Origin of the sequence: Streptomyces sp. NPDC007983 (genome assembly GCF_042958345.1) — a bacterium.
GTDB lineage: Bacteria > Actinomycetota > Actinomycetes > Streptomycetales > Streptomycetaceae > Streptomyces.
In genome coordinates this window covers 282286-393158 of record NZ_JBIBJI010000003.1, presented here as the reverse complement: position 1 = coordinate 393158, position 110873 = coordinate 282286, and the positions used below count along the sequence as shown (strand labels likewise).

The following is a 110873-nucleotide window of genomic DNA, read 5'->3' as shown; positions in this document are numbered from 1 at the left end:
CGCGCGAGGGTGGTTCCGCATCGGCGGCCCGACGACGGCCGCCACGAACCCGCCGGGAGGATCCATGACCGCCTATGCCCTGGCCCATCTGCGAGGCCGTAGCCCGCACCCGGACATCGTCACGTACCTGGAGCGCATCCAGGCGACCCTCGATCCCTTCCACGGCCGCTTCCTCATCCACGGCGGCCCGGCGGAGGTCGTGGAGGGCGCGTGGCCGGGCAGCGTGATCCTGATCGAGTTCCCGGATGCGGTGCGGGCCCGGGAGTGGTACGTGTCGCCCGCCTGCCAGGACATCCTGCCGCTGCGGACGGACCACATCGAGGGGGACGTGGTCCTCGTGGAGGGCGTGGGCCGGGACTACGACCCGGCCGAACGCGCCGCCAAGCTCCGCGCGGCGGACGTCGGGTACTCGCCCGGGGACCAGCTCGCCGGTCATGCCGGGCTCAGCGGCCCACCGCGTACCCCTGGGCGCCCCGGGGGTTGGCCCCGGCCAGCAGCACTCCCGTCTCCGGGTCGCGCGCCACCGCGCACAGCCGCCCCTCCGACCAGGCCCCGCCCACCACAACGTCGTGGCCGCGCCGCCGCAGCGCGCGGACCGTGTCCTCACCGGCCCGCGACTCGATCACGACCCGCCCCGCCGTCATCGCGCGGGGGTGGAAGGAGCCGGGGAAGCTCTCCTGGTGCCAGTTGGGCGCGTCGATGGCGCCCTGGAGGTCGAGCCCGGAGCGTACGGCCGCGCCGCGCAGCGCGACATGGAGGAAGAAGTGCAGGCTCCACTGGTCCTGCTGGTCGCCGCCCGGGGTGCCGAAGGCGAGGACCGGGGTGTCGCCGCGCAGCGCGAGCGAGGGGGAGAGGGTGGTGCGCGGGCGGCGCCCGGGGGTCAGGGAGTTGGGCAGGCCCGGGTCCAGCCAGGCCATCTGGAGCCGGGTGCCGAGCGGGAAGCCGAGCGCGGGGATGACGGGGTTGGACTGCAGCCAGCCGCCGCTGGGGGTGGCGGCGACCATGTTGCCCCAGCGGTCGACGATGTCGAGGTGGCAGGTGTCGCCCCGGGTGACGCCGTCCGGGCCGATGGCGGGCTCACCGCCGACGGCCGGTTCCCCGCCGGTGGTCGGCGCGCCGCCGACGGTCGGCTCCCCGCCGCCGGGCCCGGCGGCCGGACCGGTTCCGCCGGACGCCGACCGGGCGACGGCGGCCAGCGCCTGCTCGCTCAGCCGGGGTTCGCGGCCGCCGGGGCGCCCCGGGCGCAGCTCGTACGAGGCGTGCTCGCCCACCAGCGCCCGCCGTTCCTCGGCGTACGGGCGGGAGAGGAGGTCCGCGAGCGGTACGTCGGCGGCGTCCCCGTACCAGGCCTCCCGGTCGGCCATGGCCAGCTTGCCGCCCTCGATGAGGGTGTGCAGCAGGCCGGGCGTGCCGAGGTCGGCGGCGGCCGGCCCGTCCGGCAGCAGGGCGAGTTGCTGGAGGAAGACCGGCCCCTGGCTCCAGGGCCCGGCCTTGCACACGGTCCAGCCGTTCCAGTCGTACCGGGCGGGTTCCTCGTACGTGGCCTCGAAACCGGCGAGGTCGTCGCCGGTGAGGGTGCCCGCGTGGCGTTCCCCGGAGGAGTCCATGGCGGGCCGGGCCGCGGCGGCGGCCAGCTCCTCGGCGACGAAGCCCTCGCGCCACACCCGCCGGGCCGCGTCGATCTGCGCCTCCCGGCCCGGACCGGCCGCCTCCGCCTCGGCGACGATCCGCCGCCAGGTGGCGGCCAACGCGGGGTTGGTGAGCAGCCGCCCGGGGACGGGCGGCCGTCCGCCCGGCAGATACAGCTCGGCGGAGGCCGTCCACTCGGTCTCGAACAGCTCCCGTACGGTCTCGACCGTCTCGCCGATCCGCTCGACCGCGGGGTGGCCGTGCTCGGCGTACCCGATCGCGTAGCGCAGCACCTCGGCGAGGTGCCGCGTGCCGTGGTCGCGCAGCAGCAGCATCCAGGCGTCGAACGCGCCGGGGACGGCCGCGGCCAGCGGCCCGGTGCCGGGCACCAGGTCGAGGCCGAGCCCGGTGTAGTGGTCGATGGTGGCCCCGGCGGGTGCCGGACCCTGCCCGCACAGCACGGTCGGCGGGGAGCCCGCGGGGGCGAGGATCATCGGCACCTCACCGGCGGGCCCGTTCAGATGCGGCTCGACGACCTGCAGGACGAACCCGGCGGCGACGGCCGCGTCGAAGGCGTTGCCGCCGTCCTCCAGGACGGCCATGGCGGACTGCGAGGCCAGCCAGTGCGTGGACGACACCATGCCGTAGGTGCCCTGGAGGGTGGGCCGGGTGGTGAACATGGGGCTCCCTGGAGTGCGGGGAAGAGCGCGGCCGAAGTGCGGCCCAGCATCGCGCACCACCCGCGGACCGGTCCACGGTGCGTCGATCAGACCCCGAGGGGTGTGGCCCATGCCGGGGATCTCCACGAGCCGGGCGCCGGCGATGACCTGGGCCACATGCCGCGGGTGCGGCAGCGGGAGGACCGGTCCGGCGGTGGTCGCGACGACGAGCGTGGGCACCTCGGTCGCGGCGAGGGCGTCGGTGGGCACCAGCCCGTCCAGCACCGCGACCGCGTCCTCGGCCAGATCGGCGAGGCGGTAGGGGGCCTGCTCGTAGGACCAGGTGGAGCGTCCGGTGTCGCGGTGGTCGTGGCGGATGACGCGGTGGTGCTCGGCCAGGGCGTCCACGCTCGAGCCGTCGAGGGTCATTTCGCCGCAGGCAGAGCGGAGTCGGCTGACGGGCGGGCGGGGCGCTTCTACGCTGAGGGGATGAGCAGCCACGAGCCGACACCAGCCCGCGTCATCCCCCTGCGCCCCGTCCCAACGGCCAAGGAGCCACTGTGGCGGGACGTCGTCGGGGACGTGCTGCGGCGGGAGCGGCTGGCGCAGCGGCGCACGCTCAAGGACGTCGCCGACGCGGCGCGGATCTCGATGCCGTACCTCTCCGAGCTGGAGCGGGGCCGCAAGGAGGCTTCGTCGGAAGTCCTCGCGGCCGCCGCTCGCGCCCTCGGCCTGGGGCTGGCCGATCTGCTCGCGCTGGCCCACGGCGAGATCATCCGCCTGACGGCGGCGGGAGCGCGGACGGCCACGGCCGGCGCCGCCGCGCCGCAGGCGCGGCTGACGTCGCATCAGGGCGAGGCCCGGCTGCGGCTCGCCGCCTGAAACCGCCCGAGCCGCCCGAGCCGCCTGAACCGCCCGAGCCGCTCGAGCCGCCCGAGCCGCCTCGGTTACGCGGTCACGCGGCGCGGACCAGCCGCCGGGACAGCACCTCGTCGGCCAGCCCGTACGCCACCGCCTCCCGCGCCGTGAACACCTTGTCGCGGTCCATGTCCGCGCGCAGCGTCGCCACGTCGTGCGGGGTGTGACGGGACAGCACCTCCTCGACCTGGGCCCGGATGCGCAGCATCTCCTTGGCCTGGAGGCTGAGGTCGGACACCGTGCCGCGCGCCCCGCCGGTCGCGGGCTGGCCCAGCAGGACCCGGGAGTGTTCGAGGACGAAGCGCCGCCCGGGGTCGCCCCCGGCCAGCAGCACCGCCGCGGTCGAGGCCGCCTGGCCGACGCAGAACGTCGAGATCGGGGCGGTCACGAAGGTCATCGTGTCGTAGATCGCCATGAGCGAGGTGTACGAGCCGCCCGGCGAGTTGATGTAGATCGCGATCTCCTGCTCGGGACCGGCCGACTCCAGGTGGAGGAGTTGCGCGATGACGACGTTGGCGACGCCGTCGTCGATCTCCGTGCCCAGGAAGATGATCCGCTCCGACAGCAGCCGGCTGTAGATGTCGTACGCCCGCTCGCCCTGCGTGGTGCGCTCGACGACGGTCGGAATCGTGTACTGGCTCATGTCCTCAGATCCCCATCCGTCGACGCGGGGCGCCCGGGCGCACATCGCTCAGCGATTCCACGATGTGGTCGACCATCCCGTACTCCTTCGCCTGCTCGGGTGTGAAGAACCGGTCCCGGTCGCCGTCGCGGGAGATCGTCTCCCGGGTCTGGCCGGTGTGCTCGGCGATGATGCGCTCGATGGCCGTCTTGGTGAACTCCAGGTTCTCGGCCTGGATCGCGATGTCGGCGGTCGTCCCGCCGATCCCGGCCGACGGCTGGTGCATCATGATCCGCGCGTTGGGCAGGGCGTACCGCTTGCCCGCCGTCCCGACCGTGAGCAGGAACTGCCCCATGCTCGCGGCGAACCCCATGGCGAGGGTCGCGACGTCGTTGGGGATCAGCCGCATCGTGTCGTAGATCGCCAGCCCGGCCGTCACCGAGCCGCCGGGGCTGTTGATGTAGAGGCTGATGTCGGTGCGCGGATCCTCCGCCGACAGCAGGAGCAGCTGCGCGCAGACCCGGTTCGCGGAGACCTCGTCGACCTGGGTGCCGAGGAAGACGATCCGCTGGGTGAGGAGTTGCGCGGCCAAGTGGTCGTCGAAGCGCGAGGGCGGCGTATCGCCGTCGTCGGCGCGGGGGCTCAGGGCTGGGTCCCAGCCGGTGAGGGGTGCGGGCATCGGGCCTCCCGTGGTGATCCGCGGCGGCCTTCGCCGCGGTCACTTCACTGTCGGCCCGAACCGGCTTCGGGGGCAGGTTTCTCTGCCCGCGGCAGATGCGCCGTCAGCAGAGGTGCGGCAGCGGATCAGCACACGTCGCGGACGTAACCCTCGTCGTCCGGGGTGGAGACGTCCCGGTCGCGGCGTACGACGGACAGCCGGTCGCCGAAGCCGTCGCACGCCTTCGCCATCCCCTTGTCCTCGTACTCGACGACGACCACCCGGTTCCGGTACGGCTTCGCGAACGCCCCGCACTCGTCGTATCTGCCGCACTCCTCGACGACCGCGAAGTCCAGCCCGGTCTTCGCGCGGCGTGCGGCGAGCGGCCCGGTGTTCTTCTGCGCGATCGCGAGCCCCAGGTCGTGGGCCCGCCGCGCCAGCAGCGACACATACGCCGTGGCCTGGTCGGCGGTCAGCAGGTCGGGCCAGCGGGTGAACGTGTCGAGGTTGTCGGGCTCGACGGCGTCGAATCCCTTGTCGGCGCAGCTCTTGAACCACGCCCCGACCTTCTCGGCCGCCTCCTCGCGCTTCGCGGCGGTGGTGATGTCGAGGACCGACTCCCCGTCCCACTCGGGGTCGCCCACGACCTCGCCCTTCTTGTCGTGCAACAGCAGCCGGGACGGCCACTTCTCGCCCGGCTGGGTCTGGAAGGCGTTGACGTAACAGACGTTGTACAGCCCGGGCGCCGGATCGTCCGCACGGTCCCGGCTCACGATCCGGACGCCCTTGGGCGGCGTGTAGGCGCCACCGATCTGGTAGTCCCAGGCGGCCCCCACGGGCGGCAGCTTGACGTCGGCCGCTCCGGTGTCCTTCGTGGCAGAGCCGCACCCGGGCAGCACGGTCATGACCGCGGCGGCGAGGGCCGACGCGACCGCGGTCCGGGTGCGCGCGGCGGGGGAGTGGTCCATGCTCATGCCCCCTGCGCCACTCGGGCCTTGCCGCGGAAGACCTGTTCCGTATGCCAGGCGACGTTCTGCGGCGCGACCGTCGCGCTGCCGCGCTGCGGCCCGATGAGCGAACGGTCCACCAGGTCGAGCACCTGCGTCCGGGCCGCCTCGCCGCGGCCGGTGAACTCCCGGGAGACGATGATGCGCCGCCCGCCGTCCAGGCCCAGCACCCCCCGGTCGAACAGCTTGTGGTGCAGGGAGCACAGGCACAGCGCGTTGGAGAGGTCGTCCGCGCCCCGGAAGGCCCACCACCGCACATGCGCGGCCTCCAGCCCCACCGGCACCCGGCCGATGGCCCCGTCGAACCCGCAGAACGCGCACCGGTATTCGTAGGCGACGAGCACCTGCCGCCGCAGCTCGGCCGCGCGCCGCCGGTCGCGTGCCGTCACGGTCGCGACCACCGCGCCGTCCGCCGACTCCAGGTCGAGCCCGACCGCGGCGGCGATGTCGGTGTGGAGCGAGGGCGGGAAGTGCGTGTCCAGCAGAACGTGCGCCAGCCGCCCCAGCAGTTCCGGCTCGGCGGACAGCGCGGACCGCAACTCCGGCACCAGCCGCCCCTGCGCGCCGCTCTCCCGCAACTGCCCCACGCCCGACCCGGGGCTGGAACCGCCGTCGGCGGTGCGCACCTCCCACACCCCGTCATTGGTCAGGTGGTGGAAGGGGTACGAGGGCGAGGTGTCGTGCGGAGGCCCGTAGTCCCGCAGCAGGTCCTTCAGGTCCCGTTCGACGTCCGAGTAGCGGAGCCCCTCGTCGGGCCCCTGCTGGAAGCGCCCCAGGGCGTACAGCATCAGCAGCGGCTTGTGCGGTGCCCGTAACCCCTTGTGGGTCCACTGCCGCAGGTTGCCGACGCGTTCGATCCAGTCCATGTGACGGACTGTATTGCGGCCGTGTGCCGGGTGGACGCGGCGGGTCACCGGCCCCAGATCCGCCGGTACGCCTGCCGGTAGCCCTCGGAGTCCCAGGACAGGGCGCCGCCGCTGTTGGCGGCGGTGGTGATGTGGACGGGGGCGACGTATCCGCTGGCGGGGCTGCCCGCGAAGGCGCGGTTGAACTCGTCGACGATCTGCCAGCCCTGTTCGGACAGCGGCTCGGGCACGGTGGCGGCCTGGTACCGCTTGCTGTTGATGCGCTCGAAGGCCGACGGGTCGCCGTCACCGGCGCCGATGGTGTACGGGGCGCCCGCGCCGTCCTTGTCCGCGGCGCGCAGCGCGGGGGCGGTGTGCTGGAAGTACAGGTCGTTGATGGCGGCGGAGTAGGTCCACTTGTCGCCGTAGCGGGAGAGCAGCGAGCGGACCGCCCCGATGGCGCGGCGGTTGACGTCGGGTATCGGGATGTTCTGGTAGCTCAGCAGCTTGACGTCGGAGCAGGTGGCGAGTTCCTTCTTGATCAGGTCCGACTTGCGCTTCGCGAACGGCACCGTGGCGTCGGTGAACAGGACGACTCCCGCGTGGCCGTCCGACCGGGCGATGATCCAGTCGGCGCTGATCCTCGCGACGTCCTCGACCCGGGAGGTGACGTTGCTGAAGAGTTCCGGCTTCTCGCTGGGGCCGGGGGCGCCGGCGGCGTGCCAGCCGATCAGCGGAATGCCCGCCGCCTTGGCCTCCTTGGCCTCGTCGGCGGCGGTTGCGGGGTCGAAGCCGCCGATGACGATGCCGTCCGGCTTGAGGTCGAGGGCCTGCTTGAAGGCGGACCGGATGCCGCTCGGCGTGCCCTGGCCGTTGAGGGTGCGGGCGTTCCAGCCGAGCAGCTTGGCCGACTCCTGAACGCCCTGGGCGACCCCGGCCACGCCGGGGTTGGTGAGGGTCTGGGCGATGAAGACGATGCTCTTGCCGTGACGGGCCTTCGGACCCGTGGTGGGGCCCTTCCACGGGGCGTCCACCTCTTCGGCCTTCGCGACCGCCCGCTTGGCCTTGGCGAGGGCGGCGGGGCAGCCGGGCTCGGCGGGGCGCGGGTGCGTGGCGGCGGTGCCGGATCCGGGTTCGCAGCCGGTGGTGGCCACGGCCAGGAGCGCGGCGGCTGTCAGGACCGACTTGCGGGTGGCGTGCACGGGTCTCCTCAGCGGGGGCACAGACGGGTTCGGGCCGGGGGTGGGAGGAGACAGATTACGGGTGGCGGTGCCCCGCCGGGCAGCCCCCGGGGGCGAGCGAGAGGCGACGGGGCGGTGGCCTAAACCTGACAACCGTGGATCTTCGGTAACCGTTGCCGATGGATGTCTTGCATGCGTACGCACACACGGTAGTGTTCACGGCCGGTTGGACGTGTGGCGCAAACCAGTCGCTCGCATGGGGCGCGAACGCCGCCGGCGTCACGCTCCACGGTCGTCGGCGGTCGGCAACAACGACACCTCGGTCACCGCTCAGGAGCACATCGAAGGAGGCCCGGGTGTCTGTGGACACAGAGGACCCGCCACGCGAACCGGACCCCTCCGGGCGCGCGCCGCGGGAGCCCAGGCTGCTCCGCTGGAAAGCAGACGCCCGGAGAGCGGAAGCCCGAAGGGCGGACGCCCTGCCGCGAGCTGACGCCCTCCTCGACCGGTGGCCGTTCCGGCGGAAGCTCAACGTCCTGGTGGTCGTGCCCGTCGTGGTCGTCGGCGTGCTGCTGGGCGTCGGCGCGTACGGCCAGGTGCAGCAGGCCCGGGACGCCGACCGGACCGCGCGGCTGGTGCGCGACAGCGAGCAGGTCACGCGGCTGGTCAACGACATCCAGGCCGAGCACCGGCAGGCGCTGCTGCTGGCGGTCGAGCAGGAGACGGCCCGGCCCGGGGCGAACCTGCCGTCGACCGTCGACTACCGCCGGATGCAGCGGGCCACCGACCAGCAGGCCACCGCCGTGCGTTCCGCGTTCGGCGCGGGGCTGACGAAGGACGAGAGGCGGGCCCTGGACTACGTCCACAGCCTCGGCGTGCTGCGGGACAAGGTCGAGCGGGGCTCGGTGCCCGCCGCCGGTATCGACCCCGCGTACGCCAACGCGGTCGGCTACCTGATCGACGGCATCGGGCTCGACCGCTTCTCCGGCTCCTCGTCGTCCTCGGTGATCGAGCTGCTGGACACGGTGCTGCGCGCCGACGCCGCCCACGCCGCCTTCGAGAGCGGGGTGTTCTCGGCCCAGACCCAGGACGCCAACGCCCTCACCGAGTACACCCGCGCGGCCGGTGCCCACCGGGTCTACCAGGAGCAGACGGAACGATTCGGCCGCATCGCCGACCCGGACCAGGTCCTGCGCCTGGAGGGCATCGAGCGCAGCGCCGAGGAGAACGGCTTCGACGCGAAGTTCGCGGAGCTGCAGATCGACCCCGCCTCCCTCCAGGGCCAGTCGCCGCAAGCGTTGCGCAAGGCCATCGCCGCGGGCACCCGGCAGGCCGCGGACCGCCTCGACATCACCCGCGCGCTGACCGGGCAGATCGCCGCCCGCGCCGAAAGCCTCTCCCAGGACGCCCTGTACAAGGCCGTGGCCCTGCTCGGCCTCGCCGTTCTCGGCTTCGGCGTCTGGCTCGGCTTCTCCTTCCTGGTCCGGCGCTCGGTCGTACGCCCCCTGGCGGCCCTGACCGGCGCCGCCCACGAGGTCGTCGAGGTGGCGGGCGAGGAACTGGCCCGCGTCGAGGACGACGAGTCGCCCGACAGCACCCCGCTGCGGCCACGGCCCATCCCCGTCCCGGTGCGCGACGAGATCGGCGACCTGGCCGAGGCGTTCAACCAGGTCCAGACCACCGCGGCGGCGCTGCTGGAGCGGCAGGTCATCAGCCGCCGCAACGTCGGCGAGATGTTCGGCAACGTCGGCCGCCGGGTCAGCAACCTCACCACCCGCCAGCTCACGCTGATCGACGCCGTCGAACGCGAGGAAACCGCCCCCGATGTCCTGGAGCGGCTCTACCGCATCGACCACATCGCCGTACGCCTCCAGCGCAACGCCGACAGCCTGATGCTGCTCGCCGGAATCCGCGAAGCCGAACTGGACGCCCAGCCGACCGCGCTCGCCAACGTCATACGGGCGGGCCTCGGCCGCATCGAGGGGTTCCAGCGGGTCGCCCTGCGCTCCGAATCCGAGGTCACGGTCGCGCCCGACATCATCGGCGACCTGACGCTGATGGTCGCCGAACTGCTGGAGAACGCGGTCGCGTTCTCCCCGTCCGACACCCCCGTCGAGGTCGTCGTACGGCCCGGCACCGACATCACCGCGGACGGCGGCGCGCTGATCGAGGTCATCGACCACGGCCTCGGCATGAGCGCCGAACGCCTCGACGAGGAGAACGCCCGGCTCATCCGCCGCGAACGGCTGGACCTCGTCCCCACCAAGGTGCTCGGCCTGTTCGTCGTCGGAAGCCTCGCCCGGCGCTGGGGCATCCGGGTCACCCTGAGCCGTACGCCCGGCGGCGGCGTCACCGCCACGGTGTGGATCCCCGACGCGCTGCTGATGGCGGTGAACGCCGGGGACACCGTCGCGCCGTCCCCGGTGGTCACGGAGCTGGCCCGTACGCCGGGGGGACCGTCGGCGCCGCCTCGCGAGCCCGCCGGTTCGCCTGCCTCCGCGCCCCCGTCCGCCACGCCGCTGCCCGTACGGACGCCCACCACCCCGCCCACATCGCGCCAGGCGGAACCCGAACAACCCGGCGGCCTCCCGCGGCGCATCCCGAACCGCAAGGGCGCGGAGGGAGCCTCCCCGGAGACCCCTGCCGAGAAGAAACGATCCGCCCCGCAGGAACCGTTCGCCGCGCGAAAACCGTCCCCCACCGCGGAGAAGCCGTCCGCCGCGCCCACCTCCCGTCCGCTGCGACGACGGGTACGGGGCGCGACGCTCGACAAGACCACCCCCTCGGTCGACCGGGGCATCGCGGCCGTCCGCCCGCCCGCCGATGCCGACGCGGTCCGGTCGGAACTCGACGAGTTCGAGGCCGCCGTACGCAGGGCGCAGCGGGACAGCGCCGGCACCCCGACCGACACCACGCCATTGCCCCATCAGCAAACCCGGAAGGAGTCGGGCAGTGACCACGCCGACAGGTAAGAGCAGCGGTCCCGCTGGGCAGGAACCCACCGATCTGCGAGCGGCCGCGGCCGACTTCACCTGGCTGCTCGACCGGTTCGCCACCCAGACCGCCGGTGTCGTCGACGCCATCGCCGTGTCCTCCGACGGCCTGCTGATCGCCGTGTCCGAGCTGCGCGAACAGGCCGACTCCGAGCGGCTTGCCGCGATCGTCTCGGGCGTCACGAGCCTCGCCGCCGGAGCCTCCGGCAACTACGGCCTCGGCGGCCTCAACAAGGTCATCATCGACCTGGAGGGCGGCCACGTCCTGGTGTCGGCCATCGGCTGCGGCGCCGTCCTCGGCGTGGTGACGTCGAAGGAGGCGAAGCTGGGCAACATCGCCTACGAGATGACCCTCTTCGCCAACCGGGCCGGGGCCGCGCTCACCCCCCAGCTCGTACTGGAGCTGAAGAAGAACGCCGGCGCCCCCATCGGCTGACGCGGTGCCCACATTCAGAAGGGGGGCGTGATGGCCACCGGTGAACCCGAACCGCACGAGACGGCGGACGACGCGGACACCGCGGCATCGTCGGAGCCAACCGTCCGCGCCTCCGCGATCCGCCCGTTCCTGCTGACCGCGGGCCGGGTGGCGGGCGGCGGCGGCAACGCGCCCCCGCTCCCGGTCGAGGCCCAGGTCGTGGCGACGTCGGACGGGCTCTCCGCCCTGCGCGCGCTCACCTTCGAACGCCACGACCTCGTCGCCGCCTGCCGACGCCCGCAGTCGGTGGCGGAACTGGCCGCGCGGCTCCGGCTGCACCTCAACGTGGTGCGGGTCCTGGCGGAGGACCTGTGCACCGCCGGACACCTGGCGGTGCACGTGCCGGACGCCAGGACGGTCCAGGACATCTCCGTACTGCGAAGGGTTATCGATGGTCTCCGTGCCGTCCCCGACTCACGGGGCACACTCCGCGACAGCAGCTGAAGCCGAACCACCGCCGCTGCCGGTCAAGCTGGTCATCGCGGGCGGCTTCGGAGTGGGCAAGACCACGGCCGTGGGCGCCATCTCCGAGATCCGCCCGCTGACCACCGAGGCCGCCATCACGGAGGTCGCGGCGGGCGTGGACGACCTCACCCACACCCCCGACAAGACCACCACCACGGTCGCCATGGACTTCGGCGTCATCACCATCGACCCGACCCTCAAGCTCTACCTGTTCGGCACGCCCGGACAGGACCGCTTCGGCTTCATGTGGGACGACGTGGTCGAAGGCGCCCTCGGCGGGCTCGTCATCGTGGACACCCGCCGCCTGGACGACTGCTACGCGGCCGTCGACTACTTCGAGCACAAGGACATCCCCTTCGCCGTCGCCGTCAACGCCTTCGACGGCGAGGTCGAGCACGACCTGGACGAGGTCCGCTGGGCCCTCGACGTCTCCGACCACATCCCGCTCACCGTCTTCGACGCCCGCGAGACGGGCTCGGTCCGCGACGCGCTGCTGGTCGTCCTGGACGTGGCCCTGGCCAGGGCGAAGTCGGCCGAACCGGCCTGACCTGGACCCCGTGGGCCGAGCCGGGCCCTGAAGGGTTCAGAACCGCAATGGTCAGCAGCCGGATCGCCACATAGTCGCCGCAATGCTGAACGCGACACCCCATGATCCGCTCACCACGAACGCGACGAGGACGATCCTCAGCCAGGCCGAGAACCCCAGGCCGCGCGGCTCCAAGGGCAGTCGGCGGCAACCCCGGGACCACGGTGGCCGCGCGCGTCAGTACCCGCAAGTAAGCGCAGCCCGATGCTCCAGGCCCCATACCGGCGACGGTCGGCCGCGAGCGCTTGGGCTTAGTCCTGTTTTCACGCAGCACTGGCCCCCGAATGTGGCCGAGGCACGGTGTCTATCACCACGTGTTCGCAACAAAGAAGATGAGTTGAACGCCGATACCCCTACCCCCGAGCGCAGATTGTCGGGGAGTAGTCCACGCCCTGGCCCTCCCTCGGGGCTGCCACTCCAACCGAGGGAGGACAGTGCTTGGAAACCCTGGTCCGGCGAAGCTAACCGACTCACCAGTTGACCTCATACTGTACGAGGTCAACTGGTGCTCTGAAGGGAGAATGCTATAATTCGGAAACTGAGGTGAACGGTCTACTCGGTCTTCAAGAAACATCCTTCTGTTGCTGCACGCTTGAGCTGATCGGCATAGACATCGATCAGCTTCAAAGCGCCTTTGACTCGATCCTCAACATCTAAAGCATCGAAGCTCACCAGTTCCCCGTGGGCTACCTGATTGCGAGCGTGCACTAGGCGTTGATCAATAAATGCAGCTCGCATTCCGTATAGCGGCAAAACTTCCAGGCCGATGCCTTGTACGATCTCTGTGAATACTTTGGACGAGAGGTTGCTTTCGGTGTCTATGCACTTATCTGGAGATAGTGAAAATATCTCTTCTCGTCTCCTGTCGATCTCTTCCAAAAGCTCACCTAGATACTTGGATTTCCCGCTTTGTGTGGCCCGCTTAAAAGCAGATGACACATAGGCGGCCTGGAACGGAAATTTCAGATCCGATACCTTTATTTTCGCGCCATTGATGTACTTTACGTAAGCACTGCTTCCCTGTTTCACGAATCCTTCCCAGTGGGCGTAGGTGAGCACCACGGCGGACCGCGCGAAGCAGCTCAATCTGCTTGGGTCTGGATTCTCTTCCCTGACTACGAGGAGGAGATTGGATAACTCGATCTTTCGGTGGGCCAGCTGCCGATCAATCGCTTCGATGAAATTTGACGGATCCAAAACGATCGCCCTCGCCTATGCGGAGAAGAGTTGGCGCCCGTACGGAATGGTCTTTTTCATTCGCTGATCGGCCCTCATTCCCGTGGCAAATCCAGGGGCGAACTTGGGGTCGCTCCAGAGGAGTTGACGGGCGCTTTGCACCTCTTCAATGCTGCAGTCGCGTTTTGGCAAGTGGTATCCGAGGCCCAGTGCAAGAACCTCATAGGCCGTCGATGAAAAGGCTCCTTCGGTACGCTCGCGACTTGGGTTCCATTTCCGCATGGCGTCGGCTCCAAGTGCCGCATTCAGCAGGGTGAAGCAAGACTCAAAAGCTTCCTGCTCGCCCCTTAGGTCAGAATAACTCTTTTCGGTAAATGGCAGAATTTCTCCGGAGAGGAAGTCGCCGATATTGCCGATGGAAGAGATGCGGCGCTCGGGAAGTGTTCGGAGCGTTACAAACCTGAGGGCCAACTCAAGATGATACTGTTCATCGAGGAGCCTCTCAGGGAGATTGAGCACCTTTTGGAAAGCGTCAGAGGAGGAGATATCTTGGAGCCAATCAAAGTGGGTGCGACTAAGGCTCACGAGCAAGCAATTTCGAAGTTCTTGCGGAGTGGCAACGCTGCCCAGCGAGTTTAGCCGCTGGAACAGGTCATATTTTGCACGCTTATCGCTCTCGCGTTTGATAATTTTGATGTCAACCCGTGACCGCTTGAAGTCGAGCTGTTGCGGACGAGTCAGTGCTGCTGCGGCTCCCTCGGCTGGCTGATAAGTGACTCCCTCCAGACTCGACAGGAATGGAGCCTGTCCGCAAACGAGCGGAGGGAGCAAATTGTCATCTTCATCGCGGAGAATTCCCATGAATTGGAAGATTGTAGAGAGCCGCTGAACACCATCAACCACATCCCAGATGCCGTTCTTGCTCTGGGCCACGAAGATGCTTGGCAAAGGAATCCCCAGAAGGATGCTCTCGATGAGCTGCGTGCGCTGGCTATCGGACCATCGAAAGATTCGCTGAAACTCTGGATGAATGTCTATTTCGCCATCTTTGTAGAGATTGGCGATTTCACTGATCGACATCGGATAGGAGTCTGTCGTGATCCTCTGTCGATAGAGTGCAAGCTCTGATTCCAGCGTCATCCGTCGATGCTAGCACTGATCTAACCTCTTGAAAATGTAGCAATCATGCGTTGTCGCCGAATATCGAAGGTCAGTGCTATAGCCTCCGGGGCAGGTTGGTGATGGCCGTGACGGGTTCGCCGTGGCGGGAGCACGATCAGGTGTGGTGTGCTGACCGATCCAGAACGCCCAGGTCGGCACCACTGGTTCCTTCGCCGCACGCCATCGGCCCACGTAGTCCACCCCGCGCGTCGCGGAAGCAGACCGCGGCGAGAGCGTCGAAAGACCACAAGACTGGCTAGCGACGGGCCTCCCAGGCGCTCCAGGCCCCTGGCCGAGCAGCGGCCCGCGCATCCGGAGAACGGCGAACTTCCCATTCCGTTACAGTGATACCGCTGGCTCGTGTCGCCTTGCGAACTGCTTCCCTGATCAGGACGCGTGCCGGGAACGAGCCGCTGCCGGAACCGGCGGTCGAAGGCCTGCACCTGGAAACGGTGCTGAGCGCACTGAGCGACCCGCTGCGCCTGCTCTTCATGCGCAAACTCCTTCTGGAGTCGGAGCAATGCGACCATCTCTGGCGCTGGTTCGGGATCGACCGCCCCAAGCCCTCCCTCACCCATCACTTCAAGGCGCTACGGGAGGCGGCCATATCAACAGGCAGCGGCTGTACGGCCTGGAGCGCCGCAGCCACGTACGCATCGCCGACCTCAACGCCCGTTCCCCTGGCCTCCTGAATTGGTGACGGCCTGGACCCCGGATGCGCCGTAACCCTCTGCTCGCCGCCGAGGAACGGCGCTAGGGTTCCGTGCCATGCGACTGACCGTTCTCGGCGGCTGCGGGGCCTGGCCCACCGCCGACCAGGCATGCAGCGGCTACCTCGTCGACCACGCGGGATTCCGCCTGCTGATCGACCCCGGATACGCCACGCTGCCGCGCCTGCTCCAGCACGGCACCGTCGACGCGGTCGACGCCGTGCTGATCAGTCACGGCCACCCCGACCACTGCGCCGACCTCAACCCCCTGTTACGCGCCCGGGGCCTGAGCGACGACCCGCCGCCGCCCCTGCCCGTCCACGCCCCGCACGGAGCGGTCGACGCCGTCCTCGCACTCGACAAACCGAGGATGCTCGCCGAGGCGTACCGCCTCCACGAGTTCACGCCCGGCGACCGCTTCGACATCGGCCCCTACACCGTCGACACCTGGCTCCTGCCCCACTTCGTGCCCAACGCGGGCATCCGGCTCAGCACCCCCGGCGCCGTGCTCGCCTACACCGGTGACACCGGCCCCAGCCCCGACATCCCACGCCTCGCCCAGGGCGCCGACCTGTTCCTGTCGGAGGCCACCTACGTCCACCGGGTGCCGACCGGCGACGCCCCGTACCTGCTGACCGCGCGGCTGGCCGGTCAATACGCCCACCAGGCAGGCGCCGCCCGGCTCGTGCTCACCCACCTCTGGCCGGGGACCGCCCCCGCGGCCGCTCAGGAAGCGGCGGCGGAGACCTTCGCGCACCCCATCGCCATCGCCGCGCCCGGCATCGTCACCCACCTGTGAACGCGACGCCCCGTCCCTGACCGGACACGAGCGGGTCCACGCCGAGCGCGCCGCGCACATGATCCAGAAGCTCGCTGCCGCGCGGGGGCGACGCGAGCGCGGTCCTCGGGGTCGTCCGCCTCGGCGGCGAGCAGCCGGAACAGCCCGCGCAGATCGCACGCCTCGACCCAGAGACCGCCCTCGTCACCGAAGCCGAGGACGGGCAGGGTGGCGAGGCCGGCGCGGCCGTCACAGCGCCACAAGGCGTAGTACGAGCCGGAGCCCGTGGCGTAGGCGAAGGGGATGAGCCGGTCCAGATACGCGTCGGGCGCGTCGCCGCAAAACCAGTCCAGGTCGTCGTTGTACGCGAACATCTCGAAGCCGGGCGCGAAGAACTGCCCTCCGAGGCTGTCCTCGAACTCCTTGAGCGCGTTCAGCTCGGGGATGGGGGAGTACGCGTCGCTCATGAGAGCAGACAGTAGCCCCGGCGTCCGACACCGCCCGCTCCGGGCCGGTGTGCGACGTGGCGGTAGGGTGCGAGGCAGGGTGTCGATGGGATAAGTGGGTCCGATGCGGTTCAGGTCATGGAGTAAAAAGGCCCGCCTCATCTCCGGGGTGTGCGTCGTGGCGGGGATCGCGGCCGCGGTCGCCTCGTATTTCCTGTTCTTTTCCAAGACCTCCGTGGAGCCCGGGCCCTTTGCCGGAAATCCGAAATGCGCGGATGTCATTTCCCGGGCCCCCGAAACCGTGCTGTCGAAGCACCGCGACGACGTCACCGGGAAGGGCGTCGCCGCCTGGGGAGACGGCTCGGTCGTCCTGCGCTGCGGGGTCACACCGCTGCGGCCGACGACCAATCTGTGCGTGACCATCAATGGCGTCGACTGGGTGCTCGACGAGGAGCGGAAGCAGAAGGACGGGGTGCACGTCCTGACCACATACGGCCGTGATCCCGCCGTCGAGGTGACCGTCAAGGGCGACGGGGCCAAGGCCGGAGACGCCTTGATCGACCTGAATAGGGCCGTCCGCGAAATTCCCCAGAAGTCGAAATGCCTTTCCCTGGGCGACACGCTCTGAGTTTTTCGGCGGGTGTCACACCACCGAATCCAGGCGTTCGCGCTGCTCCGCGGTCAGCTCCAGCGACACCCCCGCCAGCGCCTCGTCCAGCTGCTCGACCGTGCTGACGCCGACGATCGGCGTGGCGGCCGGGGTGCCTCCGGTCAGCCACGCCAGCACCACCCGGTTGCGGTTCGTGCCGGTCTCGGCGGCGACCTCGTCGAGCGCGGCGAGGCGGCGGGCGGTGCCGGGGTGGTCGTACTCCGCCGGAAGCGGCCGGTCCGGGCGGGTGTAGCGGCCGTTCAGCAGCGGGGTGTACGCCCACAGCGCGACATCGGGGTGATGCTCCAGGTAGTGCAGCACCTCGTCGCCGACCACGCCGAACCGGTGCCTCACCAGGGGATGGGCACCGGGGCGCGATCGCAGGTACGTGTGGTGCTGCTGCACCGCCGTGAAGCCCGCGCCGCCGTGGTCCCGCGCGATCCGCCGGGCCCGTTCCAGCTGCCAGACGGGGTAGTTGGAGCAGCCGAGGCGGCCGACCGTGCCCGCGGCGACCAGCTCGCCGAAGGCGGCGACCGTCTCGTCCGGCGGCGTGGCTTCATCGGGCTTGTGCGCCCAGTACAGCTCGACGTGGTCCGTACCGAGGCGCCGGAGGCTGCCCTCGATCCCGCGCTTGATCACCCCGGCCGACAGGCCCTCGGCCGTCTCCGGGAAGCGTCCGGCCTCGGTCGGCTCGCAGCCCACCTTGGTGCTGATCCTGACGCGGTCACGGACGCCCGGGCGGCTCGCCAGCCAGCGCCCCAGCACCGTCTCGCTCTGCCCGCCGAAACCGGTCGGGTCCGACCAGAACGCGTAGCAGTTGGCGGTGTCGATCCAGACGCCCCCGGCGTCCACGAAACGGTCCAGGATCTCGAACGACCGACGCTCGTCCTGAACCGTGCCGAACAGCATGGCGCCCAGCGCCAGATTGGTCATCATGCCGATCACGGTAGGCCGATTCGGATCGGCGGTACGCTCCAATCTTGTGGCGATTTCCCAGACCAATTCCCCAACCAATTTCGCGTGGGCGACGCTGCTGGAGGTCGACGCTCCGGAGCCCGGCCGACGCGGGAGCCGCCTGCATGATCGCCTCGCCCGCGCGCTGCGCACCGCGATCCGCGACGGTCGGCTGACGGAGGGCGCCGCCGTGCCGCCGAGCCGGGCGCTCGCCGAGGAACTGGGCTGCTCCCGCTGGGTCGTGACGGAGGCGTACGGGCAGCTCATCGCGGAGGGCTACCTCGCCGCCCGGGTGGGTTCCGCCACCCGCGTCTCGTGGTCACCGGACACCGCGCCGCCACGGCCTCACACGCGGCCCGTACCGGCGCCGTCACCGGTCCGGTACGACCTCGCGCCCGGCCTGCCCGACCTGCGGGCCTTCCCGCGCCGCCGCTGGGCGGAGGCCGTCCGGTCCGTCACCGGCTCGGCCGTCCACTACGACCTCGGCCTGCCCGACCCCGCAGGGCACCCGGTGCTGCGTACGACCGTCGCGCAGTACCTGCGCCGCTCGCGCGGCGCGGACGCGCACCCCGCCGCCGTATCCGTCTGCGCGGGCGTCACGGACGGGCTGGTCCGCACCTGCCGGGCCCTGCGCGCCGAGGGGATCGACGACCTGGCCGTGGAACACCCCGGCTGGGGGCGGCTGCGCGACGCCGCGACGAGCGTCGGCCTGCGTCTGTACCCGGTGCCCGTGGACCACGACGGCCTCCGCGTCGACGACCTCGCCCGTACCCCGGCCCGGGCCGTGATCGTCGGCGCGGCACACCAGTTCCCCACCGGCACGGTGCTGTCCCCGGCCCGCCGGGCCCGCCTGGTGCGCTGGGCCCGCGAGGTGGACGGCTACGTCATCGAGGACGACTACGACGCCGAGTTCCGCTACGACCACCACCCGGTCGCCGTCATGCAGGGCATGGACCCGAGCCGGGTCTTCCTCCTCGGCTCGGTCAGCAAGACGTTGTCCCCGGCCCTCGGCCTGGGCTGGCTGGTCGCGCCCGCCGCGACGACCCCGGCGCTGCGGGCGGCCAACCCCGTCGCCGCCGCGCCCCCGGTCCTCGACCAACTCGCGCTCGCCACCTTCATCGACCGCGGCTGGTACGACGCCCACCTCCGCGCCGCCCGCCGCCGCTTCCGTGGCCGCCGCGACCTGCTGGTCCGTACCCTCGGCGCCGAGCTGCCGCAGGCCCGCGTCTCCGGCACGGCCGCCGGCCTGCACATCCTGCTGCACCTGCCGTCCGGCACCGACACCCCCCGTACGGTCCGCACCGCGGCCGCCGCCGGTCTGCGCGTGGCGGACCTCGACGACTACCGCGTGACGGATTCGGCGGACCGCGCGCTCGTCCTCGGCTACGGAAACATCGGCGACACCGAGATCCCGGCGGCCGTCGCGCTCCTGCGCGAAGCGCTGGCGGCGCGTACCGGTGTCCGAGCCATGGACGCCTGATCCACGGACCCGCGGCGGCGCGGGCCGTTGCGGACGCGATTCGGGGACCACGACGGAAGGGCTTGACCCTGTCCCTGCGTCAGGGTTGGAGCCTTGCCGCATGACGAACAACAGCACTTCCCCGGCTCGGCCCGCTCCGCCGATCGGAGAGTTCCAGGAGATCGACGGCCGCCGCCTCTTCGTGCAACGGTCGGGCAGCGGCGGACCGGCCGTCGTGTTCCTGCCGGGCGCCGGCGCGGTCGGCCTGGACTATCTCGGTGTCCAGCAGCAGGTCTCGCAGTTCACCACCGCCGTCCTGTACGACCGCGGCGGCACCGGCTACAGCGATCCCCTCCCGCTGCCGCGCACCGCCGCCGCGGTCGCCACGGAACTGCGCGAACTGCTGCGCGCCCAGAACCTCGCCGCCCCGTACGTCCTGGCGGCGCACTCCCTCGGCGGCGCCTACGCGCATCGCTTCGCGCAGCTGTACCCGCAGGACGTGGCCGGGCTGGTCTGGCTGGACGCCCTCCACCGCGACTGGGACGACTTCATGCCTCCCGCGGCCGCTCTGGCCGCGACCGAGCGAATGGCACCTGATCTGGAACAGCTCACACGGATGCGCCCGGCCCTGCGCGAGATGTTCGCCCAACTGCTCGTCGACTACCCGGAGCACATACGGCAGGCGCTGCTCGACGCCAAGATGAGTGACCAATGGACCCGCGTCGGCATCGCCGAGCGCACCAAGGTGGCCGAACTCGCCACCGAACTGCGCGCCGGGCCGGACATCCCCGACGTCCCGGTAGTCGCTCTCTCCGTGGTGGGCACCGACCCCGCCCAGCGGGCCGTGACGCCGGAGCAGACCCTGCGGGAGATGCAGGACGGCAGGACGAGGATGGACGCGGCCCTGGTGAGCGCGGTCTCGTACGGGGAACACCGCGTCCTCTCCGACACCCTCCACCACCGGCTCTGCTTCGACCGTCCCGATGCCGTGGTCCAGGCGATCCGCGACGTCGTCGACCGGGTCCTTCGCCCCTAGACTCGGGGCACGGCCACGCCCGACGAAGCGGAGGTGAACGGTGCTGACGATCGGCCGGCTCGCGGCAACCGCCGGTGTGACCGTGCGCACCGTTCGCCACTACCACCACATCGGCCTGTTGCCCGAGCCCGAGCGCGATGCCTCCGGCTACCGCCGCTACGGCGCGCAAGCGGCGGTCGACCTCATCCGGATCAGGACCCTCGCCGACGCCGGTGTTCCGCTGGCCCGTATCGACGCGCTGCTGCACGCACAGCCGGACGAATTCGCCGCGGCCATCACCGACATCGACGCCGCGTTGCGGCACAAGATCGACCAGCTCACCGAATACCGCCGCCGGATCACCCAACTGGCAAGCGGCGAAACGCTCGTCCTGCCCCCTGACGTGGTCGCCCTCCTGAACCGGATGCGTGGTCTCGGGATCAGCGAACTGAGGGTACGACTCGAACGCGACGCGTGGATCCTGATGCGGGCACTGAACCCGCACGCCATGCCGCAGCGGATACGGGAGAAGAACGCCGGCTTCGACGACCCCGAGACGACGCGCCTGTATCTCGCCTGCGATCAATCGGTCGACTGGGATCCGCACGATCCACGCCTGGACCGGCTCATCGACGACCTGGACGCCTGGGAGATCACACACGAACGGGACAGCGGCCGCCCCGGGCTCCAGAAGCTGGTCTCCTCCCGGATCGCCGAGGCATCACCGGCGTGGCGACGCATCCTCGAAGTGCTCGCCCACCGCGCCGAGCAGCGCCGGACCGCCGGGCGCGGCAGTGAAGCCGGGGCCCTGGTCACGTCCGACAGCTGACGCACGCACGCGTCACCCGAGGGGTGCCTACTCGCCGTGCACCCGCTCGCGAAAGGCGAGGATCGCCTGTGTGACGTCGTCGAGATGCGTTTCCAGCAGGAAATGCCCGCCGTCGAGGAGAAGGATCTCGGCATCGGGCGCGTCGCGGCGGAAGGCCTCCGCACCCGCGGGAGCGAAGATCTCGTCGTTACGGCCCCAGACCGCGAGAACCGGCACGCGGCGGGAGCGCAGCCACTCGTGCACGGCCGGGTACAGGGCACGGTTGGTGGCGTAGTCGCCGAACAGGGCGAGCTGCGCGCGGTCCACTCCCGGACGGGCGAGCAGGGCCAGGTCGTGCTCCCAGGCGTCGGGGTCGACCAGGCTGCGGTCGGCCACCCCGTGGGTGTACTGCCACTCGACGGCCTCGCGCCCGAGGGCGGGCCGCAGCTCCGCCTCGTGCTCAGCGCTGGGATCGGCCCCATAGGCCCAGACCGGCGCCCAGAATTCCGGTACGAAGCCCTCCTCGTAGGCGTTGCCGTTCTGCGAGACGACGGCGACCACGGCATCCGGATCCGCCAGCGCGAGCCGCCAGCCGACGGGCGCCCCGTAGTCCTGGACGTAGATCGCGTAGCGGTCGACGTCGATCTTGGCCAGGAAGCGGCGGGTGACCTCGGCGAGCGCGTCGAAGGTGTAGGCGAACTCGTCGACGCTCGGCGCCGACGACCTCCCGAAACCGATGTGGTCGGGCGCGATCACCCGGTAGGGGCCGGCCAGGGCCGGGATGAGGTGACGGAACATGTGCGAGCTGGTCGGGTACCCGTGCAGCAGCAACAGGACCGGAGCATCCGCCGGGCCGGCCTCGCGGTAGAAGACCGTCAGCCCGTCGACCTCGACGGTGCGGTGATGAACAGCGACCATGAAGATAACCTCTTAAATCAATTTAACTGGTTAGGCTATGGTGAGTGTGCGTGCCCCGGATGCGCTTGTCAAGGAGGAGCCGGAGATGGTCGAAGGCGAGGAGCTGCTGCTCGCGGTGCTCAACAGCGCTCCGGTGATCGACGGCAAGCCCACGGACGCACTGGAACCGGCAGACGAAGCACCGCGCTGGCTCCGCGCGCTGGGAGGGCGCGGAACGACGGCCGAGCGCGAAGCGGTGCGCGACGTGCGCGACGCTCTGCACCGGCTGATCCGCGGGGTCTCCACCGATGTGGATGCCCTCAACGCCGTCCTTCGGCATGCCCGCTTGTGTCCCACGGCCACGAGCGAGGGCGTTCAGTGGCAGCTCGAAGCAGCGAGTGATCAAAAACTGGCCGTCCAGGTCGTCCTCGCGTGGTCGACGGTCTGCGAAGAACTACCGGGCAGGCTGCGGCCCTGCGCGAACGAGGAATGCAACCTGTTCCTCGTCGACCACAGCCGCCCCGGCACGGCACGCTGGTGCTCCATGGCCGCATGCGGCAACCGGATGAAGGCCCGCAGTCACGCGCGAAGGCGACGTACCGGCGAGACGGCCCCCGGGTGATCCGAGACCGCCGCCGGACGTCAGCATGGGCCGCCGCTCAGCGATGACCGGCGAGGAAGGGCCGAAGCAGGCCGAGCAGGGCGTCGGGGCGGTGCAGCGGGATGATGTGGCCGCAGTCTTCCAGGAGATGTCCGGTGAGGTCGTCGGCGATCGGACGGAGCTGGCGTTCCAGCGCCGTGCCCACGGGGTGTGAGCCGATGGCCATCGTGGGCATCGTCAGCCGCGTGGCGGCGACGGCCTGCTCGATCTGCGCGGCGGTCTCGGGCAGGGCCCGGTAGTGCGCGAACGCGCAGCGCAGGGCCTCACGTCCGGTGTAGGCGGCGACGAACGCGTCCCGCGCCCACGCGGGCACGCCGGAGCCGAGGGTGCCCGCGTTGAGGAACCAGTCGATGTAGGCGGCCTCGTTGCCCTCCACCACGGTTTCCGCGAGCCCCGGAACGGCGTGGAAGCCGAACCACCACGGCGCGCCATCGGCGAGGAAGTCCTCGGCCCCGGGCAGGCGGCCGACCAGGGCCTCCATGACGACGAGTCGCCGTACCAGCCCGGGGCGGCGCATCGCGAGGAGGAAGGCGGGCGGGGTGCCCGCGTCGATCCCCAGCACGGCGGCCGAGCCCACCCCCAACGCCTCCAGCAGGGCCGCGGCGTCCTCGGCCAGGGCCATCGCGTCGTATCCCGCCCGGGCCCGGGTGCTCGCGCCGAGCCCGCGCAGGTCCGGTGCGATGACGCGGTAGCGGCCCGACAGGTCCGCCATCACAGGGCTCCACAGCTCCCAGGTGTGCGGGAAGCCGTGCAGCAGCAGGACATCCGGCCCCGATCCGGCCAGGGCGACGTTCAGTTCGATGCCGTTGACAGGAATGCGGCACAGCTCAGGCATGGGGAACTCCGGGAGAGCAGATAACTCATGGTGACCAGCAAACGCTGGGAAACTAGCCTGGACGTTCCAACGGCACGTTCCAAGACGGCACTTTCCCCACAGGTGGTGAGCCCCAGGTGACCACGTCGAAGCGCGGCGATCTGTTCAGCCCGCTCTGCCCGACCCGGCAGCTGCTCGACCGGATCGGCACCAAATGGACCTCGCTGACGGTGAAGGTCCTGGCCGAATCGGCCCCGGACGAGGTGCGCTTCGCGGAACTGCGGCGCCGTATACCGGGCATCTCGCAGAAGATGCTCTCCGCCACCCTCCAGAGCCTCGTCCGCGACGGCCTGGTCGCCCGCCGGGTCGAACCGACGGTGCCACCCCGCGTGCACTACCAGCTCACCGCGCTGGGCCACTCCCTGGACGGCCCGCTGGATGCCCTGCGTACGTGGGCGGAGCAGCACATGGCAGAAATCGACCGCAACAACCACCACGCCGACGGCCTGCCGCCCGAGCCCGAATGACCGGGCGGGTGGGTTCCGTAGCAGGGCGCTGCTCACCGGCCCCGCTCCGGTGAGCAGCACCGACCTCAATACCGTTCCCGCCCGCCCGGACCAGCCTCGATGCGCCACTCGGATTGGGCGGGACGGTCCGCGCTCATCCGTCTGCCCCCTTATCGTCGGCCACGGGAAGCCGCCTGCCGCGGCTCTCCGCGACCCGGAGCGCGTCGTACAGCGCCTCGACCAGACGATTCGCGAGAAAACGAAGTTCCCCGGCTTCCGCTTTGGGGTTGCCGAGCAGTACGCGAGCGTGGCCCAGGAGTTCAGCACCCATGCGGAGCTGCACGGCCTCCATCTCGTCGGCGAGCCGCGACAGATACCCCTTGCCGTCCTCGCTGGGGACCAGGTACCACGGCTTGCCGGCCTCCCCGCTCCACGGCAGCAGACGCGGTTGTGTACTCACCGGATCACCACCATCCCGTGCGGAGCGCACAGCAGTTCCACGCGCGGGCGATGCCGCTGCGACGGGGTATCCACGCGGCTCACCGGAGGACTTGGCCGGACCACGCGTCGGCGCCCCAGACCGGGGAGCAATGACCACAGCAGCCGCCACCACACGGTGTGGTGGATATGGTTTGGCACGTTGACGCTCCTCTGGCAGCGTTGACCACGCCCCGGGCCGTTCGCGCGGTCGCGGGGGTCTTGCGTGTGCCAACTGTGCTGCGGAGTAACGGCGCTGCCTTCCCATCGCTGGCTATACCCCTCATGGGGAGACTGGCTTGTAGGGCCGGTTCGGGAAGTCAGTCAGCCACGGTTCTCACTTCTTCAGGATGCCGGCAGAGCGAGCCGAGGTCAGCCACAGTGGGAACTCATGGAGCAAGTGATCGTAGAGCTTGGCGTCGGAGAGGGCCTTAGGCGACGGTCCAGCGGCAAAAAACCCGGCGTTGTCGACAACACGCCGATCCGGCACCGGCAGGTCGTCGAGCTTGCGCAGGAACCGGAATTCGTCGTTGCCGAACCCGACGAACTGCCAGAATATCGGCAGCCTCGCGGCCGTGCACAGTACGTGCTCGGCGGCGGTTTTGGACGTGGGGGAACCATCGGTCTGGAAGACGACAAACGCCGGTTCTTCGGCTCCACATGACTGGTAGTGGTCAATGACGGCCTGCATGGCCACGTGGTAATTGGTGCGCCCCATGTGCCCCATGGAGTCGTGCATGGGGTTGATTCGGTCGTGGTACGCGTCGAGACGTATCTCGGCGGTTCCGTCGATCTCCGTCGAGAAGAAGACGACGGGCACGACTCCGTCGTCGTCCAGGTTGGCGGCCAAGGCGAGGGTCTGCTCTGCCAAGTGCTGTACGGACCCGTCGCGGTAGTACGGGCGCATACTCCCGGAACGGTCCAGGACCAGGTACACGGCGGCACGCTGCCCACCAACCTGGTGCTTGGCCAAGGAGACCGCAGCCGTCTTGTAGAGGCTGACCAACTCCGGAGCCTGGGCAGTGACCTTCTCCAGGCTTATCCCCGGAGCGGGCATCTTGGGGCGCTTGCGGTAGTCGACTTTAGGAGGTTTGCGATAGTCGATGGCCATACTCGATGATTGTTCCTCAATCGACTCGTCTGGGTCACCCTTTTGGTTGGCGCGCCTCGATACCGTGCCGCGATAGCAACGAGTGGCAGTCGCGGACATCCCGCGCTGGGTACACTCGGTGCGATCTGGTCACCCTGCCGGAACGACTGCTCGCCCGCGAGGACGTGCGCGCGGCGCTCCTGCATCATGACTTCGGCGCGTTCTTTGCGCTCGCCCGCAAATGGTCCGGCATCAGCTACATGCGGATCGCCGACGCATGCGATATGAAGCCTGAGCGCGTTGGGAAGCTCGCCCGTGGCGAAGGTCGCGTGACGAGCGTGGAGAAGATGGAACAGATCGCTGATGGGCTGCGCGTCCCGGGTGGGTTGATGCGTCTGGCTCCGCGTCCGTGGGAGGGACGTGAGCCGCGGCGAGCGTCCGACGCTGCCCGAGTTGAGCGTACGCAAGCCCTACCGTGCTCGGAAGTATCCCCGGACCTGGCCGCGGTGAGGTCATTCCGGGCCGCGGACCGGCAACTGGGCGGCGGTCATCTGTACGCCTCAGTCCTCCACTATCTCCATCACAAGATGGGTCCACGAATCTTCGGTGGCGAGACGGGCCATGACTCCGGTGGGACGTTCCAGGCGGCAGCCTCGCTCACGGAAATGGCCGGATGGATGGCTCATGACACTGGGCATAATCAACGGGCCGACGACCACTTCACCAAGGCTCTCTCGCTGGCGAAGGCTGGAGGGGATCAGGCCTTGTGCGCGAACATCATGGCCAGCATGAGTCATCTCGCCTTACAGACGGGGCACCTGGACAAGGCTGGTTCTCTGGCGAGAGCGGGACGCGATCACGCAACCTGTGGGGTCCGTCTCCCCACGCTGATTGCGAGACTGCATGCCATGGAGGCGCGAGCGCTCGCCCAGGTCGGGGACGGCGACGGCGCCCGGCGATCGCTGGCCGTGGCGCAGAAGGAGATCGACAAGATGCCGGACGCCCAGCCATCTCCTTGGATCAGCTCGTTCGACGCCCCGGCACTGGCGAGTGAGACGGCGCTGGCCTTGCAGGATGCGGGCCGCTTGTCCGCCGCCGTGGAAGCGGCGGAAGAGGCAATTGCTCTCCGCTCCGGCGACCGCGCGAGGAGCCGCGTATTCAGCCAGATCACCTTGGCGCTGATCCGTACGCGGCAGGGTGAGCCGGAGGCCGCGTGTGAGGTTGGCCGTGGGCTCCTCGGCGATTGCGGAACACTCGGGTCGTTGCGGATTTCTCAGCAACTCGACGTTCTGGCAGATGCCTTGGCCCGCCATCGTGCGGAACCGATCGTGAGGGACTTCGGACTGTTTGGCAGCGACGAAGCGGCAACGGGCGCTCATCCTGGCCGGACTCGGCGCCCCTCCCACCAACGGAGGCACTGCCATATGACCACGCGCCCCCAGCCAGGGACCGCCGAATGGGACGCCTACCTGGCGGAAGGGAATGCCAAGCAGGCACGCAAGCGCGTATCGGCCGACGTTCTCCTGCGTGACGCCACCGGGCGCCTGCTGGTGGTCAAGCCGACGTACAAAGAGGCATGGGATCTGCCCGGCGGGATGGCCGAGGCGAACGAGTCACCCGCGGACGCGGCACGACGCGAACTGAGCGAAGAGCTTGGCCTTGCCATCGAGCTGCGAGGGCTCCTGTGTGTCGACTGGGTCGCGCCTCACGGTCCCTGGGACGACCAACTCGCGTTCGTGTTCGACGGAGGCACGCTCACATCCGGGCAGGCCAGCGGCTTGTATCCGCGCGATCACGAACTCTCGGCCTGCGACTTCGTCTCCCCGGACGACGCCCTGACCATGCTCCCGTGCCGCACCCGCCGCCGGGCCGCCCAAGCCCTCCGGGCCCTGGCCGAGCAGCGGCCCGCGTATCTGGAGAACGGTGAACGCTCCGTCCCGTGACGGCATTCGTCCCTGGACGCGGCGACGTCAACCGTCAGCGGCGCCAGTCGGTGCTCACCGCAGCGGGAGGCCGAGGGCGGCGTGTGCATCGTCCAGCTGGTCAAGCGGCGTGCGGCACGAATGAGACGCGGGTCTCTTCCGTATCGATCGACACATCCAGCGCCGCGTCCAGCGCCTTGGCCAAGGCGCGCAGGAGCGGCAGGGCAGGAGCGGTGCCGCCGCCTTCGAGGCGGTCGATCTCATCCACGGTCAGGCCGGTGCGCTCGGCGAGCAGGGCTTGGCTGATGCCGAGGGCCGCACGGCGGTCGTAGACGGCCTGCCCGAGGGCGATGGCGGCGCCTGCCTCTACGTACGTCGAATTGGCTCGGTGCTCCTCAGGGACCGTCCATGAGGTGTAATAACCCCTGCTCACGGTGACTCCTCGAACGTCCGGTGGTGGGGCGTCTGCGCGGCGGTGTGGGTCAGGCGTCCAGGCCGTGATACATGACGTGCAGCCCGACCGGCCCCAGCGCCGGATGCCGGAACGCGCCCGGGACGGTGCCGATGATGGCGAACCCGAGTCGCTCGTACAGCTTGAGAGCGGGCGTGTTCGAAGCTGCGACCGCGTTGAACTGCACACCCGCGAAACCGCAGGCCGAGGCCCAGTTGAGCAGATACTCACCCAGCGCTTGACCGACACCTTGGCCGCGTGCCTCGGATGCCACCATGAAGTTGCCGCTGGCGATGTGGGCACCGGGGCCGGGCCGGTTGGGGTACATGTTCGAGGTGCCGAGCACGCGCTGGCCTTCCACGGCCACCACGACATGTCCCGGAGGCGGTACCACCCACATGTCGTGTGCCTGTGCCTCGGTCTGGAGAGGGTCATAGCAGAACGTGTCCGCCTTGCGGACAATCTGCTCGATGATCGGCCAGACCTGCGGCCAGTCATGCTCCTCGAACGCCCGAATTTTCATCCGTCATACGCTAGCGACGGCGTTCGGCCCGTTCGACCGAATTCTTCTGCGGCGAATCAGCGGACACTCGGGGACACCGACACCGTCTAGATGTTTTGGAACGGTGGCATGATGCGGACGATCACGATCAGTCGGTCGGTGCAACCAGGAAGAAGAAATAGCCGCCCGCCGCGTCCATGCGGCGCATCCCTCCTGGCCGAGGGCCGTTGCCGTAGTCGCTGACATCGACACCCATACCGGCCAGGTCGACCAGTTGCCCGGCGAGGCGCTCCACTTCGGTCACCACATGAGCGGGGATGCCGCCTGTCACATGAGCGTGATCGGGGTCGTACTCCCAGCGCCAGTCGGTGCTCACCGCGGCGCGAGGCCGAGCGCGGCGTGCGCGTCGTCCAGGATTTTGCCAATGGCGGACGCGGCGCGTCGGGCCTGTGTCGCGTCGCCGGTCTCGGCCGCGTCCTCCCAGCGACGGAACTCCTTCGCGAGGCTCGGTTGCCGCTGAATGTGGACGTAGACGGCCCACTGGGCGATGAACCGCTGGAGCGGGGAAAGGTCGGAAGCCTGGCGGGACTGGTCGGCGGCCTGATCCAGCTCCTGCGTGAAGGCTGGCAGGGCCGCGGGGGCGATTTGCGCGACGGCCTGGCGAAGGGCCGTGACAGTGGCAGGCGGCTCGGGGATGAGTGGCTGCCCAGTGGCGGAGGTGGTCATTGCTGCTCCCATGGGCGAGATTCTGATCCCTGGGAGCAGCCTATCGAGCGCGAGCGCGAGCCCGATCGCATCGCCCGAACGAGTGAGGGCGCGGTGCTGCTCAGCGCGCGAAAGGTACCCGTCCTACGTGAACTGCCTACCGGTCCGTCCCCGTGAGCAGCGCGTGCAGCGTCGCCGAGACTTCCGAGCCGCCCGGGTCACATCGGTCCGGCAGGCGCTCGATGCGAGTCGGGAGCGGTCAGGGGCACCGGTTCGAGGTGTACTCGTCCCTGCGCGAGATAGTGGTCGAGTTCGGGCGGCCGGTAGGACGTGTCCTCGTCGTGGCGTATGCGAGCGGTTTCCGAGAGGTACTCGCACCCGTCGGCGCGACCCGACGTGTCCGCGGACTGTCCAATGGGCCGGTGCCACGGCCGGTCCATGAGGTAGAGGCCGGTGCGTGAGTTGTGCATCGTGCCCATGATGTCGGGCCGCACAGGGAAGCCCATGGCGCGCGGCGTGGTCTCGCCGAGGACCTCGGGGTCGAACTCCAGCCCGTGACGGCGAGCCTGGCGGACCATCCACAGCAGGGTGATGTCGGACAGGGCCGTCTCGCTGTAGCCGCCGCCGACGTCGCTGTGCACTCCGGCGAACCACACCTGCTTCAGTTCCTGGCCGTTGTCGTCGGCGCCGGGCTGCTGGTGCCACAGCGTCGGGATGAACGGTGTGCGCTGCTCGTCGATGGCCAGTGCGTGGAAGGCCCCCTTCACCCAGCTGCTCAGTTCGGTGTCGTGGAACGCCCACCGACGGTTGACCGAGGCCACGACCGGCTTGAGCCACCGGGGACCCGGAACCGGGATGCCGAGGGTACCGACCGTGTCCCACACTCCGATGAAGCGGATCTCCGTCTCGTACGCGTACGCCTGGCGGAACAGGGTGGCGGCAGTGCCGGCCGGCTTCTCGATCCGGTCGCGGTACAGGGCCCACGCCTCCTTGATCCGGTGGGCGTTCTCCCGGCGCAGGATGCCGGAGTTGCGCACCAGACCGGCCAGGCTGCGGGCGGTGAAGGCCCCCCGGCTGAAGCCGAACAGATACAGCTGGTCACCGGGCTCGTAGGCGTCGACGAGGAAGCGGTAGGCGTCCAGGACGTTGCTGGACAACCCCATGCCGAACGCGCCGCCGCGCAGGCGCTCCCACCGGCGTGTGCCGACACCGCGCCCGTAGTACACGCGCTGCTCCACGCCGTCCGCCCGCGGCCGGACGGCCAGGGCGACCTTGGTGACGTTCGTCTTGTTGGGCTGGTCGGCGAGGTCCCACGTGCCGTCGCAGCACAGGACCAGATTCTTGGCCATGGCAGCTCCCTCCGGGGAGGAACAGCGACCGCGCATCATGCGCCGGGTCTACCGGCCGACAGACGTGGTTCGATGGTCGCACCACTCCGCCGGCCCCGCCATTCGCCGAAGCCGGCCCTCAGCTGGGTGGCATTGCCGCTCAGCCGTCCGCCCGGGCCACGCCGATCGGGCAGGAGACGCCCGTGCCGCCGATGCCGCAGTAGCCCGCGGGGTTCTTGTCCAGGTACTGCTGGTGGTACGGCTCGGCCGGGTAGAAGGGGCCGGCGGGGAGGATCTCGGTGGCGATCTCGCCGTAGCCCGAGCCGGTCAGGACGGACTGGTAGGCGGCGCGGGAGGACTCGGCCTCGGACTGCTGCTCCGGGGAGTGGGTGTAGATGGCCGAGCGGTACTGGGTGCCGACGTCGTTGCCCTGGCGGAAGTGCTGGGTGGGGTCGTGGGACTCCCAGAAGAGCTTCAGGAGGGCGCCGTACGAGGTGACCTCGGGGTCGAAGACGACGCGGACGGCCTCGGTGTGGGCGGTGAGGCCGCTGCAGACCTCTTCGTACGTGGGGTTCTCGGTGTGGCCGCCCTGGTAGCCGACCAGGGTGGTCCAGACGCCGGGGGCCTGCCAGAAGACGCGCTCGGCGCCCCAGAAGCAGCCGAGGCCGAAGTCGGCGACGACCAGGCCCCGCGGGTACGGGCCGGTGAGCGGGTTGCCGAGGACGGTGTGGCGGTCGGGGACCGTGAAGCCCGGTTCGGGGCGGCCCTTCAGCGCCTCCTCGGGGGTCGGGAGGTGGTTCTCGCGGCGGCTGAACAGCATGGGAAGGGCTCCTTCAGGAGTACGGCGACTCATTAGTACAACGGGCGCGGGCGGCGCCGAATTCCGTGGGGCCGCTCACTTCGGGAGGGTCGCAGGCGAGCCGCCGCGGCCCTCCCAGCCGGCCACCGCCAGCGCCCGGTAGACGGCGTACTCGGCCGCCGGGTCCGCCCCGTACGACCAGGGCACCGCGCCCACGTGGCCGTCCACGTGGCGCAGCTGCTCCATGGCGTCCGCGTACCGCTCGGAGCGGACCAGGAACCAGACCAGCAGATGGCGGACGTGGGGGAGGACCGGGTGGTCGGCGGGGGCCTGGCGGACGGCGTACAGGGCGCCCTCGACCGCCTTGGTGACCACGTCGCTCTGGTAGAGGCTGCGGACGAGGTTGACCTCGGGCAGGTGCTCGAAGACGCCGAAGAGGGGGAGGGCGGGCAGGAGGCTCTTGTCGGGGGCGGACCCTGCGGCGGCGTGGGTGAAGGCGTCGGCGCGGTCCTGGGAGCCGTGCCACTTCTCGCACCAGTAGTGGAGGGCGGCGAGATGGGCGCCCATGTGGTGCGGGGCGCGGTCGGTGACCTTGGTCCACAGCTCCTCGAAGTCGGCCTGCCGGTAGGGGAGTCCGCGGGCGACGCCGAGTTCGACGATGTACGGAACGGGGTCGTCCGGGGCCAGCCGCGCCGCCTCGTGGCAGACGTCCCGGGCCTCCTCCAGGATCATGCGGAAGTCCTGCGAGGACGGGTCGAGCAGCGCCTGGCGGACCAGGAACTCCGCCTGCACGGCGGCCGCACCCGGGTCCTCGGGGGCGGCGACGCGCCAGGTGCGCAGCCACATCCCGCCCCGCCCCGGGGCCTGGGCGAGTTCGTACGCGGCGGCTCCGGCGAGCGTCTGGACGCGCTGCCAGCGCAGTTCGGAGGTCGCCTCGGTGAGCGCGAGCAGCCGGGAGGCGGGCTGCCAGTCCTGGTGGGCCTGGACCTCCTCCAGCGCCTCGATGAGCTGGTGGTCGGGGCCGGGCAGCCGTACGTCCAGCTGTTCGCGCGGTACGAAGCCGTACTCGCCCGGGTCCGTGGCGCGCATCGCGCCCCGCAGGGTCTCGCGGCCGCCGCGCCTGCGCCGCAGCGCGGGCAGCACGATCAGCCCGCCGATCATGACGACGGCGATGAGGAAGATCAGAAGCTCCATGAGGTGTCCCCGTGTGAAGTCCCGTGACGGCTTGTGGTCCAGCCTATGCGCCCCGGCGGCGGTTGAATCCTGGACCGCGCGTCGCGCGTTACGCTCGGGCCCATGACCGACCAGCACCCTCACAGCTTCGAGACGCTCGCCATCCATGCGGGCCAGGAGGCGGACCCGCTCACCGGCGCCGTCGTTCCGCCGATCTACCAGGTCTCCACCTACAAGCAGGACGGGGTGGGCGGCCTGCGCGGCGGCTATGAGTACAGCCGTTCCGCCAACCCCACCCGTACCGCCCTGGAGGAGAACCTGGCGGCCCTGGAGGGAGGCCGCCGCGGGCTCGCCTTCGCCTCCGGCCTCGCCGCCGAGGACTGCCTGCTGCGCACGCTGCTGGTGCCCGGCGACCACGTGGTCATCCCGAACGACGCGTACGGCGGTACGTTCCGGCTCTTCGCCAAGGTCGTGGAGCGCTGGGGCGTGGAGTGGTCGGTCGCCGACACCTCCGACCCGGCGGCGGTACGGGCCGCGCTGCGCCCCCGTACGAAGGTGATCTGGGTCGAGACGCCGAGCAACCCGCTGCTCGGCATCACCGACATCGCCGCCGTCGCCGACGTCGCCCGCACCGCGGGGGCCCGGCTGGTGGTGGACAACACCTTCGCCAGCCCCTATCTGCAGCAGCCGCTGGCGCTCGGCGCGGATGTCGTCGTGCACTCCACCACCAAGTACATGGGCGGCCACTCGGACGTCGTCGGCGGCGCGCTGGTCGTCTCCGACCCGGGCCTCGGCGACGAACTCGCCTTCCACCAGAACGCGATGGGCGCCGTCGCCGCCCCCTTCGACTCCTGGCTGGTGCTGCGCGGCATCAAGACGCTCGGGGTACGGATGGACCGGCACAGCGCGAACGCCACGCGTGTCGCGGAGCTGCTCACCGCCCACCCCAAGGTGACCGAGGTCTTCTACCCGGGGCTGCCCGGGCACGCGGGCCACGAGGTCGCGGCCAAGCAGATGCGGGGCTTCGGCGGCATGGTGTCCTTCCGGGTCACCGGCGGTGAGGAGGCGGCGGTCGAGGTCTGCAACCGGGCCAAGCTCTTCACGCTCGGCGAGTCGCTGGGCGGCGTCGAATCGCTGATCGAGCACCCGGGGCGGATGACGCACGCCTCGGCGGCCGGTTCGGCGCTGGAGGTGCCGGCGGATCTCGTACGGCTGTCCGTGGGCATCGAGTCCATCGACGACCTGCTGGGGGATCTGACCCAGGCGCTCGCCTGAGACCCATGGCCTGAACCCCTCACCACCCCTCCAGCGGAGGGGTGGTGTCGGTGGGCGGCCCCGCCCACGGGTGGACGACCGCCGCCCAGACGGTGAACGCGACGACGGCCGCGAGCAGCAGCGCCCAGCCGACGGCCCGCGCCGCCCGGCGGCGCCGCAGCAGCCGCTGCCCGCGCCCGGCCGCCCGCGCGGCCAGATGCGGCGGCAGCACGGGGTGCGGACCCTCCAGCATCCGCCGGACCTGGTCCTCCTTGCGGTCCGGGAAGGTCATCGTGCCGCTACCGGGGGTGGGCCGGGGGCGGCCCGGGCGCCGGTCGGGGGCGGGGCGGCGCGCATCAGGGTCACCGCGCGCGTGCAGATGGCCCGTACCCGCTCGACCGGCAGGCCGAGCGTGGCCGCCGTCTGCTCCTCCGCGGCCCCCTCGTACAGCCGCAGCACCAGCACCAGCCGCTCACGCGGGGTGAGCCGGTCGAGCACGCCGCCGTGCGGGCGGCGGTAGCGGCGGGCCCGGTGGGCGAAGAGGGCGGCCAGTTCCTGGCGGGTGCGGTCGTACGGATCCTCGCCGCGCAGCCGGTCCCAGCGGGCGTAGGTGCGCGCGAGCGCGGCGGTCAGCAGGGCTTGCGCGGCTTCGGTTTCCCCCGCCGATTCCCCCGTCGGTTCCCCCGTGAGCAGTGTGGCCGCGTGCAACAACCTGCCACCGGCGCCCGCGACGAATGCCTCGAATTCCCGGGTCCGGCGGCTCTCCCGTGCTGCCCGCCGCTCTCGCACCGCGCCCTCCGCCGTTCGTCCCTCAAGGACACGGCAGGCAGGGGCGCCCGGTCAAGAGTCCGGTCAAGGGTCCGGGCGGTCGGGAGTGCCTGGCTTCAGGACGCCGGTGTCGCCGCCTGCGGGACCCCGCCGTGCGCGGCGGACAGCGCGACGTTGAAGCGGGTGAGCAGATCGCAGAACATATCGCGCTCCTCCACCGTCCAGCCGTCCGTGACCTGCGCCATCAGCTCGCGCCGCGAGGAGCGCACCTCCTCCAGGCGGGCCTTGCCGCGCGGGGAGAGCTGGAGGACGACGGCGCGGCCGTCCTCGGGGTGCGAGGTGCGCTTGACCAGGCCGGAGTCGACCAGCGGGGCGACCTGCCGGGTCACGGTCGACGAGTCGATGCCCATGCCTCCGGCGAGTGCCTTGACCCCCATGGGGCCTTCCTGGTCGAGCCGGTTGAGCAGCAGGTAGGCGGCGCGGTCCATCGAGTTGCGGGCCTGTCCGACGCCGCCGAGCCGGGTCTGCTCCGCGCGGCGCGCGAAGACCGCGACCTGGTGCTGGAGTGAATCGAGTACGCCTGTGTCGAGTTGAGTCGTCATGTCCGATTGGGTGGGCATGGCCTAGGGCTCACTTCATGCGGTGGTCTGTGGGATGGGGCACAGAGTACGCGGCCCGGGCGCTGCCCGTACGGGGGCTGCGGAAACCTGCCCACAACCGGCCAAGCCCCAGGGGGTGTCTTGCCGATCAGGCCGACATGATCGGCAAGACACCCCCTGATCGCCCCGGCCCGGCCGTGTTCCGGGGGGAACTGCGAGACTGGGGCCATGGCCCCACGATCCGGCGGAGAGGACGGGCCCGGCCCGGCCCGGCGCCCCGCACGCTCCGTACCGTCCGCCCCGCTCGCGATCACCCTGGATGATGTGCGCGAGGCGCAGAAGACGCTCTCGGGGGTCTCCCGGCTGACCGCTCTGGAGGGCAGCCGCTTCCTGACCGGTCTGGTCGGCGCCCCGGTGCAGCTGAAGTGCGAGAACCTGCAGCGTACGGGCTCGTTCAAGCTGCGCGGGGCCTATGTGCGGATCGCGCGGCTGACGGCCGGGGAGCGGGCCGCGGGGGTGGTCGCGGCGAGCGCCGGGAACCATGCGCAGGGCGTCGCGCTCGCGGCCTCGCTGCTGGGGGTGCGGTCGACCGTCTTCATGCCCGAGGGCGCGCCGCTGCCGAAGATCGCGGCGACCCGGGACTACGGCGCGGAGGTCCGCCTCGAGGGCCAGATCGTGGACGAGACGATGCGGGCGGCGCAGCGGTACGCGGAGCAGACCGGCGCGGTCTTCATCCATCCGTTCGACCACCCGGACATCATCGCGGGACAGGGCACGGTGGGCCTGGAGATCCTGGAGCAGTGCCCCGAGGTGCGCACGATCGTGGTGGGCATCGGCGGCGGCGGGCTCGCGGCCGGGCTCGCGGTGGCGGTGAAGGCGCTGCGGCCGGACGTACGGGTGGTGGGGGTGCAGGCGGCGGGCGCCGCGGCGTATCCGCCGTCGCTGGCGGCGGGGCGGCCGGTGTCGGTCGAGGCGCCGGTGACGATGGCGGACGGCATCAAGGTGGGGCGGCCGGGCGACGTTCCGTTCGGGATCATCAGCGCGCTGGTCGACGAGGTCCGTACGGTCAGCGAGGACGAGTTGTCCAGCGCGCTGCTGCTGTGCCTGGAGCGGGCGAAGCTGGTGGTGGAACCGGCGGGGGCGAGCCCGGTGGCGGCGGTGCTGGCCGATCCGGGGTCCTTCGAGGGGCCGGTGGTGTCGGTGCTCTCGGGCGGCAATGTGGATCCGCTGCTGATGCAGCGCGTTCTGCGGCACGGCATGGCCGCGGCGGGCCGCTATCTGTCGCTGCGGCTGCGGCTCACCGACCGGCCGGGGGCGCTGGCGACGCTGCTGGCGGAGCTGTCGGCGGTGGACGCCAATGTGCTCGACATCAGCCATGTACGGATCAATCCGCGGCTGGGGCTCAGCGAGGCGGAGGTGGAGCTGCAGCTGGAGACGAAGGGTCCGGAGCACTGCGCCGAGGTCCGGAAGGCGCTGCACGGGGCCGGGTACACCGTGATGGTCTGACGGTTCACGTCGGGCCATTCGTCACCTCACGTATATCGCGATGTATCGCGACTGCGCTATGATTCCTCTCCAGTTGCTGTCGCGACGCTGCCCTTGTGGGCGGACATATGCCTTTATTGAGGGGACGCGTCCCTGTGTGGCGAGAAACATTCGCCGCCGCACGTCACGTCAAACGATCTTTCGTGGACCTGACTCAACCCAGGAACACCCAACTCTGGGAGTGCCAACATGCCAGGCGCGATCCACGCCGAGGGCCTGGTGAAGACCTTCGGCGAAGTAAGAGCTCTGGACGGCGTCGATCTCGATGTGCCGGAAGGAACCGTGCTCGGACTGCTCGGCCCCAACGGCGCCGGGAAGACCACCGCCGTGCGCGTGCTGACCACGCTGCTGCGCCCCGACAGCGGAACGGCGGTGGTCGCCGGGGTGGATGTGCTCAAGTACCCCAATGAGGTCCGCCGGTCCATCGGCCTGTCCGGGCAGTTCGCCGCCGTCGACGAGTATCTGACGGGCCGCGAGAACCTCCGGATGGTCGGTCAGCTGTACCAGATGAGCGCGCGCGAGGCGAAGTCCCGCGCGGACGAGCTGCTGGAGCGGTTCCACCTGGCGGACGCGGCCGACCGCACCGCCAAGACGTACTCCGGCGGCATGCGCCGCCGCCTCGACCTCGCCGCCGCCCTGGTCGTCAGCCCGCCCGTGATGTTCATGGACGAGCCGACGACGGGGCTCGACCCGCGCAACCGGCAAGCGCTGTGGGAGGTCATCCAGGAACTGGTGGCGGGCGGCACGACGCTGCTGCTGACCACCCAGTATCTGGAGGAGGCCGACCATCTGGCCCATGACATCTGCGTGATCGACCGCGGCAAGGTCATCGCCCGCGGGACCTCCGACCAGCTCAAGGCCCGCATCGGCGGGGAGCGGGTGGAGGTCGTGGTGCACGAGCGGGAGCACATCGCGGTCGCCGAACATGTGCTGAGCGTGCTGGGCAAGGGCGAGACCACGGTGCAGGAGCACACCCGCAAGGTCACCGTGCCGGTGGTCGGCGGGGCCAAGCTGCTGGCCGAGGTCATCCGCGAACTGGACACCCGTGGCGTGGAGATCGACGACATCGGGCTGCGCCGCCCGACGCTCGACGACGTCTTCATCTCGCTCACCGGCCATGGCGCCGAGGACGGCGGCGAGGACGGCGGCGCGGTGAGCGGCTCTGCGCGCCGCGCTCACGAGGGAGGCAAGTGATGGCCGTTGCCGAAGAGTCCGGCGCCACCGTCGCCACCGCCCCCCGGCCGCGCGGCGGGCCGCTCGCGGCGGTCCGGGACTCGCTGGTGGTCGCCCAGCGGAATCTGATCCGGATGATGCGAATTCCGGAAGTGGTTATTTTTGGCCTGATTCAGCCCATTATGTTCGTGGTGCTGTTCAGCTATGTATTCGGTGGCGCGATCATGGTGCCGGGGCAGGCCAGCGCGGACGCCAACGTCTATCGCGAGTTCCTGATGGGCGGGATCTTCGCGCAGACCGTCACCTTCGCGACGGCGGGCGCGGGCGCGGGGATCGCCGACGACATGCACAAGGGGCTGATCGACCGGTTCCGCTCCCTGCCGATGGCGCGCGGCGCGGTGCTCACCGGCCGTACGCTCGCGGATCTGGTGCAGACGGCGCTGACGCTGGTCGTGCTGGCGATCGTCGCGCTCATCGTGGGCTGGCGGGTGCACGACGGAATCCTGAGCGCGCTGGGCGCCTTCGGCCTGCTGCTCCTGCTCGGCTACGCCTTCTCCTGGATCGGCGCGCTGATCGGGCTGACGGTGCGGACCCCCGAGGCCGCGACGTCCGGCGGGCTGATCTGGCTGTTCCCGCTGACCTTCATCTCGAACGCGTTCGTGCCGTCCAGCAAGATGCCCGAGTTCCTGGGGCACATCGCGGACTGGAACCCGTTCAGCGCCACGGTGCAGGCCTGCCGGGAGCTGTTCGGCAATCCGCAGGGCGTGGTCTCGGACGCCTGGCCGATGCAGCATCCGGTGCCGGCGTCGGTGCTGTGGTCGGTGGTGATCATCGTGGTGTTCCGGACGCTGTCGGTCCGGAAGTACCGCTCGGCGACCGCCTGACCGTCCGTGTCATGCGGCGAGCCCCCGGCCGTCGGGCCGGGGGCTCGCCGTGAGTCGTGCGGGTGTGGGCGTTCGGGGCAGCACTCAGCCCTGGTAAGGCTTGGCGTCCAGGATGCGCACCGATGCCGTACGGCCGTTGGGCAGTTCGTATTCGGCGTCCTGGCCGACCTTCTTGCCGTTCACACCCGTGCCCAGCGGGGACTGCGGCGAGTAGGTCTCGATGTCCGAGCTCGCGTATTCACGAGAGGCGAGAAGGAAGGTCAGGGTGTCGTCCGGGTCGCCGTCGAAGGCGATGGTGACGACCATGCCGGGCGCGACCACGCCGGTGTCCGCGGGTGCCTCTCCGACCTTCGCGTGCTCCAGGAGCTGCGTCAGCTGACGCACCCGGAGCTCCTGCTTGCCCTGCTCTTCCTTGGCGGCGTGGTAACCACCGTTCTCCCGGAGGTCACCTTCCTCCCGGGCAGCCTCGATCTTCTTCGCGATCTCGATACGTGCCGGACCCGACAGGTACTCCAGCTCGGCCTTGAGCTGGTCGTACGCCTCCTGGGTCAGCCAGGTGACGTTCTCGCTGGTCTGGGTCACAGGTGCTCCTCGTCGGTGCTGGGAATACAAATGAACGCCCTACTCAGAAGGGTGCGCCTTCAAAGCCGGGCGAAACCACGAGCCTAACAATTCCGACAGGAAACGGGGAGGAGGGAACTCAGCTCCATGCGCATGAAACGGGACAAAACCGGCCAGCCTGGGCATGGCTGGCCGAGCCCTCCGGCCGGTGTCCAGCCGCTCTCCGGGCGGGGTCCGGGCCCCTCGGGGCGGTGTCCGGGCGGGCGGCCCGGCGCCCGGCTCAGCCGTCCGTGGCGGAGTCGCAGCCGACCAGCTCGGCGCTGGTCGCACGTCCGGTGGTGCGCACCGTCATGACCTTGATCAGGTCGTCCTGGCGCTGCCCGAAGGTGAAGCTCTTGCGGCCCACCTCGTCGTGGTAGGTGTCCAGCGCGCGCACCGTGCACACGGCGGTGGAGTCCCGGTCCTTGGTGATCTCCAGCCGGACGTCGACGGTGTTGCCCGCGGTCACCTTGAAACCGGTCAGCTGGCCGCTGACGTCCTCCTCGACGACGTACGCGTAACCGAACCAGGCGATCAGGGCGATCAGTCCGGCGCCGAGCACCGAACCGATGATCTTCAGCTTGCGGTCGGCCCGCTCGTCCGCGGAGCGGCCGTAGCGCCCCTCGGGAAGGCCCTCGCGCACCGCCGACATGATCGCTTCCTCCTGCTTGGGAGACCCGGAATTATTCGGGCCCGCTGTGGGTCACTATAGAAGCCGTCTTCCGCGACGAATCACTGAGGATCGAACTTGACTGAGCAGCTGCGTTTGATGGCCGTGCACGCGCACCCGGATGACGAGTCGAGCAAGGGCGCGGCCACCATGGCCAAGTACGTGTCCGAGGGGGTGGACGTGCTGGTCGCGACCTGCACAGGCGGTGAGCGGGGGTCCATCCTCAACCCCAAGCTCCAGGGGGATCCGTATATCGAGGAGCACATTCACGAGGTGCGCGCCAAGGAGATGGACGAGGCGCGCGAGATCCTCGGGGTGAAGCAGGAGTGGCTGGGCTTCGTGGACTCCGGGCTGCCCGAGGGCGACCCGCTGCCCCCGCTGCCCGAGGGCTGCTTCGCGCTCCAGGACGTGGACGAGGCGGCGGGCGCGCTCGTGAAGCTGATCCGCTCCTTCCGGCCGCAGGTCATCACCACCTATGACGAGAACGGCGGCTATCCGCACCCCGACCACATCATGACCCACAAGATCACGATGGTGGCCTTCGAGGCGGCCGGGGACCCCGAGAAGTACCCCGAGGCGGGCCCGGCGTGGCAGCCGCAGAAGCTCTACTACAACCAGGGCTTCAACCGGCCGCGCACCGTCGCCCTGCACGAGGCGCTGCTCGCGCGCGGCCTGGAGTCGCCGTACGGGGAGTGGCTGGAGCGCTGGAAGGAGTTCTCCCGGCGCGAGCGCACTCTGACCACCTATGTGCCGTGCGCCGAGTACTTCGAGATCCGCGACAAGGCGCTGATCGCGCACCGCACGCAGATCGATCCCGACGGCGGCTGGTTCCGGGTGCCCATGGACATCCAGAAGGAGGTCTGGCCGACGGAAGAATACGAGCTCGCGAAGTCGCTCGTGGATACCTCCCTCCCCGAGGACGACCTCTTCGCGGGCATCCGCAACAATTGACCCCATGATGAGCGCGACCAGCACCCTCGCCATGACGCATCTCGTCCCGCTCGCCAAGGATCTGGACGAGAACAAGGTGACCCCCGGCCTGCTCGGGTTCGTCGTCTTCGCACTGATCGGCGGCGCGGTGTGGCTCCTGATGAAGTCCATGAACAAGCACATGAACAAGGTGGACTTCGAGGAGGAGCCGGAGCCCGGTGAAGCCCGTGCCACCGCCTCCCCGAAGGGCGCCAAGGGGGAGCGCACGGCCTGACGGCACCTCCTCGACCTGAGCCCGGACCGGGCTCGGGCGCGGGGTCGGTCCGGACCGAGGTCCGGGGCCGGGTCCGGGGTCGGTCCGGGCTCAGGCGCGGGGCCGGTCCGGGAGCACGGCCATGACCTCGCGGGAGCGGCGGCTCGGTACCATGCCGAGCTGCCAGGCCTGCCATCCCGTTTCCGGCTCCACACCGCGCTCCAGCACCAGTGCGAATGCCTCCGCGCACTCCTCCACCCGGGGATCCCCGCCCGCCGCGGCCGTGCCCGGCTCGCGCAGCTCCCGCAGCAGCTCCGCCAGCTCCTCCTGCGCCACCGCCGTGCCGATGACCGAGCCGCCCGCCGAGGCGAACGGCAGCAGCGTGCAGCGCAGGAACCTCGCCCAGGACCCGCCGCGCCGGTCCCCGTACTCCGCGAACAGCCGGGCCGCCTCGTCCACCAGCTCCAGCGCCTGCGCCGACCGGCCGTTCCCCGCGTCGATCACCGCCAGCTCGACGCACGACCACGCCTCGCCGTGGGCCACCCCCACCCGGTGGAAGTCCTGCCGCGCGTCCTGCAGCAGCTGGCGCGCGAAGCCGCTGTTGCGCAGCGAGCCGGTCTGCGCCGCCCGCAGATCACGGGTGACCCGCGCCGAGTGATGCCGGGCACACGCCAGCCCGTACACATCCCGCATCCGGCTGAACAAGGTGCGGGCCCGCTCCAGCTCCCGCACCGCCGCGTCCCGGTCGCCGCGCTCCTCCAGCGCCTGGCCCAGGTAGTACAGCGTCCAGGCCTCACCGCGCGCGTCCTCGTTGTCCCGATGCCGGGACAGGGCCTGGCGCAGCTGGTCCACGGCCGCCGACGGCTCGCCGGCCACCAGCCGGGCGCGGGCCAGCTGGGTCAGCGCCCACGCCTCACCGCGCTGGTCGTGGGTGCGGTCGTACGCGCCCAGCGCCTCCCGCAGCTCGGCCTCCGCGCGGGGCACATCGCCCATCCGCAGACAGGCCTGACCGAGCTGGAAATGCGCCCACGCCTGGCCGTGCAGGCTCTCGGACTCCCGGTGCAGCTCCAGCGACTGCCGCAGCAGCTCCAGCGCCTCGGCGAGCTGCCCGCGGTCCCGCTCCACGGCGGCCAGCGCGTGCATCGTCCACCCCCGGTCCCCGCGCAGCGCCTCGGACTCCTGCAGGGCCAGCGCCTCGCGCAGCTTCGCCGCGGCCTCCACCAGATTCCCCTGGTGGTGCAGGGTGATGCCCAGGCTGCACAGCGCGCGGGCCGCGCCCGCCTCGTGGTGGGCCTCGAAATACAGGTCGACCACCGAGGACAGCGTCGTACGCGCCTGGTCCAGCTCGCCGAGCTGGCGGGCGGCGATACCGGTGCGCCACTGCACGGACCGCACCAGCAGCCCCTGGTCGACCGCCTGGGTCAGCTCGCTGATCTCGCCCAGCCGGTACAGATCGCCGCGCAGCAGGCAGTAGTCGCACAGCGCGCCCAGCAGATGCAGCACCGCGGACTGGTCCACACCCTCCGCATGACGCAGCGCCGCGGTGATGAAGCTCGACTCGTCGTCCAGCCAGCCCAGCGCCGCGTCCAGCGAGGTGAAGCCGTGGCCGCCCGCCGTGCCCTTGGTGAAGACATCGGCGCGGGTGGAGGTCTTGCCGTCGACCAGCCGGATCACCGAGTCCGCCAGCTCGGCATAGCTGCGGATCAGCCGCTCCTGGGCGGCGGTGCGCTGCTCGGGCTCCTCCTCGTCGGCCAGCCGGGCGGCGGCGAACGAGCGCACCAGGTCGTGCAGCCGATAGCGGCTGCCGCGCACATGCTGGATCAGCCCGGCGCGGCCCAGCGCGTCCAGATGGCGGGCCGCCTCCTGCTGGTCGGCGCCCAGCAGCGCCGCGGCCGCCGCCGCGCCCAGGCTCGCCCGCCCGGCCAGCGCGAGGCGGCGCAGCAGCCGCCGGGCGCCCTCCTGCTGGTCGGTGTACCGCAGCCACAGGGTGCGCTCGACCGGGCCGACCGGCCCGTACGCCTCGAGGTCGGTGGCGAGGGCGGCGGGGGTGCGCGGGCCGAGGGAGGAGCCCGCGATCCGCAGCGCCAGCGGCAGCCGCCCGCACAGCTCGGCGATCCGCTCCACGGACCGCCCGTCGTACGGGCCGGGCCCGGCCGGGTTCTCGGCGGAGACCCGCAGCAGCTCCTCGGCGCCCGACTCGTCCAGCGGGCCGACCTCCAGCCGGTGCACCCACGCGGCCAGGTCCGGCGGCAGGGTGAGCGGGGTGCGCGAGGTGACCAGGATCAGGCTGTCGGACCGCTCCGGGACCAGCGTGCGCACCTGCTCGGCGTCGCTCGCGTCGTCCAGCACGATCGTGACGGGCAGCCCGGTCAGATGCTGGTGATACAGCTCGGTGAGCCGCTTGAGGTGCTGGTCCTGGCTCGCCCGCTCCCGGAAGAGCAGCTGGTCGCGGGGCGCCCCGAGCCGGTTCAGCAGATGCAGCAGCGCGTCGCGGGTCGACAGCGGGGCCTGCTCGGCGCTGTCCCCGCGCAGATCCACCAGGCACGCGCCCCGGAACTGATCGCGCAGCTCATGGGCCGCCCGCACCGCCAGCGTGGTGCGGCCCGAGCCCGGCGGGCCCTCCAGCAGCACCACCGTCGGTTTGGTCTCGGTGCTGGCCCGCGCCTGGTGCACCCACTGGGCGATCCGGCCGGTCTGCGCGCGGCGCCCGGCGAACGGGCCGTCCGCCTGGGGGAGCTGGCCGAAGGACTGCTCCAGCACCGTGCGCCTGCGGGCCGCCTGACTGCGGTCCGCGCCCCGCAGCCGCGGCACCTGCCCGCCGGTGGGGGACGAGGAGCGCTTGGCCGGGCCGCCGCCCTGGCGGGTGGCGGCCGAGGTCATCCGGTGCTGATCGATGAACGGCCGGATGCCCCGCACCTCGACCGCCGTCAGCCACTGCAGCCGCAACTGCTCGGGCCCGCCGGGCTGGTTGCGCAGCGCAGCCTGGCGGTGGGCGGCGGGCCAGTGGGCCGCGGTGAGCTTGAGGACGGCCGCGGCCGACCCCGCCACCCCCGCGGTCACGCCCGCGCCCAGCGCCGTGCCCGCCGAGGTGCCGAAGGTGAGGTCCGCGCCGAACGCGGCGGCCGCCGCCACCACCGCGGCCAGCGCCGGGGTGGACAGCCGCTCGCGCCCCAGCATCGCCGAGAGCGGTCTGCTGCCGGCCTCCGCCTCGTCCAGCGCGCGCACATACGCGCCGTACTCCTCGGCCGCGGTCGCCGCCATCCCGTCCAGCGAGCCCCGCGCGCGGCTGAGCAGCACCCCGCCGTCCGTGCGGCCGCCGGAGCGCCGCACCTCCTCCTCGACGGCCCGCGTCAGCAGCCGCTCGACCTCCGTCCGGTGGCTGTCCCGCAGCACGGCCAGTGAGCCCGGCATGTGATCCCCCTCCTGCACGAGCGCCACGCGTGAATCGCGCGTTGCTCCCCAAGTCTTCCGCTTCTGCCTCATTTCCGGCAGCCCTGTGGATAACTCCCCTGTGGACAACTCACCCGCGTCCCGCGGGTGGGGGAGGATGGAGGTATGCCGAACCGTCTGGCGCACGAAACGTCCCCCTACCTCCTGCAGCACGCCGACAACCCGGTCGACTGGCGACCGTGGTCGGACGAGGCGTTCGAGGAGGCGCGCAGCCGCGGGGTGCCCGTGCTGCTGAGCGTCGGCTACTCCAGCTGCCACTGGTGCCACGTCATGGCGCACGAGTCGTTCGAGGACGCCGAGACGGCCGAGTATCTGAACGCCCACTTCGTCTCCGTCAAGGTCGACCGCGAGGAGCGGCCGGATGTCGACGCCGTGTACATGGAGGCGGTGCAGGCCGCGACCGGGCAGGGCGGCTGGCCGATGACGGTGTTCCTGACGCCCGACGCCGAGCCCTTCTACTTCGGCACCTACTTCCCGCCCCGCCCCCGGCACGGCATGCCCTCCTTCCGGCAGGTGCTGGAGGGCGTCCGCGCCGCGTGGTCCGACCGGCGCGACGAGGTGCGGGACGTGGCAGGGAAGATCGTGCGGGACCTGGCCGGGCGCACCGGCATCGCGCTGGGATCCGGCGCGCCGCAGCCGCCCGGCGCCGAGGACATGGCGGCCGCGCTGATGGGGCTGACCCGCGAATTCGACGCCGTGCGCGGCGGATTCGGCGGGGCGCCGAAGTTCCCGCCGTCCATGGCGCTGGAGTTCCTGCTGCGGCACTACGCCCGGACGGGCTCCGAGGGCGCGTTGCAGATGGTGCAGGCCACCTGTGAGGCGATGGCCCGCGGCGGCATCTACGACCAGCTCGGCGGCGGGTTCGCACGCTACTCCGTCGATGCGGAATGGGTCGTTCCGCATTTCGAGAAGATGCTGTACGACAACGCGCTGCTGTGCCGCGTCTACGCCCACCTGTGGCGGGCCACCGGCTCGGACCTCGCGCGCCGCGTCGCCCTGGAGACCGCCGACTTCCTGGTCCGCGAGATGCGCACCGAGCAGGGCGGATTCGCCTCCGCGCTGGACGCCGACAGCGACGACGGCACCGGCCGGCACGTCGAGGGCGCGTACTACGTCTGGACACCGGAGCAGCTGCGCGAGGTGCTGGGCGAGGCGGACGCCGAGCAGGCCGCCGCGTATTTCGGGGTGACCGAGGACGGCACGTTCGAGGCGGGCGCGTCCGTCCTCCAGCTGCCCGACGGCGCGCCCCCGGCCGACGCCGCCCGGCTCGCCTCCGTACGGGAGCGGCTGCTGGCCGCGCGGGAGCGGCGTGAGCGGCCCGGCCGCGACGACAAGATCGTGGCCGCCTGGAACGGGCTGGCCATCGCCGCCCTCGCCGAGACCGGCGCCTACTTCGATCGCCCCGACCTGGTCGAGGCCGCGACCGAGGCCGCCGACCTGCTCGTGCGCCTCCACATGGACACCGGCGGGCGGCTCGCCCGCACCTCGCTGGGCGGCGCCGTGGGCGGCCACGCGGGCGTGCTGGAGGACTACGCCGATGTGTCCGAGGGCTTCCTCGCCCTGGCCGCGGTCTCCGGCGAGGGCGTATGGGTCGACTTCGCGGGGCTGCTCCTGGACACCGTGCTGCACCACTTCGCCGCCGAGGACGGCACCCTGTTCGACACCGCCGACGACGCCGAGGCGCTGATCCGCCGCCCCCAGGACCCGACCGACAACGCCGCCCCCTCGGGCTGGACGGCGGCCGCCGGGGCGCTGCTGTCCTACGCCGCCGTCTCCGGGAGCGGCCGCCACCGGGAGGCGGCCGAGCGGGCCCTGGTCGTGGTGCGGGCGCTGGGGGGACGGGTGCCGCGGTTCATCGGCTGGGGCCTGGCGGTCGCCGAGGCGCTGCTGGACGGGCCGCGCGAGGTGGCCGTCGTCGGACCGGACGACGACCCCGGGACCCGCGCCCTGCACCGGGCCGCGCTGCTGGGCACGGCACCGGGAGCGGTGATCGCGGTGGGCGCGCCCGGCTCCGACGAGGTGCCGCTGCTGGAGGGGCGGGTGCTGCTGGAGGGGCGCCCGGCGGCGTACGTCTGCCGCCACTTCACCTGTGACGCCCCGACCGCCGACGTGGCGGCGCTGACGGTCAGCCTCGGCGGCTGACGCCGAAAGGCCCGGAGGCGCACCAGGAAGGACGACGGGGGCGCGGCGGTCACAGGGGCAGGCCGCGGGCGAGCATGCCCAGGGCGCGGTCGACGCTGTCCTCCATGGTCTCCACCCGGTGGTGGTCGAAGCAGTGGAAGACCGCCTCCTGGAGGGCGCCGAGGACGGCCCCGACGAGCACCCGCACCTCGAAGTCCTCCGGTGACCGGCCGCTGCGCTCGGCCAGGACCTCTCCCAGCATGGTCCCGGTCTTGGCCATGCCCTCGCCCATGCGGGCGCGCAGCGCCGGGACCTGGCGGATCAGGGTGAGGCGGGTCAGCATCTCCTCGCGCTCGTCGTCGGTGAGCCGCCGCGCCATGTCGATCAGGACGCGCCGCAGGGAGGAGACCGGCGGCTCGTCCAGCGGCCGGTCCCGGATCCCGGCGGCCATGGCCTCGTCGTACTCGTCCGTGAGGACGATGTCCTCCTTGGCGGGGAAGTAGCGGAAGACGGTGCTGGGGGAGACGTCGGCGGCCGCCGCGATCCGGTCCACCGGGGTGGCGTCGTAGCCCTGTTCCGCGAACAGCCGGTAGGCGGCCCGCCGGATCGCCTGCCGGGTCTGGATCTTCTTGCGTTCGCGCAGCCCGGGCCGGTGCCCGGCGGGGGTCGTGTGTGCGGAGGCCATGCCGGTCATTGTCGGGCACCGGCGGGCGGCCAGGATCAGGAGTGCTGGTAGGCGACCAGGGAGATCCCGACGTAGTGCACGACGAAGGCGGCGAGGGTGAGGGAGTGGAACACCTCGTGGAAGCCGAACCAGCGGGGTGAGGGGTTGGGGCGCTTCGTCCCGTAGATCACCGCGCCCGCGCTGTAGAGCAGGCCGCCGACGACGATCAGCGTCATGACGGCGATGCCGCCGGTGCGCAGGAAGTCCGGCAGGAAGAACACCGCCGCCCAGCCCAGGGCGATGTAGCACGGGGTGTAGAGCCAGCGCGGGGCGCCGACCCAGAACACCCGGAAGGCGATCCCGGCGAGCGCTCCGGCCCACACCAGCCAGAGCAGCAGCTCCTGTTTGCCCTGCGGGAGCAGCAGCAGCGTGAAGGGCGTGTAGGTGCCCGCGATGATCAGGAAAATATTGGCGTGATCCAGGCGGCGCAGCACCGCCGTGGCGCGCGGGCCCCAATTGCCCCGGTGATACAGGGCGCTCGTACCGAAGAGCGCGCAGGCGGTGAGCGTGAAGATGGCGCACGCGATGCGCCCGCGCGGGCTGTCGGCGAGCGCGGTGAGCACCACTCCGGCGATGAGCGCGGCCGGGAACATGCCGGCATGCAGCCAGCCGCGCAGCATGGGTTTGAGGGGGAGGGGGGCTGCCTCGGGCCCTGGAGGTTGGTCAACGGCGGCGTCGGGCGCGGCTGCAGTCATGGTGCTCATGCTACCCAGCCACCGTTAGTTACCGGTCGTGTCGAGTGGTGATGGTCACCAAGGTGCCCACTGGACAGATCGCCCACATCGTCGGATGATCAAATGAGCGCGGTCGGCACCGGATGAGCTGAGCGTCCGGGTCGCAGCCCCCAAGGGGTAGCTGTCTCCATAATGCGGATATGCGTGCACATATCCGCCCAAACCCTCAAACCAAGCGCCGGAGCGAGTGCGGTTCCGGCGGGATGGAGCGATCGTGGCGCCCAGCAATGTGGCTTCCTCCCTCATCACGGCCCCGACCAGCCACCAGGAACTGATCTCCTGGGTCGGCGAGATCGCCGACCTCACCCAGCCCGATGAAGTGGTCTGGTGTGACGGTTCGGAGTCGGAGTACGACCGTCTGTGTGCGCAGCTCGTCGAGAAGGGCACGTTCAAACGTCTCGACCCGATCAAGCGCCCCAACTCGTACTACGCGGCCTCCGACCCCCGCGATGTGGCGCGCGTCGAGGACCGCACCTTCATCTGCTCCGAGAAGGAGGCGGACGCGGGTCCGACGAACCACTGGAAAGACCCGTCCGAGATGCGCCGGATCTTCGCGGGCGAACAGGGCATATTCCGGGGCTCGATGCGCGGCCGCACCATGTACGTCGTCCCGTTCTGCATGGGACCGCTCGGCTCGCCGCTGTCCGCGATCGGCGTCGAGATCACCGACTCCGCGTACGTCGCCGTCTCGATGCGCACGATGACCCGCATGGGCAGCGCCGTGCTCGAAGAGCTCGGCGAGGACGGCGCCTTCGTCAAGGCCGTCCACACCCTCGGCGCCCCGCTGGAGCCCGGCCAGGCCGACGTGCCGTGGCCGTGCAACTCGACCAAGTACATCTCGCACTTCCCGGAGTCGCGGGAGATCTGGTCCTACGGCTCCGGCTACGGCGGCAACGCGCTGCTCGGCAAGAAGTGCTACGCGCTGCGCATCGCCTCCGTCATGGCGCGTGACGAGGGCTGGCTCGCCGAGCACATGCTGATCCTCAAGCTCACCCCGCCGCGCGGGGAGTCGAAGTACGTCGCCGCGGCCTTCCCGAGCGCGTGCGGCAAGACCAACCTCGCGATGCTGGAGCCGACCATCCCCGGCTGGACGGTCGAGACGATCGGCGACGACATCGCGTGGATGCGGTTCGGCGAGGACGGCCGGCTGTACGCGATCAACCCCGAGGCGGGCTTCTTCGGCGTCGCGCCCGGCACCGGTGAGCACACCAACGCCAACGCGATGAAGACCCTGTGGGGCAACTCCGTCTTCACCAACGTCGCGCTCACCGACGACGGCGACGTGTGGTGGGAGGGCATGACCGAGGATGCGCCCGCCCACCTCACCGACTGGAAGGGCAACGACTGGACCCCGGCGAGCGAGACGCCCGCGGCCCACCCCAACGCCCGCTTCACCACCCCCGCCGGGCAGTGCCCGATCATCGCGCCCGAGTGGGAGGACCCCAAGGGCGTGCCGATCTCGGCGATCCTCTTCGGCGGCCGCCGCGCCAGCGCGGTCCCGCTCGTCACCGAGTCCTTCGACTGGCAGCACGGCGTCTTCCTCGGCGCCAACGTGGCCAGCGAGAAGACCGCGGCCGCCGAGGGCAAGGTCGGTGAGCTGCGCCGCGACCCGTTCGCGATGCTGCCCTTCTGCGGCTACAACATGGGCGACTACATGGCCCACTGGGTCGACGTCGCCAAGGACAAGGACCAGTCGAAGCTCCCGAAGATCTACTACGTCAACTGGTTCCGCAAGAACGACGAGGGCAAGTTCGTCTGGCCCGGCTTCGGCGAGAACAGCCGCGTCCTGAAGTGGATCGTGGACCGCCTCGACGGCCGCGCCGAGGGCGTCGAGTCCCCCATCGGCATCCTGCCGACCAAGGAGGCCCTCGACACCGACGGCCTCGGACTGGACGACGAAGAGCTGGACTTCCTCCTCAACGTCGACAAGGAGGTGTGGCGCGAGGAGGCCGCCCTGGTCCCCGAGCACCTCAACACCTTCGGTGACCACACGCCGAAGGCGATGTGGGACGAGTACCGGGCCCTGGTGCAGCGCCTGGGCTGAACCACCAGGTCATCAGGCCGGACGTCATCAGGCCGGGGCCCGCACCGCACGGTGCGGGCCCCGGCCTGTGCGGCGGCCGTGATCGAGCCCGTACGTGATCAAGGGGAGTCCCTACACGTCGGGGCCGGACGGTTTCCGGCGCGGCGACGGATGGTAGGCCTTCGACGCCAGCACGATGCCGAGGAGAGCACCGCATGAGTGTCGCCCCCAGTGATTCCGTCGCCTTCAAACCCTTCGCCTCCGCGCCCGGCGAGGCCAGCACCGACCGGATCTCGGCGATCCGGCTCTCCCTGGTGTATCTGCCGCTGCACGCGCCTATCAGCGACGCCAAGGTGCTGACCGGCAGGCAGAAGCCGCTCACCGAAGTGGCCTTCCTCTTCGCCGAGATCAGCACCGAGGGCGGCCATGAGGGGCTGGGCTTCAGCTACTCCAAGCGGGCCGGCGGGCCCGCGCTGTACGCCCACGCCCAGGAGATCGCGCCCGAACTGATCGGCGAGGACCCCAGCGACATCGCCCGGCTGTGGAACAAGCTGGTGTGGGCGGGCGCGTCCATGGGCCGCAGCGGAGCCGCCGTGCAGGCGGTCGCCGCGTTCGACATCGCGCTGTGGGACCTCAAGGCCCGGCGCGCCGGGCTGCCGCTGGCCAAGCTGCTGGGCGCGCATCGCGACGCGGTCAGCGTCTACAACACCTCCGGCGGCTTTCTCTCCACGCCCATCGAGCAGGTGCTGGAGAACATCGACCTGGCCCGCTCCCGCGGCGTCGCCGGGATCAAGCTCAAGGTCGGCTCGCCGGACCCGCGCGTGGACCTCGCCCGGGTGGAGACCGTACGGGAGCACCTGGGCGACGGCGTTCCGCTGATGGTGGACGCCAACCAGCAGTGGGACCGGATCACCGCCACCCGGGTCGGCCGGGTGCTGGAGAAGTTCGACCTCACCTGGATCGAGGAGCCGCTCGACGCGTACGACGCCGAGGGCCACGCGGCCCTCGCCGCCACCCTGGACACGCCCATAGCCACCGGCGAGATGCTGACCAGCGCGCACGAGCACGCGGCGCTCATCGAGGCGGGCTCCTCGGACTTCGTGCAGCCCGATGCCCCACGGGTCGGCGGCATCACCCCGTTCCTGCAGATCATGACGCTCGCCGACTACAAGGGCCGCAGCCTCGCCCCGCACTTCGCGATGGAGATCCACGTCCATCTCTCGGCGGCCTATCCGCGCACCGCGTGGGTCGAGCACTTCGAGTGGCTGGAGCCGCTGTTCAACGAGCGGCTGGAGCTGCGCGACGGCCGCATGGTCATCCCCGGCCGCGCCGGTCTCGGCCTCTCGCTCAGCGATCAGGCGGCGGCCTGGACGAAGGAGGCGGCCCGCTTCGGCGAGGGCGCCTGACCCCGGAAGACACCCCCTAGCCGATCCGCGCCGTGAACGCCGTGTACGCGGGCTCGTCGAAGAGGACGAAGCGCACCTCTTCGACGGCCGTGTCCGCGGCGCGGACCGTCTCCACCGCGATCCGGGCGCCGTCGTCCATCGGCCAGCCGTAGATCCCGGTGGAGATCGCCGGGAACGCGACCGTCCGGGCACCCAGTTCGTCCGCGACGCGCAGGGACTCGCGGTAGCAGGACGCCAGCAGGCCGGAGCGGTCCTCGGTGGCGGACCACACCGGTCCCACGGTGTGGATGACCCAGCGGGCGTCGAGCCGCCCCGCCGTCGTGGCCACGGCCCGGCCCGTGGGCAGCCCCTTGCCGTAGTGGGAGGCGCGCAGGCTCCGGCAGGCGTCGAGGATCTCGGGCCCGCCCTTCCGGTGGATCGCGCCGTCCACCCCTCCGCCGCCGAGGAGGGAGGAGTTCGCCGCGTTGACGATGGCGTCGGCGTGCTGCGCGGTGATGTCGCCGTGGACGAGGGTGATCGTGGTCATGGCTCCATCGTGGGCCACGATCCGCCGGTCCGTCCCGGCGTCAGGCGGCGACGCCGAGGGCCGCCGTATGCGCCTCCAGGCGCTCGGCGGTGAGCGCGGTGGCCGCAGCGTCGTCGCGCGAGGTGGCGATGACCAGGGCCCAGCCCGCCAGGGTGTGGGCGCGCTGATGGAGGGCGGCGACATGGGCCGGGTCGGCGGCGGCCGTGGTGGGGGCGGCGCGCAGCGGGGCGCGGCCGTCGCGCAGCCGTACGACCTGGCCGGCCAGGCGCTCGGCGGCATCGTCCAAGGCCGGGTCCGGGGTGAGGGCGCGCAACTCGTCGGTCACGGTCAGCAGCGCGGTCAGATGTCCGGCGAGCCGAATGTCCAGTTCCTCCTCGCGGGAGCGGTGCGGGAAATCGGGCTCGGGCTCGGCCATGGTGTGGACCGACTTGGTGCGGATCGGCTCGTACATGGATGGCCTCCAAACGTTCAGGAGGCCATCCTAACTTAGACGCCGTCTAAAGTTGAGCCTTCTACAGATATTCGGTCGCGGGATCCGGCTCAGGGCTGGCCGTAGCCGTCGAGGAACTTCCCGATCCGGGTCACCGCGTCGGCCAGGTCCTTCTTCGCCGGGAGGGTGACGATGCGGAAGTGGTCCGGCTCCGGCCAGTTGAAGCCTGTGCCGTGCACGATCATGATCTTCTCGGTCCGCAGCAGGTCGAGCACCATCTGCCGGTCGTCCTTGATCTTGTAGACCTTGGGGTCCAGCTTCGGGAACGCGTACAGCGCGCCCTTGGGCTTCACGCAGCTCACGCCCGGGATCTGGGTCAGCAGCTCGTACGCCGTGTCGCGCTGCTCCAGCAGCCGCCCGCCCGGGAGCACCAGGTCGTTGATCGACTGACGGCCGCCGAGGGCGGTGGCCACAGCGTGCTGTGCGGGCATGTTGGCGCACAGCCGCATGTTGGCGAGGATCGTCAGCCCCTCCAGGTAGCTGGCGGCGTGGGCCTTGGGGCCGCAGACCGCGAGCCAGCCGCTGCGGTAGCCCGCGACGCGGTACGCCTTGGAGAGCCCGTTGAACGTGAGCGTCAGCAGGTCCGGGGCGATCGCGGCGGTCGGGGTGTGGGTGGCGCCGTCGTAGAGGATCTTGTCGTAGATCTCGTCGGAGCAGACGATCAGCTGGTGGCGGCGGGCGATGTCGGTGATGCCGCGCAGCACCTCTTCGCTGTAGACGGCGCCCGTCGGGTTGTTCGGGTTGATGATGACGATCGCCTTGGTGCGGTCGGTCACCTTGCGCTCGATGTCGGCGAGGTCCGGCAGCCAGTCCGCCTGCTCGTCGCAGCGGTAGTGGACGGCCGTGCCGCCGGCGAGCGAGACGGAGGCGGTCCACAGCGGATAGTCGGGGGAGGGGACGAGGACCTCGTCGCCGTCGTCCAGCAGCCCCTGCATCGACATCTGGATCAGCTCCGAGACGCCGTTGCCGAGGAAGACGTCCTCGACGTCGAGGTGGATGCCCTGGGTCTGGTAGTGCTGCATCACCGCGCGCCGGGCGGAGAGCAGGCCCTTGGCGTCGCCGTAGCCGTGTGCGTCGCCGAGGTTGCGCAGCATGTCCTCGAGGATCTCCGGCGGGCAGTCGAAACCGAACGTCGCCGGGTTGCCGGTGTTGAGCTTGAGGATGCGGTGTCCCGCTGCCTCCAGTCGCATCGCCTCCTCAAGAACCGGGCCACGGATTTCGTAGCAGACGTTGGCGAGCTTCGTGGACTGGATCACCTGCATGTCGGCCACCTTACGGCGGAGTATCCGGCCACGCTCGGTGTTTTTCACCACGTGGACGGTGTACGGGAGTGCTGCCGGGCCGCGCCGGGCGCTTCGCGCCCCCTCCGCGCCCGGTCGGTAACAAGTGGGTTACCCCCGTTAATTTCCGCGAACGAGGGGTTGGCCTGGATGGAACCGCTGGCTATCGTTCACGCACCTCACCCAATCGTTCAGCTGAACGAAACGAGCCGGGAAGGCGCCCCGTCCATGTCCGAGACCTCCCACCGAACAGACCCCGGGGCGGCCCGGATACCCCGGCGGTCGGTGCTCGCCGCGGCGGCCGCGGGCGGCGGCGCCCTCGCCGGATCCGCCCTGCTGACCGGCTGCTCGGGTGCCGCGTCCGCGTCCCCGACCGAGGCCGTACCCACCCGCGGCCCGGCCGGGCGCCCCGACCGCGGCGGCACCCTGCGCATCGCCCGGCCGCCCGCCTCCGACGCCGAGACCCTGGACCCGGCGAGCGCGCTGTCCGCGTACGAATACCTCGGCGCCCTCTACAACCGGCTCGTCCGCGTCGACAAGGAGGGCAAGGTCGCCCCCGACCTCGCCGAGTCCTGGGAGCCCGACGCCAAGGCGACCACCTGGACCTTCCGGCTGCGCCGCGGCGTCACCTTCCACGACGGCTCCGCCTTCACCTCCGCCGACGCCGCCTACACCCTGCGGCACATCCTCGCCACCGCGACCGCCTCCCCGCAGGGCCCGGTGCTCGCCCCGCTCGTCGACCCGAAGCGGCTGCGCACCCCCGACCCGCACACCCTCGTGGTCCCGCTGAAGAGCCCGCACGCCGAGTTCCCCAGCCTGCTCACCCACTACAACTGCTACGTCGTCCCCGACGGCAGCGCCCGCTCCATCGGCCGCACCGGCATCGGCACCGGCCCCTTCAAGCTGGCCTCCTTCACCTCCGCCGGACCCGGCCGGGTCGTGGCGTACGAGGACCACTGGGCCGGGCGCCCGGTGCTGGACGCCATCGACTTCTTCTCCGTCGCCGACATGCAGGCCCGGGCCAACGCCCTGCTCGCCGGCCAGGTCGACCTGCTCTCCCAGACCAACCTCGACTTCGCCACCGCCCGCGTCATCGCCGCCTCCAGCCGCGCCACCATCGCCCGGTCGAAGAACGCCCAGTGGTACGTGCTGCCGATGCTCACCACCGAGAAGCCCTTCACCGACGTGCGGGTCCGGCAGGCCATGAAGCTCGCCTACGACCCCGAGCACATCCGGAAGGTCGCCCTCCAGGGCGCGGGCACGCTCGGCTGGGACAACCCCGTACCGCCGAACGACCCCGCCCACATCAGCGCCCACCCCGCCCACGACCCCGAGCGGGCGCGCCAACTGCTCAAGCGGGCCGGGCACGAACGGCTCGCGGTGGACCTCTACACGTCCTCCTACGACCCGATCTTCACGCCCATGGCCCTCGCCTACCAGGAGTCCGCGGCCCGCGCCGGGATCCGCGTCCGGATCAGGACCGCGGCCGCCGACTCGTACTACACCCAGATCTGGATGAAGAAGCCGCTCATGGCCACCTACTGGTACACCGGGCGCCCCATCGACCAACTCCTCAACCAGGTCTTCCGCGGCGGCTCCTCCTACAACGAGACCGCCTGGTCGGACAAGGAGTTCGACGCGCTCCTGGACCGGGCCCGCCGGGAGACCGACGGGGGCCGCCGCCGCGAGCTGTACGGGCAGGCGCAGACCCTGGTGATCGAGCGGGGCGGGGCGATCACCCCGATGTTCGCCGACCGGCTCACCGGCATCTCCCGGAAGGTGCGCGGCTACGCCGAGCACGGCTTCGAGTTCGACTACCGCGGCATCGGCCTGAAGGGGGCGTGAGGAGCGTGTTCACCTTCATCGCCCGCCGCGTCGTCGCCGCGTTCGGCACCCTGCTGCTCTCCTCCGTCATGGTCTTCCTGGCCGTCCAGGCGCTGCCCGGCGACGTCGCCACCCAGGTGCTCGGCAAGGACGCCACCCCCGACGCGGTGTCCGCCCTGCGCAAGCAGATGGGGCTCGACCAGCCCGCCTGGGAGCGCTACGCCGACTGGATCAAGGGCGCCCTGCACGGCGACTTCGGCACCTCGCTGGTCACCACCAAGCCGGTGGGCGGCGAGGTCGCCCAGTACCTCGGCAACTCCGCCCTCATCGCCGTCGTCACCGTCCTCTTCGCGGTCACCGGCTCGCTGGTGCTCGGCATCCTCGCCGGGCTCTACCGCGACCGCTGGCCCGACCATGTGATCTCCACGGTCAGCCTGGTCGGGATGTCCATCCCCGAATTCGTCGTGGCCACCCTGCTGGTGCTCGCCTTCTCCGTCACCGTCCCCGTGCTGCCCGCCGTGGTGCTGTACGGGCCGGGGGCCTCCACGGGTGAACTGCTCCCCGCCGTCTGGCTGCCCGCCGCGTCGCTCGCGATCGTGATGGCCGCGTACATCGTGCGGATGGCCCGTACGTCGGTCATCGACGTCATGGCGAGCGAATACGTCACCACCGCCCGCCTCAAGGGGCTGTCCACCTGGCGCGTGGTCACCCGGCACGCCCTCCCCGGCGCGCTGCTGCCCACCCTCCATGTGATCGCACTCAACGTGGCCTGGCTGATCGGCGGCGTCGCCGTCGTGGAGAACGTCTTCAACTACCCCGGCATCGGCAAGCTGCTGCTCACCTCCGTACAGAACCGCGATCTGCCCGTCATCCAGGCCATCGCCCTCATCAGCGCGGTCGTCTACGTGGTCTGCAACCTCGCCGCCGACCTCGGCTCCATGGCCCTCAACCCCAAGCTCCGCACCCGAGGAGGGAGGATCCGATGAGCGCGCTGAAGACGCCTGCCCCGGCCCCCGTTCCCGCGCCGTCCGCCCGATCAGGGGTCCCCGGCTCCGCAGCCGCCCGCGCCTGGCGCACCGTACGCACCTCCCGCCCCGCCGCCATCGGGCTCGCGATCGTCGCCGTCCACCTCGTGATCGCGCTGCTCGCCCCGCTGCTCACCCCGTACCACCCCACCGTCGGCGACGCCTCGCACGCGCTGCTCGGGCCCAGCGCCGACCACTGGGCGGGCACCGACCAGTACGGGCGCGACGTGCTGACCCGGGTGCTGTATGGCGGGCGGTACGCGCTCGGCGTCTCCGTCACCGCGACCCTCCTCACCATCGCGCTGGGCACCGTCCTCGGCTGCGCGGCCGCCCTGCGCGGCGGCTGGCTGGACGATGTGCTGATGCGGATCCTGGACGCGGTGCTGTCCATCCCCGCGATCCTCGTCCTGCTGGTCATCGTCACCGCGCTGGGCACCGGCTCCGGGGTGATCGTGCTGGCCATCGGCGTCATCTGCGTCCCCCAGGTGGTACGGGTCGTCCGCGGCGCCGCGCTCGCCGTCGTCCCGCAGGACTACGTCACCGCGGCACGCGCCCGCGGGGAGGGGACGTGGGCGATCCTGCGGCGCGAGGTGCTGCCCAACATCATCGACGTGGTGTGCGTCGAGTTCGCCATGCGCGCCTCGTGGGTCGTGCTGCTGATCTCCTCGCTGTCCTTCCTCGGCTTCGGCGCCGACCCGCCCACCCCCGACTGGGGGCTCATGGTCTCCGAGAACCGCACCGCCATCACCGTCGTCCCCATGGCCAGCCTCGCGCCCATCATCGCCCTGGCCACCCTCGTCGTCGGGCTCAACCTCGCCGCCGACGGCCTCTCCAAGGCCTGGGGCGTCGACCGCATCCGGGAGGGCTCCTGATGAACGCCATCGTCTCCGTCACGGGCCTCGGCGTCGCCTACCGGTCGGGCGGGCGGGAGATCCCCGTCGTCCACGACGTGAGCTTCGACCTGTCGCCTGGGGAAACCCTCGCCCTCGTCGGAGAGTCCGGCAGCGGCAAGTCCACCGTCGCCGCGACACTGCTGGGCCATCTGCGGCACGGCTCACGGCTCACCGCCGGTACGGTGCGCGTCGACGGGCGGGACGTCTTCGCCCTCCCCGCGCGCGAACTGCGGCGGCTGCGCGGCGGTACGGTCGCCATGATCGCCCAGAACGCGGGCCAGGCCCTCACCCCCTCCATGCGCGTCGGACGGCAGATCGCCGAGGCGGGCGGCGACGTACCCGTCACCGACCTCCTCGAACAGGTCCGGCTGCCGCGCCCCGCCGAACTCGCCCGCCGCTACCCGCACGAACTCTCCGGCGGACAGCAGCAGCGCGTCGCCATCGCCATGGCCATCGCCACCCGCCCCAAGGTGCTCGTCCTCGACGAGCCCACCACCGGACTCGACGTCCTCACCCAGCGCTCCGTCCTGGACCTGGTCGGCTCCCTGCGCGACGAACTCGGCCTCGCCGCCGTCCTCGTCAGCCACGACCTGGGCGTCGTCGCGCGGATGGCCGACGAGGTGTGCGTGCTGCGCTCGGGCCGGGTCGTCGAAGCCGCCCCCACCCGGCGGCTCTTCGCCGCGCCCGCCGACCCGTACACCCGCCGCCTGCTCGCCAGCGTCCCCCGGCTGTCCGACACCGGGCTCGCCCTCGTCGGCGAGGACGGCACGCGGGAGGTGCGGCCCAAGCGGGCGGTGCCGTCCGGCGCGGTGCGGGCCGTCGACGTCCGGGACGTCACCATCGACTACGGCTCCTCGCGCGCCGTCCACGGCGTCTCCTTCCAGGTGCGGCGGGGCGAAGTCCTGGCCCTGGTCGGCGAGTCCGGCAGCGGCAAGTCCACCCTGGCGTGGGCGCTGGCCGGGCTCCGGGCCCCCTCGGGCGGTGCGATGACCCACGAGCCCGGTGACCTGGGCGCGCCCGGTGACCTGGGCTCCTCCGCGCGGCGGCGCCCGCTCGCGCTCAGGCGCAAGATCCAGCTCGTCTTCCAGAACGCCGATACGTCGCTGAACCCGCGCCGCTCGGTCGGCGACGCCGTACGGCGGCCCCTGCGCTTCTTCGGCGCCGCCGGTTCGCGGGACGAGGCGGCTTCTCGGGCCCGCGGGCTCATCTCCGACGTCCGCCTCGACCCCGACTTCGCCGACCGGCTCCCCGCCCAGCTCTCCGGCGGCCAGCGGCAGCGCATCGGCATCGCGCGGGCACTGGCCGGTGAACCGGACGTGCTGATCGCCGACGAGATCACCACCGCGCTCGACGTGTCCGTCCAGGCCGATGTGCTGCGCCTGCTGGACGATCTGCGCCGGGAGCGGGACCTGGCCTGCCTCTTCATCAGCCACGACCTGGCGGTGGTGCGGGGGATCGCCGACCGGGTGGTGGTGCTGCGGCACGGCGTGGTGGTGGAGGAGGGCCCGACGGACGCCGTCTTCGCGGCTCCGGGCCACCCGTATACGCGGCAGCTGATGGCCGCCGCGCTCGAACCCGACCCGGACGCCGAAGCGGTCGTCGAGGCGGCCGACGACTGGTCCGACGCCGCCGAGCCGGACGCCACGTGGGACGAGCTGGGCGAGGGCCACCGGGTGCGGCGTTGGCGGGCCGTGGGTGCCCCGTGAGGTCTCGCCGCCGGGTGCGGGCCGGTGGCCGGGTTGTGCCCACCCGTTCCTCCCCCAGCTACCGCTGGGAGGTGCCCCCCTGCGGAACGATTGCCCACAACCAGGTCACATACCAGCCCCTCCGGCGATTGAGGAGCGGGGGGATTGGGGGCGGAACCTCCGCAACGGGGGCCGGGGGCTTGCCCCCGGTTTCGGGAAGGGGCGGGGTGGGGGAATGGGGCGCCGTTGCGGGTGAGCCACAGCCCGTCGCCGCAACCATCAATTGAGGAACCCCGACGGTGAGAACCCGGTCCGCGAGAGCGGCGCCGGTTTAGGCGCAAAAAAGGGAGCAGCGTGAGGTACAGGGAAAGCTTCGACCGTGAGGTGCGGGTCGAGGACGTATGGATTCCGACCCGCGACGGAACGCGGCTGCACGCCCGCATCTGGCGTCCGACGGACGCGGAGACCGCCCCCGTACCCGCCCTGCTGGAATACCTCCCGTACCGCAAGAGCGACTGGACCGCCCCCCGCGACGCCCAGCGTCACCCCTGGTACGCCGGCCACGGCTACGCCTCCGTACGCGTCGATCTGCGCGGCAGCGGCGACTCCGAGGGCGTGATGCGCGACGAGTACGACGAGACCGAGCTGGCCGACGGCGTGGACGTCGTCAACTGGCTGGCCGAGCAGCCGTGGTGCACCGGCAAGGTAGGGATGTTCGGGATCTCCTGGGGCGGGTTCAACTCGCTGCAGATCGCCGCCCTGCGCCCCGAGCCGCTGAAGGCGATCGTCACCGTGTGCTCCGCCGACGACCGTTACGACAACGACGTCCACTACATCGGCGGCGCCGTCCTCGGCATCGACATGCTCGCCTGGGCGGGCACGATGCTCGCGTTCACGGCCCGCCCCCCGCACCCCACCTCCGTGGGCGAGGACCGCTGGCTGCCGATGTGGCGGGAACGGCTCGACGCGCTGGAGCCGTATCTGCACACCTGGCTCGCGCACCAGGAGCGGGACGCGTACTGGCGGCACGGCAGCGTGTGCGAGGACTACGCGGCGATCGACGCCGCCGTGCTCGCGGTCGGCGGCTGGGCCGATCCGTACCGGGACACCGTGCTGCGCCTGGTGGAGCACCTCGACGCGCCGGTGCGCGGGCTGATCGGTCCCTGGTCGCACCAGTACCCGGACCGGGGGCTGCCGCCGGGTCCGGCGATCGGGTTCCTCCAGGAGACGCTGCGCTGGTGGGACCACTGGCTGAAGGACACCGACACGGGGGTGATGGACGAGCCGCTGCTGCGGGCCTGGATCAACGACCCGGTGCCGCCCGCCACCTCGTACGAGACGATGCCCGGCCGCTGGGTCGGCGACGACGCCTGGCCCGCCCCGTCCGTGACCTGGGACGAACGCCCCCTGGGAGGCGACGGGCCGGTGATCGTACGCTCCCCGCTCCACACCGGCCTCGACGCGGGCCGCTACTTCCCCTTCGGCAACGCCACCGACCTGCCGCCGGACCAGCGCGAGGAGGACGGCCGCTCGGTCTGCTTCGACTCGGCGCCGCTCACCGAAAGGGTGGAGATCCTGGGCCGCCCCCGCGTACGGCTGCGGCTCGACAGCGCGACCCGGCGCGCCCATGTCATCGCGCGCGTCTGCGACGTGGCGCCCGACGGTTCGTCCACGCTGGTCACCCGCGGCGTGCTCAACCTGATGTCCCGGCACGGCCGGGAGCAGGCGGTGGAGTGGGAGCCGGGGACGTATGAGGACGTCGAGTTCGAGCTGAACGGGACCGGCTACGCCTTCCCGCCCGGGCACCGCGTCCGGGTCGCGGTCTCCGACGCGTACTGGCCGTGGGTCTGGCCGCACGGCGAGCGCGGGCAGCTGACCGTACGGCCCGGCGAGAGCGCGCTGCTGCTGCCGGTACGGGACCCGGGCGCGGGCGCCGCGCGGGCGCCGATCACCTTCGAGGAGCCCGAGCAGGCCCCGCCGCTGGCCGTGACCGTGGAGACCCCCGCCGAACCCCGCCCCGAACGCACCGTCACCCATGACGTCGCCACGGGCGAGTGGGTGCTGGATGTGGACCCCAACTACGGCGGTTCGCGCACGTATCCGGACGGGCTGCGGTACGAGGAGAGCGCCCGCGAGACGTACCGCATCCGCTCCGGCGACCCGCTGTCGGCCGTGGCAAGCTCGCGTTGGAGGATCCGGCTGCGGCGCGACGGCTGGGACGCGGAGATCCACACCGCGACCGAACTGCGCGCCACGGCGGACGAATTCATCATGGACAGCAGCGTCGAGGCACGGGCGAACGGAGAGACAGTGGCCAACCGCGCATGGCAGCACACCATCCCGAGGACATCCGCGTGACGTCGTCCTCCGATCGCCCTTCCGACCGCCGCCCCCCGCGCCGCGCCGTCGCCGCCTCGGCCCGCACCCGGCAGCCGACCGAGGTACGGCGCCGGCTGATCGTGGAGGCCGCCGTTCCGCTGATCGCGGAGCGGGGCACCGCGGGGGTCGGGGTGCGCGAGGTCGCCGCCGCGGCGGGGGTCTCGGTCGGCACCGTCACGTACCACTTCGGGAGCGTGCAGGAAGTCCTCTCCGAGGCGATGGTCCTGCACATAGAGCGCTACTACGCCGCCCTCACCCAGGCCGCCGACCGCGCCACCAGCGGTGCGGAGGGCCTGCGGCTGCTCATCGACGCGCTCTTCACGGACGACACGGACCGGCACTGGCGGATGTGGTTCGACTACTGGAACGCGGGCGAACGCGACCAGACGTTCGCCCGCGGCCAGGCCGAGCGGTACGAGAGCTGGCACGGCGAGATCCGCTCGCTGGTGGAGCGGGGCTGCGCCGAGGGCGACTTCCGCTGCGACGACCCGGCGGACTTCACCTTGCGCTTCTCGGCCCTCGCCGACGGCCTCGCCCTGCGCCGACTGCGCCAGGTCCCGGCCCTGAGCGTCGAGGACGCGCGACGGCACCTGTGGCGCTTCGCCGAGGCGGAGCTGGGCGGCCGCTGAGCTGGAGATCTCAAGCTCCCCCTGGGTCCCATTTGTCCGCCGCGCGGGGGATACTGGCGCAATCGGCTACGGGGGGAGCCACGATGCGCCAGGAGCCGGACCTCGGAAAGCTCGGACCCGCACCGCGGCGCCTTCGCCGCTCGGTGCGCAGGGTGGTGGGCCTCGTGTGTTTCCTCCTCGCCCTGCTCTGCTGCGTTTCCGCGGTCCACGACGTGGTGTACGCCGGGGGCCTGGCGGGAGAACACGGCACCGGCGCCAGGCAGGTGTGGCTGTCCATGGGGGTGTTCTTCCTCGGCTTCCCCATGGCGGGATTCGGAGTGATGGCCTGGGCCATGAACCTGCGGTTCATGTTCATTGGCGAGCGATGGGTGCCGGGTACGACGGACGAGTTGTTCGCCGTCAGGTGGTCGGCGCGGGGTACGACGACGAGCCGGGTCGCGGCGTCGCTGCTCGTGGGTGGCGGCGGGCTCGCGACGGTCTGCTTCGTTCTGGCGCATTCGATGTGAGCACGAGCGCGGCGGAACACCGCCGCGCTCGCGCTCCGGTGGCCGAAAGGCCGGAAGATCAGCCCGCGCAGAGGGTCACCTTGACCGTGTCACCGGTGTCCACGGTCTGCGGGCTGTGGGGGCTGACCCCGATCACCGAGCCCGGCTTGCAACTGCCGGTCGCCGCCTTGGTGTACTCGCCCTTGACCCGCATCTTGAGGAACTGCACTCTGACCGTCTCCTGGCTCCAGCCGCCCATGTCGATGGGGAGGGTGGCGCCGTCGTCGAACTTGTAGAGCAGAGTGGTGTCGGCGGCGGCTGCGGTGGCGGTCGTCATGGCGGCGGGCTTCGACGTGTCCGAGTCCGGGCCGCTGTTGATGGTGGCCAGGGCGGTGCCGCCACCGGCCACGATGAGGGCCGTGGCGATACCGGCGATGACCGTGGCCCGCTTGCGGCGGGCGCCCCGCACGATGCGGGCCGTGTCGAACTCCGGCGCCTCGGCGGCGTTCACGAAATCGTTCATGGCGTTTACCAATTCCTCTTCGAAGGGTGCGTAACCCGCGCAGCCGGGAGGCCGCGACTCGTGTGAAGTCATCGGGTTCCTTCCGTGGGCTGCTGTGATGAAGGGCCGGAGAGTGCGGGGAACTGGCTTCTGAGCTTGTCGATTCCACGGGCGAGCTGGGACCGCACGGTGCTGGGTGAGATCCTCAGGTCGGCCGCGATCTCGGCGTCGGACAGATCGTGGAAGTACCTGAGTACCACGACCGTGCGCATGCGCATCGGCAGCCGCTGAAGGGCGCGGACCAACTGGTCCCTGCTGTCGATGCGCCCGTACTCGTCCCCGGGAGCCGCCCCGTCGCCGCCGCTGCTGTCCTGCTGCGGAACCATGCGGCGGAACTTCCGCCACCGGTCGTTGGCCAGGTTCACCATGATCCGCCGGACGTAGGCGTCCGGAGCGTCCTTGGCGGCGATCGTGCGCCATTTACGGCAGGCCCGCTCCAGAGTCTCCTGGACCAGGTCCTCCGCCGCCTCGCGGTTGCCCGTCAAAACGAGGGCGCCGCGGAACAACGCGGCCGACCGCGTCTCGACAAAGCCGTGGAAGTCGATCTGCGCCGACCCGGCCTCGTCGAGACCGGTTCGCAGCTTCCACTCCGTTGCCAGATCCACCCGCTCCTCCCTTCCTGTCACCCCTCCTCGACGTGGCGGCCCTCGCTTCTGCTGCACGGGCGCGATGAGAGCTGGGTCACAGAGGGAGGGGGCGGCGGATGTTCGGCGGACCGCGCCCCCGGGCCCGGCGCGACCGGATACGGTTCGGACCGAGGCGGGGCGGCGCGGTCGCCGCGCCCGCCGTGTGCTGTCCGGGCGTGAGGCTGAGCCGGCAGGGGGTGTCGATGTGCCGCAGGAACCGTGGGCCGAACTCGGGGAAACCATCAGCGCTGTTCGGGTCGGGTCTCGCGCTGGCCGCCGGAGCCGGGTTCGCGGTCGTTTTCGGCTTCGGCCTGGCGCTGTCCGTGCGGGCGGACATCGACCGCCGCCACCTGGTGGCCGCCGGTACTCCGGCCGCCCTGGGGGTGACGGTGGCGGCCGGATTCCTCGCCGGTCGCCTCGGCGACTTCATCGGCCTCCTCGCCGGATGCGGCGCCGGGGCGATCGGGCTGGCGGTGGGAGTGCCCGCGGGGCTGCTGGTTACAGGTCTCCTGGCCACTCGCCGTCACCACAGCCCTCGCCTGCGGCGTGGCCGCCGGTCCCGGCTTCGTCGCGGTCACCATCCGCCAGTACGCCGGCCTGATCGCGGCCACCCGCGGAGAGCTGCCGCTGCGCCTGGCGGGCTTCCTGCGCTGGTGCGACGAGCGCGGTCTGCTGAGATCGGCCGGCACCGTCTACCGGGTGCGCCATGACGAACTCCTCGAATGGCTCCAGCGTTGACCTCAGGCCCGGGCCAGGGCGTGGACGACGCAGGGGCGGTCGAGGACGGTGTGTTCAGGGGGCGCGTCGCTCGGCGGCGTCGAACGCGGGCGCGAGCGGGGCCAGCGCCGCGCGGAGCTGGTCGGGCAGCGAGCCGGAGGGCACGACCAGTCCTCCGGCGCCGGAACTCCCGGCGGTCTCTGCGTTCCCGGCCGGCCGGAGCCAGCCTTCCAGCGCGATGCGAACCGCCGCGGCCACGCTTGCCGCGAGAACGCGGGCTGTGTGCACTCCGGCGTCACCCAGGCGTTCGGCGATCACCGCCGTGAGAGGGGGCTCGATGCCGGCGGTGGTGTCGAGGAACGCGTCGCGCAGTGCGGTCCGGGTGGTGATCAGCAGCAGCGCCTCGTGTGCGCGCTCACCGGTGTTCGTGTACTGCTCGACCAAGGCTTCGGTGACGGCGTCAGCCAGGCGCACTCCTGCGGGCCGGGCCGCGACCGCCGCCGCGATCCGGGCCTCCCGGTCCGCGGTGACAGCGGAGACGATCGCCTGCTCGCGGCTGGCGAAGTAGTTGTTGTAGGTGCGCGGCGAGACCCCGGCCGCCTCGGCGATGTCCTCGACCCGCACCTGGTCCGGTCCGCGCTCCACGGCCAGGCGCAGGGCCGCCTCGCGCAGCGCCTCGCGCGTGGCCTGCTTCTTCCGTTCCCGCAGCCCTGGTGTTGGTGTCGTCACGGTGTCAGCGTTCCACACAGGGCTGCGTGCACGCAATCTTGCGTGCACGCACTTTTCCTGTCAGCCTCGACGCGCCGAGACCGGCAGAACCGACGGAGAGGGCGTCACCATGCGAGCAAGAGGAATGACCTACGACACCGGATTCGTCGTGCACGGCCAGACGTCCCGCGAGCACTTCGACCCTGCGGTGGTCCGGCGCGAGCTCGCCATCATCCGCGACGACCTGCACTGCAACGCGATCCAGATCATCGGCGGCGACCCGGACCGACTGGAGCTGGCCGCCGGTGCCGCCGCCGAGCTCGGCCTGGAGGTCTGGTTCTCGCCCTATCCGCTGGAGCTGGATCCGGAGCAGATCCTCACGCTCTTCCGCGACTGCGCCGAGCGGGCGGAACGGCTCCGGCAGCAGGGCGCCACGGTCGTGTTCGTCGCAGGGGTCGAGCTGAGCGTGATGAACCGCGGGTTCCTGCCCGGTGAGAGCCCCGAGCAGCGGGTCGAGCAGCTGATGAGCCAACCCGAGCGGCGGGCCGAAGCGATGCGCGAGCTCGGCGTGCGCATCAACGCATTCCTCCGCGACGCCGCGGCCACGGTACGCGAGCGCTTCCAGGGCGAGCTCACCTATGCCTCCATCCAGTTCGAGCAGGTCGACTGGACCCCCTTCGACATCGTGACGTTCGAGCTGATCCGCTCCGCCGAGGTCGCCGACCGGTTCCGGGACGCGGTGCGCAGCCTGGCCCAAGGCCCGAAGCCGCTCGCCATCACCGGGTTCGGCACCGCGGCCTACCGCGGCGCGGGAGACCGCGGTGGGCGGGTGCTGGAAGTGGTCGAGCACGACCCGGAGACCAAGGCTCCTGTACGGCTGAACGGCATATACGAGCGGGACGAGGCCGGCCAGGCCGCGTATCTGAGCGAACTGCTGGAGATCTTCGAGACCGAGGGCGTGGACAGCGCGTTCGTGTTCTTGTTCGCCTTGCCCGGCTACCCGCACCGCCCGGACGGCGACCCCAGGGACGACCTGGACCGGGCCGGCCTGGGCATCGTCAAACTCCTCGAAGGGCGCCGGGGGCAGACCTACCCCGACATGGAATGGGAACCCAAGGCCGCCTTCGCGGCAGTGGCGCGGCGATATCGGAGGTGACAGGCCGCGCGCACCCCACGATCAGGTGGGGTAGTCGTCTTGGTCAGGGCGTAGACGACGCAGGGGCGGTCGAGGACGGTGTCCTCGCGCAGCGGGGTGAAGCCGAGGCGGCGGGCGACGGCCACGGAGGCGTCGTTGCCGTGGTGGATCATGGCGGTGATCTGCTTGAGCCCCAGGGGGCCGAAGCCCCACCGCAGCACGGCTCGGGCTGCCTCGATGGCGTAGCCCCGGCCCCAGTGCGCGCGGGCGAAGGTCCAGCCGATCTCGGTTTCGCCGAACTCCTGCCACCAGTTCAGGCCGCTGCGCCCGATGGCCTCGCCGGTGCTCCTCAGCTCGACCGCGCACAGCCCGTGGCCGCGCTGGGCCCACTGCTGCTGGATGGCCCTCAGGCGCGCCGCCGCCTGCTCCCGGGTGTAGCTGCCGACGAACCGGTTGACGTCGTCGTCCGCGTGCAGACGCACCCACCAGTCGGTGTCGGCGTCGGTGAGCGGGCGCAGCCGGAGGCGTTCCGTCTCGATCACTGCCGACAGGTCCTCTCTGCTGATGTCTGCTCATGGCACGGAGACGATGAGCGTACGGCGCCGACGCGGCCCGGTGCAGAGCGAGTGTTGCTCGGCGGGTACGGCGCCGAGGCGTGCGCGGCGGCACTCGACTGGTTTGCCGACGCGCTTCCCGGCAAGCCGGTGGTGCTGCGCACCCAGACCGCCAACGAGCGCTCGATGCGCCTCGCGGCAAAGCCGGGGTTCACCGAGGTGGAGCGGTACGAGGACTACGGCGCCGAACAGTGGTTCGGCGCGTGGCCTCCGGTCACACCGTCCGGGAAGCTGGCCTCATGATGGAAAAGTCTGGTGGGGTTCGAGGTCAGTCGGTTTGCCCAGGAAAGTACGCACGCGTCGAGAGGGAGAGGCGCTTTTTGCTGGGCGAGGCTCCAGCGCCGTCTTCGGCGACAGTCACCCGTGTGATCATCGATCGGTATCTGGTCGGAACACGTCTGCGGCTTCGACGGGCCGATCTCTCAGATGGAGGCCGCGAATTAAAGCTGACCCAAAAAGTGCCCATCCATCATCCAGGCGCTGTTCAGGGCATGATCACGAACACCTACTTGTCGCCGGCCGAGTACGACCTGCTCGCCTCACTGCCGGCCGCGGTGCTGTCCAAGACGCGTCTTAGCGTGCCTCCCCTGGGCATCGACGTTTTTGACGATCCGCTGCACGGCTTGGTCCTGGCGGAGGCTGAGTTCGCCACAGATGAGGAGGCGCAGTCCTTTGTGCCTCCTCCGGCGTGCGTGGCCGAGGTGACCAACGATGCTCGCTTCACTGGAGGGTGCCTTGCCGAGGCCTCTCGGCAAGAGGTGCTGGGATGGCTGTCGGAGTACGGGATCCGGCCAGAGTGACCTAGACGGACGGCATTCCCCGTCAGGGCCCAAAGGCGAAGGCCTTTCCGCGACGCGGCGACTGTCTTCTCCTCACAGCCGCCGAACAGGTCGAACGGGCGCCTGGGCGGCGCGGGCTCACTTGCTCTGGACCGGCGGGCAGTAGCCGGTGTCCGAGCCGATGGAGTTGATGGTGGCGTTGTCGCGGGGGTCGTTGCCGTAGTCGATCTGGTTGGTGCACTTGGTGTTGGGGTCCGCGGGGATGCCCTTCGACGTGTCGCCCTTCTCGGGGGCCGGGCAGTAGCCGGTGTCCGAGCCGATGCTGTTGATGGTGGCGTTGTCGCGGGGGTCGTTGCCGTAGTCGATCTGGTTGGTGCACTTGGTGTTGGGGTCCGCGGGGATGCCCTTCGACGCGTCGCCCTTCTCGGGCGCCGGGCAGGTCCCGGTGTCCTCACCGATGGAGTTGATCTCGGCGTTGGAGCGGGAGTCACCCGCGTAGTTGATCTGGTCGGTGCACTTCATGCCGGACTTCTTGGCGGTGCCCGACGACGTGTCGTTGGCGGAGCGCCCGGCCTCGCTCTTGGTTCCGGGGGAGTGCGGGGCGCTCGCGGAGGCGGACGAGTGGGGCGCGGATGACGAGTGGGGTGCGGACGACGAGGCGCCGCCATTGCCCTGACAGGCCGTGAGCCCGAGCGCGGCGACGGCGATCACCATGGCGGAGGCGGCCCTGCGGGCGGTGCGGGAGCGGCGAAGCGTGGTGGTGTGCGACATGTTCTTGTCCGTTTCTCTCTCATCGCTCGAAGTGGTGCTTCGGGCTCGTGAGAACAAGACTGTCGGCCGCCGCTGTCGAACCGCCGCCGTACGGCTAACGCCCGGCTAACGCTCCCGGACGCATGGCGTGAGTGCCTGCCCGGTGGAGCCGGTGCGACCGGCTCAGGCGACGGAGACGGTGATCAGGACCGGTTCGGCCGTACCGGCGTCGCGGAGGACGTCGGCGAACACCTCCGCCGTCCAGGCGGCGACATCCGGCGACCATGCGCGGGCCCCGCACCGGAAAGCCAGCTCCTGCCGCATCCCCTCGCCCTGCACCTGTCCGGCCAGGGGCCGCGCCAGCCCCGCGTCCGTGCCGGGGGCGTCGGCCGTCTCGACGGTCATCCGCTCGTACACCCGCGCCCGCGCGCCCTCGCCCACCTCGTCCGCCCGGCCGTCCAGCCCGGCGGAGGGCCGCGCCGACACCCTCACCGCGAGCCGGGCCGCGCCGTCCGGCCGTTCACCGGAGTTGCCATGCCCTCCGTGCTGGCCCGCCCGGTGGAACTTGCGTGATCCGCGGGCTCGGCGGCGCCGCCCCCGCCGGGCGGCTCCTTCCGCGCAGCGCCGTCCTTCCGGGCGCCAGCGGCGTGCTGGTGCGCCCGACGCGGTGCCTGAGTCGACCGAGACGCCGCGATCCAGGCCCTGGCGGACGCTGCCGGGCATGTGACCTGTAGCCGCCTCCGGGTGCCGTCCCGCTGCCAGCGGCGGAACAGCCCGTAGACGGACTGCCAGGGACCGTACTCCGGCGGGAACGGCCTAGTTGAGCGCGCGCAACGCCTGCGAGAGCGCGTCAACGGACACGTCCACTATGGCCAGGAGCTGTGCCGGGCTCGCCCCGGCTCTGCTCATGACGGCGAGAGACTGGTTCACGGCCGCCGCGTGTACAGCGAAGGCCTCGGCGTCCTGGTCGGTCAGTCGGCCGGCCTTCAGCGCGGCGCGCAGGCGCAGGCGTTGGAGGCCGAGCGCCTGCCTGGCGTGCGCCGCCACGGCCGGGCTCAGCACCGGAATCGCCATGGCCGACTGGGCGATCAGGCATCCATCGGGCAGTTCAGGATCGGCGATGCGCTCGAGGGTGACGTCGAAGAACGCGCGGACAGCTGCAAGGGGCTCGGAGGCTGCACACGACAGGGCGGCGTCGTACTTGTCGCCGTAGCGCGCGGCGTAGCGATCCAGGCAGCGAAGGAACAGCGTGTCCTTGTCGCCGAGCGAGGAGTAGATCGAGCTGCGGTTCAGGCCGGTTGCCCGGGACAAGTCGTCGACTGAGGTGTCGGCGTAGCCGGCGCGCCAGAACTGGATCATCGCGGCGTCGAGCGCCGTGTCCATGTCGAACTGCTTCTTGCCTGCCACGTGGCACTTCCTTGCCGGTGTGTCGGTGTTCCGGATGCTGCCCATCATTTTATCTTGAACTGATCAGTTCAAGATGTGCTAGCCTTCGGGCGTGATCATGACCGGGCGTCCCCCGCACAGTGAGACAGCGCGGCAGGCGCACCACGCAACCCCGGCCGCCGCCGGGGAACCTGACCCTCCCGCTCTACGGCCTGTGGGCGTCGCAGTTCGGCTTCGGGCCCGTCACCACCGGCGTCGGAATCCTGTTCATCAGCGCACTGCCGGCTCAGGTCATCGCACCGCCGGCCATCCTGCGACGCAACATCGGGAAAGCCCTGCTGGTCTGCGTCGCCCTCGCGGGCCTGGCCCTCGGGCGAACCGCCGGACCAGCACACCCCCGCACCGATGGAGGATCCCATGACCGTTTCCGAAAGTAACCCCGTCCGCGACCTGCCCCTGCACGACCTGGCCGGATTCACCCACCGCTGGGTCGACGCAGACGGCATCCGCCTTCATGCCGTCGAAGGCGGCCAGCCGGCCGGCCCGGCTGTCGTCCTGCTCGCCGGGTTCCCGCAAACCTGGCGGGCCTGGCGAAAGGTCATGCCCAGCCTGGCCGGCCGGTTCCGCGTCATCGCGATCGACCTGCCGGGCCAGGGCCACTCCGAGCGCCCGGAGCGCAGCTACGACACCCACACGGTCGCCGCCCACGTCCACGCCGCCGTAAAGGCGCTCGGAGTGCCGGCCTATTGGCTGGCCGCCCACGACATCGGCGCCTGGGTCGCCTTCTCCCTCGCCCTCGACTACGAAAGCCATCTGCGCGGGGTCGCCCTGCTCGACGCGGGAATCCCCGGCATCACCCTCCCGGAAACGATTCCCACCGACCCGGCCCGGGCGTGGAAGACCTGGCATTTCGCTTTCCACCTCGTGCCCGACCTGCCCGAGACCCTGCTCGCCGGCCGCGAACGGGAGTACGTCGGCTGGTTCCTGAAGGTGAAGGCCCTCGCTCCCGGCACATTCGACGACGCCGACCTCGACCACTACGCAGCGGCCCTCGCCGCCGACGGCGGCCTTCGCGCCTCCCTCGCCTACTACCGAGACGCCGCCGAGTCGGCGCGCAAGAACCACCAGGCGCTCAGCCGGCAGCACCTGACCGTGCCCATTCTCGGAATCTCCAGCAGCCACGGCTCCATCCCCGACATGGCGGCCTCCATCAGCCCGTGGGCCGACAACACCACCGGAGTCGTCGTGCCCGGCGCCGGGCACTTCATCCCCGATGAGCAGCCCGAAGCCGTCGCTGCCGCGATAGCCGACTTCATCGCCGACGGCGACTGAGCGCACCCGCCCAGGCGCACGGCGGCCAGGGCGCCCTTGTCCTGGTCGTCCTCAGGGCAGAAACGGCCGTCCTGGCGCAGACGGGCCGCCGGCTGCCTGGTCCTGAACTGTCCGGGTCCATGGCAGTGCCTGTCCCGGATGCGCTTGCCGCTGCGGCTGGTCCATAGCCGCTGGCCCTTGAGCCCGCGCCGGGCGGAGGCGAGGCGGGTGACTGCGGGCGGGGGCCTGGCTCTCCAGCCTGCTCGGCGAGCACGCGTGGCGGGAATCCGGGCTCGGCGCCTGCGGCTCCAGCTCGACGAACGCGACCAGGACCTCGCCGCCCGCGCGGCCAACCAGGAACCCATCACACAGCCGAACACGACAGCCCGCCACTGAGGACGCCCACGGGGCAATAACCACTGTCGAAGCTATTGCCGCCATCGGTGAATGGCTCGACCCCTCACCCGTACTTCTTCAACACGGCCAAGTACTGCAGTCTGGTTTCGCGATCCATCCAGTGGGCTCGTCGTCGGTAGTGGCTGCGCCGGGCTGTCGCCTGATGGTGTCGGCGCCAGATGGACCGGTGCAGCAGCCTGGCCGTGGACAAGGCAGCACTCGGACAACCACGCCCAACGACACCGCCGAGCCGGTCGAGGCGGCTGTCGGAGATGAACGTGGCGGGCGTGGGGCGTCGCAGCGTGAGCAGCCCCGGCTGGGATCCTGTGTACGCGGGCAAGCTCGTCACCCGCTCCGATTGGCCATCCATTCCGGAGGGTAAACGGAGGGTTGTTCGAGAATGGGAAGAAGTGTCCCGCCGAGTCGGCGATGGAAGCTTCCGCGAAGCAAATCGAATTGACGGCGCATGGCACTGCTGAACCAGGACGTGATGTCACGGACCGTTGTGGGCAGCGGTGTCGATGACGCAGAAGCGGTTGCCGTCCGGGTCCGCGAGCACGACGAAGTCGGCGTCATCGGGGTAGAGGTCCCAGTCGACGCGGCGGGCGCCCAGGGAGAGCAGGCGCTCGACCTCCGCGGCCTGGTCGGCGGCGTTGCCGGCGTACAGGTCCAGATGAATACGCGGATGCTTCTGGAGCGGCGTCACGCTGAGGCCGAGCGACAGCTGGACGCCGGGCCCGCCCGCCGGGGTGAGCACGACCCAGTCGGGTTCCATCTCGTCGCGGGGGACGTACGCCAGGGCCTCCGTCCAGAACGCGGCCGCGCGCGGCACGTCCTCGACGCCCAGTACAACCGATCCGATGCTCAGCATGCGTCGATCCTTCCCGGACGTGACCCGGCTGATGGCGCGGCCCGCCGGGGCGTCAGGGCGTGGTGGGGTAGTCGTCCTGGGCCAGGGCGTAGACGACGCAGGGGCGGTCGAGGACGGTGTCCTCGCGCAGCGGGGTGAAGCCGAGGCGGCGGGCGACGGCCACGGAGGCGTCGTTGCCGTGGTGGATCATGGCGGTGATCTGCTTGAGCCCCAGGGGGCCGAAGCCCCACCGCAGCACGGCTCGGGCTGCCTCGATGGCGTAGCCCCGGCCCCAGTGCGCGCGGGCGAAGGTCCAGCCGATCTCGGTTTCGCCGAACTCCTGCCACCAGTTCAGGCCGCTGCGGCCGATGGTTTCGCCGGTGCTCCTCAGCTCGACCGCGCACAGCCCGTGGCCGCGCTGGGCCCACTGCTGCTCGATGGCTCCCAGACGCGCCGCCGCCTGCTCCCGGGTGTAGCTGCCGACGAACCGGTTGACGTCGTCGTCCGCGTGCAGACGCACCCACCAGTCGGTGTCGGCGTCGGTGAGCGGGCGCAGCCGAAGGCGTTCCGTCTCGATCATCGCCGTCCAGTCCCTTCTGCTGATGGGCGTCCATCCTCTCGTAGAACCCGAGCTGGGGTGTGAGGCCGCTGAGCACGAACGCGTCGCCCCCTTATGGCCGCTCACCGGAGTTGCCATGCCCCCGCGGATGAAGCTGACGGCGATCACTCTGGACTGCGCCGATCCCGAGGCGCTGGCCGCGTTCTGTCGCGAGGCCACTGGGGGGAGCTGCACCCCGAAAGCAACCGGGACTTCGCGGCCCTCGCCCGCCGGGGCGGGCTGTTCGGGCTACGCCGGCGGCACGGGCTGTAGGTGCTGGGCGGCCTCGGCTGCGGTGTAGGAGGAGGTGAAGGTGAATGCGCGAGGGGACGGCCCGTGCGCCCGCAGGTCCGCCAGCCGCTCCAGGGCCTCGTCGACGGTCGGGAGGTGACCGGCGGGGATCCACCAGAGCACCAGGTGCGCCTCGACGTGCCGCTCGAACCATTCGCGGCGCCGCTGCATCGCCTCCAGGTGCCCGCTGCGGTAGGTGAAGTCCCACAGGGCCTCCTGGGTCTCCCACACCGACAGGGTGACGATGACGTTCTCGCCCGCCGGGCGCAGGCCGGTGGCGTCGGCCGCTCCCTCCTCCACGAGCCGCCACACAAAGCCGGGTGCGCCGTCGGCGGCGGCGTTGACCGGGTCGAGCATGTCGACGAACCCCGCCGTGCGCGGGTCGTCGAGGGGGTGGCGGAGCGTGGCGACGTTGAGGTGGGCGAGATGGGCGGCACGCCTGGATGCGGTCATGGCGTCATCCCAGCACGGCCCACTTTTCTATGTCAATCACCATTGTCTTTAGAAGGCTCGACCACCACGCAGCACTCCCCCGGTCGGGCTTCCATGCGGGCGCGGACGCGACCGTCCGTGCCGAGCAGCCCCTCCAGCAGCGCGAGATTCATGCCGCAGACCAGCGGCGGGAAGCGTTCGGCGACGGCGTGGAAGGGGCAGTTGCGCATACGGACGACGCGCGCGGCCGTCCCGGGCGCCCCCTTGGCGCCTTCGGCGTCTTCCACGTGTGGTTCGTAGCCGCGGGCGGCCAGCATCTCCATGGCTTCTTCGAGGTCGCCGCAGGGCGCCGCCGAGCCGCGCAGGGCCTCGCCCCGGCGGCGCGCGGCCACGCATAGCCCGGCGTCCAGCCCGGCCTGCTCAGCGGCCTCGGCGAGCAGCTCGGCGGCGGTGCGGTAGTCGCGGGCGGGCAGCGACACCGCCCGCTCGGCCCGTGCCCGCGTGTACACCTTGGCAGGTCGGCCTGCCCCCGGCCCCGAACGGCCCGTCAGGCGGCGGCTGCCGCTCTCCAGCAACCCGGCCTCGGCCAGCCTGTCCAGATGGTGCGCAGCGAGCGTGCGCGCCACCCCAGCCGCCTCGGCGGCCTCGTTGCGGCCGACCTCGCGGCCCTGCGCCACCACATACTCGTACAGGCGGCGCCGCACCGGATCCTGCAACGCCGCGATCGCTTCAATCTCCTTCACCCGGCCATTCTAAGAACGATGCAGATTGGAGATAGAAGGGCGGGGCGCAACCCGGCCGGTGCGCTGAAGACCCCCGGTTTCCGGGCGGCCGGCGCCTGCCTCGGCGACCGGCTGACTACGGTGGCGGGCGGTGTTGCGGGAGTGCCGATCACCGCATGGGGAGCAGCTGAATTATCACCCGTGCGCAGACGCGTTCAATGGCTCTTCGACGCGCCTTCGCTGGTAGTCCTCCGCAGAGAAGCCGTCATGCTCTGGCGTCGGCATCGCCATCGTCGTCGTGACTGGGCAAGCGACCGCCCCGGCTCTCCGCGACCCGCAGTGCGTCGCGCAGCGCTTCGCACAGCCGCTCCGCGAGGAAGCGGACTTCCCGGACGTCGGCCTTCCGGTCGTTGAGCAGCACGCGGGCGTGACCGAGGAGGTCGGCGCCCATGGACAACTGAAGGTCCTCGATCTCATCCGCCCTGCGGCTCAAGCGGCTGCTGCCGCCGTCCGTTGACAGGAAGCACGGCTTGCCTTCGGGGCTGGACCACGGCAGCAGCCGTAGACCGTTTGTCGCGGTCACCGCGCCAACTCCCCGACCGCGTTGGACCACACACCTTGGCCACCAAGGCGGAATTGGGTGGCGATCAGTTCGCGCAGTCTCCGCAGCACCGTTCGGGCGGTATTCTTCCGCACGTTGACGCTCCTCTTCAGCGGTGGCCATGCCCCCGGGCCGTGTGCAGCGGTCGCGGGGGTCTTGCTCGGCACGGGAATGCCGCCTCAAGAGTTTCGAGCCCGAGGGCATGCGGCGGAACCGCGAACGGGGAACCCTGCTGGTTGATTTGGGGAACCCCGCTCCGGGGCCGCGGCTACTCTGAGAAGAGATCACTGCCGTCCCTGCTAGGTGGCCCATGGACGAACGCGAGACACGCCGCAGCAGCTATCCGCTGACGATCCCTGAGGTGCTGTTACAGAGCGAGGCGATGCAGCGTGCATGCGCCGCGCGCAACTTCCAGGAGATCTTTCGGCTCGTCAACAGACGGACGGGCACCAGCTATGCGTCCATGGCGGCGGCAATCGGCAAGATGACCAGCGCTCGGGTGAGCGACATTGTCCGAGGCGTCCGTGGCATTCGCGGACAGCAAGTGATCGAACGCATTGCCGATGGTTTCGGCATCCCTGGAGGAATGTTGGGCTTGCCTCCCCGGCCTTGGGAGGGTTCACCAGAAGACATTGGCGGGGCGGATAACGTGCCGGCTCGCGGGGAGGTGGTGTCTGTGGACCGGCGCGCTTTCGTATCCGCGGGAGCCGCCGCATTGGCGGTAGGTCCGATGGTTGCTACGCAGTTGGATCGGGGCCGACGCGTCATTCAAGCTCTTGACGTGATGGGCAACGACAGTCCTGGCATTGTCGCGGAAAGTCTCGGCAAACTTGTCGATCACTATGCCCATTCGATTTCCGCTATGCCGCCATCGGAAGTGTATGACGAGATTCTGATGGTGAGGTCGTACGCAAACAGATTTCTGGACAGTGCCGGAGTCGCACGGCAACGTAAGGACCTGGAACTGGCCGCTGGCTGGCTGTCTTGCCTGCTCAGCATCGCGGCATGCGATATGGGGGCTCATGCGTCGGCCCATCTCTGGTGCGCTGATGCTGAGCGACGGAGCAAGGAAGTAGGGAAACCGGAACTCGCGGGCTGGTCTATGTGGACTAGGTCCATGATTGCCTTCTATCAGGGGCGGCCACATCAGTCGATGTCGCTTGCTTCTCAGGGGCAGGCTGCCACCCCGATGGGTACGGTTATTCACGCCAAACTCGCCGCACAGGAAATGCGGACTGCGGCAATGGTCGGCGACGCCGAGGGGATGGAGGAATCCAGGCGCTATGCCGCGGCGGCAATGAAGAGTATTCCTTCCGGTGTAAACGCGCCCGGGGTCTTCTCTATTGCCATGGCGGAAGATCCGCCATACACGGCAACTTCTCTGATGTTGCTCGGGCGCTTCCGGGAGGCAGTGTCGTCGACGAGCAGGGTAATTGAGACGCATCACCATCACGGCGTGCGCTCTCGTGGTGAACATTCCCCAGGTTACGCTCGTGCCCTCCTGATCCTGGCCCTTGCTCAAGTCGGAACGGGGCGCCTCGATGAAGCCGTTTCCGCTGCGCATGCCGCCCTCAATAGCGATCGGACCGTATGGCCCACCGTGGTTCTTGCCGGAAAATTCAATCAGGTTCTCAAGCGAGATTTTGCTGACACCCGACAGGCTGCCGAATATGATTCTCGCTTGAGGGAGGTGATCGTGCATGAGTAGCGAAGACCTGGACAGTGGCCAGATCGGCGAAATTACCACGTTCGTGGACATCGAGGCGCCGCCCCCAGTGGAACTGCCTACCGCTCATCTCGCCTTCGGAACCAATCAGGCCAAGCCCGTGGAGATCGCGGCCGAACGGTACCATCAGGGGCTGGCTCCGCTCATCATCGCGACTGGCGGTGTCAACCGCCACAACCGCATTGTGGAAGCCAGGGAATTCCGCAGGCTTCTCATTGCGCGCGGCGTGCCCGATGCCGTAATTCGCTGTGAGGATCAATCCGTTAACACATGGCAGAACGTGGAATTTGCTCTTCCGTATCTGCGGGAAGCATTGGAATCCGGATTCAGGATCACGGCCATTGGCAAGTGGTACCACCGTCGCACACTCCACTCCCTTGCGACGATACTCCCCGAAATCGGCCCTTTTTACGCCATCTCATGGGAGCCAATTTACGCGGATAGGCCGGTCACGCGCACCGATTGGCCTATCCATTCGGAGGGCAGGCCAAGGGTGATGCGGGAGTGGGAGGAAGCGTCCCGCCGAGTCGGCGATGGCAGTTTCCGCGAAGTGCGTCGCATTGACGGCGCTTGGTACTGCTGAAGTACGAGCGTACGGGGGCCTGCCTCACGTCCGGGCGACGCGGCGTACCGCGCGGCCCGCCAGGGTGTCCGTGCGGCGGCCGTCCTCGATGACGAAGCGGCCGTCGATGAGGACGTGGGGGATGCCCACCGGCAGCGTGCGGGGGGCCTCGAAGGTGGAGCCCGCCGCGACCGTCTGCGGGTCGAAGAGGGCGAGGTCGGCGCGGTAGCCCTCGCGGATCTGGCCGCGGTCGGGGAGGCGGAGGCGGGCCGCGGGGCGGCCGGTGAGGTGGGCGACGCACTCCTCCAGGGACAGGACGCCCAGCTCACGGACGTAGCGGCCCAGGTACTGGGGGAAGGTGCCGTACGCCCGGGGGTGTGGCTTCGCGCCGTTCAGGATGCCGTCGCTGCCGCCCGTGTGGACGGGGTGCTTCATGATCGCCTGGACGTTCTCCTCGTGGCCGACGTGCTGGAGGATCGTGGGCCCCAGCCGGTCGTCCAGGAGCAGGCGGCGGGCGGTGGTCCACGGCTCCTCGCCGCGTTCGCGGGCGCTCGCGGCGACCGTTTTGCCGACGTAGCCGCCGAGGGACGGGTCGTTCACCCCTGAGATCTCGATCGCGTCCCACTCGATCGGCACGCCGTGGCAGCCGTCCGCGCCCTCCACCTCCATGACGTGGCGGATGCGCGCCGCCTCCGTGTCGTTCCGGAGCCGCGCGAGGATCGCGTCGGGGCCGCCCTCGGCGGCCCAGCTGGGCAGCATGGCGGCGAGCGTTGTGCAGCCGGGGAGGTAGGGATAGGTGTCGAGGGTGATGTCGGCGCCGTCGGCGAGCGCGGTGTCGAGGAGGGAGAGGAGTTCGGGGGCGCGGCCCTTGTTGACGCCGAAGTTCATGGTGGCGTGGGCGAGGTGGAGGGCGCAGCCCGCCTCGCGGGTGAGGGCCACCATCTCCTCGTACGCGCGCAGGGCGCCCGCCCCGTACGAGCGGTGGTGCGGGCAGTAGTAGCCGCCGTACGCCGCCACGACCCGGCACAGCTCGGTGAGTTCGGAGTCGGTGGCGTACATGCCGGGGGTGTAGGTGAGGCCGGAGGACAGGCCGACGGCGCCCTGGTCGAGGCCCTCGGCGACGAGCTGCTTCATCCGCTCGGTCTCGTCGGGCGTCGCGTCGCGGTCCTCCCAGCCGAGGGCGAGCATGCGGACGGTGCCCTGGGGGATGAGGTACGCGGCGTTGACGGCGATGCCTCGGCCGTCGAAGCCGTGGTCGAGGCGATCGAGGTACTCGCCGACGGTGCGCCAGGTGAAGTCGATGTCGGAGCCGTCGCCGTTCCAGCCGGTGATGGCGGTACGGATCTGGGCGAGCGTGCGGTCGTCGACGGGGGCGTACGACAGGCCGTCCTGGCCGATGACTTCGAGGGTGACGCCCTGGGCGGCCTTCGCGGAGTGATCGGGGTCGCGGAGCAGCGCGAGGTCGCTGTGCGCGTGCATGTCGATGAAGCCGGGGGAGAGGGCGAGGCCGTCGGCGTCCACGGTGCGCCGGGCGCTGGGGCGCGGGCCGCCCTCGGGGACGACGGCGGCGATCCGGCCGCCGTCCACGGCCACGTCAGCCCGGTAGGCGGCACCGCCGGTGCCGTCGATGACGCGCGCGTCGCGGATGACGAGGTCCATGCGGTGCCTTCTCTCTGTGTGTGGCGGTCGCCGGTGCGCCGCCGCCCGGCACCCGGCGCGGGTCGCGGGCGCGCCGCCCGCCTGGCGTCTGCCCTGGGGGAGCCCGTCCCGGGTGGGGCGGGCCGCCCGGGGAACCCGGGGTGCCGCGGCGGTCTCGGGTTACGGGGCTCGGCCCCGGAGGGCCGGGCCGCCCGGTCCCGGTCGGCCCGGCTTCTCGCTGGGGCTTGGGTGGGCCAGTTGCGGGCCGGGCTGTCCGTTTGGCCCGGGCGGGGTGCCGCCACGCCAGCGGCGGGGTCCCGGGGCCAAGGCCCCGGGAAGGGCGGGTGGGTGGGTCAGAAGAACGTGCGGATGTAGTCCGTGACCGTGCCGTCCGCCTCCGCCAGGGGGATCATCTGCCACTTGTCGAAGCTGGTGCAGGGGTGGGAGAGGCCGAGGGCGACCCAGTCGCCGACCTCGAGCTGGGCGCCCTCCGCGACCGTGACCCAGGCGTGCTGGTCGGAGAGGCCGGTGACGACGAGGCCGTGGGCGGGGCGGACGGAGCCGTCGCGGGCGGAGCGGACGAGCTGGGGTTCGGGCATGTGGAGGTCGTACGCGGCGTCCCGCTTGCCCGCGTTGAGGAAGGCCTGGCCGGGTTCGGGGGTGGAGACGACCTGGGCCCAGAGGCGGAAGGCGGGCTGCAGATCGCCCTCCTCCGGGATGCGGTTGAAGGGAGTGATGTGCCGGTAGTGGCCGTCGTCGTGGGAGACGTACGCGCCCGAGCGCAGCAGCTTCAGGACGGGCCGGGAGAGCGCGGGCAGCTCGGCGAAGACGTCGGCGACGGCGTCGAACCAGGCGCTGCCGCCCGCGCTGACGACCACCTCGTCCACGCCGTCGAAGCGGCCGGCGGCGTCGAAGTCGGCGGCGAGCGCGGTGAGGCGGCGCAGCCAGGCCCGTACCCGCTCGCCGTCCGCCTTCGGTACCTCGCCCTCGTAGCCCGCGACGCCGACCAGCCGCAGCGTTCCGGCGGCGGCCACCGCGTCGGCGACGGCGGCGCACTCAGCCTCCGTACGGACTCCGGTGCGCGCACCCTCGCCCGCGCCCAGCTCGACCACGACGTCGACGGGCCGCCCGGCCCCGGCCTCGCGGAGGGCCGCGTCCATCAGCTCCACGCCGCGCGTCGAGTCGACGTAACAGACGAAGCGGAAGCCGGGGTCGGCGTCGAGTTCGGCGGCGAGCCAGTGGAGGGCGGCGGCGTCGACGACCTCGTTGGCGAGGAAGATCCGCTGGACGCCGAAGGCCCGGTAGATCCGCACGTGGGAGGGGACGGCGGCGGTGATACCCCAGGCGCCGTGGGCGAGCTGGCGCTCGAAGAGCTGCGGGGCCATGGAGGTCTTGCCGTGCGGGGCGAAGGCCAGGCCGTGGGCGGCGGAATAGCGCTCCATGGCGAGGAGGTTGTGTTCCAGGGCCTCGGCCGACAGCGCCAGTACGGGGGTGGTGAAGCCGCCGGTGAACAGGGAGCGGCGCTCGGCGGCCAGCTCGCCCACGGTGCGGCCTCCGGCGTCCGGCGGCAACCCCTTGAAGCGGTGGTCGACACGCTCCTGCACGAGCTGGGCGACGGCCGGGTGCCCGGCGGTGGGCGCGGCGGCGCGCTCGCTGTGGTCGGTGGCCATGGAGGTGCCTCCCGTACATTTCTGGTTGCATTCTCTGCAACGTTCATTGCGTATAACGCTTAGCGCTGTTTAACATCCGGCCAAGCACCGGGTCAACGGTGTGTGCCTTACCCCAGACGCGCAAGGAGCGAGACTGATCGTGCGCCCAGCCCCGAGTGTCGACGTCGTGTGCCTCGGCGAGTCGATGGTGACCTTCGTGCCGTCCCGGCCGGGCCGCCTGGCGGAGGTGCCCGCCTTCGCGCGGGGGATCGGCGGCGCCGAGTCCAACGTGGCGTGCGGGCTGGCGGGCGCCGGGCACAGCGTGCGCTGGATCAGCCGGGTCGGTACGGACGGCTTCGGCGACCATCTGCTGACGGAGATCGCGGCGGCCGGGGTGGACGTCGGCTGCGTCCAGCGCGACCCGCGCCGCCCCACCGGGATCTACTTCCGCACGGCGGGCGAGCGGGCGGTGGAATCCGGGGTTCCCGAATCCGGGGTTCCCGAATCCGGGGTTCCCGAAGGCGGGGTTCCCGAAGACGGCGGCGAGCAGCCGCTGGCCGAGGTCGTCTACTACCGCGCCGGATCCGCCGCCGCGGCCATGTCCCCGGCGCTCATGCCGCACGAGGAGACCTGGTCCGGCCGGGTGCTCCACCTCACCGGCATCACCGCCGCCCTCTCCGCCGACTGCCTCGCCCTGATGCGCGAGCTGACCACCCGCGCCCCCGGCCGGCCGCTGGTCTCCTTCGACCTCAACTACCGCGTCTCGCTGTGGGAGGACCCGGAGCGGGACGAGGGGCCGGGCGTGCTGCTCGACCTCGCCCGCGGCTGCGACGTGGTCTTCGTCGGCGAGGACGAGGCGGAGGCCGCCTGGGGCATACGCGGAGGCGCCGCCGCGATCCGCGAGGCCCTGCCCGAACCGGAGGTGCTGGTGGTCAAGCAGGGCGCGAGGGGGGCCACCGCCTACGCCCGCGGGGCCGACGGAGCCGACACCGTCACCTTCGCGCCCGCCCTGCGGGTGGACGTCGTGGCCCCGGTCGGGGCGGGCGACGCCTTCGCCGCGGGCTTCCTCTCCGGCACCCTGCGCGGCCTGCCCGTCGCGCAGCGGCTGCGCCACGGCCATCTGATGGCGGCCGCCGTCCTCACGGTCCCCGGCGACCTCGGCACCCCGCCCTCCCGCGCGTACGCCGACCGTTTGGTGACCCTGGACGACGCCGCGTGGGGCACACTGCGATTCGGCCCCGGCTGGGCAGACCCGGCGCACTCGGGGTCCGATACCACGGTGGTGGAGGTCATCGACTCATGAGCCAGACCGTCGACCGAGCGCTGAGCATCCTGCCCCTGCTGGCGGAGGGGCCCGCCAATCTGGAGCGGGTCGCCTCGCGACTCGGCGTGCACAAGTCGACCGCGCTGCGGCTGCTGCGCACGCTGCACGAGCACGGCATGGTCTATCGCCAGCAGGACCAGCGCTACCGCCTCGGGGCCCGCCTCTTCGCGCTCGCGCAGGAGGCGGTGGAGAACCTGGACGTACGGGAGATCGCCCACCCCCATCTGGTCGCGCTCAACGAGCGCTGCGGACACACCGTGCACCTCGCGGTGTACGAGGAGAACGAGGTCCTCTACATCGACAAGGTGGAGAGCCGCTACCCGGTCCGGATGTACTCGCGGATCGGCAAACCCGTCGCGATCACGGTCGCGGCGGTCGCCAAGCTGCTGCTGGCGGACCTGCCGGAGCCCGAGCGGCGGGCGCTGGCCGAACGGCTTCCGTACCCGGCGTACACGTCCCGTTCCACCCCGAACGCCACCGCGTTCCTGCGGGAGCTGGAGACTGTGCGGGAGCAGGGCTGGGCCACCGACCTCGGCGGCCACGAGGAGTCGATCAACTGTGTCGGGGCGCCCATCCGGGGCGCGGACGGCCGGGTCGTCGCCGCGTGCTCGGTATCGGCGCCGAACGTCGTCGTCACCGCGGACGAACTCCTCACCCTGCTGCCCATGGTGCGCGGCACCGCGGAGGACATCAGCCGGGAGTACTCGGGCGGCGCCCCGGCCCGGCCGTCCGGCGGCCCGGAAGAACCCACCGAAGAACCACCGCAAGCAACACCCGAGAAGAGAGCCGAGGAACCCTCCTCATGACCGAGAAGCTGCAGAAGACCGCGATCACCCCGGCCACGCACACCGCCCCGCCCGCCAAGTTCTCGCACGGCGTCAAGAAGGGCAACATCCTCCAGGTCGCCGGTCAGGTCGGCTTCGGCCCCGCGGTCCCCGGTCAGGCCCCCGCCCCGGTCGGGCCGACCCTGCGCGAGCAGACCCTGCAGACCCTGCGCAACGTGCAGTCCGTGCTGGAAGAGGGCGGGGCGAGCTGGGAGGACGTGATGATGATCCGCGTCTACCTCACCGACACCGGCCACTTCGCCGAGTTCAACGAGATCTACAACGAGTTCTTCGCGGACCTCAAGGAGGCTCCGGCGGCCCGTACGACGATCTACGTCGGCCTCCCCGCCGGGCTGCTCGTCGAGATCGACGCCCTCGCCGTCCTCGGCTGAGCAGGCCCCTGATACGCCCGGGGCGGGCGGCGCCCGTAACCCGCCCGCCCCGGGATCCCCCACACCCACCGTCGTCGCCGGGACCAGACCCCTGATCACCCGCACCTCGTTCTCCCCCGCGCGCGGCCCCCCCCCGCCGTGCGGCGCTACGCCCTACCCACTTTCCGGAGTCCCCATGCTGCTCGCAGCCGCGCCCGCTGCCGAGACCCCACCCCACACCGGTGGTCTGCTCGCGATCATCCCCGGCACCGCCGGTCTGCTGACCGTGGCCGCCCTGGGCATCGCCCTTCTCCTCTACCTGATCATCAAGGTCCGGCTGCAGCCCTTCGTGGCGCTGCTCGGCGTCTCCATAGCCGTCGGCCTGGCCGCCGGGCTCTCGGTCACCGAACTCTTCGGCACCGTCCAGAAGTCCGACGCCGTCTCGCTGATCGAATCCGGTATGGGCGGCATCCTCGGCCACATCGCGATCATCATCGGCCTGGGCACCATGCTCGGCGCGATCCTGGAGGTCTCCGGCGGCGCCGAGGCGCTCAGCTCCCGCCTCCTCGGCTTCTTCGGCGAGAAGCGCGCCCCGCTCGCCATGGGACTGACCGGCCTGATCTTCGGCATACCCGTCTTCTTCGACGTCGGCATCTTCGTCCTGGCGCCCATCGTGTACGCGGCCACCAAGCGCAGCGGCAAGTCGATCGTGCTGTACGCGATGCCGCTGCTCGCCGGGCTCTCCATGACCCACGCCTTCCTGCCCCCGCACCCCGGCCCGGTGGCCGCCGCCGGACTGCTCCACGTCGACCTGGGCTGGGTCATCCTGATGGGCATCCTCGTCGGCATCCCGTCCGTGCTCGCCGCGTGGGCGTACGCCGCCTGGATCGGCCAGCGGATCTTCGTCCCCGTACCGCAGGACATGGTCGAGGCGGCGGAGGAGTCCCGGGAGGCGGTCGCCGCCGAACAGCGGGCCGCGGGCGGGGGAGCCGGGGAGCGGCCGGTGGCGGTGGGCACGGTCCTCGCCATCATCGGTACGCCGCTGGTCCTCATCCTCTGCGCGACGTTCTCCTCCATCGCGCTGGACCCGAGCACCGGGCGCTCGGTCATCGAGTTCTTCGGCCACCCCTTCGTGGCGCTGACGATCGCCCTGTTCCTCGCGTACTACCTGCTGGGCATCCGGCGCGGCTGGTCCCGCAAGTCCCTGGAGACCGTCTCCACCGCCTCCCTCAAGCCGGTCGGCAACATCATCCTGGTCGTCGGCGCGGGCGGCGTCTTCGGCGCCGTCCTCAAGGGCAGCGGCGTCGCCCAGGCCCTCGCGGACGCCTTCGACAGCGCGGGCCTGCCGGTCATCCTGCTGTCCTGGCTGATCTCCGTGGTGCTGCGGGTCGCCCAGGGCTCGGCGACGGTGGCCATCGTCACCACCGCGGGCATCGTCTCCCCGATGCTGGCCTCCGGCCACTACTCGCAGGCCCATCTGGCGCTGGTCATCATGGCGATCTCGGCGGGCTCGATCTTCGCCTCGCACGTCAACGACGGCGGCTTCTGGATGGTGGCGAAGTACTTCGGGATCTCCGAGCGGGACACGCTCAAGTCGTGGACCGTGCTGGAGTCGGTGCTGTCGGTGGCGGGCTTCGCGGTGGCGGGGCTGCTGAGCCTGGTGATCTAGCCACGGGTACGCCCCGGGGCGGGCCTGCGCCCCGGGGCTCCCGGACCGGTCAGGCCGTCGCGCAGTACTGCGCCTCCTTGCCGATCGACCGGTACATGCAGTCCGCGTTCTCCAGCAGTTGCAGCACCGCGTCCCGGTTACGGCTCGTCTCGCGGTCGATCACCTCGTCCGGCGGGTAGAAGCCGCCCGCGCCGCTGGAGGAGGGGTACATCTCGAAGGTGTACGCGAACACCTTCTGACTGCCCCACAGCCAGTCGTCGATCGTGCCGTCCGTGATGTAGAGGTCGCTCGACTGCTCAGGGGTGTAGCCGTTGCTCGCCGCCATCTTCTTGCCGATCGCGGCGAACGCGTCACGGTCGTCCTTGGTCATCCCGGTCGCGGTGTCGTCGTACGTCCACCCGAACGGCCACAGCACCAGCTCGCTGTAGGTGTGGAAGTCGATGGCGGCCTTGAGCTGCTGCTTGCCGCCCACGACCCGGCTGCGCGCGAAGTCCGCGACGACCTTGACCTCGGGGGCCGACTCGGCCTTGGCGCCGCGGTAGGTCTCGGAGCCCGCGGAGCCGGAGGAGCCGCCGCAGCAGCCCCACTTGTAGTCCCAGTTGCGGTTGAGGTCGGTGCCGATCGAGGAGGAGCCGGAGTTGGGCTGCCGGTTCTTGCGCCAGCTGCGGTAGCGGCCGGTCGCGATGTCGTACTCGCCGCCGTCCGGGTTGAGGTCCGGGACGATCCAGATCTCCCGGCCGTTCACGATGTCGGTGATGCGGGAGTCGGTCCCGTAGCCGTCGGTCAGCTGGTGCACCAGATACAGCGCCATCTCCACGGTGAGGTGCTCGCGCGCGTGCTGATGGTGGGTGAACAGCACCTCGGGCTCGGCCTCGTCGGTGGCCACGTTGTCGCTGATCTTCAGCGCGACGATGTTCCGGCCCTCGTACGACTTTCCGATGACGCGCTTGCTCAGAATGGCGGGGTACTTGGCTACGGCCGCGTCGATCTCGGCGTTCATCTCGGCGTAGTTGTGGTACTTCGCGTCCGCCGAGGGAAAGTCGAACGGCACGGCGTCCCGGCCCGCACCGCGATCGGCCGGGCCCGGCAGCGCGGTGAGCCGGTAGCCGAGCCCGCGCAACCGTCTGACCTGGGCGGCGTCGGCGGTGACGACGACGGAGCGGGCGTCGGTCTCGTCGATGGAGACGCCGGTGGCGGCGACGGCGGAGCGCTGGGCGGGAGTGGCCGGGCCCGCGACCTCGTACTGGCGCACGGATCCATCGGCGGCGCGGGACGCCGGGCCGGAAGCCGCGTCGCCCGAGGTGGCACGCCCGGGGGCCGGATCGTCAGCCTGGGCCGCGATCGGGGCGGCGAGGGCGAGGGACAGCAGGGCGGCGAGGGCGGTAATCCGTCTGCCGCGGGTGCGAAGTCGCATACATGCTCCTGGGAGGTGAGAGGCGAGCGACTGCTGCGCCAGTGTTCGGCCATGCGCATGACATGGTCAAGGGCGGGAAATGGTCGAAGCCGAAGGAACTTCTCATCGAGGGAAGGAACCCCCCTGTGAACAGACCTCTCGTCGGCGCGCTCTCGGCCCTCTTACTGGGCGGCGCGACCCTCGTGGGCGTCGGCGCCGCCCCGGCGGCCGCCTCCTCCTCCCACCCCCGGGCCGCGCAGGCGGTCGACTTCGCCGGAACGGTCGCGCTCAGCAACTGCTCCGGCTCGGTCGTACGGACCGCGAAGTCCGCTGACACCGACCCCGCGCTCGTCCTCTCCAACGGGCACTGCCTGGAGAGCGGCTTCCCGAGCGCGGGAGAGGTGATCGTCAACCAGTCGTCGAGCCGCAGCTTCACCCTGCTGAACAGCTCCGGCGGGAACGCGGGCACGGTACGGGCGAGCAAGGTCGCGTACGCGACCATGACCGACACCGACGTCTCGCTGTACCAGTTGACCTCGACGTACGCGCAAATACAGCAGAGGTACGGCATCAAGGCCCTGCAACTGTCCGACAGCCGCCCGGCCCAGGGCACCAGCATCAAGGTGGTCTCCGGCTACTGGAAGAAGATCTACTCCTGCAATATCGACGGATTCGCATATCGTCTTAAGGAAGGCGACTGGACCTGGAAGGATTCGCTCCGCTACACCTCCGCCTGTAACACGATTGGCGGAACGTCCGGTTCGCCCGTCGTCGACAGCGCGACCGGCACGGTCCTGGCCGTGAACAACACGGGCAACGAGGACGGGGCGCGGTGCACCCTCAACAACCCGTGCGAGGTCGACGAGAGCGGGGCGGTGACGGTCCGCAAGGGCATCAACTACGCCCAGCAGACCTACGGGATCACCAAGTGCGTGACCACCGGGAACAAGATCGATCTCAGCCTCGCCGGATGCGCGCTGCCCAAGCCGTGACAGCCATGACGTAGGCCGGGGGCTGACCCCACCACGGTCCGGGGGCGGGCGCCAGTGCGCCCCCGGACCGCTCGCACAAAGCTGAGGACCCTTGTCACGGCGTCAGAAACGAGGGTCCTCATGCGAAGAGCGCGCATTACGCCGAACGTGGCAGCCGCCTGCGCCGCGTTACTGCTGCTTCCCGCCACCGCGGCGGTCCCGGCCGCGGCGGCCACCCCGCGGGCGGCGGTTGCCCCGCGGGCGGCGGTCGCCCCGGCCGCGCACGGCCGGGGCGCGCTGGTGTCCGCCGAACGGCTTTACACGCTGGCCGCCCCGGGCCGGGTCGCCGCCGAGCTGCGCGCCGGCGGGTTCGACGCCGGTGCGGTCCGCTACGGCGTCGACGCGTACCGGCTCGTGTACCGCACCGTCGACGCGCACGGCCGCCCCACCACCGCGAGCGGGCTGCTCGCCCTGCCGCGGGGGCGGGACGGCAGACTGCGCGCGGTCTCCTTCGCGCACGGCACGGGGGTCCACAAGAGCGACGCGCCCTCGATGCAGCGCCACGGCTTCCTGCCCGGGCCGCCCCTCACCTACGCCTCGGCCGGCTTCGCCGCCGTCGCGCCCGACTACCTCGGCATGGGCACCGGCCCCGGGCTCCACCCCTGGATGGACGTCCCCTCGGAGACCACCGCCTCCCTCGGCATGCTGCGCGCCGCCCGCGCCGTCGTCCCCCTGGAGCGGAAGGTGGCGGTCACCGGCTTCTCGCAGGGCGCCTCGGCCGCGCTGGGGCTGGCCCGGTCGCTGCAGGCGGGCGAGGACCACTGGTTCCGGCTGGGCGCGCTGGCACCGGTGAGCGGGGCGTACGACTTCGGCGGGACGGAGCTGAAGGCGCTGCTCGGCGGGCGGCTGGAGCCCAAGTCGAGCGTGCTGTACGCCGCGTACACGCTGGTCGCCTTCAACCGGCTGCACCCTGTGTACGACAGCCCTGAGCAGGTGTTCGAGGGCGACTACGCCCCGCACATCGAGTCGCTGTTCGACGGTGAGCACACCGGGCGGCAGCTGATGGAGGGCACCCCGGAGGCACTGGACGACCTGCTCACCGACGAGGGCATGCGGCTGCTCGCCCATCCGGCGGGGGACTTCGCCGCGGCGCTGCGGACGGCCGGCAGCGTGTGCGCCGGCTGGGCGCCGCGGGTGCCGACGCGGCTGTACATGGCGGGCGGGGACGAACAGGCCGCGGTGGAGAACACCGCGTACTGCCGGACCGCGCTGCGGCGCCACGGGGCGGACGTCCCGGTGGTCGACGTCGGCCCCGTCGACCACCAGAAGTCCCGCCACCTCGGCTCGAACGTCGCCGCGACGGCGTCGATCGTCCGCTGGCTCAGTGACCTGGCCTAGTCACGACAGGCCGTGGACGTGCGGGCCCACCGCCTTGGACCAGGCGTTGCCCGCCGCCGCGTCCCAGTTGGTGGACCAGGTCATCGCGCCGCGGATGCCGGGGTAGGTCCTGGCGGGCTTGAAGCTGCCGCAGCCGGTGCCCTTGGCGAGGCAGTCGAGCGCCGCGTTGACGACGGACGGTTCGACGTAACCGGAGCCGGCGCCCTTGGGCGACGCGGGGACGCCGATGCCGACCTGGGACGGGTCGAGGCCGCCTTCGAGCTGGACGCAGGCGAGGGAGGTGAGGAAGTCGACCGAGCCCTGGGCGTAGGTCTTGCCGTCGCAGCCGTTCATCGAGCCGCTGTTGTAGTACTGCATGTTGACGACGGTGAGGAAGTCCTTGATGGCCAGCGCCGTCTTGAAGTACTCGGTGGACGTCGACTGCATGTCGATCGTCTGGGGCGCCATCGTCACCACCACGTCGCTCTTCTTGTCGTGGACGGCCTTGAGCGCCTTGGACATGTAGGTGCTGTTGACGCCGTTTTCGAGGTCGATGTCGACGCCGTCGAAGCCGTACTCGTCCATCAGAGCGGTGATGGACGAGGCGAAGGCGTTCGCCGAGGCGTCGTCGCCGACCGAGACGGTGCCGTTCTGACCGCCGACGGAGATGATGACGGACTTGCCTGCCGCCTGCTTGGCCTTGATGTCGTCCTTGAACTGCTGCTCGCTGCCGTAGCCGACGGCCGGGTCGAGGCGGAAGTCGACGGCACCCGGGGAGCCGGTCGCGTCGGCGAAGGCGACGGCGATGATGTCGTAGTCGTCCGGTACGTCACGCAGCTTCTGCACGGTCGCGCCGTTGTCGAAGTTCTGCCAGTAGCCGGTGACGGCGTGCTTCGGTACGGCGGCGGTGGCCGCATCGGCGGTGCCGGTGGATATCGGCCCGCCGGCGGCGAGCGCGGCGACCGCCGCGACTCCGAGCAGCCTCTTCCTGATCTGTGCGCGTGCCACGACAGCCTCCGAGCGTGGGGGGGGGGGGGGGGGGAAGGGAGGTGGTGCCTGTGCGCGTCCAGGGGCCCCTGAGGCGTGCGACCAAGGTGGTCCAGACCAATGCGGTTGTCAAGTCCCCGTCATGGAAGAGGTGGCATTCGGGTGAACGGACCGGCGCCGGCCCAGCTCCCTGCGCGCGCCATGGCCGTCCAGCGTCATCGCGGCGGCCGGCATCCCTCGCCCAAGGTGCCGGGCCGGTGTCAGGCGCAGAGTCAAATGCTCTTATGCCACACGGAAGTAGGCTAAATGAGAGTACGATCGCGCTCATGCGGCTCCGGTACAACTACCGCGTCCATCCCGGCCCTGCCCAGCGCCACGCGCCGGGCAGGGCGTTCGGGTGTGCTCGCGTGGTGGCGAACGGATTCCGCCTCCGGGGCAACGGGCGGCTCTACGTGGCCAAGGTGGGCGACCTGCGAGTGCGCTGGTCCCGCCCCCTCCCCGCGACGCCGACATCCGTCACGATCACCATGGACGCCGGCCGGAATCCCCACACTTCAAGCGGGGAGCGCGTCAATCAGAGGAACTGTTCTCTCGCGCGGCCTTCGTGGATAAAGTGACGATGCAACAGGATGGGGCAGTAACGACCGTGGCCGCCGCCGCTCGGCGACGACGTGAGACGGGGTAGCCGACGTGCCCACCGCGATAGCAGTCACCAGCCGTGAGCTGGTGCTTCCACCGCCCGACGGGCAGACCCCGTCGGCCGTAGTGCTGCGGCCGCCGGAGGAGCAGTCGCTGGACGACGCGCTCGCCGAGGTCGGGGCGCTCCTCGAGTGCCAGGGCTATCTGGTGGCGCTCTATCCCGCCGCCACCCCGCCGCCCTTCGTCCGCAGGCTGCACACCGTGCGCTCCGTCCTGGAGAGCGACCGGATGGCGCTGTGCCCGCTCGAACTGCCGCCGCTGGCCGTCGCCGTCATCGCCCGTCAGCTGCGGCAGCTGTCCGTCTCCGACTTCAGCCCGGGCGTGCTGGCCTGTTCCGCCCGGCTGCTGGCCCACTATGTGCACGCGGGCGCGCTGCTCGGCAGCGTCGCCAAGCTGGACCGGGTGCCGGTGAGCCTCACCTCGCACGTCAAGTCCTGGATGCCGGGCGCCCAGTTCGCCGTGCTCGCGCACCCCGAGCCGCAGCTGGTCAAGGTGGGCGGGGGCGGCGCGCTGCCCGGGCCCGCGTTCGCCACCCATATGACCGTCGCGCGCGGCCAGCTCACCAGCCACGGGCATGGGACGGCCCCGCGCGACGACTGGGTCAGCGGGGCGCTGGCGCCCTCCTGGGGCGTCGGGGACGTCCAGGAGGTGCCGCTGCCCGCCGAGTCGGCGCGCTGGTGGGGCACCTCGAAGCTGATCGAATTCGCGGCGGCCATCCCGGACCTCTCCGTGCTCTACCAGCTCGTGGCGTCCGTACGGAGAGAGGAGTGCCACTGGTGCGGCTTCGAACTCATCGGGGACCGCTGCGCCTTCTGCTCCTGTCCGGTGCCGCGCGGCGATGAGATTCCCGCCCTGACCCAGTCCGCCGAGCGACCCGCCCTGACCAGCCGGTAAACGTCCCCACTCACGAGGTTGTCCGTCCATGAATTCTCGCCAGCGACGCGGAGTCATCCTGCTGGTCCTGTCGGTCCTGTGCGCCGGTGGCGCGTTCGCCGGGGTGCTCTCCGTCGTCAACGACGTGGAGTCGAAGGTCGGCCCCGAGACGACCGCGTACAAGCTGAAGGGGAACATCGAGGCGTATCAGGCGCTGAACGCGGGGGACTTCGAGAAGGTGTCGATGCCCGAGCGCTGGGTGCCCTCCACCGCCGTCACCGATCTCTCCGAGGTGCGCGGCAGGATAGCCGCGACCAAGCTCAGCCGGGGGTCGCTGCTCCAGACGGACATGATCGCCAACCGGCCGGCGCTGAAGGCCGGGCAGCAGGAGATCGCCATCATGATCGACGCCGCGACGGGCGTCGCGGGCAAGATCACCCCCGGTGCGAAGGTCAACATCTACGCCACCTTCGAGGGCAAGGCGCAGGGCGAGGAGTCGGTCTCCAAGCTGATCGTCGACGAGGCGGAGGTCATCGACGTCGGCAAGCTGTCCGCGCTGAAGCCGGACGAGAACGACGAGCGGCGCGTCGACCAGGCGGTGCCGATCACCTTCGCGCTCGACACCAAGGACGCGCAGCGCGTCGCGTACGCCGAGTCCTTCGCCTCACACGTACGGCTCGCCCTGATCGGCCCCGGCTCGGACGCCCCCGTCGCGCCGCGCGACCGCACCTACACCCTCGACGGCGACAAATGACACCCGAGTTCTGTGGAACTGACGGAGAAGAGTGAGGAGGTGCCGCGGTGACGATCAGAATCCTCCCGGCCGTCGGCGACCCCGACGCGGCCCGCGCCATCGGCGGGCTGCTCGGCCAGCTGCCCGGCGTCGAACCGTCGGCGCCGGTGGGCGACTCGACCCGGCTGCTGGACACCCTCGCCGCGCTGGCCGCCGCCTCCCTGGAGGAGCTGCCGGAGGTCGTCCTCGTCCATGGGCGGATCGGCCCGTCGCCCGCCCTGGAGCTGATCCGCGAGGTCGCGCTGCGCTTCCCGGCGGTGGGCGTGGTGCTGGTCACCGGCGACGCGGGGCCGGCCCTGTACTCGGCCGCCATGGACGCGGGCGCGCGCGGCATCGCCGGGCTACCGCTGTCGTACGACGAGCTGGCGGCCCGCGTCCAGGCCGCCGCCCAGTGGGCCACCGGCGTACGGCGCCACCTCGGGGGCGGCGCCGACGTGGCCGCCACCGGGCCGGGCGGCACGCTGGTCGCCGTCGCGGGCGCCAAGGGCGGGGTCGGTACGACGGTCACCGCCGTCCAGCTCGCGCTGGCCGCGCGGGCGGCGGGCCGCACGGTCGCCCTGGTCGACCTGGACCTCCAGTCCGGCGACGTGGCCTCGTACCTCGACGTCCAGTTCCGGCGCTCCATCGCCGACCTGGCCCAGATCACCGACATCTCGCCGCGGGTGCTCCAGGACGCGGTCTTCACCCACCACACCGGGCTCGGGCTGCTGCTCGCGCCGGGGGAGGGCGAGCGCGGCGAGGAGGTCACCGACCGGGCGGCCCGGCAGGTCGTGGGCGCGCTGCGGACCCGGTTCGAGCTGGTGGTCGTCGACTGCGGTACGCAGATGACGTCGGCGGGCGCCGCCATTGTCGAACAGGCCGACACCGCGCTGCTGGTGACCACCCCGGACGTGGTCGCGGTGCGGGCCGCCAAGCGGATGGTGCGGCTGTGGGACCGCCTCCAGATCCGCAAGGCCGAGGAGACCGTGACCGTCGTCAACCGGCACACCCGCAGCGCCGAGATCCAGCCGCAGCTGGTCGCGCGCGCCACGGGTACGGCGGTGGCGCGGACGGCGATCCCGGCGGGGTTCAAGGAGCTGCAGCCCGCCGTCGACTCCGGCCGCATGCAGGACCTGGACGCCAAGTCGGCCGTCAAGCAGGCGCTGTGGGGGCTCGCCGGGGAACTGGGCTTGGTGGACGGGGCGCAGGGCACGCCCCCGCCCGGCCGCCGCGTCGCCCACCGGGGCGGACACAGCCACGCCGGCCAGGGCGCCCAGGGCTCCCAGGGTGCCGACCGCACGCTGCCCGGGCTGCGGCGGCGCCGTGCCATAGGAGCGGGGGCTGACGACGACGGGGGCGACGCGGGCCCGGGGACGGACGCGCTGAACGAGATCCCCCCGTCCGCCACCGGCCGCTTCCTGCGCAAGCGGGGCGGCGACCGCGGTCAGGTGACGGTCGAGTTCCTCGGCGTCCTGCCGCTGGCGCTCATCGTGCTCGCGGTGGTCTGGCAGCTCGTCCTCGTCGGCTATACGTACTCGCTCGCGGGCAACGCGGCCGACAAGGGCGCCCGGGCGGGCGCGGCCAAGGGCGCCGCCGCCTGCCAGGCCGCGGCGCAGGACGACATCCCCGGCTCCTGGAGCGCGGAGATCGACTGCCCCGGCGCGGGCGACGGCGCGGTGTACCGGTCGACGGTGACGCTGAACGTCCCGATCCTGTTCCCGGGCGCCGCCGACTTCCCGTGGACGGTGACCGGTTCGGCGGGCGCCGCCGACGAGACGGACACCATGGCGGGCGCGGGACAGTGAGGGGAGGAGCGGCGATGACGCGCGGAAGAGGGCGCCCGGCACGCGACCGGGGCTCGGCGTCCATCGAATTCCTCGGCTTTCTGCCGATCCTGATCCTCGTCGCGCTGGCCGCCGTCCAGCTGGGGATCGCCGCGTACGCCGTCCAGCAGGCGGGCACGGCGGCCCGCGCGGCGGCGCGTACCGGCTCGCTGGACGAACCGGGCACCCCGGACACCGCCGGGAAGGCGGCGATCAGCGGCTGGCTGGCGGACGAGACCAACATCATCGGCGGCGACTGCGGCGGCGACGAGGCACAGGCGACCGCGACGGTGAAGATCCCCTCGGTCATCCCCGGCTTCGACGGCTTCGGCAGCGCGAAGAGGAGCGCCACCATGCCGTGCGACGACGGACAGCTCCAGGCGGCGGGAGGCCGGTCATGAGCCTGCGGTCCCGGATCAACGCGCCCGAGGGGCCCGCGGAGGGCCGCCAGGACGGGCATCTCGTCGCCGTCTACCGCGCCAAGCTGCTGGAGGAGATCGACCTCGCCGAGATGTCCTCGCTGGCCGCCGCCGAGCGCCGGACCCGGCTGGAGCGCGTGCTGGGCCACATCATCAGCCGCGAGGGACCGGTGCTGTCCACCGGCGAACGCTCCCAGCTCATCCGCCGGGTGGTGGACGAGGCGCTGGGGCTCGGCGTGCTCGAACCGCTGCTGGAGGACGCCTCCATCACCGAGATCATGGTCAACGGACCGGATCAGATCTTCGTGGAGCGGGCGGGCCGGGTCGAGCTGGTTCCCGTCCGGTTCGCGTCCGAAGAGCAGCTGATGCAGACCATCGAGCGCATCGTCTCCACCGTCAACCGGCGGGTGGACGAGTCGAATCCGATGGTCGACGCCCGCCTGCCGTCCGGTGAGCGGGTCAACGTGATCATCCCGCCGCTGGCGCTCACCGGCGCCACCCTCACCATCCGCCGCTTCCCGCGCGCCTACACCCTTAAGCAGCTGATCGGCATGGGCACGCTGGACGAGCAGATGCTGCTCCTGCTCGCGGCGCTGGTGCGCGGCAAGTTCAACGTCGTCGTCTCCGGACCCACCGGCTCCGGAAAGACCACGCTGCTCAACGCGCTCTCCGGGCTGATCCCGGACGGCGAGCGGATCATCACCGTCGAGGACGCGGCCGAACTCCAGCTCCAGCAGACCCATGTCATCCGGCTGGAGTCCCGGCCGCCCAACGTCGAGGGCAAGGGCCGGATCACCATCCGCGACCTGGTCCGCAACTCGCTGCGGATGCGCCCCGACCGCATCATCGTCGGCGAGGTGCGCGGCGGCGAGACCCTCGACATGCTGCAGGCCATGTCCACCGGCCACGACGGTTCGCTCGCCACCGTCCACGCCAACAGCGCCGAGGACGCGCTGATGCGGCTGCAGACGCTCGCCTCGATGTCCGATGTGGCGATCCCGTACGAGGCGCTGCGCGACCAGATCAACAGCGCCGTGGACTGCATCGTCCAGCTCGTCCGGCACGCCGACGGCTCCCGCCGGATCAGCGAGATCGCGCTCCTCGACAGCCACGGCCACGAGGAGTACCGCATCGCCACCGTCTGCCGCTTCGACGCCCAGCCCATGGGCGCCGACCGGATCGTGCACGGACGGTTCTCCTACTTCCCGCTCCCGGAGCGGGTGGCGGAGCGGCTGCGGCTGGCCGGTGAGGCGGTGCCGCCCGCCTTCGGGGTGGCCGCCTTCCCGGCGCAGCTGACCACGCGGGGCGCCGCGTACGACACGGGCGCCTACGGCGCGCGGGATGGGAGGTAGCCGGATGGACCGGCTCGCGACGCTGACCCTCGGTACGACGCTGGTGTGCGGCGCGCTGGGCGTCGCCGGGGTGCACACCTACGCCCGGGGTACGGACCGGCAGCGCGCGCTGATCGACCGGCTGTCGGAGTCGGGGGCGGCGGAACCGTCCCGGCGGCCGCGCCGCTTCGCCCGCGTGGACCGGCGGCTGCGCACCACCTCGATGGGGCGGCGGCTGGAGCTGCGGCTGGCGGCGACGGGTCTGGACATCACCCCCGGCGAGTTCTTCGTCTACACGGCCGCGGCGGCGGGCGGGCTGTGGCTGCTGGCGGCGTCGCTGCTGGCGTCGTTCTTCGGCCCGATCGCGGCCGTCATCGCCGTCTGGTCGGCGTTCGGGTTCCTCAACTGGCAGCGGCAGAAGCGGATCGAACGGTTCATCAACCAGCTGCCCGAGCTGTCCCGGATCCTGGCCAACGCCACCCAGGCCGGGCTGGCGCTGCGTACCGCGCTGAGCATGGCGGCCGACGAGATGGAGGCCCCGGCGGGTGAGGAGCTGTCCAAGGTCTCCGACAAGCTGTCCGTGGGGCATTCGATCGACGACGCGCTGGGCGAGCTGGCGGAGCGGCTGCCGTCGCGGGAGCTGGTGGTGCTGGTCACCACGCTGGTGCTGTCCAACCGCGCGGGCGGGACCGTGGTCAGCTCGCTGCGCAATCTCACCCACACGCTGGAGGAGCGCAAGGAGACCCGGCGCGAGGTCCGCACCCAGCTGTCCCAGGTGACCGTCACCGCGTATGTGGTGCCGCTGATGGGCATCGGGACGCTGCTGCTGATGAACCGGATCGCACCGGGTTCGCTGGACCGCATGACCGGGTCCATCTGGGGACAGGCCGCGGTGATCGGGGCGTTCGCCCTGTACGGGATCGGCTTCTTCCTCATCCGCCGCATGTCGAAGATCGACGTCTGACCGGGGTAGTGGGCATGGGTTTCGGAGTGCTGCTGGCGCTGGCGGCCGGGCTGTCGGTCGCGGGCATCGCGTACGGCATCGCGCTGTACCGCAGCGAGGCCAAGCTGCCGAGCGACCTCGCGGTCGCGCTGGAGGTCGGGGCGACCCGTACGAACGCGGTCGGCTCGGCCGTCGACCGGCTCGGCATGCGCTACGCCCCGCTGGTGCTGCGGCTGATGGGCGAGAAACGGGTGGCCCGGGTGCGCCGCCGGATCGATCTGGCGGGCCATCCGGGCGGGCTGACGGTCGACCGGTACGCGGCCCGCCGGGCGGTGTACGGGATGCTCGGCTTCGGCGGCGCGCTGGTCATGCTGCTGAAGGGCCAGCTGCTGCTGGCGCTGCTGATGGTGGTGTTCGGCCTGTTCTGGATCGAGGTCGGGATCTGGGCGGCGGTGCGGGAGCGCAAGGACGCGATCGACCGGACCCTGCCCGACTTCCTGGACGTGCTGGCGGTCGTGGTGAGCGCGGGGCTGGGCTTCCGGCAGGCGCTGGACCGGGTGTCGGAGAAGTACGAGGGCCCCTGGGCGGATGAACTTCGCATCACACTTCGGCAAATGGACATGGGGGTCAGCCGGCGTCAGGCGTTCGAAGAACTGCGGAAGCGGAACGACTCGGAACAGGTCGCCCAGTTCGTCACGGCGCTGCAGCAGGGCGAGGAACTGGGCGCTCCGATCGTCGAGACACTGATCGCCATCGCGAACGACATGCGCCGTACGGACGCCCAGAACGCCCGGCGCCGGGCCGCCCGCGCCGTCCCCAAGGCGACCATGGTCATCACCACCTTCATGGTGCCCGGGACGATGGTGCTGCTCGTGGCGGGGTTCTTCATCGGGTCCGGCACGGACTTCGGTTCGATCACGGGAGATTGACGGTCATTTGGGCGAATATGCTTCGCGATCGCAATCGGGTGTGGGACAGTCGTCGACGGTGAACTCCTCGGCGGCGGGAGGGGGTGAGACGGATGAGCCGCGGCGAACGTCCGCGCACAGGGTTCGAACACCGTGTATCGGGAAGGCAATGCCCCCTGGGACACTGTTCCGAGGCGACTGTTTCGGCGTACTTTGCTCGTGTCGCGAGCGGCACCACGGGGGTTGAGTCGCCGGACCAGAGTGGGACGGCCACCCATGGAGGGGAACACGATGGGGAAGCGCGTTATGGGGAACGACCGGGGGCAGACCTCGATCGAGTACCTGGGGATCATTGCCGTGGTGGTCGCCATCGTCCTGGTGCTGTCGACGACGGACTTCGGAAGCATGATCGCGAATGCGATCTCGGACAAGATCTCTCAGGTCGTCGGCATCTGACCGAGCGCGTGACCGAGCGCGTGAAGGCTCGCGGATACCGCAACAGCGACACCGGGCAGGCCTTTCCGATCTACATCACCGCGGTCGCGGCCCTGCTCTTCCTCGCCCTCGCCTTCTTCGCGGTGGGCCAGGCGGGGGCCACCCGCAACGGCGGACAGACCGCCGCCGACGCGGCCGCCCTCGCCGCCGCCCAGGACTACCGCGACCAGCTGGGCACGGCGCTGCTGAAGGCCGTGACGGACGGCAGCGCGCTGGAGGACCTGCTGAACGGGCGGGGGATCGGCGTGGGCGGCGCGTGCGAGCAGGCGGAGTGGTTCGCGCAGCAGAACGGCGCGGACCTGACCGGACCGCGCTGTGTCCCGGGCTATCTGCCCACTTCGTTCGCCGTCTGGGTCAAAACGCAGAAGCCGGTGGGCAAGACCGTCATCCCCGGTACGGAGAGCAAGTACGGAGAGGCGACGGCCAAGGCGGTCATAGGTCCGCGCTGTACGCTCCAGCCGCCCGACGAGCCGACGGCCTCCCCGAGGCCGACTCCGCCGGGCGACGAGGACGGCGGCGACGGCGGCGAGGACGGCGGCGAGGGCGAGAAGCCCTCGGTGTCCCTGAGGTGTGACGGCAGGGACGTGACCATCGACCCGGCGCACCCGGAACTCTTCCCGGACGTCAAGGACCTGTTCTCCGTGCACCTTGCCGACTGAGCGACTGACGAGTAGACGAGCAAAGGACAGCGAGCGATGAGCATTCGGCACACGACGAAGGCCCGGAGGGGGGCTGCCGCGGCGGCGCTCGGAGCGGCCCTGGCCCTCGCCGTGGCCGGGTGCGGCAGCGGCGACGACGGCGGGAAGGACGGCGGCTCCCCGCAGAAGTCACCCGCGGTCAGGACCGACGACGGGCAGGGGGAGACGGAGCCCGCGGCGGACTCCAAGAAGGTCATCGGCGAGATGAAGGGGCCGAAGAACATCGTCGTCAGCCTCCACTCCGCGGTCCGCGACAGCGGCGGTTTCGTCACCGTGAACGGCACGGTGACCAACCGCGGCAACATGCTGTTCAACCCGGTCGACTGGCGCTCCACGGAGGTGGAGTTGGCCAAGTCCCGTTCGTCCGTGTCGGGTGCGTCCCTTGTCGACGCGAAGGGCAAGAAGCGGTATCTCGTGCTCCGGGACACCGATGGCCAGTGTCTGTGCACCACCGGGCTGTCCGGGCTCAAGCCGAACGAGAGCCGCCCGTTCTTCGCGCAGTTCCCGGCCCCGCCGAAGAGCGTCACCGAGGTCGACTTCCAGCTCCCGACCATGCCGTCCGTCAGCATCAAGCTCTCCGGGTGAGCCCCGCCATGACGTCGACACGTACGACAGCCCGCCACGCCGTACGGTACGGCCCGGCCCTGGCCGCCCTCGCGCTCGTGCTCACCACTCCTGTCCTTACCGCCCCCGCCCGCGCCGACAGCGGCCCCGGCGCCCCCGCCGACACCAGGCCGCCCCTCAAGATCGACGCCGACGACCCCGATCTGCGGATGCCCGAAGGCGCCAAGCTCGCGGCCGGGCGGGTCCTGGACATCAAGTCGGTCGTCGAGACGGACGACGGCGACGAGCGGCGCGAGGACACCAACACCAAGGTGAGCTTCGCCCTCCAGGCCGAGGTGCTGTTCGGCAAGGACAGCGCGAAGCTCGGCGCCGAGGCGAACGCCCGTATCCAGGACATCGCGGACGAGGCGGAGCGGCAGCACGCGAAGAGCGTGCGGGTCTTCGGCTTCACCGACAACCTGGGCTCGGCCGCGCACGGCCTCGAACTGTCCCGGAAGCGGGCCGACGCGGTGCAGCAGCGGCTGGCGGACAGCCTGGACTCCTCGGTCGCGTACCAGATCCGCGGCTACGGCGAGCAGTACCCGATCGCGGACAACGCGACGGAGGAGGGCCGCAAGAAGAACCGCCGCGTGGAGGTCAGCTTCCCGCGCGGCGCGTAGGGGCGCGCGGGGGGTGTTTCCCCACCCCGCCCCTTCCCGTCCCAAGGGCTCCGCCCCTGGACCCCGGCCACGAGCCGCGCAACCCCGCCGGGCCCGGGCCCGGTTCGTGGCGCCCGGGTGGAGGCGCCCCACCCGGCCCCAGGGGGCACCTCGCAGCGGAGCTGGGGACCTTTGAGAAGCGGCGCCTGGGGGCCATGCCCCGCCACCCGGCCCGTCCGGGGTTCGAGGAGCGGGGCGCGCCGGCGGGGATGCCCGGCCACCCAGCCTCACTGGGCGTAAGTCCCAGCCTCTCTGGTGCCTGAGGAGTGGCGTCTGAGGCGGTGATGCTCCCGGCCGCCCAGCCCCTCGAGGCGTGAACCTCAGCCTCTCCGGGGTTCGAGGAGCGGGGGCGTGGGGCGGGATGCCCGGTCACCCAGCCCTCCAGGCGTGAACCCCTCCGGAGCCTGAGGCGGAGATTTTCCTCCCCCCCAGCCCCTCCGGGCGTGAACCCCCGCCCCTCTGGCGCCTGAGGAGCGGCGCCTGAGGCGGTGATGCCCGATCACCCAGCCCTCCGGGCGCAACCCCCAGCCCCTCCGGCGTTTGAGGAGCGGGGGCCGGGGGCCCCGGGTCGGGGAGGGGTGGGGTGGGGGAGAGGCCGCCGCGGAACCGTGCCGCATCATGGAGCACGTCGCCGCACCCCGCGCGGGAGTACCCCCTGAATACCACCGTCGCCGAGATCCTCGCCGTCACCCTCCTCCTCGCCGTACTGGCCTTCGCCGTCGCCCGCCCCCGCGGCTGGCCCGAGGCGGTGGCGGCGGTGCCCGCGGCCGCCGTCGCGGTGGCGAGCGGGGCCGTGACACCGGCGGCGGCGTGGGAGGAGACCCGGAGCCTGCTGCCCGTCGTCGGGTTTCTGGCGGCCGTGCTGCTGCTGGCGCAGATGTGCGCGGACGAGGGGGTGTTCGAGGCGGCCGGGCAGGCCGTGGCGCGGGCCTGCCGGGGGCGTACGGACCGGCTGCTGGGCGGGGTGTTCGCGGTGGCGGCGCTGGTCACCGCCGTGCTGAGCCTGGACGCGACGGTCGTCCTGCTGACCCCCGTGGTGTTCGCGACCTCGACCCGCCTCGGCGCCCGCTCCCGGCCGCATGTCTACGCCTGCACCCATCTGGCGAATTCCGCGTCGCTGCTGCTGCCGGTGTCCAACCTCACCAACCTGCTCGCGCTGGAGGCGAGCGGACTGTCGTTCACCCGGTTCGCCCTGGTCATGGCCCCGGCCTGGCTGGTGTCCATCGCCATCGAATTCGTGGTCTTCCGCCGCTTCTTCGCCGCGGACCTGGCCGCCGGGACCGCGAAGCCGCCGCCCGCCGAGTGGCCGCGGGTGCCGGTGTTCGCGCTGACCGTGCTGGGGCTGACCCTGGCCGGGTTCGTCGTGACGTCGCTGGTCGGGCTGGAGCCCGCGTGGGCCGCGGGGGCGGGGGCGCTGGTGCTCGCCGTACGGGCGGTGCGGCGGCGGACGACGACGGTACGGGGCGTGGTGGGTGCGGCGGGCCCGCTGTTCTGCCTGTTCGTGCTCGCCCTGGGCGTCGTGGTGCAGGCGGTCCTGGACAACGGGCTGGAGGCGGCGCTGTCCCGGGTACTGCCGGTCGGCACCGGGCTGCCCACGCTGCTCGCGATCGCGGCCGTGGCAGCCGTGCTGGCGAACCTCGTCAACAACCTGCCCGCCACGCTGGCGCTGCTGCCGATCGCGGCCGAGGGCGGCCCGGGCCCGGTCCTGGCCGTGCTGATCGGGGTCAACCTGGGCCCCAACCTCACCTACGTCGGCTCCTTGGCCACGCTGTTGTGGCGGCGTATCGTCCGCCACCACGGGGCGGACGCCGACTCCGGGCTGGGCGAGTTCACCCGCCTCGGGCTGCTCACCGTGCCGACCACGGTGGTGGCGGCGACGGTGGCGCTATGGGCCATGCTGGCGACGCTATGAGGGACTCATGATCGTGCTCATCTGGATCGCCGAGGGCACCTGGCGGTCCGCCGTGGACGCCGCCCGCGACCAGCTGCCCGCCGAGGGCGATACCGAGATCCGCCTGCTGTACGTCACCGACGACCACGTGGCGGGCGCCGCACACGGCGCTTTCGCGGGGCTGCTGGGCCGGGGCCGTCCCGGACGGGATCCGGGCGACCGGGTGGAGGAGGTGGCGAAAGCCGCCGCGTCCGAGCTCCTGGACGCCGCCGCCGAGCGGCTGGACCGGCCGGTGACCCGGCTGCACCGGCACGGCCGGGTCGAACACGAGGTGGTGCGGGAGGCGGACGGCGTGGACCTGCTCGTCGCCGCACGCGACGGGGACCGCGACCGGCTGGGGCCGCACAGCCTGGGGCCCGCCGCGCGCTTCGTCGTGGACCACGCGCCCTGCGCCGTCCTGCTGGTGTGGCCCGCGGCCGCGCCCGGCATCGAGTCGCTGCCGCCACCGCCTCCCTGAGCGGGGCCGTGCGGACCCCAGAGGTCAGAAATCAGCGGCAGGTCAGGATTCGATCCAGTTGTGCGCTTGGGCCAGCTCGATGACGCGCCGGCGCACCTGCTTGATCTGGTCGGCGGTGAGACTGCCGCCCATGTCGACCAGCGTCTCCGTCAGCTCCTGCCGGAACTCGCCCACGGAGAGCACATCGCACATGGTGTCGTCGCCGGAGTCCGGCGCGGGGGAGGACCGCACGATCGTCGGCGCCGCGGCGCCCTCCAGAATGCGGACCTCGGACGCCTTGGGGCCCTTGTCGCCGTACTCGGGGACGAACCGCACCTTCGAACCGGGCTGGAACAGGTGCTTCTCGTCCAGAAGGTCGTTCGCGTGCATGAACACGTCCTCGCCGCCGTCGTCCGGGGCGATGAAGCCGTAACCGCGAAACTCGTCGAACCGCAGAATCTTGCCCGTCGTTGTCAACGTGCCACCCCTACCCCTGTACCTCTACCTCATGTACCTCATCGAACAGCGAGCTCAGCGTACAGAAGGCGGCTGAGCCGAAGAAAGGCCGGGGTCGAGCGCGACCCGGGCGCCCCGCCGCAGGCCCCAGCGCTCCATCGCCCCCGCCTCGGCCTCCAGGACGTGGCGCGCACGCGGCCGCGGCAGCCCGAGCCGCCCGGGGCGCAGGGTGGTGACGGCCAGCACGGTCAGCCGCCGGTCGAGATAGGCGACGTCGATGGTGAAGCGCATCCGGAAGGTGTGCACCCCGCTCGCGGGGGTCAGCAGGATCGCGCCGGTCAGACCGTCCCGGCCGAGCAGCCCGCGGGACCGGGCGCGGTAGGAGGCGGCGATCTCCAGCGGCACGTCGACCGGCACGTCGACCGGCACGGCGAGTCGTGCGTCGACCGGCACGTCGACCGGCACGGCGAGTCGTGCGTCGACCGGTGTGTCCCGCAGCACGCGCAGCGTTCCGGTGCCGTCCCGCCAGCGGCCCATGCCCGTCCCCTTCACCACCCGTCGTCCACCCTTGGGATGAGTGTTCCACCAAGTGGTCCCCCGGGCCCGCCGCTTCCGTAGGCTCGGGCCGTGCAACCGCTGCTGATCGCCCTCGCCGCCGCGTACGGCGCCGCCGCCGGGATGCTGGTGCCGCGCCCGCTGTACCGGCTGGCGGTCGAGCCCGAGGAGCCGTGGCGCGCGGACTGCCCGCGCGGCCACGCGCTCACCGGCCCGGCCCACGGCTGGCTGGGCCCCGCCCGCTGCCCCCGGTGCGGGGGCGGCGGGCGGCGGTACGGCCCGGGCCCCGTGCTGCCCGCCCTGCTCACCGCGCTGGTGTGCGCGGGCCTGGCGGCGGCCACCGGGGTGCGCCCCGAGCTGGCGGTGTGGCTGCTGCTCGCCCCGCCCGCGGTGCTGCTGGCCGGGGTGGACCGGGCGGTGAACCGGCTGCCGGACGTGCTGACCCTGCCGATGGCGGGCGCCGCGGCGGCGCTGCTCGGCGCCGCCGCGCTGCTGCCGCACAGCGCCGGGTCCTGGCCGCGGGCGCTGCTGGGCGGGGTGGTGCTGGGCGGGGCGTATCTGGTGCTGTTCCTGATCAGCCCGCGCGGCATGGGCTTCGGCGACGTCAAGCTGGCGCTGACCCTCGGGGTGGCGCTCGGCTGGTACGGCTGGGCGGTGCTCTTCTGGGGCGGGTTCGCCGGGGTGCTGCTGGGGTCGCTGTACGCGATGGCCCTGGTCCTGGCGCGGCGAGCGGGCCGCGGGACGCCGCTGGCGTTCGGCCCGTTCATGATCCTCGGTGCGGGCGCGGGGCTGGTACTGGGGGCGCTCGGCACCGGATGACGCCCCACCCGATCGGCGCCACGCACATCCTCACCCCCGCCGATGCATGGACAACCGCTCACGAAGGGTTATGGTGGAAACCCCCCCTCGGGCCGGTCCGTACTCCCCCCCACGGACCGGCCCGCTCTATTACGGGGTCAGCGCGGTGCGCGAGCGGCACCCAGCCCACACAGTCCGTCACTCACCGTGACGAAAGTGGGGGCCGCGTGCGTCGCCCGGACGTCCGTGCGGTCGTCCGATACCCCGTCCGACCGGCTCGGTTAGCCACCCCCGCCGCCCCGCAGTAGGGTGCTGCCCTTGGGGCGGACAGCCATGGCGAGCCATGCAAAGCACTGAGGGGCTGGAAGACGTGAAACTGCGCGACCTGGTGTACGGGCTCTACGCACGCCGGGTGGAAGGCCGCCTCGACCACGACCAGGTGCCCAAGCACATCGGGGTCATCCTCGACGGCAACCGCCGCTGGGCCCGCGCCTCCGGCGGCACCACCGAGCAGGGTCACCAGGCGGGGGCCAGCAAGATCCGGGAGATGCTGGGCTGGTGCAGTGAGACGGACGTCGAGGTCGTCACGTTGTGGATGCTCTCCACCGACAACCTGGACCGCCCCGAGAAGGAGCTGAAGCCGCTCCTGAACATCATCGAGGGCGCCGTGCGCGACCTGGCCGCCGACGGCCGGTGGCGGGTGCACCACGTCGGGAACCGGGACCTGCTGCCCTCCCGCACCCAGACGGTCCTCAAGGAGGCCGAGCGGGACACGGAGCACATCGACGGAATACTGGTCAACGTCGCCGTCGGCTACGGCGGCCGCCAGGAGATCGCCGATGCGGTGCGCTCGCTGCTCCTCGACCACGCCACCAAGGGCACGTCCTTCGAGGAGCTGGCCGAGGTCGTCGACATCGACCTCATCGCCGAACACCTGTACACCCGTGGCCAGCCCGATCCGGACCTGGTGATCCGCACCAGCGGCGAGCAGCGGCTGTCGGGCTTCATGCTGTGGCAGAGTGCCCATTCGGAGTACTACTTCTGCGAAGTTTTCTGGCCCGCCTTCCGCAAGGTCGACTTCCTTCGCGCCCTGCGTGACTACGCGGCGCGGCACCGCCGCTACGGCAACTGATCGCCTTATCCCACAAAGCAGTTCACCGGCCGGGGCCGGACGCGAGACGGCGTCCGGCCCCGGCCGCCGTTTAGCACGCTCGTTCCACAACGTTCATGTACGGGCCGTCATATGCCGTTGCATGGCTCCGCACCTTCGAGGGAATATCCCTTCCAGGTCGACGCCCTGTTCCACTGTCCAGTGGGTGTCGAACTGCCAGCGGACGGCATCGGGCCGTTCGCCCGGGAGGCCCTTTGCACACGGACGACTGTGCGGATCGTGCGTATGACGCGGAGGGCCGGCGCTCGGCCCGTTCCGTGGAGCCTGAGCCCGGTCCGCTCCCCGTCTACGGCGGGGACACCTCACTCCCGCGACGCCGTCGCACCCCAACCTCTCCCGAGGGGGTTCGTCCACCCGTGGTGACCAGCAAGAAACGCCGCGAGCACGACCGGCGCACCTATGTCCTCGACACCAGCGTCCTGCTTGCCGACCCAGGCGCCATGGCCCGATTCGACGAGCACGAAGTCGTGCTGCCGGTCGTCGTGGTCACGGAGCTGGAGGCCAAGCGGCACCATCCGGAGCTGGGGTATTTCGCCCGGCAGGCACTGCGCCTGCTGGACGAGTACCGCATCCGGTACGGCCGCCTGGACGCTCCGATTCCGATCGGCGACCTGGGCGGCACCCTGCGCGTCGAGCTCAACCACTCCGACCCGGGAATCCTCCCCGCGGCCTTCCTGACCCACGGGGGCCGGGTGGGGGACAACGACGCGCGGATCCTCGCCGTCGCCCGGAACCTGCAGGCCGAGGGGTACGACGTCACCGTCGTCTCGAAGGATCTGCCCCTGCGCATCAAGGCGTCCTCGGTGGGGCTGCTCGCCGAGGAGTACCGCGCGGAGCTGGCGATCACCGACTCGGGCTGGACGGGGATGGCCGAGCTGGCCGTCTCCGCCGAGCAGGTGGACGACCTGTTCGCCGCCGAGACCGCGTACATCCCCGAGGCGGCCGAACTGCCCGTGCACACCGGACTGGTCCTCCAGTCCGAGCGCGGCAAGGCGCTGGGCCGGGTCACCCCGGACGGGCAGGTGCGGGTGGTGCGCGGCGACCGGGAGGCGTTCGGCATCCACGGGCGCAGCGCGGAGCAGCGCATCGCGCTGGATCTGCTGCTGGACCCCGAGGTCGGGATCCTGTCGATGGGCGGCCGGGCCGGTACGGGCAAGTCGGCGCTCGCGCTGTGCGCGGGCCTGGAGGCGGTCCTGGAGCGGCGGCAGCACCGCAAGGTGATGATCTTCCGCCCGTTGTACGCGGTGGGCGGCCAGGAGTTGGGCTATCTGCCCGGCAGCGAGGCCGAGAAGATGAGCCCATGGGCTCAGGCGGTCTTCGACACGCTGTCCGCGGTGACCAGTTCCGAGGTGATCGAGGAGGTGGTGGAGCGCGGCATGCTGGAGGTGCTTCCGCTCACCCACATCCGCGGCCGGTCGCTGCACGACGCCTTTGTGATCGTCGACGAGGCGCAGTCGCTCGAACGGAACGTCCTGCTGACTGTTCTGTCCCGAATCGGCGCCAACTCCCGCGTGGTGCTCACCCATGACGTGGGGCAGCGCGACAACCTCCGCGTCGGGCGGTACGACGGGGTGGTGGCGGTCGTCGAGAAGCTGAAGGGGCATCCGCTCTTCGCGCACATCACCCTCAACCGCTCGGAGCGATCGCCGATCGCGGCTCTGGTGACCGAAATGCTGGAGGACGGCCACATCTGAGCCGGTTGAATCCGGTACGTCGGCAAACGCGCCGCACGGAAAGGCCAAAGAGCCTAACTGTGCGGCGCGTTCACGCGCGTGGATTTCCAGAAACCCTAGGGTGTAAACGGGGTGTGAGCTTTCGCACCTCCCGGGGAATTGCCTTCCGGCATCCGCGTCCGGCAGTGTGTGGGTTCTGTCAGGCCCCGCATACGGCACACCAGTACCCCCAGCGGTACAGAACCACAGCAGTACCAGAACTGAAGAGAGTTCGCCGTATGCCGCCCGAGCACCTTGCGGCCCTCCCTCGGGAGGACGCACCGGGCCAGCGCCTCCCGTGACCAGCCATACCCGTCGAGCAGTACCGGGGACGGAACAAGGGGAGGCCAGCGTCAGGGGCACGATTGGCGCCCGCGAGGTCACCTAAGCGGGCGATGCTGGAAGGAAACCGAGTGAGCCGGATTTCGGTCCGGGGATTCGCAGTGGCCTCGGCCACCGCGGTCACCACTGTGGGCGCCGTCGTCGGTGTCGCCGCGGGTGGCGGGCAGCAGCAGAGCCCGTCCGACCCGATCGAGGCGACCGCCGCCGACTCGACGCTCCTAGCGGACATACCCGCCGGCCAGCAGGCCGTGGCGCAGACAGCATCCCTGACGCAGCAGGCGGACGTTCAGTCCACCGCGGCCGACGCGGAGGCGAAGAAGTCCGCAGAGGAGGAGGCCCGCAAGCAGGCAGCCCAGGACGCGAAGGCCAAGAAGGCCGCCGCGGACAAGGCGGCCGCCGAGAAGCTGGCCAAGGAGCGCGAGGCAAAGAAGAAGCAGGAGATCGCGAGCCGTTCGGCGACGCGTGACTCCGGCGCCTTCCCGGTCAAGGCCTCGTACACCATCAGCGAGGTCCAGGCCATGGCCCGGCAGATGATCCCGGGCGACCAGTTCCAGTGCTTCAGCAACATCGTGGACCACGAGAGCGGCTGGAACTACCAGGCCACCAACCCGTCCTCGGGTTCGTACGGTCTGGTGCAGGCGCTGCCCGCGTCCAAGATGGCCTCGGCCGGTGCCGACTGGAAGACCAACCCGGCCACGCAGATCAAGTGGGGCCTGGGCTACATGAACGACCGCTACGGCAGCCCGTGTGAGGCCTGGTCGTTCTGGCAGGCCAACAACTACTACTGATCGGCCCGGGCCTTCCGGCCGCTCGGTAACAGAGCTTCGCGAAACCCCCGTCCGCCAGGTCGGGGGTTTCGTGCGTCCGGAGCCGGTAACGTCATGCCGACGACCACGGGGGAACCGGGGGTAGGGAAAGCTGAATGTCCAGATTGCCAGAGTGGGTCGGCAGGTTGGGGGCCGGTCTGACCCGGCTCGCCGCACGGCTCGAACACGAGGAGGCCGCGGCACGGGGTGAGGAGAGCGGCGGCGGAGGCGCGGGTCGGCCGCCCGGGCCGGCCGGAGGCCCGGAGCCGTCACCGCACCGGCCGGAGCCGCAGCGGGAGCCGCACGCCCCCGGCGAGCCGCACGCCCCCGGCGAACCCCAGCCGCGAGAGCCACACGAGCCGCCGCGTGAAGGGCATGCGCCGGACGAGCCGCAGGAGCCGTCCGAGGCGCCCAGCGTGCCCGCCCCGCCCGCCTACGCCCCGGCCGTCGCCCCCCGGCCCGAGCCGGTCGACGCCGTCCCCTGGGGCGTACGCGTCGCCGCCGAGGCCGGATGGCGGCTGCTGGTGCTGGCCGGGACGCTCTATGTGCTGATGGAGATCATCAGCTCCGTTCAGCTGGTCGTGTTCTCCTTCACCATCGCCCTGCTCATCACGGCCCTGCTGGAACCCACCGTCACCCGGCTGCGCAACCGGGGCGTCCGGCGCGGGCTCGCCACGTCGATCACCTTCATCGGCGGCTTCATCGTCATGGGGCTGGTCGTGTGGTTCGTGGTCTGGCAGGTCATGGAGAACGTCGACGAGCTGTCCGACAAGCTCCAGGCCGGTATCGACGATCTGCGGCGCTGGCTGCTGCACAGCCCGTTCCATGTGACGGAGAAGCAGATCAACCATGTCGCCAAGAGCCTGCGCGAGGCCGTCGGCTCCAACACCGAGGAGATCACCTCGGCGGGGCTCGAAGGCGTCACGGTCGTCGTCGAGGTGCTGACCGGCATCCTGCTGACCATGTTCAGCACGCTGTTCCTGCTGTACGACGGGCCGCGGATCTGGGGCTGGACGCTGGGGCTCGTCCCCGCGGCGGCCCGGCCGGGCGTGGCGGGCGCGGGGCCGCGCGCCTGGGCCACGCTGACCGCCTATGTGCGCGGCACGGTGATTGTGGCCCTCATCGACGCGATCTTCATCGGCGTGGGGCTGTTCTTCCTCGACGTGCCCATGGCCGTGCCGCTGGCCGTCTTCATCTTCCTCTTCGCCTTCATCCCGCTGGTGGGCGCGGTGGTCTCCGGCGCGCTCGCCGTCATGGTGGCGCTGGTCACCCAGGGCGTCTTCACGGGGGCGATGGTGCTGGTGGTGGTGCTGGCGGTGCAGCAGATCGAGGGCCATGTGCTGCAGCCGTTCATCCTCGGCCGCGCGGTGCGGGTCCATCCGCTCGCCGTGGTGCTCTCGGTCGCGGGCGGTTCGCTGATCGGCGGCATCGGCGGCGCGGTGGTGGCCGTACCGCTGGTGGCGGTCGTCAACACGGTGGTCGGCTATCTGCGCTCGTACAGCAGCGAGAGCGCCCTGCGCACCGGCCCGCGCCCGCACGGCGCCACCATCGTCTCCACCGCGCCGGTCCGGCGCCCGGGTGAGGACGGCGCGTAACTCCCGCGCCCACGACGCGAAGGGGCGCCCCACTGATCCGGTGGGGCGCCCCTTCGCGTTCGGTGGCGCAGCCGTCAGCCGTCAGCCGTCAGCCGTTGGCGGCCAGGACGCCCTCGGCGTCCAGGGTGGCGCCGACCGCCTGCAGCACTGCGGCGATCTTGAAGGCTTCCTGGACCGTCTCGCGGTCCACGCCCGCCTTGCGGAGCACCTGCTCGTGCGAGTCCAGGCACATGCCGCAGCCGTTGATCGCGGAGACCGCGAGCGACCACAGCTCGAAGTCGGTCTTGTCCACGCCCGGGTTGCCGATGACGTTCATCCGCAGACCCGCGCGCAGGTTGCCGTACTCCGGGTCGGACAGCAGGTGCCGGGTCCGGTAGTACACGTTGTTCATCGCCATGATGGCGGCCGCCGACTTGGCGGCCGTGTACGCCTCGGGCGACAGGTTGGCCTTGGCCTCCGGCTCCAGCTCGGTCAGCACCTGCGGCGAGCGCGAGGCGATCGCGCAGGCCAGCACGGTGCCCCACAGCTGCTGCTGCGGAAGCTCGGAGTTGCCGATCACCGAACCGAGGTTCAGCTTCAGGTCCTTGGCGTAGTCCGGCAGGGCGGACTTCAGGGTGTCGAGTGCCATGTCAGTTCACCTCACTCGCCGGAGAGGAGCGCGACCGGGTCGAGGGTGTCCTCGCCCTTGCTCCAGTTGCACGGGCACAGCTCGTCGGTCTGCAGGGCGTCGAGCACCCGCAGGACCTCCTTGGGGTTACGGCCCACGGAACCGGCCGTCACCATGGTGAACTGGATCTCGTTGTTCTGGTCCACGATGAAGACGGCGCGCTGTGCGAAGCCGTCCTCGCCCTCGATGCCCAGGTCGCGCATCAGCTCGTGCTTGGAGTCCGCCATCATCGGGAAGGGCAGGTCACGCAGGTCGGCGTGGTCCTTGCGCCAGGCGTGGTGGACGAACTCGGAGTCGCCGGAGAAGCCCAGGATCTGGGCGTC

Annotated in this window: 112 protein-coding genes and 4 pseudogenes (1 of these 116 running past the window's edge); 63 read left to right on the top strand and 53 right to left on the bottom strand. The window is 71.0% G+C overall.

The window, feature by feature from the left end:
- Window positions 1-64 precede the first annotated feature (64 nt).
- Window positions 65-397: pseudogene (locus ACFZCY_RS10800) on the top strand (DUF1330 domain-containing protein); the annotation flags it as partial.
- 46 nt (window positions 398-443) lie between these two features.
- Here ACFZCY_RS10800 and ACFZCY_RS10795 read toward each other — a convergent pair.
- Window positions 444-2309, bottom strand: coding sequence for a gamma-glutamyltransferase (locus ACFZCY_RS10795; protein WP_391172115.1), 1866 nt, complete (start codon window positions 2307-2309; stop codon window positions 444-446).
- 468 nt (window positions 2310-2777) lie between these two features.
- Between ACFZCY_RS10795 and ACFZCY_RS10790 the strand changes: the two genes are divergently transcribed.
- Complete coding sequence (locus ACFZCY_RS10790; RefSeq protein ID WP_391171105.1) at window positions 2778-3170, top strand: helix-turn-helix domain-containing protein; 393 nt, start codon at window positions 2778-2780, stop codon at window positions 3168-3170.
- A 73-nt stretch (window positions 3171-3243) separates the two neighbouring features.
- Here the strand turns inward: ACFZCY_RS10790 and ACFZCY_RS10785 are convergent, their stop codons facing one another.
- The 5 genes from ACFZCY_RS10785 to ACFZCY_RS10765 all read right to left on the bottom strand — a co-directional run bounded on the left by ACFZCY_RS10785 (window position 3244) and on the right by ACFZCY_RS10765 (window position 7540).
- Window positions 3244-3849 (bottom strand): ATP-dependent Clp protease proteolytic subunit, encoded by a 606-nt coding sequence (locus tag ACFZCY_RS10785; RefSeq protein ID WP_361486145.1) that lies wholly within the window; start codon window positions 3847-3849, stop codon window positions 3244-3246.
- 4 nt (window positions 3850-3853) lie between these two features.
- The gene (locus ACFZCY_RS10780; RefSeq protein WP_391171102.1) at window positions 3854-4507 is read right to left on the bottom strand and encodes an ATP-dependent Clp protease proteolytic subunit; all 654 of its coding nucleotides are present in this window, start codon (window positions 4505-4507) and stop codon (window positions 3854-3856) included.
- Window positions 4508-4632: 125 nt separating this feature from the next.
- Entirely contained in the window at window positions 4633-5460 is an 828-nt protein-coding gene (locus tag ACFZCY_RS10775; RefSeq protein WP_391171100.1) for an endo alpha-1,4 polygalactosaminidase, read from the bottom strand.
- A complete protein-coding gene (locus tag ACFZCY_RS10770; RefSeq protein ID WP_391171098.1) occupies window positions 5457-6359 on the bottom strand; it encodes a phosphorothioated DNA-binding restriction endonuclease in 903 nt (300 codons plus the stop codon). Before ACFZCY_RS10770 ends, ACFZCY_RS10775 begins: the two co-directional genes overlap by 4 nt.
- 44 nt (window positions 6360-6403) lie before the next feature.
- Window positions 6404-7540: a substrate-binding domain-containing protein gene (locus ACFZCY_RS10765; RefSeq protein WP_391171096.1), complete on the bottom strand. Its 1137-nt coding sequence runs from the start codon at window positions 7538-7540 to the stop codon at window positions 6404-6406.
- A 335-nt stretch (window positions 7541-7875) separates the two neighbouring features.
- Here ACFZCY_RS10765 and ACFZCY_RS10760 point away from each other — a divergent pair, with 335 nt between their 5' ends.
- Genes ACFZCY_RS10760 through ACFZCY_RS10745 form a run of 4 tightly spaced genes read left to right on the top strand, consistent with a single transcriptional unit; the run spans window position 7876 to window position 11999 of the window.
- On the top strand, window positions 7876-10491 hold the full coding sequence (locus ACFZCY_RS10760) for an ATP-binding protein (protein WP_391171094.1): 2616 nt from the start codon (window positions 7876-7878) through the stop codon (window positions 10489-10491).
- A complete protein-coding gene (locus ACFZCY_RS10755; protein WP_391171092.1) occupies window positions 10472-10948 on the top strand; it encodes a roadblock/LC7 domain-containing protein in 477 nt (158 codons plus the stop codon). The genes ACFZCY_RS10760 and ACFZCY_RS10755 overlap by 20 nt, the downstream gene beginning before the upstream one ends.
- A 30-nt stretch (window positions 10949-10978) precedes the next feature.
- A complete protein-coding gene (locus tag ACFZCY_RS10750; RefSeq protein WP_361486158.1) occupies window positions 10979-11431 on the top strand; it encodes a DUF742 domain-containing protein in 453 nt (150 codons plus the stop codon).
- A complete protein-coding gene (locus ACFZCY_RS10745; protein ID WP_391171089.1) occupies window positions 11379-11999 on the top strand; it encodes an ATP/GTP-binding protein in 621 nt (206 codons plus the stop codon). The genes ACFZCY_RS10750 and ACFZCY_RS10745 overlap by 53 nt, the downstream gene beginning before the upstream one ends.
- A gap of 591 nt (window positions 12000-12590) precedes the next feature.
- Here ACFZCY_RS10745 and ACFZCY_RS10740 read toward each other — a convergent pair.
- On the bottom strand, window positions 12591-13235 hold the full coding sequence (locus ACFZCY_RS10740; RefSeq protein WP_391171087.1) for an MAE_28990/MAE_18760 family HEPN-like nuclease: 645 nt from the start codon (window positions 13233-13235) through the stop codon (window positions 12591-12593).
- 15 nt (window positions 13236-13250) lie between these two features.
- The gene (locus ACFZCY_RS10735; RefSeq protein WP_391171085.1) at window positions 13251-14354 is read right to left on the bottom strand and encodes a DUF262 domain-containing protein; all 1104 of its coding nucleotides are present in this window, start codon (window positions 14352-14354) and stop codon (window positions 13251-13253) included.
- Window positions 14355-14728: 374 nt separating this feature from the next.
- On the opposite strand from ACFZCY_RS10735, the pseudogene ACFZCY_RS10730 reads away from it, so the two are divergent.
- Both ACFZCY_RS10730 and ACFZCY_RS10725 read left to right on the top strand, forming a co-directional pair.
- Window positions 14729-15101, top strand: a pseudogene (locus ACFZCY_RS10730) (ArsR family transcriptional regulator).
- A gap of 42 nt (window positions 15102-15143) precedes the next feature.
- Window positions 15144-15884, top strand: a complete 741-nt coding sequence (locus tag ACFZCY_RS10725; protein ID WP_391171083.1) for an MBL fold metallo-hydrolase — start codon at window positions 15144-15146, stop codon at window positions 15882-15884.
- Here the strand turns inward: ACFZCY_RS10725 and ACFZCY_RS10720 are convergent.
- Window positions 15812-16330: a hypothetical protein gene (locus ACFZCY_RS10720; protein ID WP_391171081.1), complete on the bottom strand. Its 519-nt coding sequence runs from the start codon at window positions 16328-16330 to the stop codon at window positions 15812-15814. The two genes, ACFZCY_RS10725 and ACFZCY_RS10720, sit on opposite strands and share 73 nt — an antisense overlap.
- A 157-nt stretch (window positions 16331-16487) precedes the next feature.
- Here ACFZCY_RS10720 and ACFZCY_RS10715 point away from each other — a divergent pair, with 157 nt between their 5' ends.
- Window positions 16488-16937: a DUF3515 family protein gene (locus ACFZCY_RS10715; RefSeq protein ID WP_391171079.1), complete on the top strand. Its 450-nt coding sequence runs from the start codon at window positions 16488-16490 to the stop codon at window positions 16935-16937.
- 15 nt (window positions 16938-16952) lie between these two features.
- On the opposite strand, the gene ACFZCY_RS10710 is transcribed toward ACFZCY_RS10715, so the two are convergent.
- The gene (locus tag ACFZCY_RS10710) at window positions 16953-17894 is read right to left on the bottom strand and encodes an aldo/keto reductase (protein WP_391171077.1); all 942 of its coding nucleotides are present in this window, start codon (window positions 17892-17894) and stop codon (window positions 16953-16955) included.
- A gap of 46 nt (window positions 17895-17940) precedes the next feature.
- Here ACFZCY_RS10710 and ACFZCY_RS10705 point away from each other — a divergent pair, with 46 nt between their 5' ends.
- The 3 genes from ACFZCY_RS10705 to ACFZCY_RS10695 all read left to right on the top strand — a co-directional run bounded on the left by ACFZCY_RS10705 (window position 17941) and on the right by ACFZCY_RS10695 (window position 21215).
- On the top strand, window positions 17941-19392 hold the full coding sequence (locus tag ACFZCY_RS10705) for an aminotransferase class I/II-fold pyridoxal phosphate-dependent enzyme (protein WP_391171075.1): 1452 nt from the start codon (window positions 17941-17943) through the stop codon (window positions 19390-19392).
- Between the two features lie 100 nt (window positions 19393-19492).
- On the top strand, window positions 19493-20407 hold the full coding sequence (locus ACFZCY_RS10700; RefSeq protein ID WP_391171073.1) for an alpha/beta fold hydrolase: 915 nt from the start codon (window positions 19493-19495) through the stop codon (window positions 20405-20407).
- Between the two features lie 40 nt (window positions 20408-20447).
- Window positions 20448-21215 (top strand): MerR family DNA-binding transcriptional regulator, encoded by a 768-nt coding sequence (locus ACFZCY_RS10695; RefSeq protein ID WP_391171071.1) that lies wholly within the window; start codon window positions 20448-20450, stop codon window positions 21213-21215.
- 27 nt (window positions 21216-21242) lie between these two features.
- Here ACFZCY_RS10695 and ACFZCY_RS10690 read toward each other — a convergent pair whose 3' ends face one another.
- Window positions 21243-22112, bottom strand: a complete 870-nt coding sequence (locus ACFZCY_RS10690) for an alpha/beta fold hydrolase (protein ID WP_391171069.1) — start codon at window positions 22110-22112, stop codon at window positions 21243-21245.
- 85 nt (window positions 22113-22197) lie between these two features.
- Between ACFZCY_RS10690 and ACFZCY_RS10685 the strand changes: the two genes are divergently transcribed.
- Complete coding sequence (locus ACFZCY_RS10685; protein ID WP_391171067.1) at window positions 22198-22713, top strand: CGNR zinc finger domain-containing protein; 516 nt, start codon at window positions 22198-22200, stop codon at window positions 22711-22713.
- A 37-nt stretch (window positions 22714-22750) separates the two neighbouring features.
- Here ACFZCY_RS10685 and ACFZCY_RS10680 read toward each other — a convergent pair whose 3' ends face one another.
- Window positions 22751-23587, bottom strand: coding sequence for an alpha/beta fold hydrolase (locus ACFZCY_RS10680; protein WP_391171065.1), 837 nt, complete (start codon window positions 23585-23587; stop codon window positions 22751-22753).
- Between the two features lie 116 nt (window positions 23588-23703).
- Between ACFZCY_RS10680 and ACFZCY_RS10675 the strand changes: the two genes are divergently transcribed.
- The gene (locus ACFZCY_RS10675; RefSeq protein WP_391171063.1) at window positions 23704-24093 is read left to right on the top strand and encodes a winged helix-turn-helix transcriptional regulator; all 390 of its coding nucleotides are present in this window, start codon (window positions 23704-23706) and stop codon (window positions 24091-24093) included.
- A gap of 133 nt (window positions 24094-24226) precedes the next feature.
- Here ACFZCY_RS10675 and ACFZCY_RS10670 read toward each other — a convergent pair whose 3' ends face one another.
- Window positions 24227-24532: a hypothetical protein gene (locus ACFZCY_RS10670; protein ID WP_391171061.1), complete on the bottom strand. Its 306-nt coding sequence runs from the start codon at window positions 24530-24532 to the stop codon at window positions 24227-24229.
- A gap of 354 nt (window positions 24533-24886) precedes the next feature.
- A complete protein-coding gene (locus ACFZCY_RS10665; protein ID WP_391171058.1) occupies window positions 24887-25660 on the bottom strand; it encodes a VWA domain-containing protein in 774 nt (257 codons plus the stop codon).
- Between the two features lie 5 nt (window positions 25661-25665).
- Between ACFZCY_RS10665 and ACFZCY_RS10660 the strand changes: the two are divergent.
- Window positions 25666-26022: pseudogene (locus ACFZCY_RS10660) on the top strand (helix-turn-helix domain-containing protein); the annotation flags it as partial.
- A gap of 1041 nt (window positions 26023-27063) precedes the next feature.
- On the top strand, window positions 27064-27582 hold the full coding sequence (locus ACFZCY_RS10655) for an NUDIX domain-containing protein (RefSeq protein WP_391172112.1): 519 nt from the start codon (window positions 27064-27066) through the stop codon (window positions 27580-27582).
- A gap of 100 nt (window positions 27583-27682) precedes the next feature.
- On the opposite strand, the gene ACFZCY_RS10650 is transcribed toward ACFZCY_RS10655, so the two are convergent.
- The 7 genes from ACFZCY_RS10650 to ACFZCY_RS10620 all read right to left on the bottom strand — a co-directional run bounded on the left by ACFZCY_RS10650 (window position 27683) and on the right by ACFZCY_RS10620 (window position 32540).
- Window positions 27683-27994, bottom strand: a complete 312-nt coding sequence (locus tag ACFZCY_RS10650) for a helix-turn-helix domain-containing protein (RefSeq protein WP_391171056.1) — start codon at window positions 27992-27994, stop codon at window positions 27683-27685.
- Window positions 27995-28043: 49 nt separating this feature from the next.
- Window positions 28044-28535: a GNAT family N-acetyltransferase gene (locus ACFZCY_RS10645; RefSeq protein WP_391171054.1), complete on the bottom strand. Its 492-nt coding sequence runs from the start codon at window positions 28533-28535 to the stop codon at window positions 28044-28046.
- Between the two features lie 127 nt (window positions 28536-28662).
- Complete coding sequence (locus ACFZCY_RS10640; RefSeq protein WP_391171052.1) at window positions 28663-28890, bottom strand: hypothetical protein; 228 nt, start codon at window positions 28888-28890, stop codon at window positions 28663-28665.
- Entirely contained in the window at window positions 28887-29240 is a 354-nt protein-coding gene (locus tag ACFZCY_RS10635; RefSeq protein ID WP_391171050.1) for a DUF6247 family protein, read from the bottom strand. The genes ACFZCY_RS10640 and ACFZCY_RS10635 overlap by 4 nt, the downstream gene beginning before the upstream one ends.
- A gap of 197 nt (window positions 29241-29437) precedes the next feature.
- The gene (locus ACFZCY_RS10630; protein ID WP_391171048.1) at window positions 29438-30568 is read right to left on the bottom strand and encodes a phospholipase effector Tle1 domain-containing protein; all 1131 of its coding nucleotides are present in this window, start codon (window positions 30566-30568) and stop codon (window positions 29438-29440) included.
- Between the two features lie 139 nt (window positions 30569-30707).
- Window positions 30708-31367: a peptide-methionine (S)-S-oxide reductase MsrA gene (gene msrA / locus ACFZCY_RS10625; RefSeq protein ID WP_391171046.1), complete on the bottom strand. Its 660-nt coding sequence runs from the start codon at window positions 31365-31367 to the stop codon at window positions 30708-30710.
- A 75-nt stretch (window positions 31368-31442) separates the two neighbouring features.
- Window positions 31443-32540 carry a hypothetical protein gene (locus ACFZCY_RS10620; RefSeq protein WP_391171044.1) on the bottom strand — a complete coding sequence of 366 codons (1098 nt, stop codon included), beginning with the start codon at window positions 32538-32540 and terminating at the stop codon, window positions 31443-31445.
- A 102-nt stretch (window positions 32541-32642) separates the two neighbouring features.
- On the opposite strand from ACFZCY_RS10620, the gene ACFZCY_RS10615 reads away from it, so the two are divergent.
- Window positions 32643-33794, top strand: a complete 1152-nt coding sequence (locus ACFZCY_RS10615; protein WP_391171042.1) for a cystathionine gamma-synthase — start codon at window positions 32643-32645, stop codon at window positions 33792-33794.
- A gap of 19 nt (window positions 33795-33813) precedes the next feature.
- On the opposite strand, the gene ACFZCY_RS10610 is transcribed toward ACFZCY_RS10615, so the two are convergent.
- The 3 genes from ACFZCY_RS10610 to ACFZCY_RS10600 form a co-directional block, all read right to left on the bottom strand.
- The gene (locus ACFZCY_RS10610; RefSeq protein WP_391171040.1) at window positions 33814-34065 is read right to left on the bottom strand and encodes a hypothetical protein; all 252 of its coding nucleotides are present in this window, start codon (window positions 34063-34065) and stop codon (window positions 33814-33816) included.
- Window positions 34062-34562 (bottom strand): sigma factor-like helix-turn-helix DNA-binding protein, encoded by a 501-nt coding sequence (locus tag ACFZCY_RS10605; protein WP_391171038.1) that lies wholly within the window; start codon window positions 34560-34562, stop codon window positions 34062-34064. The genes ACFZCY_RS10610 and ACFZCY_RS10605 overlap by 4 nt, the downstream gene beginning before the upstream one ends.
- A 95-nt stretch (window positions 34563-34657) precedes the next feature.
- A complete protein-coding gene (locus ACFZCY_RS10600) occupies window positions 34658-35161 on the bottom strand; it encodes a MarR family transcriptional regulator (RefSeq protein WP_391171036.1) in 504 nt (167 codons plus the stop codon).
- A gap of 207 nt (window positions 35162-35368) precedes the next feature.
- Between ACFZCY_RS10600 and ilvA the strand changes: the two genes are divergently transcribed.
- The 3 genes from ilvA (at window position 35369) to ACFZCY_RS10585 (ending at window position 38742) form a co-directional block, all read left to right on the top strand.
- Window positions 35369-36646, top strand: a complete 1278-nt coding sequence (ilvA, locus tag ACFZCY_RS10595) for a threonine ammonia-lyase (protein WP_391171034.1) — start codon at window positions 35369-35371, stop codon at window positions 36644-36646.
- A gap of 228 nt (window positions 36647-36874) precedes the next feature.
- A complete protein-coding gene (locus tag ACFZCY_RS10590) occupies window positions 36875-37879 on the top strand; it encodes an ATP-binding cassette domain-containing protein (RefSeq protein ID WP_391171032.1) in 1005 nt (334 codons plus the stop codon).
- Window positions 37879-38742 carry an ABC transporter permease gene (locus ACFZCY_RS10585; RefSeq protein WP_391171030.1) on the top strand — a complete coding sequence of 288 codons (864 nt, stop codon included), beginning with the start codon at window positions 37879-37881 and terminating at the stop codon, window positions 38740-38742. The genes ACFZCY_RS10590 and ACFZCY_RS10585 overlap by 1 nt, the downstream gene beginning before the upstream one ends.
- An 84-nt stretch (window positions 38743-38826) precedes the next feature.
- Here the strand turns inward: ACFZCY_RS10585 and greA are convergent, their stop codons facing one another.
- Window positions 38827-39324 carry a transcription elongation factor GreA gene (gene greA / locus ACFZCY_RS10580; protein WP_055548325.1) on the bottom strand — a complete coding sequence of 166 codons (498 nt, stop codon included), beginning with the start codon at window positions 39322-39324 and terminating at the stop codon, window positions 38827-38829.
- Window positions 39325-39583: 259 nt separating this feature from the next.
- Window positions 39584-39994 (bottom strand): DUF4307 domain-containing protein, encoded by a 411-nt coding sequence (locus ACFZCY_RS10575; protein WP_391171027.1) that lies wholly within the window; start codon window positions 39992-39994, stop codon window positions 39584-39586.
- 96 nt (window positions 39995-40090) lie between these two features.
- On the opposite strand from ACFZCY_RS10575, the gene mca reads away from it, so the two are divergent.
- Both mca and ACFZCY_RS10565 read left to right on the top strand, forming a co-directional pair.
- Entirely contained in the window at window positions 40091-40963 is an 873-nt protein-coding gene (gene mca / locus ACFZCY_RS10570; protein ID WP_391171025.1) for a mycothiol conjugate amidase Mca, read from the top strand.
- Between the two features lie 7 nt (window positions 40964-40970).
- Window positions 40971-41216, top strand: a complete 246-nt coding sequence (locus ACFZCY_RS10565) for a hypothetical protein (RefSeq protein ID WP_391172110.1) — start codon at window positions 40971-40973, stop codon at window positions 41214-41216.
- A 90-nt stretch (window positions 41217-41306) separates the two neighbouring features.
- On the opposite strand, the gene ACFZCY_RS10560 is transcribed toward ACFZCY_RS10565, so the two are convergent.
- Window positions 41307-44606, bottom strand: a complete 3300-nt coding sequence (locus ACFZCY_RS10560) for a tetratricopeptide repeat protein (protein WP_391171023.1) — start codon at window positions 44604-44606, stop codon at window positions 41307-41309.
- 144 nt (window positions 44607-44750) lie between these two features.
- Between ACFZCY_RS10560 and ACFZCY_RS10555 the strand changes: the two genes are divergently transcribed.
- Complete coding sequence (locus ACFZCY_RS10555) at window positions 44751-46787, top strand: DUF255 domain-containing protein (protein WP_391171021.1); 2037 nt, start codon at window positions 44751-44753, stop codon at window positions 46785-46787.
- Window positions 46788-46836: 49 nt separating this feature from the next.
- Here the strand turns inward: ACFZCY_RS10555 and ACFZCY_RS10550 are convergent, their stop codons facing one another.
- Window positions 46837-47460 carry a TetR family transcriptional regulator gene (locus tag ACFZCY_RS10550; protein ID WP_391171019.1) on the bottom strand — a complete coding sequence of 208 codons (624 nt, stop codon included), beginning with the start codon at window positions 47458-47460 and terminating at the stop codon, window positions 46837-46839.
- Window positions 47461-47486: 26 nt separating this feature from the next.
- Complete coding sequence (locus ACFZCY_RS10545; RefSeq protein ID WP_391171017.1) at window positions 47487-48194, bottom strand: hemolysin III family protein; 708 nt, start codon at window positions 48192-48194, stop codon at window positions 47487-47489.
- A 244-nt stretch (window positions 48195-48438) separates the two neighbouring features.
- Here ACFZCY_RS10545 and ACFZCY_RS10540 point away from each other — a divergent pair, with 244 nt between their 5' ends.
- Window positions 48439-50268, top strand: coding sequence for a phosphoenolpyruvate carboxykinase (GTP) (locus ACFZCY_RS10540; protein ID WP_391171015.1), 1830 nt, complete (start codon window positions 48439-48441; stop codon window positions 50266-50268).
- Window positions 50269-50462: 194 nt separating this feature from the next.
- Complete coding sequence (locus tag ACFZCY_RS10535) at window positions 50463-51653, top strand: enolase C-terminal domain-like protein (protein ID WP_391171013.1); 1191 nt, start codon at window positions 50463-50465, stop codon at window positions 51651-51653.
- Window positions 51654-51669: 16 nt separating this feature from the next.
- Here the strand turns inward: ACFZCY_RS10535 and ACFZCY_RS10530 are convergent, their stop codons facing one another.
- The 3 genes from ACFZCY_RS10530 to ACFZCY_RS10520 all read right to left on the bottom strand — a co-directional run bounded on the left by ACFZCY_RS10530 (window position 51670) and on the right by ACFZCY_RS10520 (window position 53931).
- Window positions 51670-52179: an O-acetyl-ADP-ribose deacetylase gene (locus ACFZCY_RS10530; RefSeq protein ID WP_391171011.1), complete on the bottom strand. Its 510-nt coding sequence runs from the start codon at window positions 52177-52179 to the stop codon at window positions 51670-51672.
- Window positions 52180-52219: 40 nt separating this feature from the next.
- Window positions 52220-52630: a hypothetical protein gene (locus tag ACFZCY_RS10525; RefSeq protein ID WP_391171009.1), complete on the bottom strand. Its 411-nt coding sequence runs from the start codon at window positions 52628-52630 to the stop codon at window positions 52220-52222.
- Between the two features lie 89 nt (window positions 52631-52719).
- Window positions 52720-53931: an aminotransferase class I/II-fold pyridoxal phosphate-dependent enzyme gene (locus ACFZCY_RS10520; RefSeq protein WP_391172108.1), complete on the bottom strand. Its 1212-nt coding sequence runs from the start codon at window positions 53929-53931 to the stop codon at window positions 52720-52722.
- Window positions 53932-54177: 246 nt separating this feature from the next.
- Here ACFZCY_RS10520 and ACFZCY_RS10515 point away from each other — a divergent pair, with 246 nt between their 5' ends.
- From ACFZCY_RS10515 to ACFZCY_RS10485, 7 genes are all read left to right on the top strand, one after another.
- The gene (locus ACFZCY_RS10515; RefSeq protein WP_391171008.1) at window positions 54178-55794 is read left to right on the top strand and encodes an ABC transporter substrate-binding protein; all 1617 of its coding nucleotides are present in this window, start codon (window positions 54178-54180) and stop codon (window positions 55792-55794) included.
- Window positions 55795-55799: 5 nt separating this feature from the next.
- Window positions 55800-56759 carry an ABC transporter permease subunit gene (locus tag ACFZCY_RS10510; RefSeq protein WP_391171006.1) on the top strand — a complete coding sequence of 320 codons (960 nt, stop codon included), beginning with the start codon at window positions 55800-55802 and terminating at the stop codon, window positions 56757-56759.
- On the top strand, window positions 56756-57670 hold the full coding sequence (locus ACFZCY_RS10505) for an ABC transporter permease subunit (protein ID WP_391171004.1): 915 nt from the start codon (window positions 56756-56758) through the stop codon (window positions 57668-57670). Before ACFZCY_RS10510 ends, ACFZCY_RS10505 begins: the two co-directional genes overlap by 4 nt.
- On the top strand, window positions 57670-59397 hold the full coding sequence (locus tag ACFZCY_RS10500) for a dipeptide ABC transporter ATP-binding protein (RefSeq protein WP_391171002.1): 1728 nt from the start codon (window positions 57670-57672) through the stop codon (window positions 59395-59397). Before ACFZCY_RS10505 ends, ACFZCY_RS10500 begins: the two co-directional genes overlap by 1 nt.
- Before the next feature lie 333 nt (window positions 59398-59730).
- Window positions 59731-61734 carry a CocE/NonD family hydrolase gene (locus ACFZCY_RS10495; protein ID WP_391171000.1) on the top strand — a complete coding sequence of 668 codons (2004 nt, stop codon included), beginning with the start codon at window positions 59731-59733 and terminating at the stop codon, window positions 61732-61734.
- Window positions 61731-62384 carry a TetR family transcriptional regulator C-terminal domain-containing protein gene (locus tag ACFZCY_RS10490; RefSeq protein WP_391170998.1) on the top strand — a complete coding sequence of 218 codons (654 nt, stop codon included), beginning with the start codon at window positions 61731-61733 and terminating at the stop codon, window positions 62382-62384. Before ACFZCY_RS10495 ends, ACFZCY_RS10490 begins: the two co-directional genes overlap by 4 nt.
- An 83-nt stretch (window positions 62385-62467) precedes the next feature.
- Complete coding sequence (locus ACFZCY_RS10485; protein ID WP_391170996.1) at window positions 62468-62890, top strand: hypothetical protein; 423 nt, start codon at window positions 62468-62470, stop codon at window positions 62888-62890.
- Between the two features lie 58 nt (window positions 62891-62948).
- On the opposite strand, the gene ACFZCY_RS10480 is transcribed toward ACFZCY_RS10485, so the two are convergent.
- From ACFZCY_RS10480 to ACFZCY_RS10470, 3 genes are all read right to left on the bottom strand, one after another.
- Window positions 62949-63392, bottom strand: coding sequence for a hypothetical protein (locus ACFZCY_RS10480; RefSeq protein ID WP_391170994.1), 444 nt, complete (start codon window positions 63390-63392; stop codon window positions 62949-62951).
- Between the two features lie 68 nt (window positions 63393-63460).
- A complete protein-coding gene (locus ACFZCY_RS10475) occupies window positions 63461-64036 on the bottom strand; it encodes a SigE family RNA polymerase sigma factor (protein ID WP_391170992.1) in 576 nt (191 codons plus the stop codon).
- Between the two features lie 263 nt (window positions 64037-64299).
- The gene (locus ACFZCY_RS10470; protein ID WP_391170990.1) at window positions 64300-64587 is read right to left on the bottom strand and encodes a hypothetical protein; all 288 of its coding nucleotides are present in this window, start codon (window positions 64585-64587) and stop codon (window positions 64300-64302) included.
- Window positions 64588-64603: 16 nt separating this feature from the next.
- Here ACFZCY_RS10470 and ACFZCY_RS10465 point away from each other — a divergent pair, with 16 nt between their 5' ends.
- A complete protein-coding gene (locus tag ACFZCY_RS10465) occupies window positions 64604-64795 on the top strand; it encodes a hypothetical protein (protein ID WP_391170988.1) in 192 nt (63 codons plus the stop codon).
- A 54-nt stretch (window positions 64796-64849) separates the two neighbouring features.
- Here ACFZCY_RS10465 and ACFZCY_RS10460 read toward each other — a convergent pair whose 3' ends face one another.
- The gene (locus tag ACFZCY_RS10460; protein ID WP_391170986.1) at window positions 64850-65503 is read right to left on the bottom strand and encodes a TetR family transcriptional regulator; all 654 of its coding nucleotides are present in this window, start codon (window positions 65501-65503) and stop codon (window positions 64850-64852) included.
- 124 nt (window positions 65504-65627) lie between these two features.
- Here ACFZCY_RS10460 and ACFZCY_RS10455 point away from each other — a divergent pair, with 124 nt between their 5' ends.
- Window positions 65628-66638 carry a hypothetical protein gene (locus tag ACFZCY_RS10455; protein ID WP_391170984.1) on the top strand — a complete coding sequence of 337 codons (1011 nt, stop codon included), beginning with the start codon at window positions 65628-65630 and terminating at the stop codon, window positions 66636-66638.
- On the opposite strand, the gene ACFZCY_RS10450 is transcribed toward ACFZCY_RS10455, so the two are convergent.
- Window positions 66572-67159: a GNAT family N-acetyltransferase gene (locus ACFZCY_RS10450; protein ID WP_391170982.1), complete on the bottom strand. Its 588-nt coding sequence runs from the start codon at window positions 67157-67159 to the stop codon at window positions 66572-66574. The two genes, ACFZCY_RS10455 and ACFZCY_RS10450, sit on opposite strands and share 67 nt — an antisense overlap.
- Before the next feature lie 42 nt (window positions 67160-67201).
- Between ACFZCY_RS10450 and ACFZCY_RS10445 the strand changes: the two are divergent.
- Both ACFZCY_RS10445 and ACFZCY_RS10440 read left to right on the top strand, forming a co-directional pair.
- Window positions 67202-67474 (top strand): annotated as a pseudogene (locus tag ACFZCY_RS10445) (GNAT family N-acetyltransferase); the annotation flags it as partial.
- Window positions 67475-67596: 122 nt separating this feature from the next.
- Entirely contained in the window at window positions 67597-68031 is a 435-nt protein-coding gene (locus tag ACFZCY_RS10440) for a hypothetical protein (protein WP_391170980.1), read from the top strand.
- Between the two features lie 117 nt (window positions 68032-68148).
- Here the strand turns inward: ACFZCY_RS10440 and ACFZCY_RS10435 are convergent, their stop codons facing one another.
- The 3 genes from ACFZCY_RS10435 to ACFZCY_RS10425 all read right to left on the bottom strand — a co-directional run bounded on the left by ACFZCY_RS10435 (window position 68149) and on the right by ACFZCY_RS10425 (window position 70167).
- Window positions 68149-68781, bottom strand: a complete 633-nt coding sequence (locus ACFZCY_RS10435; protein WP_391170979.1) for a hypothetical protein — start codon at window positions 68779-68781, stop codon at window positions 68149-68151.
- A 162-nt stretch (window positions 68782-68943) separates the two neighbouring features.
- The gene (locus ACFZCY_RS10430) at window positions 68944-69246 is read right to left on the bottom strand and encodes a hypothetical protein (RefSeq protein WP_391170976.1); all 303 of its coding nucleotides are present in this window, start codon (window positions 69244-69246) and stop codon (window positions 68944-68946) included.
- 330 nt (window positions 69247-69576) lie between these two features.
- Window positions 69577-70167 (bottom strand): TetR family transcriptional regulator, encoded by a 591-nt coding sequence (locus ACFZCY_RS10425; RefSeq protein WP_391170974.1) that lies wholly within the window; start codon window positions 70165-70167, stop codon window positions 69577-69579.
- A gap of 384 nt (window positions 70168-70551) precedes the next feature.
- Between ACFZCY_RS10425 and ACFZCY_RS10420 the strand changes: the two genes are divergently transcribed.
- Window positions 70552-71478, top strand: coding sequence for an alpha/beta fold hydrolase (locus tag ACFZCY_RS10420; protein WP_391170972.1), 927 nt, complete (start codon window positions 70552-70554; stop codon window positions 71476-71478).
- A gap of 868 nt (window positions 71479-72346) precedes the next feature.
- Here the strand turns inward: ACFZCY_RS10420 and ACFZCY_RS10415 are convergent.
- The 5 genes from ACFZCY_RS10415 to ACFZCY_RS10395 form a co-directional block, all read right to left on the bottom strand.
- The gene (locus ACFZCY_RS10415) at window positions 72347-72724 is read right to left on the bottom strand and encodes a VOC family protein (RefSeq protein WP_391170970.1); all 378 of its coding nucleotides are present in this window, start codon (window positions 72722-72724) and stop codon (window positions 72347-72349) included.
- Between the two features lie 52 nt (window positions 72725-72776).
- A complete protein-coding gene (locus ACFZCY_RS10410) occupies window positions 72777-73283 on the bottom strand; it encodes a GNAT family N-acetyltransferase (RefSeq protein WP_391170968.1) in 507 nt (168 codons plus the stop codon).
- Window positions 73284-73550: 267 nt separating this feature from the next.
- Complete coding sequence (locus ACFZCY_RS10405) at window positions 73551-74045, bottom strand: DUF3291 domain-containing protein (RefSeq protein WP_391170966.1); 495 nt, start codon at window positions 74043-74045, stop codon at window positions 73551-73553.
- A 32-nt stretch (window positions 74046-74077) separates the two neighbouring features.
- Window positions 74078-74767: a helix-turn-helix domain-containing protein gene (locus tag ACFZCY_RS10400; protein WP_391170964.1), complete on the bottom strand. Its 690-nt coding sequence runs from the start codon at window positions 74765-74767 to the stop codon at window positions 74078-74080.
- A 244-nt stretch (window positions 74768-75011) separates the two neighbouring features.
- Window positions 75012-75329, bottom strand: coding sequence for a hypothetical protein (locus tag ACFZCY_RS10395; RefSeq protein ID WP_391170962.1), 318 nt, complete (start codon window positions 75327-75329; stop codon window positions 75012-75014).
- 328 nt (window positions 75330-75657) lie between these two features.
- On the opposite strand from ACFZCY_RS10395, the gene ACFZCY_RS10390 reads away from it, so the two are divergent.
- Window positions 75658-77055 (top strand): hypothetical protein, encoded by a 1398-nt coding sequence (locus ACFZCY_RS10390; RefSeq protein WP_391170961.1) that lies wholly within the window; start codon window positions 75658-75660, stop codon window positions 77053-77055.
- A complete protein-coding gene (locus tag ACFZCY_RS10385) occupies window positions 77048-77656 on the top strand; it encodes an ElyC/SanA/YdcF family protein (RefSeq protein WP_391170959.1) in 609 nt (202 codons plus the stop codon). Before ACFZCY_RS10390 ends, ACFZCY_RS10385 begins: the two co-directional genes overlap by 8 nt.
- Before the next feature lie 24 nt (window positions 77657-77680).
- Here ACFZCY_RS10385 and ACFZCY_RS10380 read toward each other — a convergent pair whose 3' ends face one another.
- Both ACFZCY_RS10380 and ACFZCY_RS10375 read right to left on the bottom strand, forming a co-directional pair.
- Window positions 77681-79294 carry an amidohydrolase family protein gene (locus tag ACFZCY_RS10380; RefSeq protein ID WP_391170957.1) on the bottom strand — a complete coding sequence of 538 codons (1614 nt, stop codon included), beginning with the start codon at window positions 79292-79294 and terminating at the stop codon, window positions 77681-77683.
- A gap of 332 nt (window positions 79295-79626) precedes the next feature.
- Window positions 79627-80943, bottom strand: a complete 1317-nt coding sequence (locus tag ACFZCY_RS10375; protein WP_391170954.1) for an alanine racemase — start codon at window positions 80941-80943, stop codon at window positions 79627-79629.
- A 184-nt stretch (window positions 80944-81127) separates the two neighbouring features.
- Between ACFZCY_RS10375 and ACFZCY_RS10370 the strand changes: the two genes are divergently transcribed.
- The 4 genes from ACFZCY_RS10370 (at window position 81128) to ACFZCY_RS10355 (ending at window position 85110) form a co-directional block, all read left to right on the top strand.
- Window positions 81128-82225 (top strand): PfkB family carbohydrate kinase, encoded by a 1098-nt coding sequence (locus ACFZCY_RS10370; protein WP_391172106.1) that lies wholly within the window; start codon window positions 81128-81130, stop codon window positions 82223-82225.
- On the top strand, window positions 82222-83052 hold the full coding sequence (locus ACFZCY_RS10365; protein ID WP_391170952.1) for an IclR family transcriptional regulator C-terminal domain-containing protein: 831 nt from the start codon (window positions 82222-82224) through the stop codon (window positions 83050-83052). The genes ACFZCY_RS10370 and ACFZCY_RS10365 overlap by 4 nt, the downstream gene beginning before the upstream one ends.
- Window positions 83049-83462 carry a Rid family hydrolase gene (locus ACFZCY_RS10360; RefSeq protein WP_391170950.1) on the top strand — a complete coding sequence of 138 codons (414 nt, stop codon included), beginning with the start codon at window positions 83049-83051 and terminating at the stop codon, window positions 83460-83462. Before ACFZCY_RS10365 ends, ACFZCY_RS10360 begins: the two co-directional genes overlap by 4 nt.
- A 175-nt stretch (window positions 83463-83637) precedes the next feature.
- The gene (locus tag ACFZCY_RS10355; protein WP_391170948.1) at window positions 83638-85110 is read left to right on the top strand and encodes a gluconate:H+ symporter; all 1473 of its coding nucleotides are present in this window, start codon (window positions 83638-83640) and stop codon (window positions 85108-85110) included.
- Between the two features lie 49 nt (window positions 85111-85159).
- On the opposite strand, the gene ACFZCY_RS10350 is transcribed toward ACFZCY_RS10355, so the two are convergent.
- A complete protein-coding gene (locus ACFZCY_RS10350) occupies window positions 85160-86524 on the bottom strand; it encodes a M14 family zinc carboxypeptidase (protein WP_391170946.1) in 1365 nt (454 codons plus the stop codon).
- Window positions 86525-86649: 125 nt separating this feature from the next.
- On the opposite strand from ACFZCY_RS10350, the gene ACFZCY_RS10345 reads away from it, so the two are divergent.
- The gene (locus tag ACFZCY_RS10345; protein WP_391170944.1) at window positions 86650-87495 is read left to right on the top strand and encodes a trypsin-like peptidase domain-containing protein; all 846 of its coding nucleotides are present in this window, start codon (window positions 86650-86652) and stop codon (window positions 87493-87495) included.
- Window positions 87496-87642: 147 nt separating this feature from the next.
- Window positions 87643-88872, top strand: a complete 1230-nt coding sequence (locus ACFZCY_RS10340; protein WP_391170942.1) for a lipase — start codon at window positions 87643-87645, stop codon at window positions 88870-88872.
- Here the strand turns inward: ACFZCY_RS10340 and ACFZCY_RS10335 are convergent, their stop codons facing one another.
- Complete coding sequence (locus tag ACFZCY_RS10335) at window positions 88873-89859, bottom strand: glycosyl hydrolase family 18 protein (protein ID WP_391170940.1); 987 nt, start codon at window positions 89857-89859, stop codon at window positions 88873-88875.
- 669 nt (window positions 89860-90528) lie between these two features.
- Between ACFZCY_RS10335 and ACFZCY_RS10330 the strand changes: the two genes are divergently transcribed.
- The 13 genes from ACFZCY_RS10330 (at window position 90529) to ACFZCY_RS10270 (ending at window position 102469) form a co-directional block, all read left to right on the top strand.
- A complete protein-coding gene (locus tag ACFZCY_RS10330) occupies window positions 90529-91431 on the top strand; it encodes a hypothetical protein (RefSeq protein ID WP_391170938.1) in 903 nt (300 codons plus the stop codon).
- A 28-nt stretch (window positions 91432-91459) separates the two neighbouring features.
- On the top strand, window positions 91460-92164 hold the full coding sequence (cpaB, locus tag ACFZCY_RS10325) for a Flp pilus assembly protein CpaB (protein ID WP_391170936.1): 705 nt from the start codon (window positions 91460-91462) through the stop codon (window positions 92162-92164).
- 47 nt (window positions 92165-92211) lie between these two features.
- Window positions 92212-93987: a P-loop NTPase gene (locus ACFZCY_RS10320; RefSeq protein WP_391170934.1), complete on the top strand. Its 1776-nt coding sequence runs from the start codon at window positions 92212-92214 to the stop codon at window positions 93985-93987.
- 14 nt (window positions 93988-94001) lie between these two features.
- On the top strand, window positions 94002-94406 hold the full coding sequence (locus ACFZCY_RS10315) for a TadE/TadG family type IV pilus assembly protein (protein ID WP_391170932.1): 405 nt from the start codon (window positions 94002-94004) through the stop codon (window positions 94404-94406).
- Window positions 94403-95776 (top strand): ATPase, T2SS/T4P/T4SS family, encoded by a 1374-nt coding sequence (locus ACFZCY_RS10310; RefSeq protein ID WP_391170930.1) that lies wholly within the window; start codon window positions 94403-94405, stop codon window positions 95774-95776. Before ACFZCY_RS10315 ends, ACFZCY_RS10310 begins: the two co-directional genes overlap by 4 nt.
- Before the next feature lie 4 nt (window positions 95777-95780).
- A complete protein-coding gene (locus tag ACFZCY_RS10305) occupies window positions 95781-96719 on the top strand; it encodes a type II secretion system F family protein (RefSeq protein WP_391170928.1) in 939 nt (312 codons plus the stop codon).
- 14 nt (window positions 96720-96733) lie between these two features.
- A complete protein-coding gene (locus ACFZCY_RS10300) occupies window positions 96734-97627 on the top strand; it encodes a DUF5936 domain-containing protein (RefSeq protein WP_391170926.1) in 894 nt (297 codons plus the stop codon).
- Window positions 97628-97897: 270 nt separating this feature from the next.
- Window positions 97898-98062, top strand: coding sequence for a hypothetical protein (locus tag ACFZCY_RS10295; RefSeq protein ID WP_199830888.1), 165 nt, complete (start codon window positions 97898-97900; stop codon window positions 98060-98062).
- Window positions 98063-98070: 8 nt separating this feature from the next.
- Window positions 98071-98760: a pilus assembly protein TadG-related protein gene (locus ACFZCY_RS10290; protein ID WP_391170924.1), complete on the top strand. Its 690-nt coding sequence runs from the start codon at window positions 98071-98073 to the stop codon at window positions 98758-98760.
- 36 nt (window positions 98761-98796) lie between these two features.
- Window positions 98797-99384, top strand: a complete 588-nt coding sequence (locus ACFZCY_RS10285; RefSeq protein WP_391170922.1) for a hypothetical protein — start codon at window positions 98797-98799, stop codon at window positions 99382-99384.
- Window positions 99385-99392: 8 nt separating this feature from the next.
- Window positions 99393-100022 carry an OmpA family protein gene (locus tag ACFZCY_RS10280; protein ID WP_391170920.1) on the top strand — a complete coding sequence of 210 codons (630 nt, stop codon included), beginning with the start codon at window positions 99393-99395 and terminating at the stop codon, window positions 100020-100022.
- A gap of 694 nt (window positions 100023-100716) precedes the next feature.
- On the top strand, window positions 100717-101973 hold the full coding sequence (locus tag ACFZCY_RS10275) for an SLC13 family permease (protein WP_391172104.1): 1257 nt from the start codon (window positions 100717-100719) through the stop codon (window positions 101971-101973).
- Between the two features lie 7 nt (window positions 101974-101980).
- Window positions 101981-102469: a universal stress protein gene (locus tag ACFZCY_RS10270; protein WP_391170918.1), complete on the top strand. Its 489-nt coding sequence runs from the start codon at window positions 101981-101983 to the stop codon at window positions 102467-102469.
- A 42-nt stretch (window positions 102470-102511) separates the two neighbouring features.
- Here ACFZCY_RS10270 and ACFZCY_RS10265 read toward each other — a convergent pair whose 3' ends face one another.
- Together ACFZCY_RS10265 and ACFZCY_RS10260 are read right to left on the bottom strand one after the other, a co-directional pair.
- Window positions 102512-102925 (bottom strand): cold shock domain-containing protein, encoded by a 414-nt coding sequence (locus tag ACFZCY_RS10265; RefSeq protein WP_391170916.1) that lies wholly within the window; start codon window positions 102923-102925, stop codon window positions 102512-102514.
- 54 nt (window positions 102926-102979) lie between these two features.
- Window positions 102980-103459, bottom strand: coding sequence for a DUF192 domain-containing protein (locus tag ACFZCY_RS10260; protein WP_391170914.1), 480 nt, complete (start codon window positions 103457-103459; stop codon window positions 102980-102982).
- 72 nt (window positions 103460-103531) lie between these two features.
- On the opposite strand from ACFZCY_RS10260, the gene ACFZCY_RS10255 reads away from it, so the two are divergent.
- From ACFZCY_RS10255 to ACFZCY_RS10235, 5 genes are all read left to right on the top strand, one after another.
- Window positions 103532-104278 (top strand): prepilin peptidase, encoded by a 747-nt coding sequence (locus tag ACFZCY_RS10255; protein WP_391170913.1) that lies wholly within the window; start codon window positions 103532-103534, stop codon window positions 104276-104278.
- A 349-nt stretch (window positions 104279-104627) separates the two neighbouring features.
- The gene (locus ACFZCY_RS10250; protein WP_391172102.1) at window positions 104628-105389 is read left to right on the top strand and encodes an isoprenyl transferase; all 762 of its coding nucleotides are present in this window, start codon (window positions 104628-104630) and stop codon (window positions 105387-105389) included.
- A gap of 395 nt (window positions 105390-105784) precedes the next feature.
- Window positions 105785-107122 carry a PhoH family protein gene (locus ACFZCY_RS10245; protein ID WP_055548223.1) on the top strand — a complete coding sequence of 446 codons (1338 nt, stop codon included), beginning with the start codon at window positions 105785-105787 and terminating at the stop codon, window positions 107120-107122.
- 431 nt (window positions 107123-107553) lie between these two features.
- The gene (locus tag ACFZCY_RS10240) at window positions 107554-108270 is read left to right on the top strand and encodes a transglycosylase SLT domain-containing protein (RefSeq protein ID WP_391170910.1); all 717 of its coding nucleotides are present in this window, start codon (window positions 107554-107556) and stop codon (window positions 108268-108270) included.
- Between the two features lie 134 nt (window positions 108271-108404).
- Window positions 108405-109883 (top strand): AI-2E family transporter, encoded by a 1479-nt coding sequence (locus ACFZCY_RS10235; RefSeq protein ID WP_391170908.1) that lies wholly within the window; start codon window positions 108405-108407, stop codon window positions 109881-109883.
- Window positions 109884-109971: 88 nt separating this feature from the next.
- Here ACFZCY_RS10235 and ACFZCY_RS10230 read toward each other — a convergent pair whose 3' ends face one another.
- Complete coding sequence (locus ACFZCY_RS10230) at window positions 109972-110511, bottom strand: carboxymuconolactone decarboxylase family protein (RefSeq protein WP_391170905.1); 540 nt, start codon at window positions 110509-110511, stop codon at window positions 109972-109974.
- A gap of 11 nt (window positions 110512-110522) precedes the next feature.
- A protein-coding gene (locus ACFZCY_RS10225) for a peroxiredoxin (RefSeq protein WP_055548216.1) crosses the window boundary here: on the bottom strand, window positions 110523-110873 show its 3' portion. The gene runs 204 nt beyond the window's last position; only the last 351 of its 555 coding nucleotides appear in the window; its start codon lies beyond the right edge, outside the window — the gene reads right to left on this strand; its stop codon occupies window positions 110523-110525.

Coding starts and splice junctions, on each gene's coding strand:
- ACFZCY_RS10795 (WP_391172115.1), bottom strand. CDS start 2,309: ATGTTCACCACCCGGCCCACCCTCCAGGGCACCTACGGCATGGTGTCG.
- ACFZCY_RS10790 (WP_391171105.1), top strand. CDS start 2,778: ATGAGCAGCCACGAGCCGACACCAGCCCGCGTCATCCCCCTGCGCCCC.
- ACFZCY_RS10785 (WP_361486145.1), bottom strand. CDS start 3,849: ATGAGCCAGTACACGATTCCGACCGTCGTCGAGCGCACCACGCAGGGC.
- ACFZCY_RS10780 (WP_391171102.1), bottom strand. CDS start 4,507: ATGCCCGCACCCCTCACCGGCTGGGACCCAGCCCTGAGCCCCCGCGCC.
- ACFZCY_RS10775 (WP_391171100.1), bottom strand. CDS start 5,460: ATGAGCATGGACCACTCCCCCGCCGCGCGCACCCGGACCGCGGTCGCG.
- ACFZCY_RS10770 (WP_391171098.1), bottom strand. CDS start 6,359: ATGGACTGGATCGAACGCGTCGGCAACCTGCGGCAGTGGACCCACAAG.
- ACFZCY_RS10750 (WP_361486158.1), top strand. CDS start 10,979: ATGGCCACCGGTGAACCCGAACCGCACGAGACGGCGGACGACGCGGAC.
- ACFZCY_RS10745 (WP_391171089.1), top strand. CDS start 11,379: ATGGTCTCCGTGCCGTCCCCGACTCACGGGGCACACTCCGCGACAGCA.
- ACFZCY_RS10735 (WP_391171085.1), bottom strand. CDS start 14,354: ATGACGCTGGAATCAGAGCTTGCACTCTATCGACAGAGGATCACGACA.
- ACFZCY_RS10725 (WP_391171083.1), top strand. CDS start 15,144: ATGCGACTGACCGTTCTCGGCGGCTGCGGGGCCTGGCCCACCGCCGAC.
- ACFZCY_RS10720 (WP_391171081.1), bottom strand. CDS start 16,330: ATGAGCGACGCGTACTCCCCCATCCCCGAGCTGAACGCGCTCAAGGAG.
- ACFZCY_RS10710 (WP_391171077.1), bottom strand. CDS start 17,894: ATGATGACCAATCTGGCGCTGGGCGCCATGCTGTTCGGCACGGTTCAG.
- ACFZCY_RS10700 (WP_391171073.1), top strand. CDS start 19,493: ATGACGAACAACAGCACTTCCCCGGCTCGGCCCGCTCCGCCGATCGGA.
- ACFZCY_RS10690 (WP_391171069.1), bottom strand. CDS start 22,112: ATGGTCGCTGTTCATCACCGCACCGTCGAGGTCGACGGGCTGACGGTC.
- ACFZCY_RS10685 (WP_391171067.1), top strand. CDS start 22,198: ATGGTCGAAGGCGAGGAGCTGCTGCTCGCGGTGCTCAACAGCGCTCCG.
- ACFZCY_RS10680 (WP_391171065.1), bottom strand. CDS start 23,587: ATGCCTGAGCTGTGCCGCATTCCTGTCAACGGCATCGAACTGAACGTC.
- ACFZCY_RS10665 (WP_391171058.1), bottom strand. CDS start 25,660: ATGGCCATCGACTATCGCAAACCTCCTAAAGTCGACTACCGCAAGCGC.
- ACFZCY_RS10655 (WP_391172112.1), top strand. CDS start 27,064: ATGACCACGCGCCCCCAGCCAGGGACCGCCGAATGGGACGCCTACCTG.
- ACFZCY_RS10645 (WP_391171054.1), bottom strand. CDS start 28,535: ATGAAAATTCGGGCGTTCGAGGAGCATGACTGGCCGCAGGTCTGGCCG.
- ACFZCY_RS10635 (WP_391171050.1), bottom strand. CDS start 29,240: ATGACCACCTCCGCCACTGGGCAGCCACTCATCCCCGAGCCGCCTGCC.
- ACFZCY_RS10630 (WP_391171048.1), bottom strand. CDS start 30,568: ATGGCCAAGAATCTGGTCCTGTGCTGCGACGGCACGTGGGACCTCGCC.
- msrA (WP_391171046.1), bottom strand. CDS start 31,367: ATGCTGTTCAGCCGCCGCGAGAACCACCTCCCGACCCCCGAGGAGGCG.
- ACFZCY_RS10620 (WP_391171044.1), bottom strand. CDS start 32,540: ATGGAGCTTCTGATCTTCCTCATCGCCGTCGTCATGATCGGCGGGCTG.
- ACFZCY_RS10615 (WP_391171042.1), top strand. CDS start 32,643: ATGACCGACCAGCACCCTCACAGCTTCGAGACGCTCGCCATCCATGCG.
- ACFZCY_RS10610 (WP_391171040.1), bottom strand. CDS start 34,065: ATGACCTTCCCGGACCGCAAGGAGGACCAGGTCCGGCGGATGCTGGAG.
- ACFZCY_RS10600 (WP_391171036.1), bottom strand. CDS start 35,161: ATGCCCACCCAATCGGACATGACGACTCAACTCGACACAGGCGTACTC.
- ilvA (WP_391171034.1), top strand. CDS start 35,369: ATGGCCCCACGATCCGGCGGAGAGGACGGGCCCGGCCCGGCCCGGCGC.
- ACFZCY_RS10590 (WP_391171032.1), top strand. CDS start 36,875: ATGCCAGGCGCGATCCACGCCGAGGGCCTGGTGAAGACCTTCGGCGAA.
- ACFZCY_RS10585 (WP_391171030.1), top strand. CDS start 37,879: ATGGCCGTTGCCGAAGAGTCCGGCGCCACCGTCGCCACCGCCCCCCGG.
- ACFZCY_RS10575 (WP_391171027.1), bottom strand. CDS start 39,994: ATGTCGGCGGTGCGCGAGGGCCTTCCCGAGGGGCGCTACGGCCGCTCC.
- ACFZCY_RS10565 (WP_391172110.1), top strand. CDS start 40,971: ATGAGCGCGACCAGCACCCTCGCCATGACGCATCTCGTCCCGCTCGCC.
- ACFZCY_RS10560 (WP_391171023.1), bottom strand. CDS start 44,606: ATGCCGGGCTCACTGGCCGTGCTGCGGGACAGCCACCGGACGGAGGTC.
- ACFZCY_RS10555 (WP_391171021.1), top strand. CDS start 44,751: ATGCCGAACCGTCTGGCGCACGAAACGTCCCCCTACCTCCTGCAGCAC.
- ACFZCY_RS10550 (WP_391171019.1), bottom strand. CDS start 47,460: ATGACCGGCATGGCCTCCGCACACACGACCCCCGCCGGGCACCGGCCC.
- ACFZCY_RS10545 (WP_391171017.1), bottom strand. CDS start 48,194: ATGAGCACCATGACTGCAGCCGCGCCCGACGCCGCCGTTGACCAACCT.
- ACFZCY_RS10535 (WP_391171013.1), top strand. CDS start 50,463: ATGAGTGTCGCCCCCAGTGATTCCGTCGCCTTCAAACCCTTCGCCTCC.
- ACFZCY_RS10530 (WP_391171011.1), bottom strand. CDS start 52,179: ATGACCACGATCACCCTCGTCCACGGCGACATCACCGCGCAGCACGCC.
- ACFZCY_RS10525 (WP_391171009.1), bottom strand. CDS start 52,630: ATGTACGAGCCGATCCGCACCAAGTCGGTCCACACCATGGCCGAGCCC.
- ACFZCY_RS10520 (WP_391172108.1), bottom strand. CDS start 53,931: ATGCAGGTGATCCAGTCCACGAAGCTCGCCAACGTCTGCTACGAAATC.
- ACFZCY_RS10515 (WP_391171008.1), top strand. CDS start 54,178: ATGTCCGAGACCTCCCACCGAACAGACCCCGGGGCGGCCCGGATACCC.
- ACFZCY_RS10505 (WP_391171004.1), top strand. CDS start 56,756: ATGAGCGCGCTGAAGACGCCTGCCCCGGCCCCCGTTCCCGCGCCGTCC.
- ACFZCY_RS10500 (WP_391171002.1), top strand. CDS start 57,670: ATGAACGCCATCGTCTCCGTCACGGGCCTCGGCGTCGCCTACCGGTCG.
- ACFZCY_RS10485 (WP_391170996.1), top strand. CDS start 62,468: ATGCGCCAGGAGCCGGACCTCGGAAAGCTCGGACCCGCACCGCGGCGC.
- ACFZCY_RS10480 (WP_391170994.1), bottom strand. CDS start 63,392: ATGAACGATTTCGTGAACGCCGCCGAGGCGCCGGAGTTCGACACGGCC.
- ACFZCY_RS10455 (WP_391170984.1), top strand. CDS start 65,628: ATGACCTACGACACCGGATTCGTCGTGCACGGCCAGACGTCCCGCGAG.
- ACFZCY_RS10435 (WP_391170979.1), bottom strand. CDS start 68,781: ATGTCGCACACCACCACGCTTCGCCGCTCCCGCACCGCCCGCAGGGCC.
- ACFZCY_RS10420 (WP_391170972.1), top strand. CDS start 70,552: ATGGAGGATCCCATGACCGTTTCCGAAAGTAACCCCGTCCGCGACCTG.
- ACFZCY_RS10415 (WP_391170970.1), bottom strand. CDS start 72,724: ATGCTGAGCATCGGATCGGTTGTACTGGGCGTCGAGGACGTGCCGCGC.
- ACFZCY_RS10410 (WP_391170968.1), bottom strand. CDS start 73,283: ATGATCGAGACGGAACGCCTTCGGCTGCGCCCGCTCACCGACGCCGAC.
- ACFZCY_RS10405 (WP_391170966.1), bottom strand. CDS start 74,045: ATGACCGCATCCAGGCGTGCCGCCCATCTCGCCCACCTCAACGTCGCC.
- ACFZCY_RS10390 (WP_391170961.1), top strand. CDS start 75,658: ATGGACGAACGCGAGACACGCCGCAGCAGCTATCCGCTGACGATCCCT.
- ACFZCY_RS10385 (WP_391170959.1), top strand. CDS start 77,048: ATGAGTAGCGAAGACCTGGACAGTGGCCAGATCGGCGAAATTACCACG.
- ACFZCY_RS10380 (WP_391170957.1), bottom strand. CDS start 79,294: ATGGACCTCGTCATCCGCGACGCGCGCGTCATCGACGGCACCGGCGGT.
- ACFZCY_RS10375 (WP_391170954.1), bottom strand. CDS start 80,943: ATGGCCACCGACCACAGCGAGCGCGCCGCCGCGCCCACCGCCGGGCAC.
- ACFZCY_RS10370 (WP_391172106.1), top strand. CDS start 81,128: ATGGTGACCTTCGTGCCGTCCCGGCCGGGCCGCCTGGCGGAGGTGCCC.
- ACFZCY_RS10365 (WP_391170952.1), top strand. CDS start 82,222: ATGAGCCAGACCGTCGACCGAGCGCTGAGCATCCTGCCCCTGCTGGCG.
- ACFZCY_RS10360 (WP_391170950.1), top strand. CDS start 83,049: ATGACCGAGAAGCTGCAGAAGACCGCGATCACCCCGGCCACGCACACC.
- ACFZCY_RS10355 (WP_391170948.1), top strand. CDS start 83,638: ATGCTGCTCGCAGCCGCGCCCGCTGCCGAGACCCCACCCCACACCGGT.
- ACFZCY_RS10350 (WP_391170946.1), bottom strand. CDS start 86,524: ATGCGACTTCGCACCCGCGGCAGACGGATTACCGCCCTCGCCGCCCTG.
- cpaB (WP_391170936.1), top strand. CDS start 91,460: ATGAATTCTCGCCAGCGACGCGGAGTCATCCTGCTGGTCCTGTCGGTC.
- ACFZCY_RS10315 (WP_391170932.1), top strand. CDS start 94,002: ATGACGCGCGGAAGAGGGCGCCCGGCACGCGACCGGGGCTCGGCGTCC.
- ACFZCY_RS10310 (WP_391170930.1), top strand. CDS start 94,403: ATGAGCCTGCGGTCCCGGATCAACGCGCCCGAGGGGCCCGCGGAGGGC.
- ACFZCY_RS10305 (WP_391170928.1), top strand. CDS start 95,781: ATGGACCGGCTCGCGACGCTGACCCTCGGTACGACGCTGGTGTGCGGC.
- ACFZCY_RS10300 (WP_391170926.1), top strand. CDS start 96,734: ATGGGTTTCGGAGTGCTGCTGGCGCTGGCGGCCGGGCTGTCGGTCGCG.
- ACFZCY_RS10295 (WP_199830888.1), top strand. CDS start 97,898: ATGGGGAAGCGCGTTATGGGGAACGACCGGGGGCAGACCTCGATCGAG.
- ACFZCY_RS10285 (WP_391170922.1), top strand. CDS start 98,797: ATGAGCATTCGGCACACGACGAAGGCCCGGAGGGGGGCTGCCGCGGCG.
- ACFZCY_RS10280 (WP_391170920.1), top strand. CDS start 99,393: ATGACGTCGACACGTACGACAGCCCGCCACGCCGTACGGTACGGCCCG.
- ACFZCY_RS10270 (WP_391170918.1), top strand. CDS start 101,981: ATGATCGTGCTCATCTGGATCGCCGAGGGCACCTGGCGGTCCGCCGTG.
- ACFZCY_RS10235 (WP_391170908.1), top strand. CDS start 108,405: ATGTCCAGATTGCCAGAGTGGGTCGGCAGGTTGGGGGCCGGTCTGACC.
- ACFZCY_RS10230 (WP_391170905.1), bottom strand. CDS start 110,511: ATGGCACTCGACACCCTGAAGTCCGCCCTGCCGGACTACGCCAAGGAC.